This is a genomic window from Pseudomonas sp. MWU349 (assembly GCF_017947325.1).
In the GTDB taxonomy this organism is placed as follows: domain Bacteria; phylum Pseudomonadota; class Gammaproteobacteria; order Pseudomonadales; family Pseudomonadaceae; genus Aquipseudomonas; species Aquipseudomonas protegens.
Genome location: NZ_JAFEVP010000004.1, coordinates 340,096 through 452,120, shown reverse-complemented (window position 1 = coordinate 452,120; position 112,025 = coordinate 340,096). Strand labels below are relative to the sequence as shown.

The following is a 112,025-nucleotide window of genomic DNA, read 5'->3' as shown; positions in this document are numbered from 1 at the left end:
CCAGGATACCGCCGGCCTGGACGTGCACGTCATGGGCCGGTGCATACCAGGCATCCAGGGGCTGGCCGGCCTTTTCATCATGACGGTGGTCCATGAACGGCTGCACTTCATGCACGTTCTGGTGGAGGCCGCCGCCCAGGGCCACGTTCATTTCCTGGAAGCCGCGGCAGATGCCCAGCACTGGAACGCCACTCGCGACGGCGGCGCTCAGCAGCGGCAGGGTCGCGGCATCCCGTGCAGAATCATGAGCAGTGCCCGGCGCACTGGCAGGACCCTGATAATGGAAAGGTTCGATATTGGAGGGAGAGCCGGTAAAGAGAATGCCGTCCAGACCGTCCAGAATATCGGACGGGGAAAGCAGTTGCGCCATGGACGGGATAATCACCGGCACGCCCTGGGCTGCGCTGGCTACTGCGTGGACATACTCGTCGCCACTGATGTGATAAGCATGCAAACCGATCTGCCTGGAGCAGGCGGTGATGCCGATTAACGGCAGGCGAGACATGAAACACCCCGGTATTATTGCTGTTATGGGTTTGATTCGAGCTTAGCCTTGTTCATTTTTTTACACAACACCCCCGTAAAAAATACAACACGGCCCGCTCAAGCCTGCGGTACCCACGGCGGCTGAGCCCCAAAAAATGCCCTGTTTTGCCCCAAAAGAGCCTTGGCAGCCCTTTATTAGGGCGTAAAGAGCCTTACTTGACTTCGGCATGCCGTTCGGGTTGACTGAAACCAGAAAAGATCAATGATTGATATTTTTAACAACAAAGGTGTTGCATCATGTCGGTACCCCCGCGTGCCGTTCAGCTCAACGAAGCGAACGCGTTCCTTAAGGAACATCCTGAGGTTCTGTACGTTGACCTTCTGATTGCGGATATGAATGGTGTGGTGCGCGGCAAGCGCATCGAACGCACCAGCCTCCACAAGGTTTACGAGAAAGGCATCAACCTGCCGGCCTCCCTGTTTGCCCTGGATATCAATGGCTCTACGGTGGAAAGCACCGGCCTGGGCCTGGACATCGGCGACGCCGACCGGATCTGCTATCCAATCCCCGATACCCTGTGCAACGAGCCCTGGCAAAAGCGCCCTACCGCGCAACTGCTGATGACCATGCACGAACTCGAAGGCGACCCCTTCTTTGCCGATCCACGGGAAGTCCTGCGCCAGGTGGTGACCAAGTTCGACGAACTGGGCCTGACCATCTGCGCCGCTTTCGAGCTGGAGTTCTACCTGATCGACCAGGAGAACGTGAACGGCCGGCCACAGCCGCCACGCTCGCCGATCTCCGGCAAGCGCCCGCATTCCACCCAGGTCTACCTGATCGACGACCTCGACGAATACGTCGACTGCCTCCAGGACATCCTGGAAGGTGCCAAGGAACAAGGCATCCCGGCCGACGCCATCGTCAAGGAAAGTGCCCCGGCACAATTCGAAGTCAACCTGCACCACGTGGCCGCCCCGATCAAGGCCTGCGACTACGCGGTTCTGCTCAAGCGCCTGATCAAGAACATCGCCTACGACCATGAGATGGACACCACCTTCATGGCCAAGCCTTACCCGGGCCAGGCGGGCAATGGTCTGCACGTTCACATTTCGGTTCTGGACAAAGATGGCAAGAACATCTTCGCCAGCGAGGATCCCGAGCAGAACGCCGCACTGCGTCACGCGATCGGCGGTGTGCTCGAGACCCTACCGGCGCAGATGGCCTTCCTCTGCCCGAACGTCAACTCCTACCGCCGTTTCGGCGCGCAGTTCTATGTGCCGAACTCGCCGAGCTGGGGCCTGGACAACCGTACAGTGGCCATTCGCGTCCCCACCGGCTCGGCCGATGCAGTGCGCATCGAACACCGGGTCGCCGGCGCCGACGCCAACCCCTATCTGCTGATGGCTTCGGTCCTGGCGGGCGTGCACCACGGCCTGACCAACAAGATCGAGCCGGGGGCGCCTACCGAAGGCAACTCCTACGAGCAGAACGAGCAGAGCCTGCCGAACAACCTGCGTGATGCCCTGCGTGAGTTGGACGACAGCGAAGTCATGGCCAAGTACATCGACCCGAAATACATCGATATCTTCGTCGCTTGTAAGGAAAGTGAGCTGGAGGAGTTCGAACACTCCATCTCCGACCTGGAATACAACTGGTACCTGCACACCGTGTAAGCGCCAGCTGCATAAAAGAACGCCGCAGGGTTCATCCCGGCGGCGTTTTTTTATGCCCGTGATTCGGATGCGCCCAGGCTGCGGCTACAGGGACAACGACCCACTCGCGTACAATGCCCGCTGCCCTGTAGGAGAGACTGATGACGCGCACCGCCCCGCTTCGCAAACCCCGTGCACGCAGCCAGGCCCGGATCGACTCGATACTCGACGCCGCACGGACCCTGCTGGCGGCCGAGGGCGTGGCCAGCCTGTCGATCTACAGCGTGGCCGACAAGGCGCAGATCCCGCCATCCTCGGTCTATCACTTCTTCGCCAGCGTCCCGGCCCTGCTGGAAGCCCTTACCGCCGATGTCCACGCGGCGTTCCGCGCCTGCCTGCTGGAACCTATCGACCATGAGCGGCTCAGCAGCTGGCGCGACCTGTCACGCCTGGTGGAGCAACGCATGCTCGACATCTACGGCGAGGACGCGGCGGCCCGCCAACTGATCCTCGCCCAGCACGGCCTGACCGAAGTCACCCAGGCCGACCGCCAGCACGACATCGAGCTGGGGGACCTGATGCACAAGCTGTTCGATCATCATTTCGAGTTGCCGACGCTGCCCGTCGATGTGGACGTGTTCGCCCTGGCCATGGAACTGGGAGATCGGGTGTATGCCCGCTCCGTGCAGCAGCACGGGCAGATCACGCCGCGCATGGCCGAGGAAGGCATGCGCGTCTTCGATGCCTACCTGGGCCTGTACCTGCCGCCCTACCTGGCCAAGCGCCCCACCCCGCTTTGAACGCCGGCTCAGGCCTGGCGAAGCAGCAACCGGTCGATGCTGTGGTCAGCAGACTTGTGGATGATCAGGTTGGCCCGCTCCCGAGTCGGCAGGATATTTTCAACCAGGTTCTTCAGGTTGACCCGGTCCCAGGTATCGGAGGCCACTGACAGCGCCTCGGAATCGGACAGGCCCTTGTACTTGTTGAAATAGGAATCCCCCGACTGGAAGGCAGTGTTCTTCAGGTAGACGAACCGCTCCAGGTACCAGGTCTTGATAGTCGCTTCGGGGGCATCGACATAGATCGAGAAGTCGATGAAATCCAGGGCATTCAGGCCCTGGCCCTGCTCCCCCTGCAACACATTCAAGCCTTCCAGGATGATGATGTCCGGCGCCTCCACCGACTGCGCCTCATCGGCCAGGATGTCGTAGCGCACATGGGAATAGATGGGAATCCGCGCCGCTTCGCCCCGGCGGCACACCGCCTGGAGAAAATCCACGAATAGCGGCTCGTCATAGGACTCGGGAAAACCCTTGCGGTGCAAAATGTTTTTTTCCTGCAGGGTGGCCAGCGGGAACAGAAACGAATCCGTGGTCACCAGGTGCACATTGGGCTTACCCGGCCAATAGGCCAGCAGCGCCGCCAGGACCCGGGCGAAGCTGCTCTTGCCCACCGCCACACTGCCGGAAACACCGATTACGTAGGGGGCCTTGAAACCGGTCTGCGGCACCTTCAGCGATTGCACCTGCGCCGCATGCAAATGCAGCAGGCGCGACAGCGGCAGGAGGATCTGCCGCACTTCTTCGGACGCCATGGGCTGGGTCGGACTGGTCAGCGTCTCCATCTCGGATGGCGCAAGACTCATCGGCTCACCGGCCCGCAGAGCGGCCCAATGGTCGCGATCGAACTCCAGATACCCCACATTTGGACCCTGCTCTGTTGTCATGTTTACTGTTCAGGTCTTGCCGAAAGCAGGGAAAGTATCAAATCTGACCGGTATTTACAGCGCCCATGAAAAAGCCCCGAAGGGCTCGCACCGTTCGGGGCCGTGATCGGGCGCCGTTCACAACTTGGCGATCGAGACCTCGGTGGACTTCACAAAGGCGATCACTTCGCTGCCAATCGACAGCTCCAGCTCTTTCACCGAGCGGGTGGTGATCACCGAAGTGACAATGCCGGAAGCGGTCTGCACGTCGATTTCCGACAGCACGTCGCCTTCGACGATTTCCTTGATGGTGCCCTTGAACTGGTTGCGTACGTTGATGGCCTTGATGGTCATGGTGTTTCTCCTGGGGTCGAAATGAGCGGCTGTTTTTAAAGTGCCCAGCGCAGTTGCGTGGGCAAGGGTGAAACGGGTTCCGGTTCCGGCGGCGAGCCGGGCAATGACAGCACGCGGTTGAGGACTTCGGTTTCCAGCGCCGCCAGGCGATGGGAACCCCGTACCCGCGGGCGTGGCAGCTCGACGTGCAGGTCGAGACCGACCTCGCCGTCTTCGATCAGGATCACCCGATCGGCGATCGCCACCGCTTCGCTGACATCGTGGGTGACCAGCAGCACGGTGAAGCCATGCTGCTGCCACAAGCGTTCGATCAACTGCTGCATCTCGATCCGCGTCAGGGCATCCAGCGCCCCCAGCGGCTCGTCCAGCAGCAACAGCCGCGGTTGGTGGATCAGGGCACGGGCCAGGGCCACGCGCTGCTTCTGCCCACCGGACAGGGCCGCCGGCCATTCCTGGGCGCGGTCCGCCAGGCCCACGGCTTCCAGAGCTTGCAGGGCTTGGGGGCGCCAGTTGCCCTTGAGCCCGAGCCCGACGTTATCGATGACCTTTTTCCAGGGCAGCAGGCGCGCCTCCTGGAACATCAGCCGGGTGTCTTCAATGGCAGCGCTCAAGGGCGCGGAACCGGCCAGCAGTTCGCCGGCGCTGGGCTGGTCGAGACCGGCCAGCAGGCGCAGCAAGGTACTTTTGCCGCAGCCGCTGCGCCCCACCACCGCCACGAACTGGCCGGCGGGAATGTGCAGGTCGATTTCCCGCAGCACCTGCCGCGAGCCGAAGGTCTTTTGCAGTTCGCGTACCGCCAGGGGAATGCCCTGCAGCAGCCGCGGAGGTTGTTGAGCCGTCATTGGGCACCGCCTTTGGCGACCTGGTAGGCCGGATGCCAGCGCAGCCAGACCCGCTCCAGGCCACGCGCGGCCAGGTCCGCCAGCTTGCCGAGCACCGCGTACAGAACAATCGCCAGCACCACCACGTCGGTCTGCAGGAACTCCCGGGCGTTCATTGCCAGGTAACCGATGCCGGAGCTGGCGGAAATGGTTTCGGCGACGATCAGGGTCAGCCACATGAAGCCCAGGGCAAAGCGCACCCCCACCAGGATCGAAGGCAGGGCGCCGGGCAGGATCACCTGGCGGAACAGGGCGAAGCCGGACAGGCCGTAGCTGCGCGCCATCTCCACCAGTGCCGGGTCGACGTTGCGGATGCCGTGGTAGGTGTTGAGGTAGATCGGGAACAGCGTGCCCAGGGCCACCAGGAAAATCTTCGCCGACTCATCGATGCCGAACCACAGGATCACCAGGGGAATCAGCGCCAGGTGCGGCACATTGCGGATCATCTGTACCGAGCTGTCCAGCAGCCGCTCGCCCCATTTCGACAGGCCGGTAATAAAGCCCAGCGCCAGGCCGATGCCGCCACCGATGACAAAACCCAGGCCGGCGCGCCAGCCGCTGATGGCCAGGTGGGTCCAGATATCGCCACTGCGTACCAGGCCGACCCCGGCCTCGATCACCGCGCTGGGGGCCGGCAGGATGCGGGTCGACAGCCAGCCCGCCGACACCGACAGTTGCCACACCGCCAACAACAGCAGCGGCAGGCCCCAGGGCGCCAGACGCTGCACTATGCGTTGTCCGTTCATGGCCGCACCTCAGCTCTGGGACACGGCTTTGGGAATGATGTCGTTGGCGACCATCTCCCCGAACGGGCTGACGTAACCCGCCGCCTCAGGCAGCTTGGGACGTTCGATGTCCAGGTGCGGGAACAGCAGTTCGGCCACCCGGTAGGCCTCTTCCAGGTGCGGATAACCGGAGAAGATGAAGGTGTCGATACCCAGGTCCGCATACTCCTGCATGCGGGCCGCCACGGTCGGGCCGTCGCCCACCAGGGCCGTACCGGCACCACCGCGCACCAGGCCGACCCCGGCCCAGAGGTTGGGGCTGACTTCCAACTGGTCGCGGCGGCCGCCATGCAAGGCGGCCATGCGCTGCTGGCCTACGGAATCGAAGCGCGCCAGGGACGCCTGGGCCCGGGCGATGGTGTCGTCGTCCAGATGGGAAATCAGCCGCTCGGCGGCCTGCCAGGCCTCGGCGTTGGTTTCCCGCACAATCACGTGCAGGCGGATGCCGAAGCGTACGGTACGCCCGAGCTTGGCGGCCTTGTCCCGCACCTGCTGGATCTTCTCGGCCACCGCGGCCGGCGGCTCGCCCCAGGTCAGGACCATCTCCACCTGCTCGGCAGCCAGGTCCTGGGCCGCTTCCGAAGAGCCGCCAAAGTACAGCGGCGGACGGGGTTGCTGCAGCGGCGGATAGAGCAGCTTGGCGCCCTTCACGCTGATGTGCTGGCCGTCGTAGTCCACGGTTTCACCTTCCAGTACGCGACGCCAGATACGGGTGAACTCCACCGAGGCCTGGTAGCGCTCCTCGTGGTCGAGGAACAGGCCATCGCCGGCCAGCTCGTCCGGATCCCCCCCGGTCACCAGGTTGAACAGCGCCCGGCCGCCGGACAACCGGTCCAGGGTCGCTGCCTGGCGCGCCGCTACCGTCGGGGAGATGATCCCCGGGCGCAGGGCCACGAGGAACTTCAGACGTTGGGTCACCGGGATCAGCGACGCCGCCACCAGCCAGGAGTCCTCGCAGGAGCGTCCGGTGGGGATCAGCACGCCGCCGAACCCCAGGCGGTCGGCAGCCTGGGCGATCTGCTGCAGGTAAGCATGATCGACGGCGCGAGCGCCTTCGGCGGTGCCAAGGTAATGGCCGTCGCCGTGGGTAGGCAGGAACCAGAAGATATTGAGGCTCATGGAGTTGTCTCCTAAGGGGTCGAATTACGGCGCCTTGGCCACGGCGGCGGTGGGCGTCCAGATCACGTCTTTGATGCTCAGCGGCTTGGGAATCAGCTTGAGCTGGTAGAAGCTGTCGGCGATTTTCTGCTGCGCGGCGATCACTTCCGGGGTCAGGAAGCCCGCGCCATAGCCCTGGCGCTTAACCGAAGTGAGGGTGATGTCGGCCGGCAGGCCCAAAAGCGGGGCCACCTGTTGGGTGACCTCCTGCGGGTTGCCCTTGGACCACTCGCCCACCGCCCGCACTTCTTCCACCAGGGCGGTAATCACCTCGGGATGCTGTTGCGCGTAGGGTTTGGTGGCCAGGTAGAACTGGTGGTTGTCGACGATGCCCGAGCCGTCACGCAGGGTGCGAGCCTGTAGCTGCTGCTCGGCGGCTGCCTGGTAGGGGTCCCAGATGGCCCAGGCATCGACGCTGCCCCGCTCGAATGCGGCGCGGGCATCAGCCGGCGGCAGGAACACGGTCTGGATATCACTGTATTTCAGGCCGGCGTCTTCCAGAGCGCGGACCAGCAGGTAATGGACGTTGGAGCCCTTGTTCAGCACCACCTTCTTGCCCTTGAGGTCCTGCACCGACTGGATCGGCGAGCCCTTGGGCACTAGGATCGCTTCGCTGTGGGGGGCCGGCGGCTCGTAGGCCACATACAGCAGGTCGGCACCGGCGGCCTGGGCAAAGACTGGCGGGGTCTCGCCGGTCACGCCGAAGTCGATGGACCCGACATTGAGGCCCTCCAGCAACTGTGGGCCTCCGGGAAATTCAGTCCACTGCACCTCGACGCCCTGCTGCGCCAGGCGCTTCTCCAGGGAACCCTTGGCCTTGAGCAGCACCAGGGTGCCGTACTTCTGATAACCGATCCGCAAGGTCTCGGCCTGAGCTTGAACAATGGCGCCGAAGGACACAGCCGCAGCAAACAGAGCGACCAGACCGCGACGCAAAATGACAGGGCGCATGGCGCTCTCCTTTTTGCTGTGGGGTTGTGGCTGCACCTGCTTGCCCGTTGGCGGGCGAGTAAGGCGAGTATTTCAATCGGGGATGAGGCTCAAATGCTCCAACGAGCACTCAACAGGCGTTCATTGAGCAGATGCGGGTCCAGCGGTTTGGGGCGACGGGCCATGGCGCTGTGGAACTGCTCGAGCGCTTCTTTCAAGCGTTGCTCCAGGGCTTCGGCCAATTGCGGTTGGGCGCTGCCCTCGCCGTAGGCGATCTGGCTGTCCTCGGCAAAGATGCCCTGGAGCATCTCCTGGGCCTTGAGGGCCGAAAGCACCGGCTTCAATGCGTAATCCACCGCCAGCATGTGGGCAATGCTGCCGCCGGTCGCCATGGGCAATACCACCTTGTGACTCAGGGCCCGCTCGGGCAGCAGATCGAGCAGGGTTTTCAGGGCCCCGGAAAACGACGCTTTGTACACCGGCGTCGCAATCAGCAGGCCGTCGGCCTGTTCGATCTGTTGCAACAGGTCGATGACCTTGGGGCTGTCGAAGCGCGCGTGGAGCAGATCCTCGGCCGGGAAGTCCCGTACCTGGTAGCTGACCACTTCCACGCCTTGCTGCTGTAACCAGCGCTTGGCCAACTCCAGCAGCACCCCGGAACGGGAGCGTTGGCTGGGACTGCCACCGAGAGAGACCACCAGCATTCGGAGGATTCCTTGAACAAGATAAGCGATTCGCGGGATGCGATCTCGCCGGACTGCACAGACCTTAACAGCCTATTTATATATCCATAAATCTTATTTTTTCATTTGTTTATTCTTTAAATGAATATAAGAAATGATGATTTCCAGGCAAAAAAATAGGCCGTCGAAACGGCCTTAAAACCCCTGCTTTGTGGTTCTGTGACTCCTGCATTCTGCGTAGGAGCGGGCTTGCCCGCGAAAGGGTCCGCGAAACTTGCACCGGCCTCACCGCCGCCTTCGCCGGCAAGCCGGCTCCTACAGCGGTGAGTGGGTCAGCGATTGGGCTGCGGCGTCAGGCGCAGATAGGGCTTCACTGCGCGATAGCCCTTGGGAAAGCGACGCTTGATCTCTTCCTCGTCCTTGAGCGAAGGCACGATCACCACTTCGTCACCGTCCTGCCAGTTGGCCGGGGTGGCCACCTTGTAGTTGTCGGTGAGTTGCAGCGAATCGATTACCCGCAGGATTTCATGGAAGTTGCGCCCGGTACTGGCCGGGTAGGTGATGGTCAGGCGAATCTTCTTGTTCGGGTCGATGACGAACAGCGAGCGTACGGTCAGGGTGTCGTTGGCATTGGGGTGGATCAGGTCATAGAGGTCCGAGACCTTGCGATCGGCATCCGCCAGGATCGGGAAGTTGACCCGGGTGTTCTGGGTCTCGTTGATGTCTTCGATCCACTTGTGATGGGAGTCCACCGGGTCCACCGAGAGGGCAATGGCCTTCACCCCGCGTTGAGCGAATTCGTCCTTGAGCTTGGCGGTAAAGCCCAACTCGGTGGTGCATACCGGCGTGAAATCCGCCGGATGAGAAAACAGCACGCCCCAGCTATCGCCCAGCCACTCGTGGAAACGAATCTTGCCGGCACTGGAATCCTGTTCGAAGTCGGGGGCGATGTCGCCCAGTCTGAGGCTCATGGGTGCTGCTCCTGTGAGTGTGTGATGAAGCTACTCTGCCTGCACGGGAGACTATTTAAAAAGAATATATATCGATTTGTTAATAACTGAATTGAATATTAAAAATCTCTTCACTGGACTCGCACGCAGGCGAAGACCACCCTTCTCAACAAGGTTCGAGAAGGCCTTGAGTCGCTGTAAAAAGAGGGGGATTCAGGAAGGGCTCACGGGGGTGGGCCTGACTTGAAACAACACCTCGCCCGGCATTGCGCCGGGCGAGGCTTCAACCGCAATTACTTCAGCGGGATCGAGTAGCTGACGATCAGGCGGTTTTCGTCCTGGTCGCGCTGGCCCGGAATGTCGTTACGCCACATGGCGTTTTTCCAGGTCAGACCCAGGTTCTTCAGTGGGCCTTGCGGAACCACGTAGGACAGGGTCAGGTCGCGTTCCCACTCGGTGCCACCAGTGCCCAGAGTGGTTTTCTGTGCGGCGCCAACCTTACCGGCTGTGTCGATGTTGTTGCCACGCAGGTAGATGATGCCGGCCGTCAGGCCTGGCACGCCAACCTTGGCGAAGTCATAGGCGTAGCGAGCCTGCCAGGTACGCTCGCCCGCGCGGGCGAACTTCTGGATCTGCATGTCGGTGATGGTGCTGTTGGACGAGCCGTCACCCTGGTTCAACCAAGGGAAATCGCTGTCACCGTTGCTGTACTGGTAGCCGCCACCGAAGGTGTGGCCTTCAACCGAGTACAGGGCGAGGTAGCTGTACAGGTTGTTGTCAACCTTGCCTTTGGTGATCGCCGACAGGCCTTTGTCCGGGTAGTAGCCGGTGGTGTAGTAGGCCGCGGTGTCGCCGTTGGAGCCGTTGTCACGGCTACGGTAGTAGCGCAGGTCACTTTTCAGTACGCCAGGACCGATGGACCAGTTGTGCACCAGGCCCAGGAAGTTCTGCGAGTAGAAGTCTTTCAGCTCGCCGTAGTAGTACGAAGCGGTCAGATCCTTGGTGATCTTGTAGTCAGCACCACCGTAGTAGAACTTGTTGCTGAACTTGCCAGCATCATAGTTGGAGCCGGCGTTGGCGCCAGCAATGGACAGACCTTCGTTGTTGCTCGAGTTACGGCCTTTGGCGTGCTCGATTTGACCTGCAGTCAGGGTCAGGTCCTTGATCTCGTTCGAAGTGATCTGGCCACCCTGGAAGGTTTGTGGCAGCAGACGACCGTCGTTGTACTTGATCACCGGGTTGTTAGGCATCAGGGTGCCGATTTTCAGCTCGGTCTGGGAAACCTTGACCTTGCCGGTCAGGCCCAGGCTGGAATAATCGTTCACCGCTTGAGCGTTTTTACCGCTGGAGGAGTGAGTCGGGAAGATGGTGCCACCGGAAGACGTGGTGGTCGCGCCGTTGGTGCCGCCGCCGGAATCCAGGCGCACGCCCAGCAGGCCGATTGCGTCCAGGCCAAAACCTACGGTGCCTTCGGTGTAGCCAGAGGTGAAGTTGAAGATGAAGCCTTGGCCCCACTCTTCCTGCTTGCTCTGGGCCTTCGCGGCTTTGGTATCGCCGTCGCGGTTGTCGGTATTGATGTAGAAGTTACGCAGCCCCAAGGTAGCTTTGCTGTCTTCGACAAAACCGGCGGCGCCTGCCTGCTGCGCCAAAACCCCTACGGCCACAGCCAGGGCCAAGGTGGACTTGTTCATGTTTCGCTCCTCTCGTTTCTAATTCTTGTGGTTCCTGGCCCCGGATCGAACGCCCGGGTGCCACAGATGCGCGATTAGCGCCAGACCGTGACTGATAAGTCAATCGTAACGACCTGTGTCTACGACCATGGTCTAATCGCAGTGATTTGGTCCATGCAGGGTAATGAATTACTCATAAACCCAAAAAGAATTGTTTAATTCTTTTTCATACCTTTCAGGAATAAAGCTCGCTATTACCAAACGGCGAATCGCAGCGTAGACGCTCGCAAGCTTATTTCTGAAAATTTTCCCCTGACTAAGCCCCCAAGATCCCCTGCGTGCACAAGCACAAAACGTCATCCGGGATCAAAAAAGCGACGCAATCATGGCTAAGAGCCTATCCTCCCGTCAATTTGTTACAGTTTTTGTATCGAAATGAAATTTTTCTGACATGTGCAACTGTCCGCGACGATTCGATCAATTGATCGGACCGTAGCGGCCAGTTGTGCAAAGAGGCGGGTTCAGAGGGCTTTTTCGAAGATCTTCGAATTGCGCTGGTAGTTGTACAGCGAGGCCCGGGCCGATGGCAGGCGCTCGACACTGCTGGGCACGAAACCCCGCTCGCGGAACCAGTGAGCGGTACGAGTGGTGAGGACGAACAGCGTCTTCAGGCCCTGGGCCCGAGCGCGGGTCTCAATCCTTTCGAGCAGCTCGTCGCCACGCTTGCCATGGCGGTACTCGGGGTTCACCGCCAGGCACGCCAGCTCACCGGCATCGGAATCGGCAATCTGGTACAGGGCGGCGCAGGCGATGATCATGCCCTCGCGCTCCACCACACTGAACTGCTCGATCTCGCGCTCCAGCACCTCGCGGGAACGCCGCACCAGGATGCCCTGCTCTTCCAGCGGGCTGATCAGCTCCAGCAAGCCGCCCACATCCTCGATCGCCGCCTCGCGCACCCGCTCGAACTGTTCCTGGGCCACCAGGGTGCCGCCGCCGTCGCGGGTGAAGAGTTCGGTCAGCAAGGCGCCGTCCTCGGCATAGCTGACGATATGGCTGCGTCCAACCCCGCCGCGGCACGCCTCGGCGGCGGCATCCAGCAGCTCGGCCTGATAGTTGCCCCCCAGGCGTTGCAAATGCGCCGGCACCTGCTGCGGACGCAACTCGCGCACCAGCTTGCCGTTTTCATCCAGCAGGCCCGGGTCGGCGCCGAACAGCAGTAGTTTGTCGGCCCCCAGGTCGATGGCGGCGCGGGTGGCCACATCTTCGCAGGCCAGGTTGAAGGTTTCCCCGGTGGGGGAATACCCCAGGGGCGAGAGCAGGACGATGGAACGCTCGTCCAGCAGGCGATTGATGCCTTTGCGATCGACCCGGCGCACTTCGCCGGTGTGGTGATAGTCGACGCCTTCCAGCACGCCGATCGGACGGGCAGTCACCAGGTTGCCGCTGGCCACCCGCAACCGCGAGCCCTGCATCGGCGAAGAGGCCATGTCCATGGACAGGCGCGCCTCGATAGCGATGCGCAACTGGCCCACGGCATCGATCACGCACTCCAGGGTTGCCGCGTCGGTGATCCTAAGGCCGTGATGGTAATGGGGCGTCAGGCCACGGGCCGCCAGGCGGGCTTCGATCTGTGGGCGCGAGCCGTGCACCAGCACCAGGCGCACCCCCAGGCTGTGGAGCAGCACCAGGTCGTGGACGATATTGCCGAAGTTGGGGTGTTCAACGCCGTCGCCGGGCAGCATGACCACGAAGGTGCAGTCGCGGTGGGCGTTGATATAGGGAGATGCGTGGCGAAGCCAATTGACGTATTCGGGCATGAACCTGAGCCTGTAAATAAAAAGCAGCCTATGAAAGGACGAAACGGAAAACTCACAGCGGGCTGATGGTTATCGTCGGAACAGGCTTGGCAACACGCTTACTCTCCTCATGGGTACGGACAAGGCCACCGGCAATTTACTGAAATTGGGCCGGCGTCAGGCAGTAATGTTCAATCAATTCACGCAATAGATGCACGGTAGGCTGCAAGCGTGACATTTCGAGGTATTCCCCCGGCTGGTGGGCACAGGCGATATCACCCGGGCCGAGCACCAGGGTCTCGCAGCCAAGGCGCTGAAGATAAGGTGCTTCGGTGCCAAACGCTACTGCTTCGGCACGATGCCCGGTCAACCGCTCGGCCACTCGCACCAACTCGGCATCCTCGGGCTGCTCGAAAGGCGGGACCGCGGGGAACAGCGGCGCATAGTCGATCTTCACTTCATGGCGTTCGGCAATCGGCTTGAGCTTCTGCCGGATGGCCTCGCGCAGCACGTCCGGATCCATGCCCGGCAGGGGCCGCAGGTCGAACTCCAGGGAACACTGGCCACAGATGCGGTTGGGGTTGTCGCCGCCATGGATGCAGCCGAAGTTCAGAGTCGGTTGCGGGACGCTGAACTGCGCATTGCGGTACTCGCGCTGCCACAGCAACCGCAGGCCCCGCAGCTCGCCAATGGCATCGTGCATGGCCTCCAGGGCACTGCGCCCCAGGCTCGGGTCCGACGAATGGCCGCTGCGGCCGAGGATATCGATACGCTCCATCATCACCCCCTTGTGCAGGCGGATCGGCTTGAGCCCCGTGGGTTCGCCGATCACCGCCGCGCGCCCCAGGGGCCGGCCGGCTTGCGCCAGGGCCCGCGCCCCGGCCATGGAGCTTTCTTCGTCGCAGGTGGCGAGGACCAGCAGCGGTTGCTTGAAAGGCTGATCCAGCAGGGGCCGCACCGCCTCGATGATCAGGGCGAAGAAACCCTTCATGTCGCAACTGCCCAGGCCGACCCAGCGGCCGTCGACTTCGGTCAGCTTCAAGGGGTCGGTCTGCCACAGCGCGCTGTCATAGGGCACGGTGTCGCTGTGCCCGGCCAGTACCAGGCCGCCAGGGCCACTGCCGAAACTGGCCAGCAGGTTGAACTTGCCGGGGCTGACCTGCTGGATGTCGCAGGCAAACCCCAGGTCGCCGAGCCAGCCGGCCAACAGGTCGATCACCGCACGGTTGGATTGATCCAGCGCTGCTTGAGTGCAGCTCACTGACGGCGCGGCGATCAGCGCGGCAAACTGATCCTTCATGGACGGCAGGGGCATGGGCTGTCTCCGGGAATCCCAATGTGAGGCCCATCATAGAGGCATCCCGCAAGCGGAAGGAACCGCCGCGGCACCTGCGGGCGCCTTGTCCTGTACACTGCACGGCCTTGGCAGCCAACTCTTCCCCGGCTGCGCTCCCGATCCTGGATTTTCCGGCCATGCAGAAAGAAACCGAAATCAAACTCCGCGTCAGCCGCGAAACCCTCGCTGCCCTGCGCGAGCACCCGCTGCTGAAAAAACGCAACAAAAGTGGCTGGGAACGCCGTGAACTGATGAATCAGTACTTCGACACCCCAGAACGCGACCTGGCCCGGGCCAAAGTCGCCCTGCGCCTGCGACGCGACGGTGACGCGGTGATCCAGACCCTGAAGACCAGCGGCCAGAGCGTCGCCGGCCTGTCCGAACGCAACGAGTACGACTGGCAACTGGCCAAGGCCAAGCTGGACGTGAAAAAACTCGAAGGCCAATGCTGGCCCGAAGCCCTGGCCGAGCTGGACAAGAAGACCCTCAAGCCATTGTTCACCACGGATTTCGTCCGCGAGCGCGCGGAAATCGCCTGGGGCCGCGGCAAGGCCAAGGTGGTGATCGAAGCCGCCCTGGACTTGGGCCAAGTCATCGCCGGCAAGCAAAAGGAAGAAATCTGCGAGCTGGAACTGGAGCTGCGTGAAGGCGAACCGGCTGCCCTGCTGGAGTTGGCAGCGGAGCTGGCCCTGACCCTGCCGCTGATGCCCTGCGATATCAGCAAGGCCGAGCGCGGCTATCGCCTGTTCGACGCCGGCAGCTACTCCCTGAGCCTGCCCGCGCCGCAATTGAGCGCCGAGACGCCCCTGGACGAAGCTTTCGCCGCTCTGGCCTGGCACCTGCTGGGCAGCAGCCAGCGCCTGGCCGAGCAGTACCGCTTCAATGGCCACTGGCGCCTGCTGCAGGACTGGGTGGACAACCTTGCCGAGCTGCGAGCCCTGGCCAGCAGCCTGGGCCAGGCCGCACCGCGCCAGTCCACCGCTGAATTGCGCAGTGCCCTGGACGCCCTGCTGGAAGACTGGCGCCCGCTGGTACAGGCCGGTCTTGATGACGAAGACGTGCGCAAGGCCGCGCCGGAGCAGTTCATCGAAGAGTTGCAGGACGTGCGCTGGGGCCTGTTCTCGCTGAATACCTCGCGCTGGCTGCTGGCCCGGGCCTGGACCGCTGACCGCAACACCCGGGGCAACCGCCAGGGCGCCGCACAGCTGGGCAGCTGGTTGCCACGCCTGCTGGCCGAGGAAGCCACCTCCCTGCAACTGCCGCGCTATCAGCAGCAACCGGAAGACCTGGCCGAGCAGTTGCCGCGCATTGAACGCATCCAGGCCTGGTTGCACCACGCCCGCTCCGCGCTGGAGATCCCGGAGCTGGACCGTCTCTATGGCGAGTTGAACAAACTGGCCCAGCTGGCCAACGAGCCGATCACCGACGAAGCCCTCGACGCTCGCAAGCAGCAGGCCATCGCGGTGTTCCAGAACCGTGCCTGGAAAACCCTCCTGCGCCTGTAACCCCGCCCCTCAGCGCATGACCGGCAGGCTGGTGGTGGACTTGATCTCCGACAAGGCAACGATCGAGTTCACCTCCTGGATACCCGGCACCATGGACAGCTTCTCGAAGAAGAAACGTTCATAGGCTTCGATATCCGCGGTCACGATCCGCAGCAGAAAGTCCACAGCCCCCATCAGCACATAGCATTCCAGCACTTCCGGAAAACCGCGGATCGCCTCGGTGAACTCGGTGAAGTTGGAGCGCCCGTGAGCGTTGAGCTTGATCTCGGCGAAGATCTGCGTGTTGAGGCCGATCTTCTTGCGGTCCAGCAGGGTCACCTGGCCGCGGATCACCCCCTCCTCCTTCATCCGCTGGATCCGTCGCCAGCATGGCGACTGGGACAACCCCACCTGCTCGGCGATCTGCGCACTGGACAGCGAGGCGTCCTCTTGCAGCAGCGCGAGGATGCGGCGGTCATAGGCGTCCAGGTCGCTATGCATAATAAATACCCATAAACATTAGAAATCGAATTGAATAATTCATATTCAAGAAAAAAAACCCAATCTTAGATAAGAAATACCCGAAACCGAATGTAAAAATTTCTCCACTGACCTGGAGACCGCCATGCCCCCTTTCGAGCCAGCCCCCCGCGCCGATGCCTGGAACCTCAACAATGCTCACTGTCGCGTGCACTACCGGATAGTGGCCGACGCCGAGGCCGATGTGCTGTGCCGCATCCTCAACCACTTCGCCCTGCAGTTCCTGGTGCCGCAGCGGGTGTCGATGCAGCAGCAGGACGCCACGCTGTATATGGAGGTGGAACTCGACGACCTGAGCTGGCATCGGGCCCAGGTGATCGGCGCAAAGCTGCGCAACCTGATCAGTGTCTGTGACGTGGAGCTGGAGCTGGCGGAACCTTCGCGCCTGCAGGCCGCGGGTTGATCCCGGCAAAACCCTGCAACCCTTGGCAAGCATTCCCTTGAGGCCCCGGGGACTATTCTTGGCTGTTCGTGGTCAGAGACCCACATCTGGACAACAGCCCCAAGGAATCGCCCATGAGCGCCGCGCACCTTCCCCAGGACCGCTGGCTGGACCTCAGTGAACTGCTGCGTGAATTGCTGGCCCAGGGCCGCATCAGCCAGGATGCCGCCGAGCAGGCCATGAGCGTCCGGCATCAGGCAGCCGGTAACCTGCTGCATCCCCTGGAAGTGATCGCCGGCCAGCAATTGCCCGACCTGCAGCACCCCGGCGCACATCTGGACCTGGACAGCCTCACGGCCTGGCTGGCCCGGCAAGCCGGCCAGCCTTACCTGCGTATCGACCCCCTGCGCATCGACGTGGCCAGCATCACGCCGCTGATGTCCTTCGCCTTCGCCCAGCGGCACAAGATCCTTGCCGTGGCCGTGGATGGGCAGAGCGTTACCGTGGCCAGCGCCCAACCTTACGTCAGTGCCTGGGAAGCGGACCTGGCCCATGTTCTCAAGCGCACGGTGCGACGGGTGGTGGCCAGCCCGCTGGACATCCAGCGCCTGACCCTGGAGTTCTATCGCCTGGCCAAGTCGGTCAGCGGCGCCAGCAGCGAACAGAAAGCCAGTGGCCTGGGCAATTTCGAGCAACTGCTGAAACTGGGGGCCAGCGACCAGGAGCCGGATGCCGACGATGCGCACATCGTCAATATCGTCGACTGGCTGTTCCAGTACGCCTTTCAGCAAAGGGCCAGCGACATCCATATCGAACCGCGCCGCGAGCACGGCACCCTGCGTTTTCGCATCGATGGCGTATTGCACAACGTCTACCAGTTCCCGCCCCAGGTCACCCTGGCTATCGTCAGCCGCCTCAAGAGCCTGGGGCGCATGAATGTCGCGGAAAAGCGCAAGCCCCAGGATGGCCGCGTCAAGACCCGCACCCCTGAAGGCAGCGAAATCGAGCTGCGGCTCTCGACCCTGCCCACGGCGTTCGGTGAAAAGCTGGTGATGCGCATCTTCGATCCCCAGGTCCTGCTCAAGGACTTCGACCAGTTGGGCTTTGGCACCGACGACCTGAGCCGCTGGCAAGCCATGACTGCCCAGGCCCACGGCATCATCCTGGTCACCGGGCCCACCGGCTCGGGCAAGACCAGCACCCTCTACACCACCCTGAAGAAGCTTGCGACCCCCGAGGTCAACCTGTGCACCATCGAGGACCCGATCGAGATGATCGAACCGGCGTTCAACCAGATGCAGGTCCAGCACAATATCGACCTGAGTTTTTCCAGCGGCGTGCGCGCGCTGATGCGCCAGGACCCCGACATCATCATGATCGGCGAGATCCGTGACCTGGAGACCGCGGAAATGGCCATCCAGGCCGCACTTACCGGGCACCTGGTGCTGTCTACCCTGCACACCAACGACGCACCCGGCGCCATCAGCCGACTGCTGGAGCTGGGTGTGCCCCATTACCTGATCAAGGCCACTCTGGTTGGAGTCATGGCCCAGCGCCTGCTGCGCACCCTCTGCCCGTACTGCAAGGTTCCCGCCGAGCTGACGGCGGATGACTGGGAAAGCCTGACCGGAACCCGGCACCTGCCACCCGCTGCCGGCGGCCAGCGCGCGGTGGGCTGCGCCGAGTGCCGGGGTACCGGTTACCACGGGCGCACCGGGGTCTACGAAATCATGCCGCTGAGCGCCTCGCTCAAGGCCTTGATCCATAGCGAACTGGACCTCGCCGACCTGCACCGCCAGGCAGCCGCCGATGGCATGCGCAGCCTGCGACTGGCCGCCGCGCGAAAGATCACGCAGGGCCTGACCAGCCTGGAAGAGGTGCTCCGCGTGACACCACGGAGCGAGCTGCACTAACCGGTTAATGCGCAGCGCGCCCGCAGGCATGCCGTGATGCTTTTTATGTCACCTGATGATACCGGTGGCACGTTAAACCTGCGGAGCCAGCCCCGGCCCCGCTAGACTCAAGGTATCGGCCCTTGGGTCACCTCCCACTCCAAACAAAGGAAATATCATGCAGATCGGCAGCGTGCTCCTACTTTTCGTCGGCCTTGCCGTGGCCATCGTCTTCATGGGTTTCAAGGTCGTGCCCCAAGGCTACCAATGGACCGTGGAACGCTTCGGCCGCTACACCAACACGCTGAAGCCGGGGTTGAACATCATCATTCCGGTGATGGATCGCATCGGGCGCAAGATCAACGTGATGGAAAGCGTGCTGGATATCCCGCCCCAGGAAGTCATCACCGCCGACAACGCCACGGTGCAGATCGATGCCGTGTGTTTCTTCCAGGTGGTCAACACCGCCCAGGCCGCCTATGAGGTCAACAACCTCGAGCACGCCATCCGCAACCTGCTGCAAACCAATATCCGTACGGTGCTCGGTTCCATGGAACTGGATGCCATGCTCAGCCAACGTGACGGCATCAACGAGAAACTCCTGCGAACCGTCGATGAGGCCACCGCCCCCTGGGGGATCAAGATCACCCGGATCGAAATCAAGGACATCAGCCCTCCCGCCGACCTGATGGCGGCCATGTCCGGGCAGATGAAGGCCGAGCGGGTCAAGCGTGCGCAGATCCTCGAAGCCGAAGGCCTGCGGGCCGCCGCCATCCTTACCGCAGAAGGCAAGAAACAGGCACAGATTCTTGAAGCCGAGGGCGAACGCCAGGCGGCATTCCTCGAATCCGAAGCCCGGGAGCGCCAGGCCGAAGCCGAGGCCCGGGCGACCCAGGTGGTGTCCGAGGCGATTGCCACCGGCAACGTCCAGGCGATCAACTACTTCGTCGCGCAGAAATACATCGATGCCCTGGGCAAACTGGCGTCGGCCAACAACAGCAAGGTGATCCTGATGCCGCTGGAAGCCAGCCAGGTCATCGGCGCCGTGGGCGGCATCGGCGAGATCGTCAAGGCCACGTTCGACAGCAAGAAGGTCTGAGGCAGGCTTCATGTTGGCATTTCTACAAGCACTATCGTTCTGGGACTGGCTGGCCCTCGGCACCCTCCTGCTGATCTTCGAAGTATTCGGAGCCGGCGGCTACCTGCTGTGGATCGGCCTAGCGGCCGCCACAGTCGGGGTCCTGACCTTTCTCATTCCTGGCCTGTCATGGGAGGTGCAGTTCCTCCTGTTCGGCCTGCTGTCGGTACTCACCGCACTGTATTGGTGGCGCCGCCAGCGCAGCGTGGTACGCCCCAGCGATCAACCGAACCTGAACCTGCGGGGCCAGGAGCTGATCGGCAAGACCTTTGTGGTGCACCAGGCGATTGTCGATGGCCGCGGGCGGATCAAGGTGGCCGACGGCGTGTGGATCGCCAAGGGGGCCGACGCCCCCGTGGGCGCCCGGGTACGGGTGGTGGGCCAGGAGGGCGCAATCCTGTTGGTCGAAAACCTTGACTGATGAGTCACGGAACTCCGCGCGGTTATCTAGAATCAAACGATGCAGATACCCCCTTCGGAGTCACCCATCATGCGTCTGAAAATTGCTGTCGCCACCCTTGCCCTACTGTCTCTTCCCGTTGGTTCGGCAATGGCCGACACCTTCTGGCGTAACGTCATTTCCTCCGGGGCCACCACCGGCTCCACTTACCTGACCTTCAAGGACCACAAGCTGATCGTCGCCGCCCAGGACGACGCCGGCAGTTTCGTTGCCAGCGATGGCAGCATTCGCGGCCCGTACCTGGAAGCCGCCATGCAGAAGGTCCGCGCCGACAACCCCGGCCTCAAGGCCACCGACATGGAACTGGCCAACGCCATCCTGGCGAAGAACGCTGTCGCTCAGGAGTAACCGTCGCCCCAGGGATGGCCGACAGCAAACGCCGACCCCAGGGTCGGCGTTTTTGTGTGCCCGATCAGCCGGCTAGGCCCTGGGTGCGCGGGACACGGCAGCCAGGCCGGCCAGGGCATAACTCATCATGTGTTCGATCAACGCCGGCGGATCCAGCTCCAGGCCGGGCAACACATTGCGCGCCAGCGGCCGATGGGCGATCAGCAGGAACAGGCAGGGCGCAAAAACACTGACGGCGCTGCGCAGGGTAGCCGGGTCTTCAGGCGATAGGTCCATGATCTGGCCGAGGATGGTGCGCACGATCTGCGCCTTGGGAAACGCCTGTTCCTCCAGGATCGCCGGCAGCACCGAGGAGGGTGACAACAGTTCGCGGGTCAGGACTTTCAGCGCCCAGCCCTCACGCTGGTTGCCCAACCCCTCGATGAGCACGGTGATGATTGCCCGTAGCTTGTCCTCGGGGCTGCCCTGGCTTTCGCTCAGGCTGATCATGGTCTCGATCCGCACCAGGCGGTCATGAGCCTCGCGCAGCACCGCTCGATACAGACCGTCCTTGTTTTCGAAGTGATAGTTGACCGAGGCGTTGTTGGCCCTGGAGTTCTCGCAGATCTGCTTGCTGGTGGTGTTGGCATACCCCAGCTCAGCAAAAAGCTGGCCGGCCGTTTCCAGGATCTGCTGGCGGGTGGCCTGGCCATCCTGACGCGGCGCACGGGCCGCAGTTGGCGGCGGGGAAGCGGAAACGGCCATAGGCGCTCTCACTAAGTTAAATTCAAATTTGACTTTTGTTTATGGACTGCTTAGCTACAAAGCGCCAGTTTCTCGCTCAATTCCGTTACGGGTTGCAGCGAAAGGGCGGCTATCTGTCAATTCACGCCAAAGGATATCAGCATGGAAGCGCGCAACATGACTCCCTTCACCTACTTCTCACTGCCCATGCAGAAGCTGTTCCTACGCAACCAGGCGGCGGTCAGGAACAAGCCCTATGCCAAGTATTTCCGGCCGGAGATGCGCGTGCCGCTGTCCGCCGTCCGCAAGATTCAGCAAGGCCCCATGGCCCTGGAAGACACCCTGACCCCCAGCATCGAGGACATCAATCGCCTGCTCGAACCGGACTTCGTCAGCGAAGAGTCCGGTTATGCCCTGCTACCGGGCCCGATGGCCTACGTGCAAAGCCGCAAGTTCTTCCCCGGCTGCACCGCGCAGATGTTCAAGTGGTGGTTCATCTGGCACCCCGCGGAATCGGAGCGCTACACCCTGTGGTTCCCCTATGCCCATGTCAGCAACCCATGCGTGCACCACCAGCGTCTGTGCGATGAGTCCCTGAGTTTTGAGGAGCGGCTGTATGGCAACACGTTCTGCGCGTCGGAATATGTCGGCGATCGCCTGATGCACCTGCATATCGACTTCCAGGAGCCAGCCAGCCTGGGCCTGAACACTGATCTGTACCGCGAAGCGAAGATCGACGGCAGCGTCAGCGCCCTGATGAGCCTGGCGGATCATCCTGAGGTGCCGGTGTCGTTGATGGTGCATCTGTTCAAGGAAGTACCAGGCGGCATGTACCTGACCAGCCGTTACTGGGTCGGGGCGCACCCATCGATGGCCCGCTTTCCCGGGGCAGAAAAGGCAGCATCGCTACTGAAGGAAAGTGGCTTTGGCGAGGCCGAACTGGAAACCCTGGCCTACGAGTTCGCGGTGCACGACATGTGCGAGTTCAATCATCTGGCCAGCTTCCTGCCGGACCTGTACAGAGAGTTCGGCACTTCAGCGGCCTGAAACAACAGCCATTAAGCCCGAGAAACTCCAGGGCTTAATGGCTCGAAGGGATCAACGTTGCGTACCAGGACAAACACCGTTGATCAGCAAAGAAGTGAACTCCTCGATGTCCTGCTCCACCGTCAGTTGCTCAGTCAACAGCCGATACCAGCAAAAGCCGAAGATCATATCCAGCAGCAATTCACGGTTGGTGTCCTTGGGCAGCTCGCCATTGCTGATGGCATTTTCCACCAGTTTTTTCGGCATTTCCCTTCTGCGCTCCATGAACTGATCCTTGAGCTGGGTCAAGGTTGCGGGATCCAGTTGCGCTTCGGCGATCACGCAGCGAAAGGCCTCGCCGCAAATCGTCTCCCTCCAGACTTTCCAGAGATTTCGCAGCAAAAAGTCGAGATCCGCCTTGAACGAGCCGAGATCAGGAAACTTCCTGACTTGCTCGCTCTCATTTTCATAAACCTCGGCGATCAACGCCGCCTTGTTCGTCCACCAGCGATAGATAGTTGGCTTGCTGGCCCCCGCCCGACGGGCGACGGACTCGATACTGAGCCCGGAATAGCCGCATTCCTTAAGGATTTCGATGGTGGAAGTGAGAATGGCTTTATGAGTATGGGGACTTCGCAAAGAGCCGATGGAGCTGCGAGAGGGGGTACGAGCCACAATAAAAAATCTCCAGGCAGGGCGCTTGACAAACGCAACGCAGGGTATAGGATTCCCTCGAATCGAAATGAAACGGTCCGTTTCGTTTCATTCTTGAAAGAATCATGAATTTCTTACACCGATCTATCTAGTTTTTAAAATATCGCGTAAGGGTTGAGCAGCTCAGGCCTTGTAACTTGGAGTTCCTCGAATTCGAGGCTTCGGCCCTTTTCCCTTAAGAGATTAGATCGTCTGAAATTATTACTAAACGAAACGTTCCGTATCATAGCACAGTGAGGTGAATAAAAACAGCTTTCGAGTGGGTTTTCCCCTATTTGGAGTCTGCTGTTAAACCGCTCTGGCCTGCAGGTTTCATCAGGTGTGGCCAGGAGAAAGGCAGCAAAACTGTTTTCCGTATGTTTCAAGGGTGCTTCTGAGCAGGCACGACCCAGTTTTCTGAAAAGAATGGAATCAAGAGGAAAATGAACGTGAAAAAGATAGGTATTGTCAGCTATGGCGCGGGTATTCCGGTATGCCGCCTGAAAGTCCAGGAAGTGATCAACGTCTGGAAAAACACCGACCTCAAGCTGGTGGAGGAAAACCTCGGCGTCACGGAAAGAGCCGTGCTGCAACCGGATGAAGATGTCATCACCCTCGGGGTGCTGGCGGCGCAGCGGGCCCTGGACAAAGTCCCCGGCCACCAGCTCGAAGCCCTGTACCTGGGCACTTGCACCAACCCCTATGACTCACGGGCCTCGGCTTCGATCATCCTGGAAATGCTCGGCAGCGGTTACGACGCCTACTGCGCCGACGTGCAGTTCGCCGGCAAGTCCGGCACCTCTGCCCTGCAGATCTGCCAGGCCCTGGTGGCTTCCGGCATGACGGGCAGCGCCCTGGCCATCGGCGCCGACACCATCAACCGCAACACCGCGCCGGGCGACCTGACCGAATCCTATGCCGGGGCCGGCGCCGCCGCGCTGCTGATCGGCAGCCAGAATGTCATCGCCGAATTCGACGCCAGCTTCTCCTGCGCCGCCGATATCGCCGACAACATCCGCCCCCAGGGCGATCGCTACATCCGTTCCGGGATGGGCCTGGGCTCGGACAAGAACAGCATCGGTCTGGAAGACCAGACCCGCCGCGCCGCCGAAGGCCTGATGGCCAAGCTGCACACCAGCCCCGCCGACTATGACTATGTGGTGTTCCAGCAAAACCTGGTGTCCACCCCCTACTCCCTGGGCAAACACCTGGGCTTCAACCCCAAGCAGGTGGAACCGGGCATCTACGCCGGCAGCGTTGGCGATGCCGGATCGGCCAGCCCGCTGCTCGGCCTGATCAACGTGCTGGACCAGGCACGCCCGGGGCAGAAAATTCTTTTGGTGTCCTACGGTTTCGGCGCCGGCAGTGACGCCATCGCCCTGACCGTCACCGACGCCATCGAGCAGTACCAGAAGCACAACAAGCCTCTGCGCGAACTGCTGGAATCCAAGATCTACGTCGACTACGGCACGTCCATCAAGTACGAGTTCAAGTACCTGCGGGCTGACTACGCCCTGACCGCCTATCTCTGATTACGCCTGTCTACGCAAGGAGCATGCACATGTGCGCACGTCGTGTTGCAATCGTTTCGGCCGCCTATACGCCGAAACCCGGAAGTTCACGAGTTCGGCAGACGTTCAAGGAAATGATCGTCGAGTCCGCCTACAAGGCTCTCAAGGACGCCAAGATGCACCCCCGGGAAATCCAGGCCGTGGCCTATGGTTATCACGGTGAAGGCATTTCCGAATATGGCGGCCTGGGCCCGACCATTTCCGACGCCCTGGGCATCAGCCCGGCGCCGACTTTCATGAGCACCGCCAACTGCACCAGCAGCTCGGTGTCGTTCCAGATGGGCCACCAGATGGTGGCCTCCGGGGAGTACGACATCGTCCTGTGCGGCGGCTTCGAGAAGATGACCGATCACTTCAACTACGCCGAATACATCGGCTCCAGCACTGAATGTGAATACGATTACTTCCTCGGCATCTCCCACACCGATGCCTTCGCCCTGGCCACCGCCGAGTACTTCCAGAAGTTCGGCTATGCCGGTCGCGAGGCCGACGTACTGGCCACCTTCGGCCGGCAGATGCGCATCTACGCACAGAACACCCCCACCGCCACCCGTTATGGCCAGCCGATTCCATCCCTGGAAGCGTTGAAGAACAGCGAAGCCTGCGGCTCGATGCTGGCCTGGGGCGAAGCCAGTGGCTGCGCGATCCTGGTGGCCGAGCACCTGGCCCACAAATATACCGACAAACCGGTGTTCGTCCGCGGTTGCGCCTACACCGGGGTTTCGCACTACTTCGGCACGCGCTTCCACAACCCGACCCTGCACCACCCGGGCCTGCCCAAGGACGTGGGCATGGCCGTCTCGGCCAACTCCATCGCCTGCGCGGAAATTGCCTACAAGAAAGCCGGGATCACCGCCAAGGACATCGACGTGGCCCAGGTCTACGACCTGCTCGGCGCCGGGCTGATCCAGATGGAATCCATGGGCATCTGCGGCAAGGGCCAGGCTGGCGACTTCGTGCTCGAAGGCGGCATCGCCCTGGATGGCCAACTGCCGCTGAACACCGACGGCGGCAACATCGGCCGCGGCCACGCCTCCGGCTGCGACGGCATCCTGCACATCACCGAGCTGTTCCGGCAGCTGAGGGGTGAATCCGACAACCAGGTCAAGGGCGCGCGCATCGGCGTGTCGCAGAACCTTGGCGGTTACGCGGCGCACAACTCAGTGATTGTCCTCTCGAACGACTAAGGAGCCCGGACCATGTCCATGTACCCAGAACAGATCCACAGAATGACCACCGCCAGCATGCTTCGCGAATGGCGCGAGCATGGCGGCAAGTACCGCCTCGAAGGCAGCCAGTGCGAAGAATGCAACGAAATCTTCTTCCCCCGGCGCACCGTCTGCGGCGCCTGCAACTCCTTGAGCGTGAAGCCGTACCGCTGCGCGCGCAGTGGCAAGATCGAGGTCATGGCCCCGGCCGAGAACCCGATCCTGGCCGCCATGGGCTATGGCGAAACCGTGCCGCGCATCATGGCCATGGTGCGCCTGGACGACGGCCTGGTGATCGCTTCGGAAATCGTCGATGTGTGCGATCAGCAACAGCTGAAAGTCGGTGCGCCGGTGCGCATGGTGATTCGCAAGCATGTGCGCGAAAGCAACCTGGCCTGGCAATACGCTTATAAGTTCGTACTGGATATATAAGTTGTTGTTCAAGGTGCCTTTATATAAGGCACCTTGAAGTTAGCCATTAAAATAAAATCCAACTTAAAAGTTACATCAACGGCTACTTCACGCCTCGAAGTTGCCTTAAGGCCTTGATTTCCTTTAGGGCCTACAGATTCCTGTGCCTATAAACGGGGACTATCCCCACCCTTTAACTTATTGGCTTACTTAAAGCCAAGGACCCATCATGTCTACACTTTGCCTTCCACACGTCATGTTTCCGCAACACAAGATCACCCAGCAACAGATGGTCGATCACCTGGAAAGCCTGCACGCCGACCATCCTCGCATGGCCCTGGCCAAGCGCATGATCGCCAACACCGAAGTCAACGAGCGTCACCTGGTGTTGCCGATCGACGAACTGGCGGTGCACACCGGTTTCACCCACCGCAGCATCGTCTACGAGCGTGAAGCACGGCAGATGTCGTCGGCCGCGGCGCGCCAGGCCATCGAGAATGCCGGGCTGCAGATCAGCGACATTCGCATGGTGATCGTCACTTCCTGCACCGGCTTCATGATGCCGTCGCTGACCGCGCACCTGATCAACGACCTGGCCCTGCCAACCTCCACCGTGCAGTTGCCGATCGCCCAGCTGGGCTGCGTGGCCGGTGCCGCGGCCATCAACCGCGCCAACGACTTCGCCCGGCTCGATGCCCACAACCATGTACTGATCGTGTCCCTGGAGTTCTCCTCGCTGTGCTACCAGCCGGACGACACCAAGCTGCACGCCTTCATCTCCGCGGCGCTGTTCGGCGATGCGGTATCAGCCTGCGTGCTGCGCGCCGATGACCAGGCCGGCGGCTTCAAGATCAAGAAGACCGAGTCGTACTTCCTGCCCAAGAGCGAGCACTACATCAAGTACGACGTGAAGGACACCGGCTTTCACTTCACCCTCGACAAGGCGGTGATGAACTCCATCAAGGACGTGGCACCGGTGATGGAGAAGCTCAACTACGAGAGCTTCGAACAAAACTGCGCGCACAACGACTTCTTCATCTTCCACACCGGTGGTCGCAAGATCCTCGACGAGCTGGTGATGCACCTGGACCTGGCATCCAACCGGGTCTCGCAATCGCGTAGCAGCCTGTCGGAAGCCGGCAACATTGCCAGCGTGGTGGTGTTCGACGTGCTCAAGCGGCAGTTCGACTCCAACCTCAATCGCGGCGACATCGGCCTGCTGGCGGCCTTCGGCCCCGGTTTCACCGCGGAAATGGCGGTGGGCGAGTGGACCGCCTGATGTGACTGCCTGTGCCTGTTCCACCTGACGTTGCCGGGCTGCGGGGCAACGTCAGGTGGCCTCCCACGGCGCTTGCGCCGGGTTCATGGTTTCACAAGGAAGCTGAGCGATGAACACTGGAATGCCAACCACGGCTGCCAATAGCCGTTACGAAAGATCCATGGTGCTGTTGCTGTCACTGAGTTTCGGGCTGGTGGGGCTGGATCGCTTCATCATCCTGCCGCTGTTTCCGGTGATCATGCACGACCTGCAACTGGACTATCAGGACCTGGGCTACCTGTCCGCCGCGCTGGCCTTCACCTGGGGGCTCTCCGCCCTGGGCATGGGCAGCGTGATCGAGCGCCTGGGCACCCGCCGCGTGCTGGTGACCTCGATTGCCGTGCTTTCGCTGCTGTCCGGTTTTTCCGCGCTGGCCACCGGCGTGCTGGGGCTGGTGATTCTGCGCGGGCTGATGGGCATCTGCGAGGGTGCCTTCACCCCCACCAGCATCATTGTCACCAATGAAGTCTCGCGCCCCGACCGGCGCGGGCTGAACCTGGGTATCCAGCAGGCGCTGTTTCCTATTCTTGGCCTGTGCCTGGGGCCGTTGATCGCCGCTTACCTCCTGCAAATCACTGGCTCGTGGCGTGCGGTGTTCGCCATCATTTCCCTGCCGGGCCTGCTGCTGGCCGCCTACCTGTGGAAAATCTACCGACCGCTGCCGGTGCCCCAGGCCGACCGCACCGCAGGCACCTGGCTGGCGGCCTTCAAGAGCGGCAACGTGAGCCTGAACATCCTGATCATGTTCTGCATACTCACCTGCCAGTTCGTACTCTGCGCCATGCTGCCCAGCTACCTGACCGACCATATGCACCTGGAAAGCCTGTCCATGGCCTTCGTCATCTCGGCCATCGGCCTGGGCGGCTTCATCGGCCAATTGATCATCCCCGGCATGTCCGACCGTCTCGGGCGCAAGCCGGTGGTGTCGGTATGCTTCATGACCAGCAGCACACTGGTGGGCCTGCTGATCGTCAGCCCGCCTCTTCCCTGGCTGCTGTTCCTGCTGCTGTTCCTGCTGTCGTTCTTCAACTTCAGCCTGATCTGCATGACGGTCGGCCCGCTGACCAGCGAGTCGGTCGCACCGGCCCTGTTGCCGACGGCGACCGGAATCGTGGTGGGGTTCGGCGAGATCCTGGGTGGCGGGTTGTCACCGGCCGTGGCCGGGTTCGCCGCCAGCCATTTCGGCCTGCCATCGATCCTGTACGTGGCCCTGAGCGGCAGCCTGGCCGGCTTGCTGCTGTCATTCCTGCTCAAGGAACAAGCCCTCGAACCGCGCCGCTCGCGCGCGCGCGAAGCGCTGCCCATCCTCCCCGCCCCCTTGCCCCTGAAGGACTAGAGAATCATGGACGATTACCTGCTGTTGCTGGATGTCTGCCACAAGGACCAGCGCGCCATCGGGCTGTTCGACTTTCACAATGGCCGCAGCGTGCGGGCCTATTCCGAACACGGCGGGCTGTACGAGACCCTCCTGTTCTGCAGCCGTCGCCATCTGGGCTGGAGCGAACACCTGCGCAACCTTGCGCCCCATCCGCAACTGCCGGCGGACGGCCCCCAGCAAGGCCCGTTGCGCCCACCGCTCAAGCCTCGGGACAACCTGCTGGTGCAGGTCAGCGAAGTCACCCTGAACACCCCGCACACCCGCCAGGGCTGGTTCTACAAGGGCAATGGCAGCCTGCTGAAGACCGACGGCGAGCCGCTGATGATTCCGTACCACGCCCAGAGCATTTCCAGCCAGCCCGGAGTGGTGTGCGTGTACCTGGTGGACCCCTTCGGCCAGTTGCGCTTTGTCGGCTTCAGCCTCGGCCACGACATTCACGACCCGCTGCTGAGCCATCAGGACGCCAGCTCCTGCGCGCAGTCGCGGTTGCGCCAGTGCGCCATCGCCCCGGCGCTGATCCTCGGCGAACTGCAGAACGGCCTGTCACTCAATGTCCGGGTCGAACGCCAGGGCACGCCGTTGCCGCAGCGCAGCTATCGCCTCGACCTGCAGAACTGGTGGGCTATTCGCAAATACTCCCAGGCCTTCCTCGAACAGCACGAACAGTTCCTGCAACCGGGCATGGTCCACTATGTGTTCCACAGCGCCAGCCGGCGCGAGAGCGACCTGCAGTTGCAGCACGGTGACTGGCTGGACCTGGACTGCCCGGAGCTGGAACTGGGCCTGGGCAACCAGGTGATCGAGGAAGAGTTGCTGCACCTCTATCCCCTGGAAACCCAACCAGCCCGTGCCAGCGCCCATGGCAGCCAGCCGGTGCGGACGCGCCACCACTACTGAGGCCCGTTCAGCGGTAGTCCGCCAGCGGCACGCAGGCGCAGAACAGGTTGCGGTCGCCATAGACGTTGTCCACCCGGTTCACCGCCGGCCAGTACTTGTGGGCCCGGGTATGGGCGGTGGGCAGCACCGCCTGTTCGATACTGTAGGAGCGCTCCCAGACTCCGGTGATATCCGCCAGGGTATGGGGAGCGCCCTTGAGCGGGTTGTCCTCGGCCGGCCAGTTGCCCTCCTGCACCTGGGCGATCTCGGCGCGGATGCTCAGCATGGCTTCGACAAAACGGTCGAGCTCGGCCTTGGATTCGCTTTCCGTGGGTTCCACCATCAGCGTGCCCGGCACCGGGAAGGACATGGTCGGGGCGTGGAAGCCGTAGTCCATCAAGCGCTTGGCCACGTCTTCCTCGCTGATCCCGGTCTGGGCCTTGAGCGGGCGCAGATCGAGGATGCATTCGTGAGCCACCCGACCGTTGCGCCCGCTGTAGAGCACCGGGAAGGCACCGCTCAATTGCTCGGCCAGATAGTTGGCCGCAAGGATCGCCACCTCGCTGGCATCCGCCAGTTGCGGCCCCATCAGGGCGATGTACATCCAACTGATGGGCAGGATGCTCGCACTGCCCCAGGGCGCGGCGCTGACGGCGCCGTTCTCCGGCAACGGCCCGTCGATGGGCACCACCGGGTGGTTGGCGACAAACGGCGCCAGGTGCGCGCGCACGCCAATCGGCCCCATGCCCGGGCCACCGCCGCCATGGGGAATGCAGAAGGTCTTGTGCAGGTTCATGTGCGAGACATCCGCGCCAATGTCCGCCGGCCGGGCCAGGCCCACCTGGGCATTGAGGTTGGCGCCGTCCATGTACACCTGGCCGCCGTGGCTGTGGATAACTTCACAGATCTGGCTGATGCCCTCTTCGTACACGCCGTGGGTCGAGGGGTAGGTAGCCATCAGGCACGACAGGCGCTCGCCGGCCGCCTGGGCCTTGGTCTTCAGGTCCTCCAGGTCGACGTTGCCGGCCTCGTCGCACTCGACGATCACCACCTGCATCCCGGCCATCTGCGCCGAGGCCGGGTTGGTGCCGTGGGCCGACGCCGGGATCAGGCAGACATGCCTACCGCCTTGCCGGCGGCTCTCGTGGTAACGACGAATCGCCAGCAGCCCGGCGTACTCACCCTGGGCCCCGGAGTTGGGCTGCATGCAGATGGCATCGAAACCGGTGATGGCGCACAGCCAACGCTCCAGCTCCGCGATCATCAGGCCATAGCCGGCAGCCTGCTCCCGGGGTGCGAAGGGATGCAGGTTGGCGAACTCCGGCCAGGTAATGGGGATCATCTCGCTGCTGGCATTGAGCTTCATGGTGCAGGAGCCCAGGGGAATCATCGACTGGTTGAGCGCCAGGTCCTTGTTCTCCAGTTGCTTGAGGTAGCGCAACATTTCCGTTTCGCTGTGATGGGCACTGAACACCGGGTGGGTCAGGTAGCGCGTGCGTCGCAGCAGCGGGTCGGGAATCCCCGACTCCAGTGCCTCGGCGTCCAGGCTGCTGACATCCAGGCCGTGGTCGGCCCCCAGGAACACGTCGAACAAACGGGCCACGGTGCTTTCGTCACAGGTTTCATCCAGGCTCAACCCCAGCCGGCCACGGCCGAGAATCCGCAGGTTGATCTGCTGCGCCCTGGCGCTTTCGATGATCGCCGTCTGGCTGCCGCCGACCTCCAGGGTCAGGGTATCGAAGAAGTGTCGGTTGACCCTGGCAATGCCATGGCGCTCCAGGCCGACCGCGAGGATGCAAGTCAGCCGGTGTACCCGCTGGGCAATGCGCTTGAGTCCGGTCGGACCGTGATAGACGGCGTAGAAGCCCGCGATATTGGCCAGCAGCACCTGGGCGGTGCAGATGTTCGAGTTGGCCTTCTCGCGGCGGATATGCTGCTCGCGAGTCTGCAAGGCCATGCGCAGGGCCACCTGGCCGCGGGCATCCTTGGACACACCAATGATGCGCCCCGGCATCGCCCGCTTGTACTCGTCGCGGCAGGCGAAAAACGCCGCATGGGGGCCGCCGTAGCCCATGGGCACGCCGAAGCGCTGGGACGAACCGAGCACCACGTCGGCCCCCAGTTCGCCCGGCGGGGTCAGCAGCAACAGGCTGAGCAGGTCGGCCGCGACACAGGCCAGGGCCTGCTGGGCGTGCAACTGATCGATCAGCGGCCGCAGGTCGCGGATCTCGCCATGGGTGTCCGGGTACTGCAGCAACGCGCCGAACACCTGGTGCCCGGACAATTCGTCGACCCCGCCGACCACCAGTTCGAAACCGAAGCCTTCGGCCCGGGTGCGGACCACGGAAATGGTTTGCGGGTGGCAGTGTTCATCGACAAAGAACAGGTTGCTCGAAGACTTGCTCACACGCTTGGCCAGGGCCATGGCTTCGGCGGCGGCGGTGGCTTCGTCCAGCAACGAGGCGTTGGCCAGGTCCAGGCCGGTGAGGTCGATGGTCATCTGCTGGAAATTCAGCAAGGCTTCGAGCCTGCCCTGGGCGATTTCCGGCTGGTAGGGGGTATAGGCGGTGTACCAGCCAGGGTTCTCCAGCACGTTGCGCAGGATCACCGTCGGCGTCAGCGTGGCGTGGTAACCCATGCCGATCAGGCTGGTCCAGACCTGGTTCTGCCCGGCATAACCCTTGAGCCTGGCCAGGGCGGCCGCTTCGTCCAGGGCCGGCGGCAGATCCAGGGCGCGGTTGAAGCGGATTCCCGGCGGCACCGTCTGTTCGATCAGTTCGGCCCGGCTGCCCAGCCCGAGGCTGGCGAGCATCGCTTGCTGCTCCTCGGCGTCGGGCCCCAGGTGCCGGTTGAGAAAAGCGTTGGGCTCACGTAACTGGCTCAAAGATAGCAACTGGGACATGGCAGGCTCTCTCCGATAAACGGCGCTCAGCGTCGCTGCAACAGGGTGCCAAGCAGCATAGCAGTCGATTTCCCGCGTCGACGCTCTGGCGTCCCGGGGCAAACGGTACCATCATGCTCGACGTCAACGCGCCAGCCACGGCGCATCGCAACCTGTGCCCTTATCGTCCGCTTATCGGGTGTCCCATTGTCATGAGCCAACTGCCTTTCCTGCCGTTCTCCAAACCCACCATCGATGAACCCACCATCGCCGCTGTCGGCGAAGTCCTGCGTTCGGGCTGGATCACCAGCGGCCCCAAGGTCCAGGCCTTCGAAGCCCAGCTCTCGGAGTTCTTCGGCGGGCGCACGGTACGCACCTTCAACTCCGGCACCTGCACCATGGAGATCGCCTTGCGCATTGCCGGCATCGGTGCCGGAGATGAGGTCATCACCACGCCGATTTCCTGGGTGGCCACCGCCAACGTGATCCTCGAAGTCGGGGCCACGCCGGTGTTCGCCGATATCGACCCGGTCACCCGCAATATCGACCTGGCCCAGGTCGAAGCTGCCATCACCCCGCGCACCAAGGCCATCATCCCGGTGTACCTGGCCGGGCTGCCGGTGGACATGAGCCGCCTCTACGCCCTGGCCAAAAAGCACGGCCTGCGGGTAGTGGAAGATGCCGCCCAGGCCCTGGGCTCCAGCTGGAACGGCCAGCGCATTGGTGCCGGTGGCGACTTCGTGTCCTTCAGCTTCCAGGCCAACAAGAACGTCACTTCGTCCGAGGGCGGCTGCCTGGTGCTCAACACGCCAGAGGAAGTGCGCCTGGCCGAGAAGTACCGCCTGCAGGGCGTGACCCGCAACGGCTTCGACGGTCTGGATGTGGATGTGCTTGGCGGCAAGTTCAACATGACCGACGTGGCGGCCGCCATTGGCCTGGGCCAGTTTGCCCATATCGAGGCGATCACCGCCCATCGCCGTGAGCTGGCCCGGCACTATTTCGAATGCTTCGGCAGCGACTTCGAAGCCCGCTACGGCGCCCAGCTACCGCCGGCGGATTTCAGCAACAGCAACTGGCACCTGTTCCAGCTGGTGCTGCCAGAGCGCAAGGATGGCAAGCCGGCGCGGGCCACGTTCATGGAGCAGATGCAGGAACGCGGGATTGGCATCGGCTATCACTACCCGCCGATTCACTTGCTGAGCCTGTACCGCGAGCGCGGTTTCAAGGAGGGGATGTTCCCGGTGGCGGAACGGGTCGGTCGGCTGATCGTCTCGTTGCCCATGTTCACCGCCATGAGCAAGGCCGACGTGGAACGTGCGGTGGCGGCGGTGAAAGAAGTGTTGCAAGCCTGAGGGGCTTCGCCAGCCAGCTTGCTCCTGCAACGGGAGCGGGCGGGCTGGCGAGAACGGCTTACTCGCCGATGGCGGCCTTGTAGCCGGCGGCGTCCAGCAGCTTGTCCAGGTCGCCCGGGTTGCTTGGCTTGAGCTTGAAGATCCAGGCACCGTACGGATCGCTGTTGAGCAGCTCGGGGCTGGCGCTCAGCTCTTCGTTGACCGCAATCACTTCACCGGCCACCGGCGCATAGATGTCGGAAGCGGCTTTCACCGACTCCACCACACCGGCCTGGTCCCCTGCGCCAAACACGTTGCCGACTTCAGTCAGCTCGACGAAAACCACGTCGCCCAGGGCTTCCTGAGCGTGGTCGCTAATACCTACGGTCACGCTGCCGTCGGCCTCCAGACGGGCCCATTCGTGACTGTCGGCAAAACGCAGGTGGGCAGGGATATCGCTCATGTTCTGTGTCCTCAAGAAGAAGTGTCAGCGGCGCAATGCCTGCTGGAAATAGTTAAATCAGGGTTTTGCCGTGGCGCACGAAGGTCGGCTTGACCACCCGGACCGGGTACCACTTGCCGCGGATCTCCACTTCGGCACGGTCGGCGGTGGCCATCGGCACCCGCGCCAGTGCGATCGATTTGCTCAGCGTAGGAGAGAAACTACCACTGGTGATCTCCCCTTCGCCAACATCGGCGATGCGAACCACCTGATGAGCGCGCAAAACCCCGCGCTCTTCGAGCACCAGCCCCACCAGTTTCTGCTTCACCCCGGCCGCTCGCTCGGCTTCCAGGGCACTGCGACCGATGAACTGGCGTGACGCCGGCTCCCAGGCAATGCTCCAGGCCATGTTGGCCGCCAGGGGAGAAACATCCTGATGGATGTCCTGGCCATAGAGGTTCATGCCGGCCTCCAGGCGCAGGGTGTCCCGGGCGCCCAGGCCGATGGGCGAGATCCCCGCCCCCACCAGGTCGTTGAAGAAGGCCGGGGCCTGGTCGGCAGGCAGGACGATCTCCAGCCCGTCCTCGCCGGTGTAACCGGTACGGGCAATGAACCAGTCGCCGTCGAAGCCGGCTTCGAATGGCTTGAGCTGCTGGATCAGGGTGCCGCGGGACTGGGTCACCAGCTCGGCAATCTTGTGCCGCGCCTGAGGACCCTGGATCGCCAGCATTGCCAGCTCCGGGCGCTCGTGCAACTGCACCTGGAAATCCCCCAGCTGCGCCTGCATCCAGGCCAGGTCCTGATCCCGGGTGGCGGCATTGAGCGCCAGGCGATAAGCGTCTTCGAGGCGATAGACGATCATGTCGTCAACGATGCCGCCCCGTTCATTGAGCATGGTGCTGTACAGAGCCTGGCCGGGGTTGTGCAGGCGTTCGACATCATTGGCCAGCAGCCGCTGGAGCCAGGCCTTGGCCTGGGTACCGCTGACATCGATCACGGTCATGTGGGATACATCGAACACACCGCAATCACGTCGCACCTGATGGTGCTCCTCGACCTGCGAGCCGTAATGCAAGGGCATATCCCAACCGCCAAAATCGACCATTTTCGCGCCGAGGGCGAGATGCAGGTCATACAGAGGCGTACGCTGTCCCATGGGTCTCTCCTTCCGGGCGTGGCGAGGGTGCGGACTGGCGCTGTGCTGTGAAAGCCTTGAAATAGATGGCTTTCAGCCGATTTCAGCGTCCCGGCCAAACAACAGGCCGCACCGAATGCCGCGCATTGTAGCTGCAAGGTGCAAGGCTGGCACCTAACCGATTCGATGGGCCGAGCGGCGGATCAGGCCAATCACCGGCAGCAGGCCCACCAGCACCAGGGTCAGTGCCGGCAGCGAGGCCCGGGCCCACTCCCCTTCACTGGTCATCTCGAAGATCCGCACCGCCAGCGTGTCCCAGCCAAACGGGCGCATCAGCAAGGTAGCGGGCATTTCCTTGAGCACATCGACGAATACCAGCAAGGCGGCGCTCAAGGTCCCGGGCAGCAACAACGGCAGATACACTTTGAAAAACAGTCGCGGGCCAGCGACCCCCAGGCTGCGCGCCGCTTCAGGGAGCGACGGACGGATCCGCTCCAGGCTGTTTTCCAGCGGCCCGTAGGCCACGGCGATAAAACGCACCAGATAGGCCAGCAGCAAGGCGGACAGGCTGCCCAGCAGCAGCGGCTCGCCGGCCCCGCCCAACCAGCCGGACAGCGGGATCACCAGCTCGCGATCCAGGTAACTGAAGGCCAGCATGATCGATACCGCCAGTACCGAGCCGGGCAAGGCGTAGCCCAGGTTGGCCAGGCTGACCCCGGCGCGGATGCCCCGGGTCGGCGCCAGGCGTCGGGCGAAGGCCAGGAGCAAAGCCACACTGACAGTGATCAACGCCGCCATGCCGCCCAGGTACAGGGTGTGGATGATCAAGCCGGCATACCGCTCATCCAGGTCGAAGCGCCCGCGCTGCCAGAACCAAGCCAGCAACTGCAGCAGCGGAATCACGAAGGCACAGGCGAACACCAGCAGGCACCAGCCCGTGGCCGCCAACGCCTTGAGCCCGCGCAACTGGTACAGCGCCTTGCCCCGGGGCCGCTCGTTGCCGGTACGACTGGCGCCACGGGCGCGTCGTTCGCCGTACAGCACCAGCATCACCGCCAGCAGCAGCAGGCTGGCCAGCTGGGCGGCGCTGGAAAGGCTGAAGAAGCCGTACCAGGTCTTGTAGATGGCGGTGGTGAAGGTATCGAAGTTGAACACCGACACCGCACCGAAATCCGCCAGGGTTTCCATCAGCGCCAGGGCCACCCCGGCGCCGATGGCCGGCCGCGCCATGGGCAGCGCCACCCGCCAGAACGCCTGCCAGGGCGATTGGCCGAGGACCCGTGCGGCTTCCATCAGCCCCTTGCCCTGGGCCAGGAAGGCGTTGCGCGCCAGCAGGTAGACATAGGGATAGAACACCAGCACCAGCACCAGGATCACCCCACCGGTGGAACGTACCCGCGGCAGCCGCAGGCCGCTGCCAAACCATTCCCGCAGCAGGCTTTGCACCGGCCCGGAAAAATCCAGCAGGCCGACAAATACGAAAGCCAGCACATAGGCCGGGATCGCAAAGGGCAGCATCAAGGCCCAGTCCAGCCAGCGCCGTCCGGGAAACTCACAGAGACTGGTGAGCCAGGCCAGGCTCACGCCCAGCAGCGTGACACCAACGCCCACCCCGAGCACCAGGGTCAGGGTATTGCCCAGCAGCCGCGGCATTTGCGTGTCCCACAGGTGGGACCAGATCTGCTGGTCGACGGCCTGCCAGGACAACAACAGCACACTCAGCGGCAAAAGGACCAGGGCCGCTACGGCAAAGACCAGGGGATACCAGCGACGTTGAGCGGGATGGGCCACAAAAAACTCTCGGGCAGGTGGAACAGACAAAAATACTTGCGCAAAACACGTGGTGCGAGGGATCTGCTCCCGCTGGGTGCCAGGGCCGCCCCAACGGCTGCGACCCCGTTACGCCAGTTGAATCACCTAATCAGGGCTTGCCACCGCTACGCGGTTGAACAGGAGCCAGCTCCCTCACCACAAAAACCCAGCCGCTAAAGAAAACGCCCCGCAAAAGCGGGGCGCAGTATAACGGCAGGCTCAGTTCCAGCCAGCGCGGTCCATCAGGCGAATGGCTTCGGCCTGGCGCTTGCCGGCGATCTCGACCGGCAGGGTGTCGGCCACGAACTTGCCCCAACTGGCCACTTCCGCGGAAGGCGCTACCGCCGGGTTGGCCGGAAACTCCTGGTTGACGTCGGCGAAGATCTTCTGCGCCTCAGGCGTGGTCATCCACTCCACCAGGGCCTTGGCCGCTTCCGGGTGCGGTGCGTGTTGGGTCAGGCCGATGCCCGACAGGTTGACGTGCACTCCACGATCGCCCTGGTTCGGCCAGAACAGCTTCACCGCCAGGTTCGGTTTCTGCTTGTGCAGGCGGCCGTAGTAGTAGGTGTTGACGATGCCGACGTCGCATTGCCCGGCATTGATCGCGTCCAGCACCGCGATGTCGTCGGAGAACACATCGGTAGACAGGTTGTTGACCCAGCCCTTGATGATCTCTTCGGTCTTCTCGGCACCGTGGGTCTCGATCAGCGTGGCGGTCAGCGACTGGTTGTAGACCTTCTTCGCCGTGCGCAGGCACAGGCGGCCTTCCCACTGCTTGTCCGCCAGTGCTTCATAGGTGGTCAGTTCTGAAGGTTTGACCCGGTCGGTGGAGTAGGCCAGGGTCCGCGCCCGCAGGCTCAGGCCGGTCCAGGCGTGGTTGGAAGAGCGATACTGCAGGGGAATGTTGCTGTCGATGACCTTGGAAGTGAACGGCTGGAGGATGCCCATCTGCTCGGCCTGCCAGAGGTTGCCGGCATCCACGGTGAGCAGCAGGTCGGCGGTGGCGTTCTCGCCCTCGGCCTTGATCCGCTGCATCAGCGGCGCTTCCTTGTCGGTGATGAACTTGATCTTCACCCCGGTCTTCTGGGTGTAGGCATCGAACACCGGCTTGATCAGCTCATCGATACGCGAGGAGTAGACCACGACTTCATCGGCGGCCTGGGCGGCGCTGCCGATGAGTGTGAGGGCCAGGGCGGTCAGTAGACGCTTCGGTGCCAACATGGGAGCGGTCTCTCGATTTCAAAGTGAGGCGAAATGATAAGGACTCCCATTTGCCATCTCAACCGAACCCGGCGCCGAGGCGTTACCAGATGTTGCGTAAGCTCGTCCTCGCGAAGCTTCGCCGGCAAGCCGGCGCCTAGGCTCTGGCCAGTTCCGGCAAGTCGCCGCTCAGGCCCAGGGCCTGGCGCACGAACAGGGCCTTGGCCTCGGGCATCTGGTCGATCACCTTGAGACCCGTGTTGCGCAGCCAGCGCATGGGCAGCGGGTCGGCCTGGAACAGCCGCTCGAAGCCTTCCATGGCCGCCATCAGCGCCAGGTTGTGGGGCATGCGCCGGCGCTCGAAGCGGCTCAGCACCTTGACCTCGGCCAGGCGCTCGCCACGGCTGGCCGCCTGCAGCAGCACTTCGGCCAGCACCGCAGCGTCGAGGAAGCCCAGGTTGACCCCCTGCCCCGCCAACGGGTGGATGGTGTGGGCGGCGTCGCCGATCAGCGCCAGGCCTTCGGCCACATAGCGCTTGGCATGGCGTTGGCGCAACGGCACGCAGAGCCGCGGGTCGGCGCTGATCACCGAACCCAGGCGGCCTTCGAAGGCGCGCTCCAGTTCGGCGCAGAAGCTCTCGTCATCCAGCGCCATCAGGCGCTCGGCCTCACTCGGGGTGGTCGACCAGACGATCGAACACCAATCATGCTGCCCGTCCCGCACCAACGGCAGAAACGCCAGCGGGCCGGTGTCGGTGAAGCGTTGCCAGGCGGTCAATTGATGAGGCTGGCTGCTGCGCACGCTGGTGACGATGGCGTGATGCAGGTAATCCCACTCACGGGTGGCGCAGCCCGTCAGACGACGCACCGCCGAATTGGCACCGTCGGCGGCGACCACCAATGGCGCGCGCAGTTGCCGGCCATCCGCCAGGGTCAGCAGCCAGTCGTCGCCGGAGCGGCGCATCTGCTCCAGACGGGCATTGGCCAGCAGGCCGATATCGCATTCGTGCAAGCGTTCGAGCAAGGCATCCTGAACCACTCGGTTCTCGACGATATGCCCCAGCACCTCGGCATGCACGCTGGACGCCGAAAAGTGGATCTGCCCGGTGCCGCTGCCGTCCCAGACCTGCATGTCGCAGTAGGGGCTGCTACGGCGCCGAGCGATGCCGTCCCAGGCGCCCAGGCGCTCCAGGATACGCTGGCTGGCCGCCGACAAGGCACTGACCCGAGGCTCGAACGGCGCCTGGTCACCGAAGGGTTTGACACTCAGGGAACCGCCATCGAGCAGCAGCACTTCCAGGCCGCTGCCCTGCAACGCCAACGCCAAGGCACTGCCGACCATTCCGGCTCCGACAATCAGCACATCTGCGCGCATTTCCATGCTTTAGGCCTGTCTCACTGGCGGCTTGAGCCGCACATAAAGGGTTTTATCGACCCGCGCCACCAGGGTGCCGGAGCCGTCATGAATCTCGACCTGCCACTGCGGCAGGTACTTCTCGCCCGTTGCGGTCTGCTGGCGCACATCGTCGAGCAGCGCCTGGTCGATACTGAGCCGGGCAAACACCGGCCCTCTGCCCGGGGCGATGAAATCGATGGTCGCGGCCTTGTCCCAGACGATGTAGCCGGGGCCCAGGTTCTCCATCAGCATCAGCATGAAGAACGGGTCCACCATGGAATACAGGCTGCCGCCGAACTGGGTGCCGACATAGTTGCGGTTGTACCAGCCCAGGCCCATGCAGACCTGGACATCACGGAAATCCGCGCTGATGTGCCGAACCCGCACGCCAGCCCCGAGGTAGGGCGGGTACAGGTTCAACACCCAGCGCAACAGGCGGGCCTTGCCGAACCGCCGGGTCAGCCAGTCACGCATCCGGGCGAGTGCCCAGGCCCATGGCCTGGCGAGCGAACCAGCGTTTGGCCGGTGGCAGCAGGTCCAGGCCGAGCAGGCCCAGGTTGCGCCCCACGGATAGCAACGGCAGTTTGCTGCCGAACAGCCGGGTGACCTGATCGGAGAAGCCCACGGTCAGGTTCTGGTCCAGGCGCTGACGTTCGCGGTAGGCCTGCAGCACGGCAAAATCCCCCGGCAGCGCTTCGCTGGCCAACAAGGCGTCCGCCAGGGCCTGGGCATCGCGCAGCGACAGGTTGAAACCCTGGCCGGCGATCGGATGCAGGCTGTGGGCCGCATTGCCCAGCACCACCAGATGGGGGCGCACCTGTTCCTCGGCCTCCACCAGGGACAGCGGGTAGAGGTGGCGGGCGCCGACTTGCTTCAGGGTGCCCAGGCGGTAACCGAACACGCCCTGCAACTCACTGAGGAAGCTGCGCTCGTCCAGGTCGGCCAGACGCTGTGCATCCATGCCCTGGCGGGTCCAGATCAGTGCACAGCGATTGTCCGGCAGCGGCAGCAAGGCCATCGGGCCATCGTCGGTGAAGCGCTCGAAGGCCATGCCGTTGTGGGCTTCGCTGGGGGTGATGTTGGCAATCAGCGCACTCTGGTTGTAGGGGCGGTTCTTGACCCCGATGCCCAGTTGTTCGCGCAGGCCGGAGCGGCCGCCGTCGGCCAGCACGGCGAGGTCGCACTCCAGGGTGGTTTCGTCGTTCAGGGTCAGGCGATAGCCGCCTGCCAGGGGCTCCAGACGGGTGACTTCGGCCGGGCAGCGCCAGCTGATCACATCCTTGTCCAGCCCTTGCCACAGGCATTGGCCGAGCCAGGCGTTTTCCACCACATAGCCCAGGGCCGGCACCCCCTCTTCCATGGCCGACAGGCGCGCGGTGGAGAACCGCCCACGGTCGGACACGTGAATCTGCTTGATCGGCTCGGCACGCCGGGAGATTGCCTGCCACAGCCCCAGGCGCTGGTAGATCTGCCGGGCGCCAAAGGACATGGCCGAGGAGCGGGCGTCGTAGCTGGGCTGGAAGCTGTCGCCCGGCGCGAAGGGCTCGATCAGCACGATCTTCCAGCCCCGGGCCTTGGCGCCGGCCTGCAGGGCCAGGGCCAGGCTCGCGCCTACCAGGCCGCCACCGATGATGGCCAGATTGACCCGGCTCATGAGGCCTGGACCCGGGCAGCGGCCATCAACGCCTCGATTTCGGCGACGCTTTTCGGTACGCCGCCTGTCAGAATTTCACAGCCCTGCTTGGTCACTACCACGTCGTCCTCGATGCGCACGCTAATGCCGCGCCACTTCTTCGCTACCTGCTGGTTGTCCGGGGAGATGTAGATGCCCGGCTCCACGGTCAGCGCCATGCCGACCTCCAACACTCGCCACTCGCCGCCGACCCGATACTCGCCGACGTCGTGTACATCCATGCCCAGCCAGTGCCCGGCACGGTGCATGTAGAACGTCTTGTAGGCCTCGCTGGCAATCAGCTGGTCCACATCGCCTTCCAGCAGGCCCAGTCGCACCAGGCCGGCGGTGATCACCTGGACCGTCGCCTCGTGAGCCTGGTTCCAGTGCTTGTTCGGGGCGATCTGGGCAAAGGCCGCTTCCTGGGAAGCCAGCACCAGTTCGTAGATCGCCTTCTGCTCCGGCGAAAACTTGCCGTTGACCGGCCAGGTGCGGGTGATATCGCTGGCATAGCAGTCGATCTCGCAGCCGGCGTCGATCAGCACCAGGTCACCGTCCTTGAGCACGGCGTCATTCTGTTGGTAATGCAGGATGCAGCTGTTGCGGCCCGCCGCGACGATCGAGCCGTAGGCCGGCATCTTCGCCCCACCCTTGCGGAATTCGTAATCCAGCTCGGCTTCCAGGCTGAACTCATGCAACCCGGGACGGCTGGCCTGCATTGCGCGGATATGGGCCTGGGCGGAAATCCGTGCGGCCTCGCGCATCACCTTCACTTCTGCCGCCGATTTATACAGGCGCATGTCGTGCAGCAGATGATCCAGGGCAACGAATTCGTTCGGGGGCTGGGCGCCGAGGTGCGCTTTAGAGCGGATCACGTTGATCCAGTCCATCAGGTGACGATCGAATTCGGGGTTGCTGCCCATGGCCGAGTAAACCCGGTCGCGACCTTCGATCAGGCCCGGCAGGATGTCGTCGATATCGGTGATGGGAAAGGCGTCGTCGGCACCGTAGTCGCGAATCGCGCCCTCCTGGCCAGCCCGCAAGCCGTCCCAGAGTTCGCGCTCCGGGTTGCGCTCGCGACAGAACAGCACGTACTCGCCGTGCTCCCGGCCGGGGATCAGCACGATCACCGCCTGGGGCTCGGGAAACCCGCTGAGGTACTGGAAATCGCTGTCCTGGCGGTAGACGTGCTCCACATCGCGATTGCGAATGGCCACGGCCGCCGCCGGCAGGATCGCGATGCTGTTGGGCTCCATCTGCGCCATGAGCGCCTTGCGGCGACGGCTGTATTCCGCTTTCGGGATATGAATCATGGGCGGACGCAGTTCCCTGTCAGTCAGTGCAGAGAAGGCTTGGCAGCCGGCGCAACGGTCTTGTTGGTCTCGGTGAACAGCAGCAGAGGCGCAACCCGCAGGTACTCCATCACTTCCATGTAGTCGCTTTCACCGTCATCGGATTCCTCCAGCGCGTCCTGGACCTGAGCGATGGCTGCAAGGTCCTGCAACACTTCCGTGGCCTCGACGCTCAGGGCACTGCTGTCGCGGGAATTGAGGCCGAAACCGGCGAGGAACCCCTGGCACCACTGGCCCAGGGCAGCGGCACGCTCGGTCAGGGGTGCGTCGTCGCTGGGCAGCAGCAGGACCACGGTCATGTCATCGCTGGTGAGCTCGCCCTTGACCATCTCCTGCAGGCCGATCAAGGCGCTGCGCACGTTGTCTTGCGGCTCGCCTTCGAGCAGTTCGGCGGCGTCCACCAGCCAGCCGTCGACTTCGAAGCCGGCGCCGGCGCAGCTGCGGCCCAGCAACAGGCCGTGCAGCTCGGCAGGAGAAACAGGATGACCGCTGCTGCTGAGCAGGGTGGCGAAGGCGTTGTACGGGGAATTCTGAATGGGCATGGGCAGCTAGGCGCCAAGCGGCGCAATGTCTAGAATGAAGGCCTTGTATCGTAGGGCGTGTCATCATTCATTGCCAGCGCCGCGTTGTGCTTTGCGCCCCGTTACAGTGGCCCGCAGGGCCTGGGGCGACAGACAGATTGCCGACCGGCCAACGCCAGATGCGCCACGACTGCTCAGGCCATTGAGGCGCTGCCCAGCCAGTTGCCACTCATCAGACCAACTTCAGTGGGACACAATGGAAGACACCGACCTGCACGCACTGATGGCCAGACTCGAACTGCTAATTACCCGGGTCGAGCAACTAAAGAGTCAAAACGCACTCTTATTAGCTCAGGAAAAGACCTGGCGCGAGGAACGCGCGCACCTCATTGAAAAAAACGAAATCGCCCGGCGTAAGGTCGAATCGATGATTTCGCGCCTCAAGGCCCTGGAGCAAGACTCATGAGTTCAAGCAATAGCGTTACCGTGCAGATCCTCGACAAAGAGTATTCGATCATCTGCCCCCAGGAAGAGCGTAGCAATCTGGTGAGCGCCGCCCGTTACCTGGACGGCAAGATGCGCGAGATCCGCAGCAGCGGCAAAGTCATCGGCGCCGATCGCATCGCGGTCATGGCCGCCCTGAACATTACCCACGACCTGCTGCACCGCCAGGAGCGCCCGGATGTGCAGGCCAGCGCCACCACCCGGGAACAGGTAAGGGATCTGCTGGAGCGTGTTGACCTGGTTCTGGCCACCGATTCGGACACAAGCAAAGCTGATTCCTGACAGCGGTTGCGGTATACTCCCGCCACTCCCTGGGGTGCTTGCCAGTTGGCGATGTCCCTGAGCCGATTCGCACTACCCTGGAAGTTGCACGTTGGGCTGGTGTGCATGTCCGCTAGACGGAAAGCCTTAAAGCCTGCTGCATCTTCCGCCTTGAACTTTCGGGTTCAAGGGCTAAGTCGACAGCGGTTCGCCTGGGGAGCCTGAATTGCCAACCAATGCCAGTTATCCATGCTGGCATTGGTTTTTCCGGGTAGGCTGTTCTGCCACATCCGCTCTTCTCGTAGCCTCTTTCATGACCGAACCTGCGCCGCTTTCCCGCCCGCAACTTCGCCGCATGCTGCGCAAGGCCCGTCGCGCCCTGAGCCCCGCCGAGCAACGCCAGGCAGCCCTTGGCCTGTACCGCCAACTGGCACAGGACCCGGTGTTTCGTCGGGCACGGCACCTGTCCCTGTATCTGCCCACCGACGGTGAAATCGACCCGCGCCTGCTGCTGCGTGCCGCCCAGCGCCGGGGCAAGGCCACCTACCTGCCGGTGCTCAGCGCCTGGCCCCGGACCAAGATGGTTTTCCAGCGCGTCCTCCCGGGAGAAACGCTGCGGCCCAATCGTTTTCGCATTCTCGAGCCCCGGGTCAATTGCGCGCGGCAACGCAAGGTCTGGGCCCTGGACCTGGTGCTGCTGCCCCTGGTTGGCTTTGATGAAGAAGGCGGACGCCTGGGGATGGGTGGCGGCTTTTATGACCGCAGCCTGGCCTACCTTGCGCGGCGCCAGAACTGGCGCAAGCCGAAGCTGCTGGGGCTGGCCCATGAATGTCAGAAAGTCGGAAAGCTGGACCAGGCCAGTTGGGATGTACCCCTGCACGGCACGGTGACGGATCGGGGGTGGTACTTCGCTCGATAGGTGCCGCGTTCGATCAGCGGCACCCGAGCGGGTTCAGCGCTTGAAAGGCTGGGGCTGCTGTTGTGCGATTTCGATGGGCGCATCGGTCTTGCTGGCCCATAAGCTCTGCGCATAACCGGTGGTCACAACGCCCAAACCGAACAAAATAACCAAAATCCATAGTAAATCCGGTTGGCGTTTCATCGATTGCCCCCCCTCAGGCAAATCACACACGCTGCAGGCATGGTTTCCATAACAGGCCATGCAGCAGCGTCAAGCTTAAAATCCCGGCATTTTGCGATAACGTGAACCGACACGCAAACGCTGACGTCAACCGACCGTCGGTTTGTCATAAAATTGCCCGACAACCTGCCCAATCACCCTTTGGAGGGTAAGAAAGATGGCCTATTGGCTGATGAAATCCGAGCCCGACGAGCTCTCGATCCAGGGTTTACAGCAACTCGGCCAAGCCCGTTGGGACGGAGTGCGCAATTACCAGGCGCGCAACTTCCTGCGCGCCATGGCGGTAGGCGACGAATTCTTCTTCTACCACTCCAGCTGCCCGGAACCGGGCATCGCCGGCATCGGCCGGATCATCAAGGCCGCCTACCCGGACCCCACCGCCCTGGAGCCGGACAGCGTCTACTTCGCCCCCAAATCCAGCGCCGAGAAGAACGCCTGGAGCGCCATCGACGTGGCCCATGTGGAAACCTTCACCAAGGTGCTGCGCCTGGACTACCTCAAGCAGCAGGCAGCGCTCGCCGAAATGCCTCTGGTGCACAAAGGCAGCCGCCTGTCGGTCATGCCGGTCACCGCCGAACAATGGGCTGCCGTACTCGCCCTGCGCTGACCACCTCGCCCCCTGGCGCCGGGACTCGGATCTGTCCACGGCGCCAGCCCGCACGTTTTTTTGCCTCGATCATCATGCAGCCTGCAAACAATAGGTTTAGGCTTGGCCCTTTCATTTGACGGGCATCAAGCCGTAGAAAGCCTTGAGCCGTCAGACTTGGACGCTATTGCCGCAGGACGCAGAACACATGTCGACGAACCACCGTTCCTCCCGCCTTTTTGCTGTTTCCCTGTTGATTCTGTTACTCGCCGCCGGTGCTTTCGGCTACTGGAAATCCCTCCAGGATCGCCTGCCCGAAGGCCTGAGCATGGGCAACGGCCGGCTCGAAGCCACTGAAGTGCAGATCGCCAGCAAGATCCCCGGGCGCCTGGCGGAAGTGCGGGTCAACGAAGGCGACAAGGTGCTTCAAGGCCAGTTGCTGGCACGCATGGACACCCGCACCCTGGAAGCCCAGCGCAATCAGGCCGAGGCCGAAGTGCTGCGCGCCCGAGAGAACCTGTCCGCGGCCGAAGCCAATGTGCAGTTGCGCCAGAGCGAACTGCTGCTGGCCAATCAGGAACTCAAGCGCTCTCAGGAGCTGTTCAAGCGCGGCTTCGCCAGCCAGCAGATCATCGACCAGCAGCAAGCCCGCCTGAACACCGGCAACGCCGCAGTCCTGGCGGCCCAGGCTCAGGTCGCAGCGGTGAAGGCCGCCATCGGCGCCGCCCAGGCCCAGGTTGCCCAGCTCACCAGCGAAATCGACGACAGCAGCCTGAGGGCGCCCATCGACGGCATCATCCAACTGCGCCTGGCCGAGCCCGGCGAAGTCCTGGGCGCCGGCGGCCGTGTGCTGCTGCTGATCGACCCCAACGACCAGTACATGAACCTCTACCTGCCGGCTTCGGTCACCGGCCGCCTGACCGTTGGCGACGAGTCGCGGATCCTCCTCGACGCCCTGCCCAACCAACCCCTGCCGGCGAAGATCAGCTTCGTCGCGGCCAAGTCCCAGTTCACCCCCAAAGAGGTGGAAACCCGGGACGAACGCCAGAAGCTGGTGTTCCGGGTCAAGGTGCGCCTGACTCAACCCGCCGCCGTGCCCCAGGCCAAACCGGGCATGCCCGGCGCCGGCTATGTGCGCACCGCCCCCGTGGACTGGCCGGCCAACCTGCAATGAGCGCCCTGGCGCTGCAAGCGAACGGCATCAGCCATCGCTACGGTTCACAGCAGGCCCTGAGCGACATCAGCTTCAACCTGCCAGCGGGCACCCGCTGCGGCTTGATCGGCCCGGACGGTGCCGGCAAGTCGAGCCTTCTGGGGCTGATCGCCGGGGTCAAGAAACTCCAGCAGGGCGAGCTCGACGTGCTCGGCGGGCCGATCTCGCAACGGCGCCACCGCAGCAGTCTCTATCCGCGCATCGCCTTCATGCCCCAGGGCCTGGGGGGCAACCTGTATCCCGAGCTGTCCATCAGCGAGAACATCCGCTTCTTCGCCACCCTGTTCGGCCTGCCCAAGGATGAATGCGAACAGCGCATGCACAGCCTGTTGCTGGCCACCGACCTGCTGCGCTTCGCCGAACGCCCGGCGGGCAAGCTGTCCGGCGGGATGAAACAGAAGCTGGGCCTGTGCTGTGCGCTGATCCACGAACCGGACCTGCTGATCCTCGACGAGCCCACCACCGGGGTCGATCCCCTGTCGCGCCGGCGTTTCTGGGAATTGGTCGAAGACGTACGCCGGCAACGCCCGCAACTGACCCTGCTGGTGGCAACCGCCTACATGGAGGAAGCCGAACAGTTCGAACACTGCCTGATGCTCGACCAGGGCAAGTTGATCGCCCAAGGCCTGAGCCAGGAGCTGGCGCAGATCACCGCCAGCGGCAAGCTGGACGACGCCTTCACCCATTTCCAGGGCGACAGCGCTCATGACAACCAGCCCCTGGTGATTCCGCCGCGCTCCGGCGACAACCAGGACATCGCCATCGAGGCCCACGAGCTGACCCTGCGCTTCGGCGACTTCACCGCGGTCAACAAGGTCAGCTTCGCCATCGGCCGCGGGGAGATCTTCGGTTTCCTCGGCTCCAACGGCTGCGGCAAGACCACCACCATGAAGGTCCTCACCGGGCTGATGCCCGCCAGCGAAGGCAGCGCCAAGCTACTGGGCAACGCAGTGGACGCCAAGGACCTGGCCACCCGCAAGCGGGTCGGTTTCATGTCCCAGAGCTTTTCCCTGTATGGCGAACTCAGCGTGCGCCAGAACCTGGAACTGCACGCCCGCCTGTTCGACCTGCCGAAAGCCGAAAGCGGCCCGCGCATCGAGGAACTGATCCAGCGCTTCGACCTCGGGGCGATTGCCGAGCAGCAGTCCGGCGCCTTGCCTCTGGGCCTGCGCCAGCGCCTGTCGCTGGCAGTGGCAGTGCTGCACCGACCGGAAGTGCTGATCCTCGACGAGCCCACTTCCGGGGTCGACCCGGCGGCCCGAGACGACTTCTGGCGCCTGCTGATCGAGCTGTCCCGGGAACAGGGAGTGACCATCTTCCTGTCCACCCACTTCATGAACGAGGCCCAGCGCTGCGACCGCATTTCGCTGATGCACGCCGGCAAGGTGCTGGCCTGCGACACCCCGGCGGCGCTGCAACAACAGTTTGCCGGCGACACCCTGGAGGCCGCCTTCGTCCGCTGCCTGGAAGAGGCCCAGGGCACCCCGGACACACCTGCGCCATCACCGGAGGCGGCTACACCCACCGCTGCCGGTACCCTCGCCGCCCCGCGTTCGGGCCTGAGCCTGGCGCGCCTGCTGGCGGTGGCCAGCCGCGAGGGCAAGGAGCTACTGCGAGACAAAGTACGCCTGGGCTTCGCCCTGCTGGGGGCGATCTTCATGATGGTGATCTTCGGCTATGGCATTTCCCTGGACGTGGAGAAACTGGCCTTCGCCGTCTACGACCAGGATCAGACGCCACAGAGCCGCGCCTACCTGGAAGCCTTCCGCAGCTCACGCTACTTCGAGGAGAAACCGACCATCCGCAGCTCCGCCGAACTGCACCGGCGCCTGCAACGCTCGGAGATCAAGCTGGCCCTGGAGATTCCTCCCGGCTTTGGCCGTGACCTCTATGCCGGACGCCAGCCCGCGGTGGCGGCCTGGCTGGATGGCGGCATGCCGTTTCGTGCGGAAACCAGCCGCAACTATGTCGAGGCCGTGCATCAGGCCAACCTCGAGCTGCTGGCGGAACAAAGCAGCCCGGCCCTCAGCACCAGGCCGGCGGCCAAGCTGGAAACGCGCTTTCGCTACAACCAGGACGTGGTCAGCGTAAATGCCATCGGCCCCGGGGTCATGGCACTGATCCTGGCGTTCATTCCGGCGATGCTCACGGCCCTGGGCATCGTCCGCGAAAAGGAGCTGGGCTCGATCACCAACTTCTACGCCACGCCCCTGACCCGCCTGGAGTTCCTCCTTGGCAAGCAGGCGCCCTACCTGGCCGTCAGCCTGATCAACCTGGCTCTGCTGGTGGCCATGAACCGCTGGCTGTTCGGCGTACCCTTCAAGGGCAGCGGCCTGACCCTGGCCCTGGGCGGCGTGCTCTATGTGCTGGCCACCACCAGCATGGGGCTGCTGATCTCGGCGTTCACCCGCACTCAGATCGCGGCGATTCTGGGCACCATGATCATCACCAGCCTGCCCACCATCCAGTTTTCCGGGCTGATCGTGCCGCGCTCGTCCCTGGAAGGCTCGGCGGCGGTCATGGGCCAGCTGTTTCCCGCCGGTTACTTCCTCGACATCGCCGTCGGCACCTTCACCAAGGCCCTGGACCTGCGCGAACTCTGGCCCCAGTGCCTGGCCCTGGTGGGCTTTTTCCTTGGTTTCACCGGGCTCAGCCTGGTCATGCTGAAAAAGCAGGAGGTCTGATGAATCGTCTCGCCCATATCCTGCGCCTGGGCTTGAAGGAGCTCACCAGCCTGCGCCACGACAGCGTGCTGCTGCTGTTCTTGATGTATGCCTTCACCGTGGCCATCTACCTGCCCGCCGCCGGCTCGGTGATCGGCGTGCACAACGCCAGCGTGGCTCTGGTGGACGAAGATCACAGCGCCCTGTCCCGGCAACTGGCCGAAGCACTGCAACCCCCCGAGTTCCAGGCCCCGGTGCCGCTGCCTTATGACCAGCTGGACTCGGTGATGGACAGCGGCCAGTACACCTTTGTGATCAATGTCCCGGCCAACTTCCAGAGCGACTTGCTGGCCGGGCGCCAGCCTGCGGTGCAGGTCAACGTTGACGCCACCGCCATGAGCCAGGCCTTCATGGGCGCCGGCTACATCGGCCGGATCTTCCAGCGCGAGCTGCTCACCTACGCCAACCAAGCGGACGCCGCCAGCAAGGCCCCGGCACTGCTGACCACCCGCGCCCTGTTCAACACCAACCTGGAGGGGGGCTGGTTCCTGGCGGTGATCCAGATCGTCAACAACATCACCATCCTGGCCATCGTGCTCACCGGCACCGCGCTGCTGCGCGAACGCGAGCACGGCACTCTGGACCACCTGCTGGTACTGCCGCTGACAGCGCTGGAGATCATGCTGGCCAAGGTCTGGAGCAACATGCTGGTGGTGGTGCTGTGCACCTGGGTATCGCTGGAGGTGATAGTCAAGGGAGTGCTGGGGGTGCCGCTGGCGGGGTCCATGGCGCTGTTCCTGATGGTTACCGCGCTCTATCTGTTCGCCAGTACCGCCCTGGGGATCTTCCTCGCCACCCTGGCCCGCTCGACCCCCCAGTTCGGCCTGCTGGCGATTCCGGTGATCATCCCGATGCTGCTGCTGTCCGGCGGCAGTACGCCGCTGGACAGCATGCCGCAGTGGCTGCAGTGGGTGATGCAGGGTTCGCCGTCGACGCACTTCGTCAGCCTCAGCGCGGCGATCCTGTTCCGCGATGCGGGAGTCAGTGTGGTCTGGCCCGACCTGCTGGCCCTGGCGACCATCGGCCTGGTGTTCTTCGCCATCGCCCTGGCGCGCTTTCGCAAGAGCCTGGCTTCATGACCCACACCGCATAGGAACCAGTTTGCCGGCGAAGGGCCGCAGGAACACCTTCGCTGGCAAGCCAGCCCTTACGCCTGTAGCGGGGGGGCAGGCTTACTGAATGATCAGGTTGTTGAACAGCAGGTCTTCCACCACCGGCTTGCCGGTTTCGTCGTTCATGACTTGCTGCACCTGCTTGAGGGCTTCCTGGCGCAGCTTTTCCTTGGCTTCGACGTTATTCATGGTGTCGCTGGTCTGCTGGGCGAACAGCGCCACCAACTGGTTGCGGATCAGCGGTTCGTTGGCCTTGACCGCCTGGGCCGAGGCGTCGCCGGTTACCCGCAGGGCCACGTCGGCCTTGTAGACCTTGAGTTTAGGGCCGCCGTCCAGGCCGTAGTTGCCCACGAAGGGTGGGTTCAGGCTGATGTAGCTGACTTTCGGTGCTTCACCTTCTTTGGCCTCTTCGGCCATCGCTGCCATGGGCAGGGAGAGGGCCAGCAGCAACATGATCCACGCTTTCACAATTCGCTCCTTAATCCGGTTTGCGGCCTAGCATAAAGGCCCGCCCGCCTGAGCCCAAGCACAAGCTTATGGCTGGTCATCAGGACCGGGCATGCTCGTTGACCGCCTGATTCACACTCCTACACTTATCGGCCACCACTCCCAAAGGAATAGCCCTGATGAAAGCCGTGCTGTGCAAAGCCTTCGGCCCTGCCGAAACGCTGGTGCTGGAAGAGGTCGCAAGCCCTGTGCCGAAGAAGAACGAGATCCTGCTGGAGGTGCATGCCGCGGGCGTCAACTTCCCGGACACCCTGATCATCGAGGGCAAGTACCAGTTCAAGCCGCCGTTCCCCTTCTCCCCAGGAGGCGAAGCGGCCGGCGTGGTCAGCGCAGTGGGCGAGAAGGTCGGCCACCTCAAGGCCGGTGACCGGGTCATGGCCCTGACCGGCTGGGGCAGCTTCGCCGAGCAGGTGGCCGTCCCGGGTTACAACGTGCTGCCGATTCCCGCCGCCATGGACTTCAATACAGCCGCCGCCTTCAGCATGACCTACGGCACCTCGATGCACGCCATGAAGCAGCGCGGCAACCTGCAGCCCGGTGAAACCTTGCTGGTGCTGGGTGCCTCGGGCGGAGTCGGGCTGGCCGCCGTGGAAATCGGCAAGGCCATGGGTGCCCGGGTGATTGCCGCTGCCAGCAGCGCGGAAAAGCTCGCCGTGGCCAAGGCCGCCGGTGCCGATGAGCTGATCAACTACAGCGAAAGCAGCCTGAAGGACGAGGTCAAGCGCCTGACCGGCGGCAATGGAGCGGATGTGATCTACGACCCGGTGGGCGGCGACCTGTTCGACCAGGCCATCCGCTCCATCGCCTGGAACGGCCGCCTGCTGGTGGTGGGATTCGCCAGCGGGCGCATCCCCGAGCTACCGGTGAACCTGGCCCTGCTCAAGGGTGCAGCGGTGGTGGGTGTGTTCTGGGGCTCCTTCGCCCAGCGCCAGCCCCAGGACAACGCGGCGAACTTCCAGCAACTGTTCGGCTGGTTCGCCGAGGGCAAGCTCAAGCCGCTGGTCTCCCAGGTCTATCCGCTGACGGAGGCTGCGCGAGCCATCGATGATCTCGGCCAGCGCAGGGCGGTGGGCAAGGTCGTGGTGCAGGTGCGCTAAGACCGGCTACAGGGCCTCAATGGGCGACCGCCCCCCTTGCAGCGCTTGAGCCGCGCCTCCAGGTTGCGATCCGGCATGGCGTGGCTGCGCAGGGCCTGGACCGTCTGTTCGACATAATCGCGGGTGGTGCCATACCGCCCGCAAGCGCTTTCGAACACCTGGTTCAGCACATCGTCCGGCAGATTGCCGGCATAGCTGGGCAGGTGCCGCTCCAGCACAAAGCCCAGGGCCTGAACCTGGCTGCCATCCTCAAGGCGGCAATTGAGCCAGTGTGGGCGATAGGAGGGATAAGGCATTTCACGCTGCCACAGGGCGTACAACGAGGCGTCCAGTTGCTCTTCCGGCAGCCGGTAGGCAAAGCCGCTGCAGGAGCCGCCACGATCCAGGCCGAACACCAGCCCCGGCAGCTCCGGCGTGCCGCGATGCTCGTGGGACCACAGGTACAGGCCACGATGATAACCATGCACCCTGCCCCGCTTGCGTTCGACCGCCGAGCATTCCGGGCGCCAGATCAGTGAACCGTAGGCGAACAGCCACACCGGCCCACCCTTGTGCCGGGCCATGGTCGATTGCATGGAACTGCGAAGTTGGTCGTGCGTCAGCTGCGGGCCCAGATCGAGCCGCGGAGGGTAAGCCAGATTCAGATAACTGGATTCAAGGGCTGTCATGGCGAATAGCGTTCGGCTCCCCGCGTAAAAGAAGTTACTTAATAGAACGCTTGGCAGTAACTGCAAGACACATAAGTTTCAAGGCAAGTTAAGTGCCACTAAGCAGCGGCACTTAAGTTGGAGGCTTATATATAACCTACCGGCATTTATTTAATTAGATAAATACCGATAGGCTATATACAGAGTTATAACGCGCCGCGCAGGCCCGATGCAGTCAGGGCCGCGGGGCGTAGGCAAACACGTCGGCGCGCATTTGATGGGCATCCATCCCGGCACTCACCAGCGCATCCAGGGTGGCGTAGATCATCGCCGGCGAGCCACTGGCGTAAACGTGTACCGCCGACAGGTCGGTAATGTCCTCGCACACCGCTTCATGCAGCATGCCGCAGCGCCCCTCCCAGCCACACAGGTCGCTGACCACCTTGTGCAGGTAGAGGTTGGGCAGTTGCTGCCACTCGTCCCAGTGTTCCAACTGGTAGAAATCTTCCGGCCGGCGCACGCCCCAATACAGGTGCACCGGATGCTTGAAGCCGGCGGCCCGACAGTGCTCGATCAGGCTGTGCATCTGCGCCATGCCGGTACCGGCGGCGATCAGCACCAGCGGCCCATTCGGCAACTCGGCCAGGTGGGTGTCGCCGAAAGGCAGTTGCACCCGAGCCATGCGGTTGCGCTGCAGTTGCTCCATCAGGCTTTGCGCACTGTTTTCGCGCACCAGCACATGCAGCTCCAGATCTCGCCCGCAGTGGGGCGCCGATGCCAGGGAAAAGGCCGACTTCTCACCGTTGTCCCGCTCCAGCATCAGGTACTGCCCGGCGTGATAGCGCGGCGGCTTGCCCGCCGGTGCCCGCAGCCTGACCCGCCAGACATCGCCGCCGACCTCCAGGCATTCAGTGAGCTGACACGACAGGCTGCGCACCGGCAATTCTCCCAGCGCAAGGACGCCATCCCACAGCACGATGCAGTCTTCCAGCGGCTCTGCAATGCAAGTGTAGAACTCGCCGTGATCACGCACGTCGCCAGCTTGCTGCACGCTGCCCTCCACCAGCAGCGCCGCACAGACATGACAATTGCCATTGCGGCAGCTCTGCGGGCATTCATAGCCCAGGCGCCGCGCCGCATCGAGAATCCGCTCGCCGGGCAGCGTCTCAAGCACCGCTCCGGAGGGCTGCAAGGTTACACGCATCAATCTATTCCTAACTGATTCCAGATGGCATCGATCCGGCGGGTGACCGCCTCATCCTTGACGATGACCCGGCCCCACTCTCGGGTGGTTTCTCCAGGCCATTTGTGAGTCGCATCGAGCCCCATCTTCGAACCCAGGCCAGATACCGGCGAGGCGAAGTCGAGGTAGTCGATCGGGGTGTTGTCGATCATCACCGTGTCGCGCTTGGGGTCCATGCGCGTGGTGATGGCCCAGATCACATCGTTCCAGTCCCGGGCATTGATATCGTCGTCGGTGACGATAACGAACTTGGTGTACATGAACTGTCGCAAAAACGACCAGACCCCCAGCATGACCCGCTTGGCGTGGCCCGGGTACTGCTTCTTCATGGTCACCACCGCCATGCGGTAGGAACAGCCTTCGGGCGGCAGGTAGAAGTCGGTGATCTCCGGGAACTGCTTCTGCAGGATCGGCACGAAGACTTCGTTCAGTGCCACGCCGAGGATCGCCGGCTCATCGGGCGGGCGGCCGGTGTAGGTGCTGTGGTAGATCGGCTTGATGCGGTGGGTGATGCGCTCCACGGTGAACACCGGGAAGCTGTCGACCTCGTTGTAGTAGCCGGTGTGATCGCCGTACGGGCCTTCATCGGCCATCTCGCCGGGATGGATCACCCCTTCAAGGATGATTTCAGCCGTGGCCGGAACCTGCAGGTCGTTGCCGCGGCACTTCACCAGCTCAGTGCGGTTGCCCCGCAGCAGGCCGGCAAAGGCGTATTCGGAAAGGCTGTCCGGCACCGGCGTCACGGCGCCGAGAATGGTTGCCGGGTCCGCGCCCAGCGCCACGGACACCGGGAACGGCTGGCCCGGGTGCTTCTCGCACCACTCGCGGTAATCCAGCGCGCCGCCGCGGTGGCTCAGCCAGCGCATGATCACCTTGTTGCGGCCGATCACCTGCTGACGATAGATACCCAGGTTCTGCCGGTCCTTGTTCGGGCCCTTGGTCACGGTCAGGCCCCAAGTGATCAGCGGGCCGACATCGCCCGGCCAGCAGGTCTGCACCGGCAGCATGCCTAGATCGACGTCGTCGCCTTCGATCACCACTTCCTGGCACACCGCATCCTTGACCACCTTGGGCGCCATGGAAATGATCTTGCGAAAGATCGGCAGCTTGGACCAGGCGTCCTTGAGCCCCTTTGGCGGCTCCGGCTCCTTGAGGAACGCCAGCAGCTTGCCGATCTCGCGCAGTTCGCTGACCGCTTCGGCGCCCATACCCAGGGCCACGCGCTCGGGGGTGCCGAACAGGTTGCCGAGCACGGGGATGTCATAACCGGTGGGGTTTTCAAACAGCAGGGCCGGGCCTTTGGCACGCAAGGTGCGATCGCAGACCTCGGTCATTTCCAGCACTGGGGACACCGGAACCTGGATGCGCTTAAGTTCCGAGCGCTGTTCCAGGCCGCTGATAAAGTCGCGCAAGTCGCGATACTGCATGCGTGAGCCTCGTTTTCGCCGTGGCATTCGGGGCAGGCAGTTTAGCGCCGAACCCACAGGTTCAGAATAGAGAATGTCAGATAGCAAAAAGCCGGGTTTCCCCGGCTCTTGCTGGCCTGATCGATTTACTTGCGTTTCATCGACAGGAAGAACTCATCGTTGGTCTTGGTCTGTTTCAACTTGTCGACCAGGAATTCGATGGCAGCGACTTCATCCATGGGATGCAGCAGCTTGCGCAGGATCCACATGCGCTGCAGCTCGTCGTCGGCGGTCAGCAACTCTTCGCGGCGGGTGCCGGAACGGTTGATGTTGATGGCCGGGAAGACACGCTTTTCAGCGATCTTGCGGTCCAGGGGCAGCTCCATGTTGCCGGTACCCTTGAACTCTTCGTAGATCACTTCATCCATCTTCGAGCCGGTTTCAACCAGCGCGGTGGCGATGATGGTCAGCGAGCCGCCTTCCTCGATGTTCCGCGCGGCGCCGAAGAAACGCTTGGGTTTCTCCAGGGCGTGGGCATCGACACCACCGGTCAGGACCTTGCCGGAGCTCGGGATCACGGTGTTGTAGGCACGGGCCAGACGGGTGATGGAGTCCAGCAGGATCACCACGTCCTTCTTGTGTTCGACCAGGCGCTTGGCCTTCTCGATCACCATCTCGGCCACTTGTACGTGACGGGTTGGCGGCTCGTCGAAGGTGGAGGCGACCACTTCGCCGCGCACGGTGCGCTGCATTTCGGTCACTTCTTCCGGACGCTCGTCGATCAGCAGCACGATCAGATGAACTTCAGGGTTGTTGCGCGTGATGTTCGACGCGATGTTCTGCAGCATGATGGTCTTGCCCGCCTTTGGCGGAGCAACGATCAGACCACGCTGGCCTTTGCCGATCGGGGCGCACAGATCGATCACACGACCGGTCAGGTCTTCGGTGGAACCGTTGCCGGCTTCCATCTTCATGCGCACGGTCGGGAACAGCGGCGTCAGGTTTTCGAACAGAATCTTGTTCTTGGCGTTCTCTGGGCGGTCGTAGTTGATGGTATCGACCTTGAGCAGCGCGAAGTAACGCTCGCCTTCCTTGGGAGGGCGGATCTTGCCAACGATGGTGTCACCGGTGCGCAAGTTGAAGCGACGGATCTGGCTTGGCGAGACGTAGATATCGTCCGGGCCAGCGAGATAGGAGGCGTCAGCAGAGCGAAGGAAGCCGAAGCCGTCCTGGAGGATCTCCAGCACGCCATCACCGGAGATTTCCTCACCGCTTTTCGCGTGCTTTTTCAGCAGGGAGAAAATCACGTCCTGCTTGCGCGAACGGGCCATATTTTCTATGCCCATCTGTTCGGCCAATTCGAGCAGTTCGGTAATCGGCTTTTGCTTGAGTTCAGTCAGATTCATATAGGAATGACGTAATCATTTATAGAGGGGGGAAATTAAGCTTTTGGCTTAATGAGGCCGCGCCGCAGAGAAGGCGACAGGATCGCGTACTAATTCGAAAAGGAGAGCGTCGGCGACGGCTTGCAGGGGGCAATGGAGAAACCAGTGCGGGGCCGAATGTAACACCTGAGTTTCGGAGCGTCTAGCCCTCAATTACGAAAAAGCCCCGCATTTTGCGGGGCTTTTTCAAGGGTACCGAATCGACACTTAGATGTTGGCGTCGAGGAAGGCAGCCAGTTGCGACTTCGACAGTGCGCCAACCTTGGTGGCTTCGACATTGCCGTTCTTGAACAGCATCAAGGTCGGGATACCACGCACGCCATGCTTGGCCGGGGTTTCCGAGTTCTCGTCGATGTTCAGCTTGGCAACGGTCAGCTTGCCCTTGTAGGTTTCAGCAATTTCGTCCAGAACCGGAGCGATCATTTTGCATGGGCCACACCACTCGGCCCAGTAATCGACCAGTACAGCGCCTTCGGCTTTGAGTACGTCGGCCTCGAAGCTGGCGTCGCTGACGTGTTTGATAAGATCGCTGCTCATGGAATTCTCCAGGTTGTAAGCAAAAAAACGTGGCCCATCATATCTGCCCTTCCCGCGTTCAGGAAGCCGCAGATGATTGACTCTAACTATGGTGCCCCACGAGTTTGGGTATAGCTCAGCCGGGGACGTTGCGGGGGTTGCGCAGGCCATTTGGTGAACCCGCCGAGCACCGCGCACCTGTCGCAGCAGGGTCTTCGCCTGGCTGCCAAGGAGCGGCTCGCCCGATTGAACGGGATCTTTCCTGGCCACGGAACAGCCGGCCCGCCGCCCCGGCGCAGGCTTTTATGCGTTGAATCAACGCATTGGACACTGCGCGTTGGCGCGAGCCGTTGATCGTGGCACGATGGCGAGGTTATCGACCGAGACCCCCAAACATGCCCCAATCCCAAGCCAAGAATCTGTCCCTGATCGCCGCGATCGATCTGGGCTCCAACAGCTTTCACATGGTCGTGGCCAAGGCCCGGAATGGTGAAATCCGCATTCTCGAGCGGCTCGGAGAAAAGGTTCAACTGGCCGCCGGCATCGACGAAGAACGCCAGCTCAACGAAGAATCCATGCAGCGCGGTCTCGACTGCCTCAAGCGCTTCGCCCAACTGATCAACGGCATGCCCCAGGGCACGGTGCGCATCGTCGGCACCAACGCCCTGCGCGAAGCCCGCAACCGCGGCGAATTCATTCGCCGCGCCGAGGAAATCCTCGGCCACCCGGTGGAAGTCATCTCCGGCCGTGAAGAAGCCCGCCTGATCTACCTCGGGGTGTCCCACACCCTCGCCGACACTCCGGGCAAGCGCCTGGTGGCCGACATCGGCGGCGGCAGTACCGAATTCATCATCGGCCAGCGCTTCGAACCCCTGCTGCGCGAGAGCCTGCAGATGGGCTGCGTAAGCTTCACCCAGCGCTATTTCCGCGACGGCAAGATCACCCCTGCCCGCTATGCCCAGGCCTACACCGCCGCACGCCTGGAGATCATGAGCATCGAGCATGCCCTGCATCGCCTGACCTGGGACGAAGCCATCGGCTCCTCCGGGACCATTCGCGCCATTGGCCTGGCCCTCAAGGCTGGTGGCCAGGGCAGCGGCGAGGTCAACGCCGAAGGGCTGGCGTGGCTCAAGCGCAAGCTGTTCAAGCTCGGCGACGCCGAGAAGATCGATTTCGAAGGTATCAAGCCCGACCGCCGGGCGATCTTTCCCGCCGGCCTGGCAATTCTCGAAGCGATCTTCGACGCCCTGGAACTGCAACGCATGGATCACTGCGAAGGCGCCCTGCGTGAAGGCGTGCTCTACGATCTGCTGGGCCGCCATCATCACGAAGACGTCCGCGAACGCACCCTCAGCTCGCTCATGGAGCGCTACCACGTCGACCTGGAACAAGCCTCGCGCGTTGAAGGCAAGGCCCTGCGCGCCTTCGACCAGGTTGCCGCGGACTGGGACCTGGAGGACGGCATCTGGCGCGAACTGCTGGGCTGGGCGGCCAAGGTCCATGAAGTGGGGCTGGACATCGCCCACTATCACTACCACAAGCACGGCGCCTACCTGATCGAGCACTCGGACCTGGCGGGTTTCTCCCGGGAAGACCAGCAGATGCTGGCTCTCCTGGTGCGCGGCCACCGCCGCAACATTCCCAGGGAGAAATTCGCCGAGTTCGGCGACGACGGCATCAAGCTGATCCGGCTGTGCGTGCTGCTGCGCTTTGCCATCCTGTTCCACCACATCCGCGGCACCCAACAGATGCCCCAGGTGAGCCTGCGCGCCAGCGGCGATCAGCTGGACGTGGAATTCCCGGAGCACTGGCTGGATGAAAACCAGCTGACCCAGGCCGACTTCGCCCTGGAGGCCGAATGGCTGACGCGGGTGGGCATCGTGCTCAACGTCAACTGACCCTGCCACCGGCTTGCCGGCGGCAAGGCCGCAAACCCTTGCCTCGCCCTCAGGGGCGCCTTCGCTGGCAAGCCCGCTCCTACGGCTCTTGCAAGCCGCACAAAAAAGGCCAGCCCGGTGATCGGGCTGGCCTTTTTATTATCGGCGACGCCTGACGCGCTTAGCGCACCGGCAGCACCGGGCTGCCAAGGCGCTCCAACAGGGTTGCCTGGGCACTGCGCGGGTTCTGGTTGCCGGTCGGCGTGTTGCGGATATAGCGGCCGTCGGACTGCAGGCTCCAACTGTGGGTGTTGTCGGTGAGATAGCTCTCCAACTCTTTCTTGACCCGCAGAATCAGCTTCTTGCCCTCCACCGGGAAGCAGGTCTCGACCCGCTTGTCGAGGTTGCGCTCCATCCAGTCGGCGCTGGAAAGGAACATCTGCTCCTCGCCGCCATTGAGGAAGTAGAACACCCGGGTGTGCTCCAGGAAGCGGCCGATGATCGAGCGTACGTGGATGTTGTGCGAAACCCCGGCAATGCCCGGACGCAGGCAGCACATGCCACGCACCACCAGGTCGATGCGCACGCCCGACTGGCTGGCCTTGTACAACGCGCGGATGATCTTCGGATCGGTCAACGAGTTGAACTTGGCGATGATGTGCGCCGGTTTGCCGTCCAGGGCGAACTGAGTCTCCCGGGCGATCATGTCGAGCATGCCCTTTTTCAGGGTGAACGGCGCATGCAGCAACTTCTTCATGCGCAAGGTCTTGCCCATGCCGATCAGCTGGCTGAACAGCTTGCCCACGTCCTCGCACAAGGCATCGTCGGAGGTCAGAAGACTGTAGTCGGTGTACAGACGAGCGTTGGCCGCGTGGTAGTTACCGGTGCCCAGGTGCGCATAACGCACGATCTCGCCGGCCTCGCGACGCAGGATCAGCATCATCTTGGCGTGGGTCTTGAACCCCACCACGCCGTAGATCACCACCGCGCCGGCCGCTTGCAGGCGGCTGGCCATCTGCAGGTTGGACTCTTCGTCAAACCGCGCACGCAGTTCGATCACCGCGGTGACTTCCTTGCCGTTGCGCGCCGCATCTACCAGGGCATCGACGATCTCCGAGTTGGCACCGCTGCGATACAGGGTCTGGCGCACCGCCAGCACGTGCGGGTCCTTGGCGGCCTGGCGCAGCAGGTCGACCACCGGGGTGAAGGATTCGAACGGGTGCAGCAACAGGATGTCCTGCTTGCTGATGACGCTGAAGATGTTCTCGCTGTTCTGCAGCAGCTTGGGGATCTGCGGGGTGAACGGGGTGTATTGCAGCTCCGGGTGGCTGTCCAGGCCGGTGATGCTGAACAGCCGCGTCAGGTTCACCGGGCCGTTGACCTGGTACAGCTCGGTCTCGTGCAGGTTGAACTGCTTGAGCAGGTAGTCCGACAGGTGTTTGGGGCAGGTGTCGGCCACTTCCAGGCGCACCGCGTCACCGTAGCGACGGGAGAACAGTTCGCCGCGCAAGGCGCGGGCCAGGTCTTCGACGTCCTCGGTGTCCACCGCCAGGTCGGCGTTACGGGTCAGGCGGAACTGATAGCAGCCTTTTACCTTCATGCCCTGGAACAGGTCATCGGCGTGGGCGTGGATCATCGACGAGAGGAATACATAGTTGTCGCCAGGGCCGCCGACTTCTTCCGGCACCTTGATGATCCGTGGCAGCAGGCGCGGCGCCGGGATGATCGCCAGGCCGGAATCGCGCCCGAAGGCATCGATGCCTTCCAGCTCGACGATGAAGTTCAGGCTCTTGTTCACCAGCAACGGGAACGGGTGCGTCGGGTCCAGGCCGATGGGGGTGATGATCGGCGCGATCTCGTCGCGGAAGTACCGGCGAACCCAGGTCTTGAGCTTGGTGGTCCAGTAGCGGCGACGGATGAAGCGGATCTGGTGCTTCTCCAGTTCCGGCAACAGGATGTCATTGAGGATCGCGTACTGGCGGTCGACATGCCCGTGTACCAGTTCGCTGATGCGCGCCAGCGCCTGGTGCGGCTGCAGGCCGTCGGCACCGGCCTGTTCGCGAGCGAAGGTGATCTGCTTCTTCAGGCCCGCCACGCGGATCTCGAAGAACTCGTCCAGGTTGCTGGAGAAGATCAGCAGGAACTTCAGGCGCTCCAGCAACGGATAGGACTCATCCAGTGCCTGCTCCAGCACGCGGATGTTGAACTGCAGCTGCGACAGCTCGCGGTGGATATACAGGCTGCTGTCATCCAGGTTGGGAATGACGATGGCCGGTGCCGGTTGCGTCTCGGCCACCGTGGCCGAGGCCACTGGCTCCAGTTCCGGCGGGGTCTCCACCACTTGCTCGACCACCGGCTGAGCTTCTTTTACGGCAACTTCTGAGAGTCCTTCAGTATTCATCGCGTGTTCCTGGGAGGGCTATTTTTGCTCTCGTAACAATTGAGCAGCACGAACGGCAAAGTAAGTCAGGATGCCATCGGCACCTGCACGTTTGAAAGCGGTCAGGGATTCAAGAATAACCCCCTCACCCAACCAACCATTCTGGATTGCTGCCATGTGCATGGCGTATTCGCCGCTGACCTGATAGACAAAGGTCGGCACCTTGAATTCATCTTTGACCCGCCAGAGGATGTCCAGGTAGGGCATGCCTGGCTTGACCATGACCATGTCCGCGCCTTCGGCGAGGTCCGCCGCCACTTCATGCAGGGCTTCCTGGCCGTTGGCCGGGTCCATCTGGTACGAGGCCTTGTCGGCCTTGCCCAGGTTCAGCGCCGAGCCCACCGCATCGCGGAAGGGGCCGTAGTAGGCGCTGGCGTACTTGGCCGAGTAAGCCATGATGCGCACATTGACATGCCCGGCCAGCTCCAGGGCTTCGCGGATCGCCTGGACCCGCCCATCCATCATGTCCGAAGGCGCCACCACCTGGGCGCCGGCCTCGGCATGGGACAGGGCCTGACGCACCAGGGCATCGACGGTGATGTCGTTCTGCACGTAGCCGTGTTCGTCGAGAATGCCGTCCTGGCCATGGGTAGTGAACGGGTCAAGAGCAACGTCGGTGATCACCCCCAGGGCTGGAAAGCGTTCGCGCAGGGCGCGGGTGGCACGCTGGGCGATGCCATCCGGGTTCCAGGCCTCGGCCGCATCCAGGGACTTGAGCCCGGCCGGGGTCACCGGAAACAGCGCCAGGGCCGGAATCCCCAACTCGACCCAGTTCGCCGCCTCTTCCAGCAGCAGGTCGATGGTCAGGCGCTCGACCCCGGGCATCGAAGCCACCGCCTCGCGGCGATTCTCACCCTCGAGCACGAACACCGGCAGAATCAGGTCATCCACACTCAGACGGTTTTCTCGCACCAGGCGGCGGGAAAAGTCATCGCGACGGTTGCGCCGCAGACGAGTGGCTGGAAACAGACGATTGGCGGGGGTAAAGCTCACGGCGGACTCCAGGGCTCGCGCTGGCGGACGAGCGGGACAGTTATAAGCGGGCATTATGACGAACAGATGACAGTTGTGCTCAAGCTGTTGACCGGCAGCAACACTCATTGTCATTGGCCGGATTGTTCACGTCGAGACACATTTCGATACTTTCCCGAACGTCGTCGAAGGGGTAGGCTGCGCGTTCATTTCGCCAGCATCCAGACAATGCTCCAACAATTTCTTCAGGATTTCGGCTACTTCGCCCTCTTTCTCGGCACGTTTTTCGAAGGCGAAACCATTCTGGTTCTTGCCGGATTTCTCGCGTTCCGCGGATACATGGATATCAACCTGGTGATGGTGGTTGCCTTCTTCGGCAGCTACGCCGGTGACCAGCTGTGGTACTTCCTGGGGCGCAAGCATGGCCGCAAGCTGCTGGCACGCAAACCGCGCTGGCAAATGATGGGTGACCGGGCGCTGGAGCATATCCGCAAACACCCGGATATCTGGGTACTGAGCTTCCGCTTCGTCTACGGGCTGCGCACCGTGATGCCGGTGGCCATCGGCTTGTCCGGCTATCCGCCGGGCCGCTACCTGCTGCTTAACGGTATCGGTGCAGCGATCTGGGCCATAGCCCTGGCCCAGGCGGCCTACCATTTCGGCGCAGTCATGGAAGGCATGCTCGGCAGTATCAAGAAGTACGAGCTGTGGGTGCTGGGCGCCCTGCTGGTCCTGGGCTTCGGCCTGTGGCTGCGCCGGCGCTTCAAGAACGCGCGCCTGGCCAAGCAGATCTACGAGGCCGAACAAGCCGCCGCGCAAGACAAGACCAAGGCTTCGACCACACCGGTGGAGTGACACGCCCGTCATTTGGCATGCTGTCGGCACCCTAAAGCTGGAGAAACAACCATGAGCAAAAAAGTTGCAGTGATCCTTTCCGGTTGCGGCGTGTTCGACGGTGCCGAGATCCACGAGAGCGTGATCACCCTCCTGCGCCTCGACCAGCGCGGCGCCCAGGTGCAGTGCTTCGCCCCGAACATCCCACAGATGCATGTGCTCAACCACCTGACCGGCGAAGCCATGGCCGAGACCCGCAACGTGCTGGTGGAATCGGCGCGCATCGCCCGAGGCGAGGTCAAGGACCTGCGTGAAGCCAGCGTCGACGATTTCGACGCGCTGATCATTCCCGGCGGCTTCGGCGCCGCCAAGAATCTGTCCAGCTTCGCCACCGAAGGCGCTGCCTGCACGGTCCAGGCCGACGTCCTGGCCCTGGCCGAAGCCTTTGCCGAAGCCGGCAAGCCGGTGGGCCTGATGTGCATCGCCCCGGCCATGGCCGCGAAGATCTACGGCCCCGGCGTGACCTGCACCATCGGCAACGATGCCGACACCGCCGCTGCCCTGGGCAAGATGGGCGCCACCCACGCCGAATGCGCGGTGGGCGAGATCATCGAAGACAAGGCGCGCAAACTGGTGAGCACCCCCGCCTACATGCTGGCGAAATCCATCAGCGAAGCGGCCTCGGGCATCAACAAACTGGTGGACCGGGTGCTGGAACTGACCCACGAAGGCGATAAGTGAGCCTCTAGCAAGCGCCCCTCAGGCCTGGCGCGCCAAGCGCGTCAGGATGCGGTCCAGGGCGTTGGCAAAGGCCTGTTTTTCCCGGTCGCCATAGGGCGCTTGCCCACCACTGACCTGCCCCTGTTCACGCAGGTCGGTAAACAGGTTGCGCACCGCCAGGCGCTCGCCCATGTTCTGTGCGTCGAACTCCTTGCCCCGCGGGTCCAGGGCCGCCACACCTTTTTTCACCAGGCGATCGGCCAGCGGCACATCACTGCAGATCACCAGTTCACCGGGCACTGCGTGCTCCACCAGGTAATCGTCGGCGGCATCTGGGCCGCTGGGCACCACGATCAGTCTGACGCAGGCGAAGGCCGGCTTGATCTGCGCCTGTCCGGCCACCAGCACCACTTCGAACTGGCGCTTCAGGGCAAAGCGCACTACTTGATCCTTGGCCGCCTTGGGGCAGGCATCGGCATCGATCCAGACACGCATTGAATGTTCTCCCTCCAGAATGCACAACGGGCAAGCCGCCCCTTCAGGAGCAGGCTTGCCCGCGATCAACTACGCCGGCTCAGGAAACCTGCACCCGGCGCTTCTCACTCATGCGGCTGCGGCTGTAAAGCACCACGATCGCCAGGATCGCCACCGCCTGGGCACCCAGCGAGTAAGCGTCGGCATGAATACCCAGCCAGTCGAAATCGAAGAACGGCACTGGCCGCGTACCGAAGATACCCGCTTCCTGCAACGCCTTGACCCCGTGCCCGGCGAACACCACCGACAAGGCGCAGAGCAGCGCCGCGTTGATGCCGAAGAACAGGGCCAGCGGCAGCTTGGCCGAACCCCGCAGGATCACCCAGGCCAGCCCTACCAGTAGCACCAGGGCGGTGGCGCCACCGGCCAGTACCGCGTTGTGCCCGGCAGGGCCGGCCTGCAGCCACAGGGTTTCGTAGAACAGGATCACTTCGAACAGCTCGCGATAGACCGAGAAGAACGCCAGCACCGCAAAGCCGAAACGCCCGCCGCCGCCCACCAGGCTGCTCTTGATGTAGTCCTGCCAGGCCGCCGCATGCCGGCGGTCATGCATCCACACCCCGAGCCACAGCACCATGACACTGGCGAACAGCGCGGTGGCGCCTTCGAGCAGTTCACGCTGGGAACCGCTGACATCGATCACGTAGGCCGCCAAGGCCCAGGTGCCCAGGCCGGCCAGCAAGGCCAGGCCCCAGCCGACGTTGACACTGCGCACCGCCGATTGCTGGCCGGTGTTGCGCAAGAAGGCAAGGATGGCCGCCAGCACCAGGATCGCTTCCAGGCCTTCGCGCAGCAGGATCAGCAGGCCGGAAACAAAGCTCAGAGACCAGCTCAGGCTGTCGCCGCCCAGAAGCTCGGCGGACTCCTTGAGCTTGGCCTTGGCCGCGTCCAGGCGCTGTTCGGCCTGGGCCACCGGCAAACCGTCCTGCAACGACTGCCGGTAAGCCATCAGGGCCTTTTCGGTGTCTTTGCGGACGTTGGCATCGACGTTGTCCAGGGAGCTTTCCACCAGCTCGAAACCTTCCAGGTACGCCGCTACCGACAGATCGTAGGCCTGTTCGTGATCACCGCTGCGGTAGGCCGCCAGGCTCTTGTCCAGGGTCGATGCAGTGTAGTCCAGCAACTGCGCCGGGCCCCGCTTGACCTGAGGCGGCTGGGCCCGCTGGGCACGGAAAGTCGCGGCTGCCTGCGGGCCCTGGGCGGCCAGTACTTCACCCGGTGTCTGCCGGGCCAGGTCGGCCAGGTTGAAGCTCTGCTCGCCCTTGGCGGCCGCAGGGTCGGCGCTGAAACTGGCGATGTAGGTGGCCAGGTCCCAACGCTGGCGATCATCCAGTTGATCGGCGAAGGACGGCATGTCTGTGCCTTCCACGCCCAACCCCAGGGTGTTGTAGATGGCATACAGGCTCAGGCGATCGAGACGCTCGGCATCCCGCAGGTTGGCCGGTGGTGGGGTCATGCCCACGCCCGCCGGACCATCGCCGGCGCCCTGCTGCCCATGGCACACCGAGCAGTGCTGGGCGTACAACGGCGCGCCACGGGTCGGATCCGGGGTGATGATCGGCGCCTGGCTGACCTCATAGGCCACCGCCAGCCGGGCCCCCATCTGCCGCGCCTGGCGAGCTACCTGATTGCCATCGACGCGGTCATCCACCGCTTTGCGCAGGCTGACAACGCCTTGCTCCAGTTCAGCCTTTTCCGGTTTGGCCGGCAGATCGGCGATCAACCCCTGCAGGACGCCGAGAAACTCCACCTGCTCACGGTACTCGGACTCGTCAATGACCTTGCCCCCCTCAACCGTGGCGGGATAGTCCGCGCCAATGTAATCCAGCAGATGCAGGGCCTTGGGTGCGCCGTCGACGGTATCGGCCAGCAGGTTGAAGCTGAAAAGCGCCAGCACCGGCAACACTAGCAACGCCAGTAAACGGGAAGGGGCAATCATGAATAAATCTCAAAGGGAAATAAGAAGTAACATATTGTTCCCTCCCAACGGGTTTCACTCAAGGCTTATCAGCCCCCCTGAAACAACTTCGCTCCCAGGCCACCAGCCTTACACCCAGGTAGCACCCCGCTCTCCTTGCGTGCGCAAAGTGTCCAAGCCCCTGGGCGAAGACCTCACCCGGCAGCCAGGGCTCAGCAGCTACGAGCAACCGGGGTCGGCGCCGATGCCCAACAACTTGCCGCCGGACACGGCGCCAGTGATCCTGCGCTAAACCGCACGCAAACGAAAAAGGCGACCCGCTGGGTCGCCTTTTCTTGTTCCTGCAAACCTAGGCCGCCGCTTTGCGGATAGTTGCCAGAAAACCCGCGGCGCCGAGGAACAGGCCGGCGAAGGTGCGGTTCATCCGCCGCTGCTGGACCGGGGTGCGCAACAGGCGCAGGACCTTGGACGCCAGCCCCGTATAGCCGGCCATGACGATCAGGTCGACCACGATCATGGTGGCGCCGAGAATCAGGTACTGCTTGAGCAGGGGCGCATGGGGGTCGATGAACTGCGGCAACACCGCCAGCATGAACACCAGGGCCTTGGGGTTGCTGATGTTTACCAGGAAACCGCGAAACACCAGGGCCAGGGGCTTGCCGATGGGGCGAATGGCGGCGTCATCACTGAGGTCGCTAGGCAGCGCGCGCCATTGCTTGACCGCCAGGTACACCAGGTAGGCCACACCGAACCACTTGATGGCGTAGAAGGCCGTGGCAGAGGCCGCGAGAATGGCCCCGACACCGGCCGCGACAATGGCAATCTGCATGGCCAGGCCCAGTTGCAGCCCCAGGGCGTTCCAGTAGCCGCGCCAGAAACCGTATTGCAGGCCGCAGGACATAGACGCAATGGCGCCGGCGCCCGGGGAAAGACTGATTACCCAACTGGCGGCAAAGAACGCCAGCCATGTCTCAAGCACCATCGCACACCTCGGATCGAATTGGTCGTGACTGCCTAAGCTAATCCTCCGCTTGGCGGCTGACCATGTTTTTTTCGCCCAAAGGTGATGCACGGCCCTGTAGCCGCTGGCGCAGGCTGCGATGAGTTCCGCAGGAACTTAGGGGCAATATGAGCGGCGCCTGCTGCGCAGCCGTTCGCAGCCTGCAGCAGCGGCTACAGAGGAAGGAATTACTTCTCGCCGCCGCCCACCGGCAGCGCATCGGTGCCACGCCAGCGGCGCACCGAGCGCTGGAAGAACAGGCTGTTGGGCACCTGGACCATAGCGCTACCGGTACCGGCCTCTTCGGCTTCGATGAGGGTGGTGTACAGCAGGTTGATCGCCACGACCCGGCCCTTGACCCCAGGCTTGTCGACGGTGTCCACCAGCTCCACCACGTCACCCAGGCGGAACGGGCCAACCGTGAAGATCAGGATCGCGCAGAGCAGGTTGGAGAGCACGCTCCACATGGCGAAGAAGGCCACCGCCGCCACGGCGACGAAGCCTGAAAGGGCGGTCCACAGCACCGTGGCGGAAACCCCCAGGCGCTCCAGCACGAAGATTACCGCGCTGCCCATGATCAGCCAGCGCAGGCCGCCCCGCAGGGGCATCAGCAACTGCGGCGGGAACGGGTAGCGCTCGCCCAGGCGGGTCAGGCCACGGGCCACGAAGCGCTGGGCCAGGTAGCCCGCCAGGAGGATCAGCAGGATCTGCACGCCAATCCACAACGGGCCGATCCACTGAGCCGGCAACGGTAGTTGCAGCGCCTCCATCAGGACAGCGCCTCCAGTTCGGCCTGCATGCTTTCCAGCAGTTCCAGGGCCTCCATCCAGGCTTCTTCCAGCTCGGACTCACGGGTCTTGAGCTTGGCCTGTTCGGCCAGCAGATCCCGCAACTCATCCTTGCGCGCAGCCTCGTACAAACCGCTGTCGCCCAGGCTGGCCTCGATCTTGGCCAGGCGTTCATGCACCTTGCCCAACTCGGCCTCCAGCTTGTCGGCCTCGCGCTTGTGCGGTGCCAGTTGCTGACGCAACGCCGCGGCGGCCTGGCGCTGGGCCTTCTTGTCGGTCTTGTCCGGGTTCACCGGCGTGTTGCTGACCGGGGCATTGCGCTGGCGGTAATCCACCAGCCAACGGGTGTAGTCGTCCAGGTCGCCGTCGAACTCTTCGACCTTGCCGTCGGCCACCAGGAAGAAGTTGTCGGTGGTGCTCTTGAGCAGATGGCGATCGTGGGAGACCACCAGCACCGCACCACTGAACTCTTGCAGGGCCATGGTCAGGGCCAGGCGCATCTCCAGGTCCAGGTGGTTGGTGGGTTCGTCGAGCAGCAGCAGGTTGGGCCGCTCCCAGGCGATCAGCGCCAGGGCCAAACGGGCTTTTTCACCGCCGGAGAAGTTCAGCACCGGCTCGTCGATCCGTGCGCCGCGGAAGTCGAAGCCGCCGAGGAAGTCGCGCAGGGTCTGCTCGCGCTCGGTGGGCGCCAGGCGCTGCAGGTGCAGCAAGGGGCTGGCCTTGGAGTCCAGGGAATCGAGCTGATGCTGGGCGAAGTAACCGACAACGGTGTTCTCGCCCCGGGTCAGGCGCCCGGACAGCGGCTGGAGTTCGCCGGAGAGGTTCTTGATCAGGGTCGACTTGCCGGCGCCGTTGGGGCCTAGCAGGCCGATCCGCGCGCCCGGGGTCAGTTGCAGCTTGACCTTCTCCAGGACCGCACGTTCGCCATAACCCAGGCGGGCATCGGAGAGGTCGATCAGCGGGCTGGAGATCTTCGTCGACTCACGGAAGGTGAAATCGAAGGGCGAATCGACGTGGGCCGCCGACAGCTCCTCCATGCGCTCCAGGGCCTTGATCCGGCTCTGTGCCTGCCGGGCCTTTGTAGCCTGGGCCTTGAAGCGGGCGATGTAGCTTTCCATGTGCGCGCGCTGCGCCTGCTGCTTCTCGTAGGCTTGCTGCTGCTGGGCCAGACGCTCGGCACGAGCGCGCTCAAAGGCGCTGTAGCCACCGCGATAGAGGGTGATCTTGCGCTGATCGACGTGGGCCACGTGATCGACCACGGCATCGAGGAAGTCCCGGTCGTGGGAGATCAGGAGCAAGGTGCCGGGGTAGCCCTTGAGCCACTCTTCGAGCCAGATGATGGCGTCGAGATCCAAGTGGTTGGTAGGTTCGTCGAGCAGCAGCAGGTCCGAGGGACACATCAGCGCCTGCGCCAGGTTCAGGCGCATCCGCCAACCCCCGGAGAAGTCGCCGACCTGACGGTCCATCTGCTCGTTGGTGAACCCCAGGCCAGCTAGCAGCTTGCGCGCCCGCGCGTCGGCGGTGTAACCGTCGGCGCTGTCCAGCTCGGCGTGCAAGCGCGCTTGCGCGGCGCCGTCCTGGGCCGCTTCCGCAGCGGCCAGGTCACGCTGCACCTGGCGCAGGCGCAAGTCGCCATCGAGCACATAGTCCACCGCCAGGCGCTCGAGGGTATCGACCTCCTGGCGCATGTGGGCGATGCGCCAGTCGGCCGGCAGGAAGCAGTCACCCGAGTCCGGGTGCAGCTCACCGCGCAGCAAGGCAAAGAGGCTGGATTTGCCGGCGCCGTTGGCACCGATCAGGCCGGCTTTCTGGCCGGCGTGCAGGGTTAGCTCGGCGTCTTCTAGCAGACGTTGCGGGCCACGCTGTAAAGTCAGGTTCTGAAGTCGAATCATAATGGCGGCGGAGTCTACCAGCTTCGTTAGCAACTGGCGCGAGTAGCAATATGTCCCCTGACCTGTGGAGCTTTGCCCTGAAGACCTACGCCCTGCCCGGTGTGCAGGAGGCCTGCCTGCAACTGCAGGATGGCGGGGCCAATGTCTGTCTGTTGCTCTGTGGCGCCTGGCTTGGCCAAAGGGGGGTCGACTGCGATAAGCAGCGCCTGCAAGCGCTCGAAGAGTTGGCTGCGCCCTGGTACCAGGAGGTGGTCGAACCCCTGCGCAAACTGCGGATTGAGTGGCGAGCCGCCGCGGCCAGCGACGTGCAACTGAGCACCTTGCGCGAACAACTCAAGGCCCTGGAGCTGGATGCCGAACGACAGTTGCTGCTGCGTCTGCAGGAAGGGGCACGAAAGTGGCCCGAAGCTCAGGCCCGGAGCCTGAATGACTGGCTGGAAGGACTGGCGGCCGAAGCCGCCGTCCGGAACCGCAATGCGCTGCAGGTACTGCGCATCGCGGTGGCCGGCGCTTAGGAAGCGCTGGAAGGGTTGCTGGCTGGAGCCGACGCAGGAACAGCGGGTGCACTTGCAGCGGGTGCCGGCGAGGCAGCCGGAGCGGGAGTGGCAGGCTTGGCGGCTGCGGGCGCGGGAGCTGCTGGTTTGGCAACTGGAGCAGTTGGCTTGGCTACAGCAGGCTTGGCGGCTGCGGGCTTGGCAGCAGGCTTTTTCGCGGCCGGCTTGGCAGCAGGTTTTGCTGCGGTTTTTGCCGCAGCTGGCTTGGCGGCAGGCTTGGCCGCCGATGCCGCAGCTGGCTTGGCCGCTGCAGGTTTGCTAGCAGGTTTGGCCGGGGCTTTTGCAGCGGCGGGTTTCGCTGCTGGTTTAGCGGCCGGTTTGGCGGCAGCAGGTTTAGCCGCAGCGGTCTTGGTAGCGGCAGGTTTCGCGGCTGGCTTGGCGGCTGCGGGCTTGGCGGCAGGTTTAGCAGCTGGCTTGGCCGCAGCGGCTTTGGTCGCAGGCTTGGCGGCTGGCTTGGCAGCAACCGGTTTGGCAGCCGCTGCTTTCCCGGCAACAGGCTTGGCCGCTGGTTTGGCAACAGGCTTGGCGGCTGCGGTTTTGGCCGCGGCGGGCTTGGCAGCACTGGCAGCAACAGGTTTTTTCGCCGCAGGCTTGGCTACAGGTTTGGCCGGAGCCTTGGCAGCAGGCTTGGCCGCTGGTTTTTTCGCTGCTACCGCTGCCGGCTTGGCATCACGAGAGCTCAATGCCTTGCCTACCGCTTCCTTCACACGACCCACGCCTTGAGCCAGTTTCAGGCTCTCCTGGGCATCGCGCTTGAGTTGCAGAATGTAGCTGCGGGTTTGTGCCTGACGCTCTTTCAGGGCGTCCAGCAAGTCTTCGAGTTCCTTGACCGCGGTCTTCGCCTTGGCTTGTGCCTTGGCCTTGCCGGCCGCCGCAGCGTCCTGCAGTTTGGTGCGCGATTTGTGCAGTTTTTCCTGCGCCTTGCCCCGTTGTTTTTCCAGCTTGGCGAGCAGTTTTTCAGCATCAGCCAAGGCTTGGGAACAAGCGTTTTCCAAATGTTCGAGCAGGCTGCCCGACAGCTGTTGGAGCAAATGCAACGGAGTATTTACAGGCTTCTTATTGGCCGACATGGTTTACCTCCTGGCTGACGTGAGTTGCGGCTCATACTAGACCTCTGCTGCTACCGCCGCTAGGGCATGTTGACAGTATCGAAAGCCTGGCGTTGCAGCCGAACGAAAATGTTCTTCGCCCCCATCGAAGTTGCTCACCAACGAGTGCTTTGTCGCTGGCATAATCCACCGCAACTCAGGCCGGAGAGTGCCCATGTCGCGTTACCTGTTTTTATCCTTGAGCCTGTTCTTGCCACTGGCTCAGGCGGCTGCCGAAGCACCATCCAACAACGCTCACGATCTTGCCTACAGCCTGGGGGCGAGCCTCGGCGAACGCCTGCGCGATGAGGTGCCTGACCTGCAGATCCAGGCCCTGGTCGAAGGCTTGAGAGCCGCTTATCAAGGCAAGCCACTGGCGCTCAAAAGCGAACGCATCGAACAGATCCTTGCCGAACACGACGCACAGATCAGCGAACAATCGGCCAAGTCCCAGATAGAAATCGCGCTGAAAAACGAGCAGCGCTTTCTCGATGAAGAAAAGGCCAAGCCCGGAGTCCGCCAACTGGCAGACGGCATCTTGCTGACCGAGTTGAGCCCTGGCAGCGGCAACAAGGCCAGCCCCAACGGCTCGGTCCAGGTGCGCTACACCGGGAGCCTGCCAGACGGCACTGTGTTCGATCAGACCCAGCAGCCGCAATGGTTCCGCCTCGACAGCGTGATCGCCGGTTGGCGCAGCGCACTGTCACAGATGCCCACCGGAGCCCGGTGGCGCCTGGTAATCCCGTCGAACCAGGCCTATGGCACCGAAGGCGCCGGGGACCTGATCGCGCCCTACACCCCACTGGTGTTCGACATCGAATTGCTCGGTGTCGCTGGCTAAAGCGCCACAACGCAAAACGGCACGCCGAGGCGTGCCGTTTTTCTTGGTAGGTTCCTGTTCTCAGGCCTGAGCTACAGCTTCCTGCTTGTGCGCGTTGTGCAGCACTTCGATCAGGCAGTCTTCCAGCTCGAAGCGTTCGTGCAGCAGGCCACCGAGTTCCTTGAACTTCTGCGCCACGCACTGGCCGGCGTCGCACAGGTCATTGAACGCCAGGAGCTTTTCGGTAATCACGTCGATGCGTGGATAGAGGGTGTCGGCCAGCTCCAGCCCGCGCTTGTCGCCAAACGCCTTGGCTTCGCTGGTCAGCTGTTCGTAGATTTCAAAATGGCCGGCGGAGACGTAGTCCACCAGGATCCCGCAGAATTCCTGCAGCGGCTTCTTGCTCTCACTCAGTGCCTCGGGCTCGGCGCCCAGCGCATCATAGGCTCGAACCAATTCGTGACGCTCCTGCAACCAGCGGTCGATCAGCAGATGCACTCCACCCCAGCGTTCCTGAGCATTCTGACAACTTTCGAGCATGGTGATCTCTCTTCCCTTATGGGTCATGCCGCTTGCCCGCCGCTCTTTTCTGGAGACTCTGGATCCGGTCAGGCACAACAGCATCGAGCAACATAATTCCAGTGACAGGTGCGGGCCAGATTATGCCCGCTCGACTACAGCATCAAGGTACGCAGGAGATAAAGTTCATACAAGCGTTTAATCCCCGCCCTCCTGCCAAACACTGACTCAGGGCAACGCCACGGCCTTGCGCGCGCCCCGCAGCTGACGCCAAAGGCGGTAGCCGCTAAAGATCAGCATGATCACGAAAAACAGCAGGCTCCACTCCGGCAGGCTCATGTCCAGCAGGGTCCAGGTGACCTCGGCGCAATCGGAGGTGCCCATGAACGTCAGCTTCAACGCCTGCCACCAGGACAGCTGGCGGAGCATGAAGGACATGTCCGGCAGGCAGGCCAGCAGCTGTTCGGAGGGAATGTTCTGCAACAGCACATGGCGTCCGGCGGTCACCACCCCCAGCAGGCCCAACAGCAGGTTGAGCCCCCAGTAGACCGCCCGCCCCACACGCCCTGGTCCCTGGACCACGGCCAACAGGTTGACCCCACCCAATGCCAGCAACAGCAGGCGCTGCACGCCCCACAGCGAACAGGACTCGAGGCCGCCACCCGTTTGCAGGTTGAACGCCGCCCACGAGGCCAAGGCCCCCACCAGGAACACCAGGGAGAACAGCACGCGGGAGCCGGCCAGCGACATGAGATATCCGTAACGGGAGAAACAGGCAGCCACGGTAGAGAAAGCGCTCGCTGCTTTCAAGAAGCGCTATGTCGCAACCGATCGACAACAGCGCCGCAGGTACAGCAGTAAAAGGGCCGGTTGCCTGAAACAGGCAACCGGCCCCGGGACACCTCAGGCCCGCACCGGGACCGGCAGCGGAGAGGCCAGCAGGCGCTCGTCGAGCATACCCAGGCCTTCCTGGAACAGTTGGTTACTGCGCTCGGTATCCCCCAGCTGTGCCAGCAGGCGCGCCAGCTCCGCGCAGGCTTCGGGATTGCGTTGCAAGCGCAGGCTGCTTTCCAGATAGTCCCGGGCCTTGCCCCACAGACTGTTCTGCAGGCACAGGCGGCCCAGGGTCAGCAGCAGGCTCGGATCGTCCGCATGCTCTTTGAGCCAGTGCTCGGCGGTCTGCAACTGACGCGACGGATCGCTGCCACGCACCAGGCCATAGAGCCGTGCCAGGTGGCTTTCGTACTTGCGCTTGATTGCCGTGCGCAGGGCCTCTTCCGCCTCGGCTCCGGCCCCCAGTTGACGCAGTTGTTCGGCATAGGCCAGCACCAACTGCGGCTCTTGGCGCTGCGCCGAGGTCAACTGTTGCCAGGCACGATTGAGAGATTGCAGGCCGGCAACCTCATCTTCTTCACGACGCGCGGCCAGGGACAGGTTTTCACCCCAGGCCCGACGCTCCAGTTCCTGCAGTTCGCTGGCCGGCAGCGCCTTGTCCTTGCGCAACTCGGGCAACAGACGGATCAGGGCCGACCAGTCGCCACGCTGCTGATGCAGGCGCTGCAACTGGCGCAGCACCTGGACGCTGTGGGGATGGCGCTCATGCATGGCCTGCAGGGTGCTCAGGGCCCCCTCGGTATCGCCGCGATCCGTCTGCAGTTGGGCGTGGCTCAGGGCCACGGCCAGCTCTGCCTGGGGCTGGCGGGTCAGCGCCCGCTCCAGCAACCGGTCGCATTCTTCATAGTGGCCCTGCTCGTTGGCCGCCCGGGCAGCGCCGAGGTAGTAGAGCAGCGGCTGGCGCTCGGCCTCGGCGGCACGCTGCAGGTGCTTCTGCGCGCTGGCCCAGCGACCTTCGGCAAGGTCCATCTGCCCCTGCTCGATGGCGATCTGCACACGACGGCTGCGATTGCGCCGTGACCAGGGATTGACCACACCACCGGACACCATCACCAGCTCGATCAGCAGCTTGATGCCCCAGACCACCAGCCAGACCAGCGCCAACAGGGCCAGGGTTGCCCACAGGCTCGATTCGTAACGGAAGTTGCTGTAGGCGATAAGTACGTACCCGGGATGCTCGGCAATGGCCAGACCCAGCAGGCCGATGGCCGCAATGACCAGCAGGACGATCACATAGGTACGTTTCATGGGCTCGTCTCCTGGGCGTTGTTCGCCGCAGGTTTGGCCAGAGGCTTGACCGACTCTTCGACATTCAGGTTACGCCGCTCCAGGTAGGCCTGGACCGTACTCAGGGTCTTGGCCAGGTCCGGGGTGACGACCGTCACCGGCTGCTTGCTCAGCTCGGCCAGGCGCTCGAGCATGATCTTGCTTTGCGGGTTGTCCTGATTGAAGTTGCCGGTGAGCACGTCGCGGGCTTCGGTCAACGCCTGGGTATAGACCGCGGCCTGGCCGTTCAGGGCAGCCCACTGCGCCTGCTCCAGCGCCAGGCTCAGGGCCAGGCGCACCTGGGTCAGGCCCTGACCGGCCAGCAAGGGACGGATGTTCTTGTCGGCGTTGAAATCGATGCGGAAATAGCGCGAGATCTGATCCCACCACTGAGCCCAGCGGCTGGCGCCGTCTCCATCGGCTGTCAGGCCGAGCAGCGACTCACCGCGGTCCTTGAACTCCGGAGCCACGGCGCTCAGCTCCAGCACCTGGTCACGCAAGGCCCCCAGTTGCAGGAACAGCCCGGTGCGGTCCGGCTGCTCGGTGCTGCGCAGGGCCGCCAGGCTCTTGGCCAACTGCTCGCGGGCGGCGAAGGCTCCCGGATCGTTTTGTTCGCGCAGGATATCGTCGGCGCCCTGGACCAGGGCCCTAGCGCTGCTGATGTCCTGCAGCGCCGAAAGACGCAGGCTGGCCAGGCGCAACAAGTGCTCGGCTTCCGCCAGACGCCAGTCCTTGCGGCTGGCGCCCAGTACGGTTTCCAGGCGCTGGTTCAGGCGCTGCTGGTCACCCTGCAACTGGGCCACCAGACGCCGCCGGTCTTCCAGCTCATCGGCAGCGGGCAGTTGCTCCAGGCGTTCGCTCAAGCGCTGTTCGCTGAGCTTGAGACTCTGGGCCTGATCCCCCAGGGCCTGCAACTGACTGAACTGCTGCTGGTTGTTGGCTTGCAGGTGGCGCACCTGCCAGATCCCCCAGCCACCAACGGCGACGCCCGCCGCCCCCAGCAGCAGGGCCAGAATTGCCAACCCGTTGCCACGACGCTCAACGGTTGGTTTCGTGGGTTCAGCGGGTGTCTCGGGCACCGGCTGGGCTTCATCTTTAGGCAAGGCTGTTTCGCTCACGTATCCATCCTTTGCGTTTAGAGAACGGGCACGGGTTGCTCCCGTAACGCCGTTAGCAAAGCCGCGGCACTGGCGCCGCGACAATCCACAACTTTTTCCGCCCCGGCGGCGCGCGCCATGTCGGCGACCCGGGGGCTTGGAACAAACAACGGCATCTTCGCCAGTTGCGGCCAGGCGGGCCCCGCCAGCTGCCACAAGTGGCTGAAACCTTGTCCACTGCTGACCACCAGCCCGTTCAAGCGTTCCACTTCAATCCGCTGGAGCAACGCGCCTTCGGCGTAGTGCGGCAGGCAACGACGGTAGAGTTCCAGATAATCGACACTAGCACCTAGGGCGCGCAGGCGCTCAGAGAGCAGTTCGCGCCCCCCCTCCCCACGCACGATCAACACCCGTGGATCAGGCTGGCCGATAGCCTCGCGCAATTGGGGAAGTTCAAGCAAGGCTTCACTGTCATCGCCCTGCTGGGGATAAGACACTGGCAGGCCGGCATCCGCAAGGATCTGCCCGGTAGCGGCGCCTACGGTGAACCAGGCCTGGTCTGGTGGCTGCGGCCAATACTGGCGCAACAGCGCCAGGCCAAGATGCGCCGCCGGCTTGCTGACCACGATCACCGCACAATACTGGTCGAATGCCTGCAGGGTCGCCCGCTGCGAGTCATTGGCCGGCAACGCCTGGATTTCCAGTAATGGCAGGCTGCTGCTCAAGATCTCGGACTGCGCCAGGATCGCCGCCAGCGCGGCGCAGTCCTCGGCCGGCCGGGTCAGCAGCAGGCGCCAGCCAGTCACTCCTCGCCCGCCTCGCCGTAGACCGCGCGCAGAATGTCATCGGCGCCCTGAGCCAGCAGGGCATCCGCCACCTGCACACCCAACTCGGCGGCCGATGCGCGAGGGCCACGAGCTTCAGCGCTGAGCAGCAGGCCGCCGCTAGGCTCGCCCACCAAGCCGCGCAGCCAGATCTGCTCGCCTTCCAGCACCGCATAGCAGGCAATCGGCACCTGGCAACCACCGTTGAGGTGCTTGTTCAGTGCGCGCTCGGCGGTTACCCGGCTGGCCGTGTCAGCGTGATGCAGGGGGGCCAGCAAGGCGTGGATTTCAGTATCGGCACTGCGGCACTCAATGCCGACGGCGCCCTGGCCACCGGCGGGCAGGCTGTCGTCGACACTGATGGAGGAGCTGATGCGATCCTCGAATCCGAGGCGGATCAGGCCGGCGGCCGCGAGGATGATGGCGTCGTATTCGCCGGCGTCCAGCTTGGCCAGACGGGTATTGACGTTGCCCCGCAGAAAACGGATCTGCAGGTCGGGGCGACGGGTCAGTAACTGAGCCTGACGGCGCAGGCTGGAAGTGCCCACCACGCTGCCTTCAGGCAACTCGTCGAGGCTGGCGTAGGTGTTGGAAACAAAGGCATCACGCGGGTCTTCGCGCTCGCAGATGCAGAACAGACCCAGGCCTTCCGGGAAGTCCATGGGCACGTCTTTCATCGAGTGCACGGCGATATCGGCCTGGTTTTCCAGCAGCGCGGTTTCCAGCTCCTTGACGAACAGGCCCTTGCCACCGATTTTCGACAAGGGCGAGTCCAATAGTTTGTCGCCGCGGCTGACCATGGGCACCAGGGTCACGACAAGACCCGGATGGGCCTCTTGCAGACGGGCTTTGACGTATTCGGCCTGCCACAAGGCCAGAGCACTTTTGCGGGTAGCGATGCGGATTTCGCGAGAGGACATGGATCAATCCGTACTGAATAGATACGGCAGATGATAACAGCTCAACCAAATCAGCTTTGACTTGTATCAGAAACCTAGCCTTCTCCCGACGCCAGGCTTCACCCACTACAGGGGGCAAACCCTGGTCTAGAGCTGTTGCATCATCTTGCGCACGCCCGCCACATGCCGCCGGCTGACAATCAGCGCATCGCCATTGAGGCCCTTGAGGTACAACTGGAAATGCCCCAACGGTGTGCGCTGCAAACGCTCGATACGCTCGCGGGCCACCAGCGCATTGCGGTGGATACGCACAAAGCGGTCGCCGAATTCATCTTCCAGAGCCTTCAGGGGCTCATCCAGAAGCACCTCGCCGCCCTCGTGGCGCAAGGTCACGTATTTGTGGTCGGCTATGAAATACACCACCTGGGCCAGGGGGATCAGCTCGATGCCTTTGCGCGTGCGCGCGCTGATATGGCTGCGCGGGCCGTTACCACTCTCGGCCGCGGGCCGGGTCAGCGCCGCCAATTGCACACGGTTGGGTTTTTCGGCCTTCTTCAGCGCTTCCAGCAACAGCTCGGAACGCACTGGCTTGACCAGGTGGACGACGCCGCTGGCGTCGAAGGCCTCTAGGGCGAATTCGTCCGGCGCAGCGCAGAACACCAGCGCCGGAGGCGTCTCGCGCTCACACAGCTTGCCGGCGACCTGCAGACCGTCCAGCCCCGGCATGCGGACGTCGAGCAAGACGATATCCGGCTTCAGGCTGTCGATCAGGCTCAATGCCTCTTCGCCATTGGTGGCGCTGGGCTCCAGGACACTGTATCCCTCGAGCTCACTGACCATCCGGCTCAGGCGCTCGCGGGCTAGGGGTTCGTCATCAACGATCAGGACATTCATATTGCGCTGGATTCCTGCGTGAGTCTCGCACAAGGATAGCGTAGACAGGTGGAGTGACGTCCGTCACCGCGATCCACGCTAAGACTAGTGCGAAGGCCAAAAAGTGCCGCAAGTCGGGCACCAATATTTGCCCGTGCCTGCCCGATACCGCTCAAGGTTGGCTGATGCGCGACGACGTCGCAGGGAATGCTGGTATTCAACACAAAGCCCCCCTCGTGATTGTGGTCGCCGCCCACCCTGCCCGCACCCGTCTCGTTTGGTGGACGGATTGCCTGGCCCTGCGCGGTGTGAACTTGCTGGACGGGCCCACTGCGAACACGCGAGGGGTGTTACGCAATTGTGCCGATCCTCCTGTCCAACTGTAGACGGTTGCCAAGACGATATTGCTCAATCGATAAATATCGTTTGACCGATATCAGCTTCCGCACTCAAGGCGCTCACCTCGCAGGAAGCGCCTTCGACCGCACCGACCTCAGTCTCTGCGCCCCCAACGCTGGCGACAAGCCACCCAGGCGTGCGACGGAGAAAAAAGCTGCCGACCAGCGCCAGCGACAGCCCGGGCAACCCTGTTATTATCGGCGCCTGTTTTTCACGCCATCTTCCTTCAGCAGATCACGAGCGAATTCATGAGCACTGACAAGACCAATCAGTCCTGGGGCGGCCGCTTCAGTGAACCCGTCGACGCCTTCGTCGCCCGCTTCACCGCCTCTGTCACTTTCGACCAGCGCCTGTATCGCCATGACATCATGGGCTCCATCGCCCACGCCACCATGCTGGCCAAGGTCGGCGTGCTCACCGATGCCGAGCGCGACAGCATCATCGACGGCCTGAAGACCATCCAGGGCGAGATCGAGGCCGGCCGTTTCGACTGGCGCGTGGACCTCGAAGACGTGCACATGAACATCGAAGCGCGCCTGACAGACCGCATCGGCATCACCGGCAAGAAACTGCACACCGGCCGCAGCCGCAACGACCAGGTGGCCACCGACATCCGCCTGTGGCTGCGTGACGAGATCGACCTGATCCTCGGTGAAATCACCCGCCTGCAAAAAGGCCTGCTGGAGCTGGCCGAGCGCGAAGCCGAGAGCATCATGCCGGGCTTCACCCACTTGCAGACCGCCCAACCGGTGACCTTCGGCCACCACATGCTGGCCTGGTTCGAAATGCTCAGCCGTGACTACGAGCGCCTGGTGGACTGCCGCAAGCGCACCAACCGCATGCCCCTGGGCAGCGCCGCGCTGGCCGGCACCACCTACCCGATCGACCGCGAGCTGACCTGCCAGTTGCTGGGCTTCGAAGCCGTGGGCGGCAACTCCCTGGACAGCGTTTCGGACCGCGATTTCGCCATTGAATTCTGCGCCGCCGCCAGCGTGGCGATGATGCACCTGTCGCGGTTTTCCGAAGAGCTGGTGCTGTGGACCAGCGCGCAATTCCAGTTCATCGACCTGCCGGACCGCTTCTGCACCGGCAGCTCGATCATGCCGCAAAAGAAAAACCCCGACGTGCCGGAACTGGTACGGGGCAAGAGCGGCCGGGTATTCGGCGCGCTGATGGGCCTGTTGACCCTGATGAAAGGCCAGCCCCTGGCCTACAACAAGGACAACCAGGAAGACAAGGAACCACTGTTCGATGCCGCCGATACCCTGCGCGATTCGTTGCGGGCCTTCGCCGACATGATCCCGGCCATCAAGCCCAAGCACGCCATCATGCGCGAGGCGGCCCTGCGCGGTTTTTCCACCGCCACCGACCTGGCGGACTACCTGGTACGCCGAGGCCTGCCGTTCCGCGACTGCCACGAAATCGTCGGCCATGCAGTGAAGTACGGCGTGGAAACCGGTAAGGATCTGGCGGAAATGAGCCTGGAAGAGCTGCGCAAGTTCAGCGATCAGATCGAACAGGACGTGTTCGCCGTGCTGACCCTGGAAGGCTCGGTGAATGCCCGTAACCACATCGGCGGCACCGCACCGGCCCAGGTCCGGGCGGCAGTGGCCCGCGGCCAGGCCCTGCTGGCCAGCCGCTAAGCACTTGCGAACCTGCCCGCGCCGGCATCCTCTGCCGGTGCGGTCAGGTACCTAGCGCCCTGACCTTCTGGCGGCCATCAGTGCCGCCTTGTCAGCGGCGATGCGTCGGGCGTTGGGGGTCTGCTCCAGGCGTTCGAGCAAGGCCCGGGCCTCGGGCATCTCGGCCAAAAAATCGATTCCGAACAACTTGTCCCCGACTATCAGGGCAAGGTTCACGCTGTACTGAAAATACAGGTCCGCCACACTCAGGCTGGCACCCGCTACATAGGGGGCGAACCGGGCATGCCGGCGCAATGCGGCAAAGCCTTGTAGCAATTCGATCCCGGCCTTCTCCTTGATCGCCTCGGGCAGGGTCGCACCGAAGAACGCTTCGGGGAAACAGGCCCGGGCCGGCAGCTCGATGTACAGTTCTATCTCCTTGGCCAGTGCCAGCACCTGGGCACGTTCGAAAGCGTCCTCAGGCAGCAGCGCCGGCACCGGCCGCACCTGCTCCAGGTAATCGAGAATCGCGCTGGTTTCGCTGATGAAGCCCTGCTCCACCTCCAGCACCGGAACCTTGCCCCGAGGGCTGATAGCCAGCGCCTCAGGGCTCTGGCCGGCGTAGAACAGCACCTCTTCGAAAGGCAGCCCCTTCTCCAGCAAGGCCAGCTTGACCATGTTGTAGTAGTTGCTGATGGCGAACCCATAGAGCTTTAACATCCCGTAGCCTCCAGGCCGTGCAGGGGTTGGCAGGGCTTTTTTATAGAAGGTCAATCCCACTCTGGCCAGCAGCATCGAGCCGCTGAATACGAGTAAACTGGCGACCTTTCCTTGAGGAGCCTGCCATGAGCGAGCCAACCGATATCGACACCGACGAAGAAGAGTTCGCCGAAAATACCCTGATCGAAGCGATCGAGAACCAGATCGAAAGCGACAACCCACCAGCGGCCAAGGCCACGTTCAACAAACTGACCCTGGTGGGCTACGAGCGCGAGGAAATCCTCAATCTGATGGCCCATGTACTGGCAATCGAGATCGACGCCATCCTCGAACAGGACCGCGCCTTCGACACCCAATGGTACGAAGCCGCCCTTCGCGCCCTGCCGGAACTGCCTCCCGAAAAGCAGTGACCCCGCGCTGCCGGAGTCCAGGCTCCGGCACTCTTTCCCGCCCGCGCCTCGCGCCCCGACTACACTGCCACCACCCTGCGGCCAAATACCGCTGCACCCGGGGATAAAACTCCTCAGCGAACGCTGGACACGCCGCCTTTCTGCGTTCACCTTAAGAACGCTGACCTCTAATTCCTAGAAAGTCTGGAGTCCTTATGTCGTATACCCCTGAGTTGGTTGCCGAACTGGAAATCCTTGCACTCTTCAACCTGGACAACTCCCAGGAAGGCCTGAAAATCCATCAGACCGCCGCCCCTTCTGCCATCGCCGCCGCCCAACGCCTGTTTGACAAGGAACTGATCACCCAACCCGATGGAGGCTATCTGACCAGCCTCGGGCGGGACGCCGCTGAACATGCCCAGGGCCTGCTGACCATCCTGAACGTCAAAGAAGTCGCCTGAACAACCTGCATCGGCCTGCGGGGTTCCCGTCTGTCGGATTCCGTAGGCGCCTCCCTCCGAATGCGCTAGAAATCTGGCGTCAAAAAATAAAATCAGTTTAAGGCTGGGCCCTGTCTGACGGTAAACTGCTCGCCATCTTCAATACCGCCACGTTCGAGCTCCGCTTGAAATGCCCCATACCCATGAAATCCGTCCCGATCTGGATGAAGGAATCGATCGCAAGGTTCTCAGCCAACTGCGCGCGCGTTTCCTGAAGCTCAATGAAGGGCGCATGGCCCGGGCAATGGAAGGGCTGTCGACACGCCAGCAGTTGGTCCTCAACCTGTTGCCGCTGTTCTTTCACGTCAATCACCCGTTGTTGCCCGGCTATGTATCCGGAGCCACCCCGGCGGGGCTTTCCTGCTACGAACCCGACCCCCAGGCCCTGGCCGAAGCCCAGCGCCTGACCCGATCGTTTTCCTACAAGCCGCGCCACGGCAACCCGCCACGGCCGATTCATGGCCTGTTTCTCATGGGCAGCCTGGGGACCCTGGCCCAGGCGGACCAGAGCGACATGGACGTGTGGGTATGCCATGCGCCGGATCTGGGCGAAAACGAGCTGGCCGAATTGCAGAAGAAGTGCCAATTGCTGGAGACCTGGGCGGCCGGCCAGGGTGCTGAAGCTCATTTCTTCCTGATCGACCCCAACCGCTTTGTCCGCGGGGAACGGGACACTCAGCTGAGTTCGGACGACTGCGGCACCACCCAGCACTACTTGCTGCTGGACGAGTTCTACCGCACCGCGATCTGGCTGGCCGGGCGCACACCGTTGTGGTGGCTGGTACCGGTGTACGAAGAACGCCGTTACGAACAGTACATCGACACCCTGTTGTCCAAGCGCTTCGTCCCCGCCGAGGAAAACCTCGACCTGGGCCACATGGCACGCATTCCGCCCGGCGAGTTCATCGGCGCCGGGCTGTGGCAACTGTTCAAGGGCATCGAGTCGCCCTACAAGTCCGTACTCAAGCTGCTGCTGATCGAGGTCTATGCCAGCGAGCATCCCAGGGTCCAGTGCCTGAGCCTGCGCTTCAAGCAGGCGGTGTTTGCCAACCGCCTGGACCTGGATGAGCTGGACCCCTACATCGTGGTCTACCGACGCATCGAGGAATACCTCAAGGCTCGCGGCGAGCCGGAGCGCCTGGAGCTGGTACGGCGCAGCCTGTACCTCAAGGTCAACCGCAAGCTTACCGTCGGCAACGCCGCCCGCAGCCCGAACTGGCAGCGCGCTCTGCTGGAGCGCCTGGCCAGTGAGTGGGGCTGGGACCAACGCCAACTGGCCCTGCTGGACAGCCGCACCCAGTGGAAGGTGCGCCAGGTCAGCAGCGAGCGCCGGGCCCTGGTCAACGAGCTCAACTACAGCTATCGCTTTCTGACCCAGTTCGCCCGCACCGAACAGGCCGCCAGCCTGATCAACAAGCGTGACCTGAATGTCCTGGGCCGGCGCCTGTATGCGGCCTTCGAGCGCAAGGCCGGGAAGATCGAGTTCATCAACCCCGGCATTGCCCCGGACCTGGCCGAAGACACCCTCACCCTGGTGCAGTCGCCGAACAAGAAGGAACCCGGGCAGAACCATTGGGGGCTGTACAACGGCAGCCTGACCGCCCTGGAGTGGGAGCATTTCGCCCCGATCAAGCGCAGTCGCGAGCTGCTGGAGCTGCTTACCTGGTGCCATCGCAACGGCGTGATCGACAGCAGCACCCGCCTGGCCCTGCACCCGGGCAGCAGCGACCTGAGCGAATTCGAACTGTTCAACCTGCTGGGCAGCCTGCAGCAGACCGTGCCACTGCCCTTGACGACAGTCAGCGAGGAACAGTTGCTGCACGCCGCCGTGCCCGGCGAAGTGCTGATCCTGGTGAATGTCGGGGTCGACCCCCTCAAGCACCACCGCGACCTGAATATTCTGATGACCACCGAACGCACCGACTCCCTGAGCTATGCCGGGGTACGCGAGAATCTGGTGCTGACCCTGGATCAGGTCACCCTCAATAGCTGGAACGAGGTCATGGTCGGCCGCTACGACGCCGAGCATGCGCTGCTCGACTGCCTGCGGGACTACCTGAACAATCTGCCGGCCGGCCCGCAACCGCGGCTGCGGGTTCGCTGCTTCTGTCACAACCGCGCGCAATTCATTGCCCGCCGGGTGGAAGAGCTGTTCGAAACCGCGCACAACCTGTTGCTCAGCCAGCTCAACTACCGTTACCTGATCCAGGTGCAGCAGCACTACCACGTGCTTGAACTGGTGCCAGGGCAGGTTCGGCACCGGGCCATGGCAACCCCTGCCGCACTGCTGGAGTACCTGGGCCAGGAGCAGAACCGCTACAGCCCACTGCACCTTGACCCGATGGCGCTGGAAGACCATGACCTGGCGCTGATCCTGCCCATGGGCCAGCCGGACTGCATCCAGGTGTTCTATCGGATCATCGACGAGCACGCGGAGCTTTACGTGCTCGATGAGTACAACGCGCTGTGGCAACAGACCCTGCCCTATCACGACGAGCACAGCCTGCTGGTGCCCCTGCAGCGCTTCCTGCAGTCGATTCTCTACCGCCGCGAGGCGCTGCTGCCGATGGACAGCAACCAGCCCGAGAAACCTTTGGACACACTCTACTTGCAGATTCTGCCCTCGGGCACGGGCCGCGCACGTCGGGTAGAGCCGCGGCCAGCCCCACCGACGCCGGTGGACAAAGCTTTCTATGACGTGCAGGCGATCATCGGCAAGGCAGCACCAGGCCAGGTGCAGGTCTCGCTGTACTGCAATCAACGGGAGTTTTCCGATCTGGAATATGGCGATCAACTGTTCGCCGCGGTGGCCCAGGAAATCGTCGGGCAGCGCCATGAAACAGAGCGCTATCGCTGCTACATCACGGACCTGGATCTTTCAGGGCTGCTCGGTGACATACAAAGCCCGAGCATCCTGTATCTGCGCTACAAGGCCAGCCTGGAGCGCGCACTGAACGACGCGCTCGAGCAGGTCTAGCCGAGGATCAGAGGTGGTAGTCGCCTGCGGCTTCCGGCTGGTATTCAACTTCCAGCAGGGTCAGCTTCAAGGTCTTGCCACCCGGAGCCGGCCAGTCGATGTACTGGCCTACCTGCAGGCCCAGCAGAGCGCTGCCCACCGGTGCCAGGATGGAAATCTTGCCTTCGTCGGCGTTGGCGTCCTGTGGATACACCAGGGTCAGGTGGTAGTCCTTGCCGCTGCTTTCTTCACGGCAGTGCACACGCGAATTCATGGTTACGACACCGGCCGGTACTTCATCGTGACCCACCAGCGTTTCGGCACGATCCAACTCGGTTTGCAGTGCAATGACACCTGGCAGCGAGTCGTCCAGACTGTCGATCAGGCGCTCCAGACGTTGCACGTCAAGGCGGGTAAGGATGATGGATGGTGCAGTACTCATGATCCTGGCTGACTCCTATTTTTTCTGCACAAAAAAGCAAAACCCCGCCAAATAAGACGGGGTTCTCACCGGCCTCGATGTAGCGAGGCGAAGCTGGACACTATCACAGCACACTGAATAAACAAACCGTACGAGTACGAAGCTAAATCCCGCCTGCCGCCGCACTCTGTTTGCGCTGCAGCGCCTGGGCGCAGATCACTCGCCGGCGCTGATCATCGGCCGAACGCCATTCACGGATGTCCTCCACATGGCGGAAACAGCCGCGACAGACCTTCTCCTCATCGAGGCGACAAAGGCTGATGCACGGCGAGCTCACCGCCGGGCTGACGTTGCTGTAGAGCGGCTTGGGCGCACGGGCCGGGGCGGGCTGGGTCACGGTATCAGAGCCCTTCGAACTCGAGCTTGATGTCGGCCTGCTCCAGGACAATGCGTTCCAGCATTTCCCCCAACTGCTCTTCGCTCTTGTCGCACATCCAGCGCTCGCTTTCCTCGTCGTAGTCGAAGTGGAACCCCCCAGAACGCGCAGCCAGCCAGAGTTGGCGCAAAGGCTCCTGGCGACTGAAGATCACCTGGCTGCCGTTGTCGAACTTGACGGTGAGCACCCCGGCCGAGCTTTCCAAGTCGATGTCCAGGTCGCTCTCATCGAAAATATCCTCCAGCGTCTGCTGGGTGGCATCCACCAGGTCGTGAAAACGGGCTTCGGTCAAACTCATTGCGGGAACCTCGAAAAGTGTCTACTCACGCTCAAGCGCCGCAAGATACGGGCGCTCCCCGGCGAATGCAAAGGATACCGAACGAGGAAATAAATGCGACGCCCATTGCACGAGCGCCCGACCAAAGCCACCGGCCGGGCCTTGGCAAAGGCCCTCTGGACGGGAGTTACGCTGCATAGGCAAGCTGCCGGGTGGCCGGTATACTCGGGCGCAATTTACGCATTCTCAAGGATTTCGCCATGAAGCGCCTGATCTCTTCCCTTGCTGCGCTCGTCGCGGTTGCTTGCCTCGTTACCGCCTGCGGCCAGAAAGGCCCGCTGTACCTGCCTGATGACAGCAAATCCCCTGAAGAGCAGGCGAAGTCGCAGTCGCACAAGCACGACACCTACTAAGGGCAAACCATGGACGCTTTTAACTACCGCGACGGGGAGCTGTTCGCGGAAGGCGTAGCCCTGTCCGCCATTGCCGAACGTTTCGGTACGCCCACCTACGTCTATTCCCGTGCGCACATCGAAGCCCAGTACCAGGCCTATGCCCAGGCTCTGGCCGGCATGCCGCACCTGGTCTGCTTCGCGGTAAAAGCCAACTCCAACCTTGGCGTACTGAATGTCCTGGCGCGCCTGGGCGCTGGTTTCGACATCGTCTCCCGGGGCGAGCTGGAGCGGGTCCTGGCCGCGGGCGGGCAGGCCGACAAGATTGTCTTCTCCGGTGTCGGCAAGACCCGTGACGACATGCGTCGTGCCCTGGAAGTCGGCGTCCACTGCTTCAACGTCGAGTCCGCCGAAGAGCTGGAGCGCCTGCAGCTGGTAGCGGCCGAGCTGGGCGTTCGTGCACCGGTCTCGCTGCGGGTCAATCCGGACGTGGATGCCGGCACTCACCCCTATATCTCCACCGGGCTCAAGGAAAACAAGTTCGGCATCGACATTGCCACCGCCGAGGATGTGTACATCCGCGCCGCGCAGCTGCCGAACCTGGAAATCGTCGGTGTCGACTGCCATATCGGCTCGCAACTGACCACCCTGGAACCCTTCATCGACGCCCTCGACCGCCTGCTGGACCTGGTGGACCGCCTCGGTGAATGCGGCATCTACCTGCGCCACATCGATCTGGGTGGCGGCCTGGGCGTGCGCTATCGCGACGAAGAGCCACCGCTGGCCGCCGACTACGTCAAGGCCGTGCGCCAGCGCCTGGACGGTCGCGACCTGGCCCTGGTGTTCGAACCGGGCCGCTTCATCGTGGCCAACGCCGGCGTCCTGCTGACCCGGGTCGAATACCTCAAGCACACCGAACACAAGGATTTCGCCATCGTCGACGGCGCCATGAACGACCTGATCCGCCCGGCCCTGTACCAGGCCTGGATGGATGTCAGCGCCGTGCGCCCGCGAGAGGCCGAACCCCGTACCTACGACATCGTCGGCCCGATCTGTGAAACCGGCGACTTCCTCGCCAAGGAACGCACCCTGGCCCTGGCCGAGGGTGACCTGCTGGCGGTGCATTCCGCTGGTGCCTATGGTTTCGTCATGAGCTCGAACTACAACACCCGCGGTCGTGCCGCAGAAGTACTGGTCGATGGTGACCAGGCTGTTGAAGTACGTCGCCGCGAGACGGTAGCCGAGTTATTCGCTGGCGAAAGCCTGCTGCCGGAGTAAGACCATGCTGCTGCGTTTTACCAAGATGCACGGCCTGGGCAATGACTTCATGGTTCTCGACCTGGTCAGCCAGCACGCGCATATTCTGCCCAAGCACGCCAAACAATGGGGTGATCGCAATACCGGGATCGGCTTCGATCAGTTGCTGATCGTCGAGGCCCCGAGCAACCCGGACGTGGATTTCCGCTACCGGATCTTCAACTCCGACGGCTCCGAAGTGGAGCAGTGCGGCAATGGTGCGCGCTGCTTTGCCCGCTTCGTGCTGGACAAGCGCCTGACCACCAAGCGCCAGATCCGCGTCGAGACCAAGAGCGGCGTGATCGAGCTGGACATCCGCAACGACGGCCAGATCAGCGTGAACATGGGCGCGCCGCGCCTGGTACCGGCGGACATTCCGTTCCAGGCGCCGGCCCAGGCCGACAGCTACACGCTGGATGTCGATGGCCGCCAGGTGCAGTTGGCCGCGGTGTCCATGGGCAACCCCCACGCCGTGTTGCGGGTGGATGACATCAACAGCGCGCCGGTGCACGAGCTGGGGCCGAAGATCGAACACCACCCGCGCTTCCCGGCGCGGGTCAACGTCGGTTTTCTCCAGGTCCTGGACCGCCAGCGCGCGCAACTGCGGGTCTGGGAACGCGGCGCCGGGGAAACCCAGGCCTGCGGCACCGGCGCCTGCGCTGCTGCTGTGGCCGCGATTAGCCAGGGGTGGATGGATTCGCCCCTATTGATCGACCTGCCGGGCGGGCGCCTGTCCATTGAGTGGGCAGGCCCTGGCCAACCGGTGATGATGACCGGCCCGGCAGTGCGCGTATACGAAGGACAGGTGCGTCTTTAAGTGAGCGAAATCCATGACTGATCAGCCGCAGGTTCCTGCCGAAACGCCCGACCAATCACCGTCCGAAAACCTGGAGGCGGCAGCCGTCGCCGCCTACCTGGAGGCCCACCCGGACTTCTTCGTCGACCACGATGAACTGCTCCCGGCCTTGCGCATTCCCCATCAGCGCGGCGACACCGTATCGCTGGTGGAGCGGCAGATGAAGATCCTGCGCGAGCGCAACATCGAGATGCGCCATCGCCTGTCGCAGCTGATGGACGTGGCCCGGGACAACGACCGGATGTTCGACAAGACCCGCCGCCTGATCCTCGCGCTGATGGACGCCACCAGCCTGGAAGAAGTGGTGATGAGCGTCGAAGACAGCCTGCGCCAGGATTTCCAGGTGCCCTTCGTCAGCCTGATCCTGTTCAGCGACAGCGCCATGCCGGTGGGTCGCTGGGTCTCCGCCGCCGAAGCCCAGGGCGCCATCGGCGGCCTGTTGTCCGAAGGCAAGAGCGTCAGCGGCAGCCTGCGCGAACACGAGCTGGATTTCCTTTTCGGCGAAGAGCAGCGCAAGCAGATCGGCTCTACCGCGGTGGTGGCCCTGGCGCATCAGGGCATGCATGGCGTGCTGGCGATCGCCAGCCGTGATCCGCAGCACTACAAGAGCTCGGTGGGCACCCTGTTCCTCAACTACATCGCCGAAGTCACCGGCCGCGTTCTGCCGCGCTTCACCCACTCGCTGCGCTCGGTACGCTGACCATGCAACAACAGCTGGACGCCTACTGCGCGCACCTGCGCAGTGAGCGCCAGGTGTCGCCCCACACCCTGCAAGCCTACCGGCGCGACCTCGAAAAGGTGCTGGGCTTCTGCGAGAAAATGCAGGTGCGCAGCTGGACCGACCTGGACATCCAGGGCCTGCGCAGCCTGATTGCCCGCCTGCACCAGCAGGGCCAGTCGTCCCGCAGCCTGGCGCGCCTGCTGTCAGCGGTACGCGGGCTCTACCACTACCTGAACCGCGAAGGCTTGTGCACTCACGACCCGGCCAACGGCCTGGCGCCGCCCAAGGGCGAACGACGCCTGCCCAAGACCCTGGACACCGACCGCACCCTGCAGTTGCTCGATGGCGCCGTGGAAGACGACTTCCTGGCCCACCGCGACCAGGCGATTCTCGAACTTTTCTACTCCTGCGGCCTGCGCCTTTCCGAACTGACCAGCCTCAACCTCGATCAGCTGGACCTGGCGGACGGCCTGGTGCAGGTCCATGGCAAGGGCAGCAAGACCCGGGTCCTGCCGGTGGGCAAGAAGGCTCGGGCAGCCCTGGAGCAATGGCTCCTCCTGCGCGCCCTGAGCAACCCGCCCGATGGTGCCCTGTTCGTCAGCCAGAAGGGCCGGCGCCTGGGGCCGCGGGCCATCCAGCTGAGGGTCAAGGCCGCCGGCGAGCGCGAACTGGGGCAGAACCTGCACCCGCACATGCTGCGCCATTCCTTTGCCAGCCATTTGCTGGAATCCTCCCAGGACCTGCGCGCCGTGCAGGAGCTGCTGGGGCATTCGGACATCAAGACCACGCAGATCTACACCCACCTGGACTTCCAGCACCTGGCAGCGGTCTACGACAGCGCCCACCCACGGGCCAAACGCAACAAAGGCGGTGAGTAATGACCATCAAGCTGATCACCTTCGACCTCGACGACACCCTGTGGGATACCGCCCCGGTCATCGTCAGTGCCGAAGCCACCCTGCGCCAGTGGCTGACCGAACACGCACCCCATCTCGGAGGCGTGCCGGTGGAGCATCTGTGGGCCATTCGCGAACGGGTGCTGCTCGCCCAGCCGAGCCTCAAGCACAGGATCAGCGCCCTGCGCCGCCAGGTGCTGTTTCATGCCCTGGAAGAAGCCGGGTATGACCCTGCCCAGGCCAACCAGTTGGCCGACCAGAGTTTTGAGGTTTTCCTGCATGCCCGGCATCAGCTGGAGATCTTTCCAGAAGTCCAGCCGACCCTGGAAGCCCTGGCCAATCACTTCGCCCTTGGCGTGGTCACCAACGGCAACGCCGACGTGCGCCGCCTGGGCCTGGCGGACTACTTCAAGTTCGCGCTGTGCGCCGAAGACATCGGCATCGCCAAGCCCGACGCCCGGCTGTTCCACGAAGCCTTGCAGCGTGGCGAAGCGACTGCCGACACCGCCGTGCATATCGGCGACCACCCGGGGGATGACATTGCCGGCGCACAGCAGGCGGGCCTGCGTGCGATCTGGTTCAATCCCAACGGCAAGGCCTGGGAAGCCGAACGCGCGCCAGACGCCGAGATCCGCAGCCTGATTGAACTACCCGGGCTGCTTGCCCGCTGGCATCGCGGCGCCTGAACCGGCGCTTTCGCGAGCAAGCTCGCTCCTACAGCAAGCGCCGGCGCTCGGGGGCCGCTTCCGAAAAGGGTGCCCATGAAAAAGCCCGCAGCGACGGCGGGCTTTTTCAGCAAGCAAGGTGCAAGGCTCAGATAGGCCGGCTGCCGTACTTGTTATCAGGCTTTTTGGGCGGATCGGCGACCACGTTGGCCTCGACTTCCTGCACTTTGCCGCCACGGGCCAGGAACTCTTCCATGGCACGCGCCAGTGCATCACGCTCCTTGTTCTTGGCTTCGACACTCGGCAGCTCGTCTACCGAGACGGCAGCCTTGGCCTTGCCTTTGGCGGTTGGAGCAGGAACATCACTGCCATCGTCTTCCGCCACATCGTCGGCGGCCGCTTCAAGACCTTCTTCGGTTTCGTCTTCGTCACCTACTTCGAGGTCGTCGTTTTCCAGATCATCGTCGCTCATGTTCTACCTCATGACTTGCGAAAAGCAGATTAGTTATAGCCCAGCTGTGCCGACTGTCGAAGGCCGCCGGAAAAAAATCAACGTCCACTGATACTCAGCGGCTTATGCCTTATCACCGTGCAAGGTGGCAAGGACTTTGCGAGCACCGCCATGATCGCGATGCTCGCCCAGATAAACGCCTTGCCAGATGCCCAACGCCAGACGCCCCGCCGCTACCGGCAAAGTCAGCTGACAGCCTAGCAAACTGGCCTTGAAGTGCGCCGGCAGGTCATCCGCGCCTTCGTCGTTATGTTCGTACCCGGCCATGCCTTGAGGCACCAGGGTGTTGAAGTAACGCTCGAAGTCACGCCGTACCGCCGGATCGGCGTTCTCGTTGATGGTCAACGAGGCCGAGGTATGTTGCAGCCACAGATGCAACAGGCCAACCCGACATGCCTTCAACTCAGGCAGGCCGGCGAGCAACTCGTCCGTCACCAGATGAAAGCCCCGGGGCCTGGCCCGCAGGGTAATCAGGGTCTGTTGCCACATACCGATCTCCACGCTTCGGCGCGCATTCTAGCGCGCTCAGGGAAAAAACAAAGCGCCGAATAATCCTGCTTTAGTGTAAGCATTTGCCCTGCCGGAAATCGTCACGACAAACACGCCAATGCTTGTCAGAAAATCCTTTCAGCCTTTCTCAATGACAAACTTCAGGCAAAAAAATGCCCGGCCGGAGCCGGGCTTTTTTTCTTGCGCGATTACAGGTTGTAACCACGCTCGTTGTGTTGTGCCAGATCGAGGCCGACCGCCTCTTCTTCCTCGCTCACCCGCAGCCCCATGACCGCGTCCAGAACCTTGAGGATGATGAAGGTGACGATCGCGGTGTAGATCACCGTGAAACCCACGCCCTTGGCCTGGATCCAGACCTGAGTCGCAACATCGGTGACGGTGCCGAAACCACCCAGGGACGGAGCGGCGAACACACCAGTGAGGATCGCACCGAGAATACCCCCGATGCCGTGCACGCCAAAGGCATCCAGGGAGTCGTCATATCCCAGCTTGCGCTTGAGGCTGGTGGCGCAGAAGAAGCACACCACACCGGCCGCCAGACCGATGATCAGGGCGCCCATCGGGCCAACGGTACCGGCAGCCGGAGTGATTGCCACCAGGCCTGCGACCACACCCGAAGCGATGCCCAGCGCGCTAGGCTTGCCGTGGGTGATCCACTCGGCAAACATCCAGCCCAGGGCGGCGGCGGCCGTCGCGATCTGAGTGACCAGCATGGCCATGCCGGCGGTGCCGTTGGCGGCAGCGGCGGAACCGGCGTTGAAGCCGAACCAGCCGATCCACAGCATGGCTGCGCCCATCAGGGTGTAACCCAGGTTGTGTGGCGCCATCGGCGTGGTCGGGAAACCCTTGCGCTTGCCCAGCACCAGGCAAGCCACCAGGCCCGCGATACCGGCGTTGATGTGCACCACGGTGCCGCCGGCAAAGTCCAGCACGCCCCAGTCGCCCAGCAGCGAGCCCGGACCGCTCCAGACCATATGGGCGATCGGCGCATACACCAGGGTGAACCACACGCCCATGAAGATCAGCATGGCGGAGAACTTCATCCGCTCGGCGAAGGCACCGACGATCAGTGCTGGAGTGATGATGGCGAAGGTCATCTGGAAGGTGACGAATACCGCTTCAGGGAACAGCGCAGCCGGGCCGGTCAGGCTGGCCGGGGTGATGCCCGCCAGGAAGGCCTTGGAGAAGCCGCCCACGAAGGAATTGAGGTTGACCACGCCGGCTTCCATCCCGGTGGTGTCGAACGCCATGCTGTAGCCGTAGATGAACCACAGGACAGTGATCAGGCCGGTAATGGCGAAGCACTGCATCATTACCGAAAGAATGTTTTTCGACCGCACCATGCCGCCGTAGAACAGCGCCAGGCCAGGAATGGTCATGAACAGCACCAGGGCTGTGGAGGTCAGCATCCAGGCGGTATCGCCGGAGTTGAGGACTGGAGCCGCCGCTTCGTCTGCCGCCATGGCCAGGCCTGGCATTACGAGGGACAAAAGGGCTCCTAGCCCTGCGAATTTACGCAGAGTCATATTGTTTTCTCCTGGGGCGTTGGGTTTGGCGGCTTAGATTGCGTCGGTATCGGTTTCGCCGGTACGGATGCGAATAGCCTGTTCCAGATTGACCACGAAGATCTTGCCGTCACCGATCTTGCCGGTGTTGGCGGCCTTGGTTATCGCCTCGATAACCCGGTCAAGATCCTTGTCGTCAATGGCGACATCGATCTTCACCTTGGGCAGGAAATCCACCACGTACTCCGCACCGCGATACAGCTCGGTGTGACCCTTCTGCCGACCGAAGCCTTTGACTTCAGTGACGGTAATGCCCTGCACGCCGATCTCGGACAGCGACTCGCGCACGTCGTCCAACTTGAACGGCTTGATGATGGCAGTGACTAGCTTCATGAAACTCTCTCCCGAATTGGTGGACTTGCCCCAGGAAAACAAACCCGACTCAAGTCTAAGCGCAGTGCCTGGCTTTGTAACGCACCGTCGGCCTTCCTCAGCCCGACCGACGCCAGCTAACCGCTGTCTGACGAAACACTCCCCGCTCCGCCTGCCGCACTGCATTCGTCATAGCGACTGCATCAGTGCATGGGTCACCAGGGTCTAAGCAGAAAGCTTGCCAGCTCGGGAAAAAGCAGTGATTTCAGTCCTTTGCCCGGAGCCGGCAGGCAATGCGGGAAAACGGCGCCCGGGATACGCACAAAAACGGTGCGTTGGCGCCCGGCCAGATGCGCGAAAAACGTGCAACCCGTGGCCACCTGGAGCGTCGTTGCTGCGTGATACACTGCGGGCCGACTGCAATTCAGGACTCTCCCATGCTCGCGCCCAAAGACCTTCTCGACGCCCTGAGCGGCCACGCCTCGCGGTTGCTCAGCGGTGAAACACCCCTGCCCCGCAATGAAATCGAAAGCCAGCTCAAGGCCCTGCTACAAAGCGGCTTCAGCAAGCTGGACCTGGTCAGCCGGGAGGAATTCGACAGCCAGATGGTGGTCCTGGCCCGCACGCGCGCGCGCCTGGAAAGCCTCGAAGCCAAGGTGGCGGAGCTGGAAGCCCGGCTGAACCCGGCAGCGCAATGATCTGAATCCGGGTTCGTCGGCAGGCCGGCTCCTACAGACCTGTCCTGTAGGAACTGGCTTGCCGGCGAAGGCTCGCGCACCGACGACATATCCTGTGCCCATTCGGGCGCGCCTCTGACCAGCCCCTTCATCTATCCTTGCAGCACCGCAGGACGCGGTTCCCGCTGTCGCAAGGAAGCTTTCCCCATGTCCCTGGCAATCATTCACAGCCGTGCCCAGGTCGGCGTCCAGGCTCCGGCTGTCAGTGTTGAAGTGCACCTGGCCAACGGCTTGCCAAGCCTGACCCTGGTGGGCCTGCCGGAAGCCGCGGTCAAGGAAAGCAAGGACCGGGTGCGCAGTGCAATCCTCAATGCCGGGTTCAACTTTCCGGCCCGGCGCATCACCCTCAACCTGGCGCCGGCGGACCTGCCCAAGGACGGCGGGCGCTTCGATCTGGCCATCGCCCTGGGCATCCTTGCCGCCAGCGTGCAGGTGCCGGCCCTGGCCCTGGACAACATCGAATGCCTGGGGGAGCTGGCACTGTCCGGCGCGGTGCGCCCGGTACGCGGCGTACTGCCCGCCGCACTGGCGGCACGCGACGCCGGGCATAGCCTGCTGGTGCCCCGGGCCAATGCCGAAGAAGCCTGCCTGGCCAGCGGTCTAAAGGTGATCGCGGTGGACCATCTGCTGGAGGCCGTTGCCCATTTCAACGGCCACGCGCCGATTGCGCCCTATCTCAGCGACGGCCTGGTGCAGAGCCACTTCCCCTACCCCGACCTCAGCGAAGTGCAAGGCCAGCTCGCCGCCAAGCGTGCCCTGCTGATCGCCGCGGCGGGCGCCCACAACCTGTTGTTCAGCGGCCCGCCAGGCACCGGCAAGACCCTGTTGGCCAGCCGCCTGCCCGGCCTGCTGCCACCGCTGCAGGAAGGTGAAGCCCTGGAAGTCGCGGCGATCCAGTCGGTGGCCAGCCACAAGCCCCTGCGCTACTGGCCACAGCGGCCGTTTCGCCAGCCCCACCATTCGGCTTCGGGTGCGGCACTGGTCGGAGGCGGCTCGAAACCCCAGCCCGGGGAAATCACCCTGGCCCATCACGGCGTGCTGTTTCTCGATGAACTGCCGGAGTTCGACCGCAAGGTCCTGGAAGTGCTGCGCGAGCCCATGGAGTCCGGGCAGATCGTCATTGCCCGAGCCCGGGACCGGGTGCAGTTCCCGGCACGCTTCCAACTGGTGGCAGCGATGAACCCCTGCCCCTGTGGATATCTTGGCGAGCCCAGCGGACGCTGCCGTTGCACACCGGAGCAGATCCAGCGCTATCGCAACAAGTTATCCGGGCCGCTGCTGGATCGCATCGATCTGCACCTGACCGTGGCCCGCGAAGCCACTGCCCTCAACCCCGAGCCGCAACCGGGCAATGACAGCGCCGCAGCCGCCACCAGGGTCGCCGGGGCCCGCGAGCTGCAACGCGAGCGCCAGGGCTGCGCCAACGCCTTTCTCGACCTGCCCGGCCTGCGTCGCCACTGCAAATTATCCACAGCCGACGAGGGCTGGCTGGAAGCGGCCTGCGAACGCCTGGGCCTGTCGTTGCGGGCCGCTCATCGTTTGCTCAAGGTGGCGCGTACCCTGGCGGACCTGGAACAGGCTGCGCGCATCAGCCGCGAGCACCTGGCCGAAGCCCTGCACTATCGGCCCAGCGCCGATTGAAGGTTCATTCCCGGGACAGGTCCACCAAGGGTGTTGGCCGCACTTCGGTCTGACGCCCATCCTGGATCTGGCTGACGCGGCTCAGGGCTTTATCCACCGCGGCTTTATCGGCCAACAGGCTGTAGCGAATCTGGAATTGCCGCTGCTCCTTGGCGCCAATACTCGGCACCAGATTCAACGGCCGCTGGTAACGGCGGTTGTAGGAAAAGCTGGTGCCCGGTTCCAGACCCGTCACATAACCCTGGCCCTGGGTGTCGGTGTTTTTCCACAGGGAAAACACCGGCAGTTGCCCAGTGTTGAAGCCCAGGGAAACACCCAGGCTCCCGGCCTTGTTATGCAACACCGCCAGGGTCTCGCCCCGGGCGTCGGCGTAGGGCACGAGGTTGTACACGGTTTCGTCGTAATCGCGGGTCGGGCCGCGATAGGTCTGCCAATCCCCTAGATCGGCCTTGGCCTTGTCGTTGAACGGCGACACCTGCTTCACTGGCGCGGCAAATTTTGCCCCCTGCTCAAGGAATGGCGTGCTGAAGTTGCTGTGGTACAGCGCCTGGTATTCCTTCGCATAGTCGCCGTTGTTGGTCAGGCGATCGTTGAGGGTAAAGCTGGTGCTGCCCGGCTCGGTGACCAGCTCGGTGGCGACGCTGAAATCCACCTTCTTGAACGCCTGCTCCTTGAGCTCGCCCCGCAGGTGAATGGCATAGGGCGGTTGCTCATCGATATGCAGCGTGACCTTGCTCGCCGGGATGTTGGCCGCACGACCGTGCAGGGTCAGCAGTTCGCCATTGTCCAGGCCCGGGTGCCCGACCCACTCATAGCCACAGCGGGCCACCAGTTCGTTGAAGCCCTCCAGCCAGCCCAGGCCGCCGCGGCCGTTAAGCTCGATGAAAGCCGGGTTGACCACCTCCTTGACCGGCGAATCCCAGCCCAGGCGCACCTCGCCCACCGAAGCCTGCAGCACGTTCATGCCCCGGGTCGGCACCACCGAGAGCTGCATCACGCCGTTGTCGATGTCGACAATGCTCACCCCCTCCTGGCGTCCGCCATGCAGGGTGCGCAGGGTCACGGAAAACGGCCGCTCGGTCTTGACCCCCAACTGTTCGCTGGTCAGGTGCAGGTTGCGGGGAGCCTTGTCGGTATCGAGCAATACATAGTCCCAGGCCATGGCGTGGGAGGTGGCGGCCAGCGCGCCAAGGGTGACCAGCAGTTTCAGCGGAGTCATGCAGGAGTGCCTTTTTTGGAGTTGTACGGTTTTTATAGCCTTGAAGAATCGTTTCAGCAAGACAAAAAACCCCAATTAACCGGACAAACTCCACTCCACTGGCCGTTTCCTGTCAGCCCTCGAACCCCAGCAGCAAGCCAGCCACTTCCATCACTTCCTGCAACGCCGCCTGGGCAGCTTCGGGGGAAGCCCGCAGCAACAGGTCATCGGCGTAACCCATGGTCTGGGCGAACAGTTGCCTTGCCGCACGTTCGGGGCTGGCGCAGCGGAATACCCCCGTGCGAACCCCATCGGCAATGATCGCCGCCAGCATGTCCCGCCACTGACCGTTGATCCTCAGGTAGGCCTGCGCCAGCTCGGCGTCATGCATGGCTTCGTCCCAGGCATCGAGCCACAGCGCCCAGCCGGCTTCGGCGGAATCGGGCAGGCAGTCACGGAGAAACCCCACCAAGGCGTCCATGGGCGCGGCACCGCGCAGGGGCTGGCCCACCGCCTCCAGCTGGTCATCGGCAAACCGCACGAAGGCTTCGCGGCGCAGCCCGTTCCAGTCACTGAAGTAGTGATAGACGTGGCTGCGAGACAGCCCCGCATGCTCGGCCAGGTCACGGGTGGAAACCTCGGCGAAACCCTTGCTGCGGAATAATTCCAGGGCCGCCTGGATGATCTGGTCTTTACGGTCATTACGCGACATGTGCAATCGGGCCTCTTGGCGCCAGGATGGACGGCGCTTGCATTTTGAGCGTTCGCTCAAAGACAATTGAGCAGTCGCTCAATATTAACCGTTATCACTCTTGTGGTGCACTCATGTCCGTCGTCACCCCACTCATCGCCGTGGATCCAACCCAGAAAATCGGCCAGCAGACCGCCAGCCAGACCCTCAAGGCCATTGCCCGGGCCTATCCGGGCAAGCTGTTGGTCACCTTGTCCCTGGTGGCGCTGGAAAACGCCCTGCTGCTGGCCTACCCGCTGTTCGCCGGCTTCGCCGTGGATTCGATCCTGCGGGGCGACGCTGCCCATGCGCTGATCTATGCCCTGGTGGTGCTGGGCTTCTGGGTGGTGGGCGCGGCGCGGCGTGCGGTGGACACCCGTACCTTCACCCGTATCTACGCAGACCTGGCGGTGCCGGTGATTCTCAACCAGCGCCTGCAACAGCAGGACACCTCCACCGCCGCGGCGCGGGTGGTGCTGGCCCGGGAGTTCGTCGACTTTTTCGAAAAGCACGTACCGACCATCGCCACGGCCCTGGTGTCGATCGTCGGGGCGGCAGTGATGCTGCTGGTGATCGAACCCTGGATCGGCCTCGCCTGCCTCACGGCGCTGTTGCTGTGCATGACCCTGCTGCCACGTTTTGCCCGGCGCAACCAGCAACTGCACGAACGCCTGAATAACCGGCTGGAAAAGGAAATCGGCCTGGTGGCCAGGGTCGGCGCGGTCTCGCTGCAGCGTCACTATCGCCTGCTGTCGCGGCTGCGCATCGGGCTCTCGGATCGGGAAGCCGCGGCCTATCTGTTCCTTGGCGCTGTGGCAGCGGTGCTGTTCGTCATTGCCATCAGCCAGTTGGCGCTGGCGCCCGAGATCAAGGCCGGCCATGTGTATGCGGTGATGACCTACCTGTGGACCTTTGTCAGCAGCGTCGATGAAGCACCGACCATGGTCGATCAGTTGGCGCGCCTGCGGGACATCGGCAAGCGCGTGGACCCGGGGCTCGGTGAACCGACCGAACCCCGGTGAAGCTCAGAACGGCCGGATGCGAAAGCCGCCGGCGTTCTGCTCGGTGAACTTGTAGTAGGCCGAGAGGTTGACCTTCTCGCTGATGTGCTGGGCGAACGACACCCCGTCATCGCCCCAGACCCGGCCGATATGGCTGTAGGCAAAGGCCTGGGCCGCCCACTTCTTGTCGCCCTTGGACATGTTGTTCATGGCCACGTAGCCGGACGACTGGCCGGACATGCCACTGACCTTGCCGCTAACATCGTTCTGGCCATTGGTCACCGGCGAGATGAACACCTTGGCGCTGGAAGCCCGGGCCTCGGCGTACTGCGAGAGCTTCTGGTTTTCCGAGTGGTTGAGCACCAGCAAGACCTTGCCCTGAAGCTGGCTGGCGGTGGGCCAGGACTTGCCCTTGAGGTTGCCCTGCAACGCGCCCGCGCTGCTGCCGATGTGCGTGGCCAGGTTCTGGGGGGTATAGAGCTTGCCCTGGAAGACCCGGCTCACCAGCTCGTCGAAATCCTTGGGCGTGCGCCCCGAGCTTTCCTTCGACCAGCCCTGCTTCTTGTCGAGGATCACCGTGATGGGAAAGTGCCCGGGGTGGTTGTCGCTCCAGTTCTTGACGTCGTTGAGGCAGGCTTCGAGATCGTTCTTGCCGGTGCCATCGCCCGTGCAGTTGTTGTCGTTGCCGGATTGGAACAGGGTGCCGGGGTTGTGCCGCACGAACCAGTGCCGGGGCGAGCCGCCGGTCACCGCGTCGCGCTGGTCCCAGAAGTCCAGTTCCAGGGTGCGCACACTGTCGAGCACGCTGCTGAAGGTGCTTGCGTATTGCTTCTCGTAGCAGTTGTGACAGGCCACCTGGGCGATACCGTTGAACGGGGTATTCCAGGTAGCCGGGGCGATGAACGCGGGGCTTTCCTGACTGAACGCCGCCGGGCTGAGCAAGAGTGCCGACAACGCCAGGGCGCGGGGGACGAAACGGGAAAGATGAGTCATGCCAGCTCCTGCTGAAAGGGAGGTCCTTGGGGCAAACCACTGCTCATCTGTTTTAGTCGAATCAAGCCTCATTGCAACTTTCGCCCCCCAACCCGGATTGAGGGGCGAGGCGACAGCCGTCAGCGGAAGCGATCGACTTCCTGGCGCAGGTCCGCGGCCAGGGTTTCCAGCTCACGGGCAGTGACCGCCAGGTTGGACACCACTTCACGCTGCTCGCTGTTGGCCTGGGCAATGCTCTGCAGATTGCTGCTGAGTACCGTGGCGGTGCTGCTCTGCTCCTGGGTCGCGGTGGTGATGGCGGCAAACTGCTCGCCGGCGCTGCGGCTCTGCTCGTCGATCAGGGCCAGGGCCGAGGCCACGTCGGCGTTGCGCGACAGGCCTTCCTGCATCAGGCGGTTGCCCTGCTCCATGGTCTGGATGGCGTGGCCGGTTTCCTGCTGGATGCTGTTGATCATCTGGGAGATTTCATCCGTGGCTTCACGGGTACGCGAGGCCAGGTTGCGTACCTCATCCGCCACCACGGCAAAACCGCGGCCCTGCTCACCGGCGCGGGCGGCCTCGATAGCGGCATTCAGGGCCAGCAGGTTGGTCTGGTCGGCAATCGCGGTGATCACTCCGACAATTCCACCGATCTCCTGGGAGCGCTGGCCCAGGGTGTTGATCACCGTGGCCGTACTGTTGAGGGCTCCGGCGATCTGTTCCAGGGAAGACGAGGCCTCTTGCATGGAGGCGCGGCCAATATGGGTCTGCTGGGCGTTTTCCTGGGCCAGGCGCTGGGTACTGCCCATGTTGTCGGCGATGTTCAACGAGGTGGCGCTGAACTCCTCCACCGCCCCGGCCATGCTGGTGATCTCGCCGGACTGCTGCTCCATGCCTTCATATGCACCGCTGGACAAGCCGGACAGCACCTGGGCCCGACCGTTGACCTCGGCGGCAGAGCGACGGATGTGCTCGACCATGGTCGACAGGGCTTCGCCCATCTGGTTGAAGCTGCGGGCCAACTGGCCGATTTCGTCATGGCTGGCAACGTTCAGCCGTACGCTGAGGTCTCCGCCGCCCAGGGCCTGGGCCTGGCGCACCAGGTCGCTCAGCGGCGCCAGCTTGCTGCGCAACAGCCAGACCGTAGCGCCCACCGCCAGCAGCATGGCCAGCAGGCTGCCGATCACCAGCCGAATCCCCACGCTCCAGGTCACCGCACGGATCTCTGCCTTGGGCATGCTGGCCACCACCGACCAGGGGCCGCCCTCGAACGGCACTGCCAGGCTGTAGAAGTCTTCGCCCTGATCACTCCAGAAACGCCCCTTGCCCGGCTCCTTGGCCGCTTGCGCCATGACCTGCGCCGCCTGCTCCGGCGCCTGCACGCCAGCCGGTGGCACCAGCCACTTGTTCTGCTCGTCGAGCAGGGCCAGGGAGCCGCTCTGGCCGATGCGGAAGCGCTTGAGGTTGGCGAACTGGGCATTTTGCGCATCGGTGTAATCGAAGCCGACAAACAGCACCGCGATGACCTTGCCGCTGCGGTCCAGCACCGGGGTGTACTGGGTCATGTAGAAGCGTTCGAAGAGCAAGGCCCGGCCCACATAACCCTGGCCTGCCATGAGTCTCTGATAGGCCGGGTGAGCATGGTCGAGCAAGGTGCCGATGGCCCGGCTGCCATCCTGCTTGCTCAGGGAGGTACTGACCCGCACGAAGTCATCACCACTGCGCACGAACAAGGTCGCCACACCGGCAGTCATCTGCTTGAACTGGTCGACTTCGGCGAAGTTGTTGTTCAGCACCACATCCCCCAGGTGCAATCCTGGGGTCTGCACCCCGGCCACACTCACTGGTTGTTCCGGGTGCAGGCTCAGGCCGCTGCTGAAGCGGTTTTCGAACAGGCCGCTGAGGCGCTGGGTACTCTCGCGCAGGCTGCCGTGGAACGTGTTGAGCTGATCGGCCAGCAGCCGGGCTTCACTGGCCAGGTGTTCTTCTCGGGTATCGAGGTTCGCCGAATCCAGCGAACGCAAGGCGAACAGCGTGCTGCCGCTGATCACCAGGGCGAGTATCAAGGCAAGGGCGAGCCCTAGCTGAGAGGCTATGCGGGCACGGGGTTGGGACATGATGGCTCCTTGCCGAGAAGGCGGATCATCCTGATCGGTCAGCACACTCGGCAGTCATAATTCTAAGATTTTTAATCAGTTAGGACCTTCCTGAACGCTGGTTCCATAACCCATGGATTCGGCGGCACGGACCAATACTTGAGCGCTTTGCAGGGATATTTGCACGCCCCGCCAGCCGGGCACTGCAACGTTTCAGCCCAGGCGCTCTACGGCGGGCAGTTGCATGGCCTGGACCTCGCTCTGAAGGAAGTCGCTGAGGCGTCGCAAACGCTCGCCTCCGGGCCGGGTCCTGGGCCACACCAGATAGTAGTTCAGGCCACTGGCCACCGCTGTCGGCCAGGGCAGGCTCAAGCGACCCTGGGCCACATCCTCGGACACCATCAGCAAGTCACCCATGGACACGCCGTAGCCCCGCGCGGCGGCAATCATTCCCAGCTCCAGGGTGTCGAACACCTGCCCGCCCTTGAGGGACACCTGGTCGGTCAGGCCCATGTGCTCCAGCCAACTGCGCCAGTCGCGACGGTCCGGGGTCGGGTGCAACAGCTCGGTGGCGGCCAGGCGCGCCACGTCCCAGGGCTGATCATTGAGCAGGTTCGGCGCCCCCACCGGAATCAGCAGCTCGGGAAACAGGTAGCTGGCCTCCCAGTCCGGGGGGAAGTGGCCGTTGCTCAGCAGCACCGCGCAGTCGAAGGGCTCCTGGTTGAAGTCCACCGAGTCCACGTCCATCCAGGCACTGGTGAGCTGCACCTCGTTGCCCGGCTGCAAATGGCGGAAGCGGCTGAGCCGCGCCAATAGCCAGCGCATGGTCAGGGTCGAGGGGGCCTTCATGCGCAGGATGTCATCTTCGGCGCGCAGGGTATTGCAGGCCCGTTCCAGGGCACCGAAGCCCTCGCGTATCCCCGGCAGCAGCAAGCGCGCCGCCTCGGTCAGTTGCAAGTTGCGCCCGCTGCGCTGGAACAGCCGGCAAGCGAAGTGATCCTCTAGGGTGCGGATATGCCGGCTGACCGCGCTCTGGGTGATCGACAGCTCTTCGGCCGCCCGGGTGAACGAGCTGTGCCGGGCCGCCGCCTCGAAGGCGCGCAGGGCATACAGCGGAGGAAGACGACGGGACATGCAGGCACTCCAGGACGGGACAGGGCCACGCTACCAGAAAGTGCTTCGCATGAGTTTTAATCATGCCAGCAATCGTTTTTATCCCTTTGTGCTATGGGCCAGGAGCGCCGAGAATCAGCGCTCTCCCGGACTTTTCCCTGATCGAGCCTGATGACCATGCAGCATCCAGCACGCACCGAACTCTGGGCCATCCTGCGGCTGGCGGGGCCGCTGATCGCCTCGCAGCTGGCGCACATGCTGATGGTCCTCACCGACACCCTGATGATGGCCCGCCTGAGCCCCGAGGCCCTGGCCGGCGGCGGCCTGGGTGCGGCCAGCTACTCCTTCGTATCAATCTTCTGCATCGGCGTGATTGCCGCGGTGGGCACGCTGGTAGCGATCCGCCAGGGCGCTGGCGACATCGAGGGTGCCGCGCGCCTGACCCAGGCCGGGCTCTGGCTGGCCTGGCTGATGGCCCTGGTGGCCGGCCTGCTGCTGTGGAACCTCAAGCCGCTGCTGTTGCTGTTCGGCCAGACCGAAAGCAACGTCCACGCCGCGGGCCAGTTCCTGCTGATCCTGCCGTTCGCCCTGCCCGGCTACCTGAGTTTCATGGCCCTGCGCGGCTTCACCAGTGCCATCGGCCGGGCCACGCCGGTTATGGTCATCAGCCTGGGCGGCACCGTGGCCAACTTCCTCCTCAACTACGCGCTGATCACCGGCATGTTCGGCCTGCCCAAGCTCGGCCTGGTGGGCATTGGCCTGGTGACCGCCATCGTCGCCAACTGCATGGCCGTGGCCCTGGCCTGGCACATCAAGCGCCACCCGGCCTACGCCGCCTACCCGCTGCGCCAGGGCCTGGCCCGGCTGAACACCCATTACCTGCGGGAACTGTGGCGCCTGGGCCTGCCCATCGGCGGCACCTACGCGGTGGAAGTCGGGCTGTTTGCCTTCGCCGCCCTGTGCATGGGCACCATGGGCAGCACGCAACTGGCAGCGCACCAGATCGCCCTGCAGATCGTCTCGGTGGCGTTCATGGTGCCGGCGGGGATTTCCTACGCCATCACCATGCGCATCGGCCAGCATTACGGCGCCGGGCAATTGCTCGATGCACGATTGGCCGGGCGCGTGGGCATCGCCTTTGGCGCGGTGGCGATGCTGGGGTTCGCCATGATCTTCTGGCTGCTGCCGAACCAACTGATCGGGCTGTTCCTCGACCACAACGACCCGGCCTTCGCCGAAGTGATCCGGCTGGCCGTGAGCCTGCTGGCGGTGGCCGCCTGGTTCGAGCTGTTCGACGGCACCCAGACCATTGCCATGGGCGCGATCCGTGGCCTCAAGGATGCCAAGACCACCTTCCTGGTGGGCCTGGGCTGCTACTGGCTGATTGGCGCACCTTCGGCCTGGCTGATGGCTTTCACCCTGGGCTGGGGGCCGACCGGTGTCTGGTGGGGCCTGGCCTTGGGGCTGGCATGTGCGGCCATCAGCCTGACCCTGGCATTCGAGTGGCGGATGCGCCGCATGATCCGGCATGAGCCGCCCGTGCCGGCCATGATTCTCCAGGCCGGCCAGGCGGATTGAGCCCGAACCGGCGCCGGCTTAAACCGCCCCTTCCTGCAGCGCCTGCTGGCTGCTGCCGAAGGTCAGATAGTCCATCAGTTCCGCCAGGGGCAGCGGCTTGCTGATCAGGTAGCCCTGGGCCTGGTCGCAACCAAAGCCCCGCAGCAAGGCCAGCTGTTCCGCCGTCTCCACGCCTTCGGCCACCACATTCAGGTTCAGGTTATGGGCCAGGTTGATCATGGCGTGGACCAGCTTGCGGTTCTCCTCGCGTTGCTCCATGCCGCCGACAAAGCTCTTGTCTACCTTGAGCAGAGTGATGGGCAGGCTGTTGAGGTGGACGAAGGAGGAGAAGCCGGTACCGAAATCGTCCAGGGAGAAACGCACTCCCAGGCGCCCCAGGGCATCCATGGTCTGCTTCACCAGGTCACTGCGGCGCATCACGGCGGTCTCGGTCAATTCGAATTCCAGCCACTGGGCCTCGACTCCGCGCTCGGCAATCAGGCGGCTCAGGGTCGAGAGCAGTTGGCTGTCCTGGAACTGGCGGAACGATAGGTTCACCGCCATGTGCAACGGCGGCAGGCCGCGTTCGCGCAGGGCCTGCATGTCCCGCAGGGCTCGGGAAATCACCCAGTAGCCCAGGGGCACGATCAGCCCACTCTGCTCGGCCAGGGGCACGAACTCGCTGGGCGGCAGCAGGCCGCGCTCGCCATGGCGCCAGCGCACCAGGGCTTCGAGGCCCACGATCTTGCCGTCATGCAGGTTCAGCCGGGGCTGGTAGTGCAGCTCCAGCTCGTCGCGGCGCAGGGCACGGCGCAATTCGCTTTCCAGGTCGGCCAGGCTGCGAGCGTTGCGATTGATCCGCTCGTTGAAGATATGAAAGGTACAGCCCTGGGTGCTCTTGGCCTGTTGCATGGCGATGTGTGCATGCCACATCAACGGGTCGGCGCCGGCATTGGCCCGGGCATGGGCAATCCCCAGGCTGCAGCCGATCAGCAGGCTTTCGCCATCGACCCAATAGGGCTCGGCCATGGCTTCGGTGATGCGCTCGGCCATCCACTCGGCCCGCTGTGGGGCGCGGCGGGTGTCGATAAGCAAGGCAAATTCGTCGCTGCCCAGGCGGGCCAGTTGATCGCCGGCCTCAAGCTGGCTTTTGAGGCGCGAGACCACCTGCAGGATCAGCCGGTCGCCGGCCTGGTGGCCCAGGGCGTCGTTGGCGTGACGGAAATTGTCCAGGTCGAGATGGCCCAGGGCCAGGCCACGCCCTTCGTTTTCCGCCAGGCGCGCGGCCAGCAAGGTCTGGAACCCCTGGCGGTTGGCGATGCCAGTCAGGGGGTCCTGTTCGGCCAGGCGCTGCAGGGTGTTTTCCAGCAGGCCGCGCTCACGTACATGGCGCAGGCAACGGCGCAGGGCATCGGTACTCAGGCAGGAACTCACCAGCCAGTCGCTGACGCCTACAGGAGGTACGGGCGGTTCCTGGTCCAGCAGCAACACGGTGGGCAGGCTGCAACGCCCGGGGCCGGGCTGCAAATGAGGAAGGGTCAACAGGACCGCGTTGCGGTCGTCTTCAAACAAACGGCTGACAGACTCCCAGCTGGGAGCACTGATCAATACCACCGAGTCTCCCAACGGAGCGACACACTCGCGCAACAACGCTGTCCACACCGGCTCTTCAGCCAGTAGCAGCAAACGCAAGGGTTCGACAGGCTTAGACAAGCTAGCTCCCTAGACTCTGCAAATTAAGTTGGCGGTGGGCATTATGGCGCGCAAATAAACAATAACAATTGATATTGATTATCATACGCAATTTCTTGTACCGCTCTAACTCGAACATTAGACGCATATTCAGCGCGCATCCTGAGGGAAAGTATCAAAACCGGCAAATTTAGATCGCGTTGTGCGTCACAAGTCGGACAGAGGCAGCAGAATCCGTCCAGCCTGTTAAAATGCCCGCCCTTTTCGTAACCGATCCCTTTTTACCGTCATGTCCCGACTCAATCCCCGGCAGCAAGAAGCCGTGAACTACGTCGGCGGCCCTCTTTTGGTGCTCGCCGGCGCAGGCTCCGGCAAGACCAGCGTGATCACCCGCAAGATCGCGCACCTGATCCAGAATTGCGGCATCCGCGCCCAGTACATTGTCGCCATGACCTTTACCAACAAGGCCGCGCGGGAAATGAAAGAGCGGGTCGGCACCCTGCTGCGCAGTGGTGAAGGCCGTGGCCTGACGGTCTCGACCTTCCACAACCTGGGCCTGAACATCATCCGCAAGGAGCATGCGCGGCTGGGCTACAAGCCGGGCTTCTCGATCTTTGACGAGACCGACGTCAAGGCCCTGATGACCGACATCATGCAGAAGGAGTATTCCGGGGACGACGGCGTCGACGAGATCAAGAACATGATCGGCTCGTGGAAGAACGACCTGATCCTGCCCGCCGAGGCCCTGGAAAACGCCCGCAACCCCAAGGAACAGACCGCCGCCATCGTCTACACCCACTACCAGCGCACGCTCAAGGCGTTCAACGCAGTGGACTTCGACGACCTGATCCTGCTGCCGGTGAAGCTGTTCGAAGAGCACGCCGATATCCTGGAGAAATGGCAGAACAAGGTGCGCTACCTGCTGGTGGACGAATACCAGGACACCAACGCCAGCCAGTATCTGCTGGTGAAGATGCTGATCGGCAAGCGCAACCAGTTCACCGTGGTGGGCGACGATGACCAGTCGATCTACGCCTGGCGCGGCGCGCGCCCGGAAAACCTGATGCTGCTCAAGGACGACTACCCGTCCCTGAAAGTGGTGATGCTGGAGCAGAACTACCGCTCCACCAGCCGTATCCTGCGCTGCGCCAACGTGCTGATCTCCAACAACCCCCACGAATTCGAAAAGCAGCTGTGGAGCGAGATGGGCCACGGCGACGAGATCCGCGTGATCCGCTGCCGCAACGAAGATGCCGAGGCCGAGCGGGTGGCCATGGAAATCCTCAGCCTGCACCTGCGCACCAACCGCCCCTACAGCGACTTCGCCATTCTTTACCGGGGTAACTACCAGGCCAAGCTGATCGAACTGAAGCTGCAGCACCACCAGGTGCCCTATCGCCTGTCCGGCGGTAACAGCTTCTTCGGACGCCAGGAAGTAAAGGACCTGATGGCTTACTTCCGCCTGATCGTGAACCCGGATGACGACAACGCCTTCCTCCGGGTGATCAACGTGCCGCGCCGGGAAATCGGCTCCACGACCCTGGAAAAACTCGGCAACTACGCCACCGAACGCAAGATCTCGATGTACGCCGCCACCGACGAAATCGGCCTGGGCGAACATCTGGACAGCCGCTTCACCGACCGCCTGGCGCGCTTCAAGCGCTTCATGGACCGGGTCCGTGAACAGTGCGCCGGCGAAGACCCGATCTCCGCCCTGCGCAGCATGGTCATGGACATCGACTACGAGAACTGGCTGCGCACCAACAGCTCCAGCGACAAGGCGGCGGACTACCGGATGGGCAACGTCTGGTTCCTGATCGAGGCCTTGAAGAACACCCTGGAAAAAGACGAAGACGGCGAGATGACCGTCGAGGACGCCATCGGCAAGCTGGTCCTGCGCGACATGCTGGAACGTCAGCAGGAAGAGGAAGACGGCGCCGAGGGCGTGCAGATGATGACCTTGCATGCCTCCAAGGGTCTGGAATTTCCCTACGTGTTCATCATGGGCATGGAAGAGGAAATCCTCCCGCACCGCTCCAGTATCGAAGCCGATACCATCGAGGAAGAACGGCGCCTGGCCTATGTGGGCATTACCCGCGCGCGTCAGACCCTGGCCTTTACCTTTGCGGCCAAGCGCAAGCAGTACGGTGAAATCATCGACTGCGCGCCGAGCCGCTTCCTCGATGAGCTGCCCCCGGACGATCTGGCCTGGGAAGGCAACGACGACACCCCGACCGAAGTGAAGGCCGTTCGCGGCAATAGCGCCTTGGCGGATATACGCGCGATGTTAAAGCGTTAAAATCGACTATTTTTTAACAGACCTTTGGCCCAGACGTGGCCAGTAGAGGAAGCTCCGTGGAAGCACTGCACAAGAAAATTCGCGAAGAAGGCATCGTGCTTTCCGATCAAGTACTGAAGGTCGACGCCTTTCTGAACCATCAGATCGACCCGCAGTTGATGAAGTTGATCGGCGACGAATTCGCCACGCTGTTCAAGGATTCGGGCATCACCAAGATCGTCACCATCGAAGCCTCAGGGATAGCCCCGGCGATCATGACCGGTCTGAACCTGGGCGTGCCGGTGATCTTCGCCCGCAAGCACCAGTCCCTGACCCTGACCGAGAACCTGCTGTCGGCCACCGTGTACTCCTTCACCAAGCAGGTGGAAAGCACCGTCGCCATTTCCCCGCGGCACCTGACCAGCAGCGACCGCGTGCTGATCATCGACGACTTCCTGGCCAACGGTAAGGCGTCCCAGGCACTGATCTCGATCATCAAGCAGGCCGGCGCCACCGTGGCCGGCCTGGGCATCGTCATCGAGAAGTCGTTCCAGGGCGGCCGCGCCGAACTGGACTCCCAGGGCTACCGCGTGGAATCCCTGGCCCGGGTCAAATCCCTGGCCGGCGGCGTGGTCACCTTCATCGAGTAACCCCGCCCGCCAGCCCTGCGTAGAAGCTGGCTTGTATAGGAGCTGGCTTGCCAGCGAAGGCGCCCTTCAGAGCAATGCAAGACTTGATGGCCCATTCGCCGGCAAGCCGGCTCCTACGACAGCGTTGGCGAAGTGGCCTGCAGCCCGGCCAGCAGGAATCGCTGGTACAGCTCCTCGCGCAGGCCATCGGGCTTCTCCAGCCCCATGCGTTCAAGGTGCGCCGCAAATGCCTCAGGCTCCGGTGCGTCGAGTGCCGCCTTGCCCAGCTCGAGAATCTCGCTGAGCTTGAACTTGCTCTTGAGCCAGTTCAGCGCTCGCAGCAGGTCGCGCTCCTGGGCGCTGAAATCACTGCCCAGCGGATACTCCGGGAACAGATGGCGATGACGCGCCTGAATGTTCTGCAAACGCTGCGGGCTGTTGTCGGCAAAACGCGGCTCCAGACGAAAATCCTTCGCCAGCTTGCCGGCTTTCTGTGCCTGCTCGATCAATCCGGCTTGGAAGCGTGAATCGCTGATATTGAGCAACGCCTCGATCACCTTGGCGTCCGTCTTGCCCCGCAGATCGGCGATGCCGTACTCGGTGATCACGATGTCCCGCAGGTGGCGGGGGATGGTGCAGTGGCCGTATTCCCAGACAATGTTGGAGCTCACCTCCCCCGCCGACTCGCGCCAACTGCGCAGGATCAGCACCGAGCGGGCATCCGCCAGGGCATGGCCCTGGGCGACGAAGTTGTATTGCCCGCCCACCCCGCTCAGCACGCGCCCGCCCTGCAACTGGTCGGACACCGCCGCCCCCATCAGGGTCATGGTGAAGGCGCTGTTGATAAAGCGTGCATCCCGGCGTTGCAGACGCTTGAGTTCCTCATGGCCATACAGCTCGTTGATGTAGCTGATGGCGGTCATGTTGAACTGCGCCAGCTTGCTCCTGGGCAGCTCCCGCAGACGCTGATAGAAGCTGCGCGGGCCAAGGAAGAAACCACCATGGATCGAAACCCCGCCCACAGCCGAATCCGGGTCCAGGGTGCCGGCATTGGCTTGCTCTTGCAGCGCCATGGTCGGGTACACCTTGCGCCGCACGATGCCCGCGTCGGCCAGGGCCAGCAGGCCGTTGACGAACATTTCGCTGC

The 112,025-nt window shown here is 63.2% G+C and carries 107 protein-coding genes, 1 other RNA gene and 1 pseudogene (2 of these 109 only partly in view); 47 read left to right on the top strand and 62 right to left on the bottom strand.

Annotated elements, in window-relative coordinates:
- Positions 1-505, bottom strand: partial view of a gamma-glutamyl-gamma-aminobutyrate hydrolase family protein gene (locus KCG88_RS18425; RefSeq protein ID WP_047289834.1) — the 5' portion only. It extends 278 nt beyond the left edge of the window; only the first 505 of its 783 coding nucleotides appear in the window; the start codon lies at positions 503-505; the stop codon falls past the left edge of the window.
- A gap of 278 nt (positions 506-783) precedes the next feature.
- Between KCG88_RS18425 and KCG88_RS18420 the strand changes: the two genes are divergently transcribed.
- Together KCG88_RS18420 and KCG88_RS18415 are read left to right on the top strand one after the other, a co-directional pair.
- Positions 784-2,160, top strand: a complete 1,377-nt coding sequence (locus tag KCG88_RS18420; RefSeq protein WP_210712853.1) for a glutamine synthetase family protein — start codon at positions 784-786, stop codon at positions 2,158-2,160.
- A 140-nt stretch (positions 2,161-2,300) separates the two neighbouring features.
- Entirely contained in the window at positions 2,301-2,939 is a 639-nt protein-coding gene (locus KCG88_RS18415; protein ID WP_047338084.1) for a TetR/AcrR family transcriptional regulator, read from the top strand.
- 8 nt (positions 2,940-2,947) lie between these two features.
- On the opposite strand, the gene coaA is transcribed toward KCG88_RS18415, so the two are convergent.
- The 11 genes from coaA to argE form a co-directional block, all read right to left on the bottom strand.
- Positions 2,948-3,865: a type I pantothenate kinase gene (gene coaA, locus KCG88_RS18410; protein ID WP_047289837.1), complete on the bottom strand. Its 918-nt coding sequence runs from the start codon at positions 3,863-3,865 to the stop codon at positions 2,948-2,950.
- Between the two features lie 117 nt (positions 3,866-3,982).
- Positions 3,983-4,198, bottom strand: coding sequence for a TOBE domain-containing protein (locus tag KCG88_RS18405; RefSeq protein WP_011064106.1), 216 nt, complete (start codon positions 4,196-4,198; stop codon positions 3,983-3,985).
- A gap of 35 nt (positions 4,199-4,233) precedes the next feature.
- Positions 4,234-5,040, bottom strand: coding sequence for an aliphatic sulfonates ABC transporter ATP-binding protein (ssuB, locus tag KCG88_RS18400; RefSeq protein ID WP_210712852.1), 807 nt, complete (start codon positions 5,038-5,040; stop codon positions 4,234-4,236).
- Positions 5,037-5,825 carry an aliphatic sulfonate ABC transporter permease SsuC gene (ssuC, locus tag KCG88_RS18395; protein ID WP_210712851.1) on the bottom strand — a complete coding sequence of 263 codons (789 nt, stop codon included), beginning with the start codon at positions 5,823-5,825 and terminating at the stop codon, positions 5,037-5,039. The genes ssuB and ssuC overlap by 4 nt, the downstream gene beginning before the upstream one ends.
- 9 nt (positions 5,826-5,834) lie before the next feature.
- Entirely contained in the window at positions 5,835-6,983 is a 1,149-nt protein-coding gene (gene ssuD / locus KCG88_RS18390) for an FMNH2-dependent alkanesulfonate monooxygenase (protein WP_015637415.1), read from the bottom strand.
- Between the two features lie 24 nt (positions 6,984-7,007).
- A complete protein-coding gene (locus tag KCG88_RS18385; protein WP_011064110.1) occupies positions 7,008-7,973 on the bottom strand; it encodes a sulfonate ABC transporter substrate-binding protein in 966 nt (321 codons plus the stop codon).
- 89 nt (positions 7,974-8,062) lie between these two features.
- Positions 8,063-8,656, bottom strand: a complete 594-nt coding sequence (ssuE, locus tag KCG88_RS18380) for an NADPH-dependent FMN reductase (protein ID WP_011064111.1) — start codon at positions 8,654-8,656, stop codon at positions 8,063-8,065.
- A gap of 311 nt (positions 8,657-8,967) precedes the next feature.
- Complete coding sequence (locus KCG88_RS18375) at positions 8,968-9,606, bottom strand: peroxiredoxin (RefSeq protein ID WP_011064112.1); 639 nt, start codon at positions 9,604-9,606, stop codon at positions 8,968-8,970.
- A gap of 272 nt (positions 9,607-9,878) precedes the next feature.
- Positions 9,879-11,276, bottom strand: coding sequence for an OprD family porin (locus tag KCG88_RS18370; protein WP_210712850.1), 1,398 nt, complete (start codon positions 11,274-11,276; stop codon positions 9,879-9,881).
- Positions 11,277-11,776: 500 nt separating this feature from the next.
- Positions 11,777-13,075, bottom strand: coding sequence for an amino-acid N-acetyltransferase (gene argA / locus KCG88_RS18365; protein WP_011064114.1), 1,299 nt, complete (start codon positions 13,073-13,075; stop codon positions 11,777-11,779).
- Between the two features lie 136 nt (positions 13,076-13,211).
- Positions 13,212-14,369, bottom strand: coding sequence for an acetylornithine deacetylase (gene argE / locus KCG88_RS18360; RefSeq protein WP_019093577.1), 1,158 nt, complete (start codon positions 14,367-14,369; stop codon positions 13,212-13,214).
- A 158-nt stretch (positions 14,370-14,527) separates the two neighbouring features.
- On the opposite strand from argE, the gene KCG88_RS18355 reads away from it, so the two are divergent.
- The gene (locus KCG88_RS18355; RefSeq protein WP_047289842.1) at positions 14,528-15,895 is read left to right on the top strand and encodes a CYTH domain-containing protein; all 1,368 of its coding nucleotides are present in this window, start codon (positions 14,528-14,530) and stop codon (positions 15,893-15,895) included.
- A 9-nt stretch (positions 15,896-15,904) separates the two neighbouring features.
- Here KCG88_RS18355 and KCG88_RS18350 read toward each other — a convergent pair whose 3' ends face one another.
- Complete coding sequence (locus KCG88_RS18350) at positions 15,905-16,375, bottom strand: Lrp/AsnC family transcriptional regulator (RefSeq protein WP_011064117.1); 471 nt, start codon at positions 16,373-16,375, stop codon at positions 15,905-15,907.
- A gap of 124 nt (positions 16,376-16,499) precedes the next feature.
- Between KCG88_RS18350 and KCG88_RS18345 the strand changes: the two genes are divergently transcribed.
- From KCG88_RS18345 to KCG88_RS18325, 5 genes are all read left to right on the top strand, one after another.
- Positions 16,500-16,817 (top strand): hypothetical protein, encoded by a 318-nt coding sequence (locus KCG88_RS18345; protein ID WP_011064118.1) that lies wholly within the window; start codon positions 16,500-16,502, stop codon positions 16,815-16,817.
- A 113-nt stretch (positions 16,818-16,930) separates the two neighbouring features.
- Positions 16,931-18,709 carry a GspE/PulE family protein gene (locus KCG88_RS18340; RefSeq protein WP_210712849.1) on the top strand — a complete coding sequence of 593 codons (1,779 nt, stop codon included), beginning with the start codon at positions 16,931-16,933 and terminating at the stop codon, positions 18,707-18,709.
- A gap of 157 nt (positions 18,710-18,866) precedes the next feature.
- Entirely contained in the window at positions 18,867-19,787 is a 921-nt protein-coding gene (locus KCG88_RS18335) for an SPFH domain-containing protein (RefSeq protein WP_011064121.1), read from the top strand.
- Positions 19,788-19,797: 10 nt separating this feature from the next.
- On the top strand, positions 19,798-20,247 hold the full coding sequence (locus KCG88_RS18330) for an NfeD family protein (RefSeq protein WP_047289846.1): 450 nt from the start codon (positions 19,798-19,800) through the stop codon (positions 20,245-20,247).
- Between the two features lie 69 nt (positions 20,248-20,316).
- Positions 20,317-20,634, top strand: coding sequence for a DUF2388 domain-containing protein (locus tag KCG88_RS18325; protein WP_011064123.1), 318 nt, complete (start codon positions 20,317-20,319; stop codon positions 20,632-20,634).
- A 72-nt stretch (positions 20,635-20,706) separates the two neighbouring features.
- On the opposite strand, the gene KCG88_RS18320 is transcribed toward KCG88_RS18325, so the two are convergent.
- Positions 20,707-21,378, bottom strand: coding sequence for a TetR/AcrR family transcriptional regulator (locus tag KCG88_RS18320; protein ID WP_047338087.1), 672 nt, complete (start codon positions 21,376-21,378; stop codon positions 20,707-20,709).
- Positions 21,379-21,519: 141 nt separating this feature from the next.
- Here KCG88_RS18320 and KCG88_RS18315 point away from each other — a divergent pair, with 141 nt between their 5' ends.
- Complete coding sequence (locus tag KCG88_RS18315; protein WP_210712848.1) at positions 21,520-22,404, top strand: 2,4-diacetylphloroglucinol hydrolase; 885 nt, start codon at positions 21,520-21,522, stop codon at positions 22,402-22,404.
- Positions 22,405-22,455: 51 nt separating this feature from the next.
- On the opposite strand, the gene KCG88_RS18310 is transcribed toward KCG88_RS18315, so the two are convergent.
- A complete protein-coding gene (locus KCG88_RS18310) occupies positions 22,456-23,058 on the bottom strand; it encodes a TetR/AcrR family transcriptional regulator (RefSeq protein WP_011064126.1) in 603 nt (200 codons plus the stop codon).
- A gap of 461 nt (positions 23,059-23,519) precedes the next feature.
- On the opposite strand from KCG88_RS18310, the gene KCG88_RS18305 reads away from it, so the two are divergent.
- The 6 genes from KCG88_RS18305 (at position 23,520) to KCG88_RS18280 (ending at position 29,859) form a co-directional block, all read left to right on the top strand.
- The gene (locus KCG88_RS18305; RefSeq protein ID WP_047338089.1) at positions 23,520-24,608 is read left to right on the top strand and encodes a hydroxymethylglutaryl-CoA synthase; all 1,089 of its coding nucleotides are present in this window, start codon (positions 23,520-23,522) and stop codon (positions 24,606-24,608) included.
- A 29-nt stretch (positions 24,609-24,637) separates the two neighbouring features.
- Positions 24,638-25,834 (top strand): thiolase family protein, encoded by a 1,197-nt coding sequence (locus KCG88_RS18300; RefSeq protein ID WP_047338090.1) that lies wholly within the window; start codon positions 24,638-24,640, stop codon positions 25,832-25,834.
- Between the two features lie 12 nt (positions 25,835-25,846).
- A complete protein-coding gene (locus KCG88_RS18295) occupies positions 25,847-26,287 on the top strand; it encodes an OB-fold domain-containing protein (RefSeq protein ID WP_011064129.1) in 441 nt (146 codons plus the stop codon).
- A gap of 208 nt (positions 26,288-26,495) precedes the next feature.
- Complete coding sequence (locus KCG88_RS18290) at positions 26,496-27,545, top strand: type III polyketide synthase (protein WP_210712847.1); 1,050 nt, start codon at positions 26,496-26,498, stop codon at positions 27,543-27,545.
- A 109-nt stretch (positions 27,546-27,654) separates the two neighbouring features.
- Positions 27,655-28,920 (top strand): MFS transporter, encoded by a 1,266-nt coding sequence (locus KCG88_RS18285; protein WP_210712846.1) that lies wholly within the window; start codon positions 27,655-27,657, stop codon positions 28,918-28,920.
- Positions 28,921-28,926: 6 nt separating this feature from the next.
- Positions 28,927-29,859, top strand: coding sequence for a fumarylacetoacetate hydrolase (locus tag KCG88_RS18280; RefSeq protein ID WP_210712845.1), 933 nt, complete (start codon positions 28,927-28,929; stop codon positions 29,857-29,859).
- 7 nt (positions 29,860-29,866) lie between these two features.
- On the opposite strand, the gene gcvP is transcribed toward KCG88_RS18280, so the two are convergent.
- Positions 29,867-32,740 (bottom strand): aminomethyl-transferring glycine dehydrogenase, encoded by a 2,874-nt coding sequence (gene gcvP, locus KCG88_RS18275; protein WP_210712844.1) that lies wholly within the window; start codon positions 32,738-32,740, stop codon positions 29,867-29,869.
- Between the two features lie 191 nt (positions 32,741-32,931).
- Between gcvP and KCG88_RS18270 the strand changes: the two genes are divergently transcribed.
- On the top strand, positions 32,932-34,071 hold the full coding sequence (locus tag KCG88_RS18270; RefSeq protein WP_047289861.1) for a DegT/DnrJ/EryC1/StrS aminotransferase family protein: 1,140 nt from the start codon (positions 32,932-32,934) through the stop codon (positions 34,069-34,071).
- Between the two features lie 58 nt (positions 34,072-34,129).
- Here KCG88_RS18270 and gcvH read toward each other — a convergent pair whose 3' ends face one another.
- From gcvH to KCG88_RS18225, 9 genes are all read right to left on the bottom strand, one after another.
- Positions 34,130-34,513, bottom strand: a complete 384-nt coding sequence (gcvH, locus tag KCG88_RS18265) for a glycine cleavage system protein GcvH (RefSeq protein ID WP_011064135.1) — start codon at positions 34,511-34,513, stop codon at positions 34,130-34,132.
- 52 nt (positions 34,514-34,565) lie between these two features.
- Positions 34,566-35,648, bottom strand: a complete 1,083-nt coding sequence (gene gcvT / locus KCG88_RS18260) for a glycine cleavage system aminomethyltransferase GcvT (protein ID WP_011064136.1) — start codon at positions 35,646-35,648, stop codon at positions 34,566-34,568.
- Between the two features lie 153 nt (positions 35,649-35,801).
- A complete protein-coding gene (locus KCG88_RS18255) occupies positions 35,802-37,418 on the bottom strand; it encodes an iron ABC transporter permease (protein WP_210712843.1) in 1,617 nt (538 codons plus the stop codon).
- Positions 37,419-37,658: 240 nt separating this feature from the next.
- Positions 37,659-38,660 carry an extracellular solute-binding protein gene (locus KCG88_RS18250; protein WP_210712842.1) on the bottom strand — a complete coding sequence of 334 codons (1,002 nt, stop codon included), beginning with the start codon at positions 38,658-38,660 and terminating at the stop codon, positions 37,659-37,661.
- A gap of 136 nt (positions 38,661-38,796) precedes the next feature.
- A complete protein-coding gene (locus tag KCG88_RS18245; RefSeq protein ID WP_210712971.1) occupies positions 38,797-40,014 on the bottom strand; it encodes a 2-octaprenyl-3-methyl-6-methoxy-1,4-benzoquinol hydroxylase in 1,218 nt (405 codons plus the stop codon).
- Between the two features lie 9 nt (positions 40,015-40,023).
- Positions 40,024-40,509 (bottom strand): DUF4442 domain-containing protein, encoded by a 486-nt coding sequence (locus KCG88_RS18240; protein WP_047289868.1) that lies wholly within the window; start codon positions 40,507-40,509, stop codon positions 40,024-40,026.
- Complete coding sequence (gene ubiH, locus KCG88_RS18235; RefSeq protein WP_210712841.1) at positions 40,502-41,689, bottom strand: 2-octaprenyl-6-methoxyphenyl hydroxylase; 1,188 nt, start codon at positions 41,687-41,689, stop codon at positions 40,502-40,504. Before ubiH ends, KCG88_RS18240 begins: the two co-directional genes overlap by 8 nt.
- The gene (gene pepP, locus KCG88_RS18230; RefSeq protein ID WP_210712840.1) at positions 41,686-43,020 is read right to left on the bottom strand and encodes a Xaa-Pro aminopeptidase; all 1,335 of its coding nucleotides are present in this window, start codon (positions 43,018-43,020) and stop codon (positions 41,686-41,688) included. Before pepP ends, ubiH begins: the two co-directional genes overlap by 4 nt.
- 23 nt (positions 43,021-43,043) lie before the next feature.
- The gene (locus KCG88_RS18225; protein WP_047289872.1) at positions 43,044-43,601 is read right to left on the bottom strand and encodes a YecA family protein; all 558 of its coding nucleotides are present in this window, start codon (positions 43,599-43,601) and stop codon (positions 43,044-43,046) included.
- 235 nt (positions 43,602-43,836) lie between these two features.
- Between KCG88_RS18225 and KCG88_RS18220 the strand changes: the two genes are divergently transcribed.
- The 4 genes from KCG88_RS18220 to KCG88_RS18205 all read left to right on the top strand — a co-directional run bounded on the left by KCG88_RS18220 (position 43,837) and on the right by KCG88_RS18205 (position 45,264).
- Positions 43,837-44,046: a TIGR02449 family protein gene (locus tag KCG88_RS18220; RefSeq protein WP_011064144.1), complete on the top strand. Its 210-nt coding sequence runs from the start codon at positions 43,837-43,839 to the stop codon at positions 44,044-44,046.
- On the top strand, positions 44,043-44,366 hold the full coding sequence (locus tag KCG88_RS18215; protein ID WP_011064145.1) for a cell division protein ZapA: 324 nt from the start codon (positions 44,043-44,045) through the stop codon (positions 44,364-44,366). Before KCG88_RS18220 ends, KCG88_RS18215 begins: the two co-directional genes overlap by 4 nt.
- Before the next feature lie 23 nt (positions 44,367-44,389).
- Positions 44,390-44,568, top strand: a non-coding RNA gene (gene ssrS / locus KCG88_RS18210) — 6S RNA.
- A gap of 90 nt (positions 44,569-44,658) precedes the next feature.
- Entirely contained in the window at positions 44,659-45,264 is a 606-nt protein-coding gene (locus KCG88_RS18205; protein ID WP_011064146.1) for a 5-formyltetrahydrofolate cyclo-ligase, read from the top strand.
- A gap of 33 nt (positions 45,265-45,297) precedes the next feature.
- On the opposite strand, the gene KCG88_RS18200 is transcribed toward KCG88_RS18205, so the two are convergent.
- Positions 45,298-45,447: a hypothetical protein gene (locus KCG88_RS18200; RefSeq protein WP_015637431.1), complete on the bottom strand. Its 150-nt coding sequence runs from the start codon at positions 45,445-45,447 to the stop codon at positions 45,298-45,300.
- A gap of 196 nt (positions 45,448-45,643) precedes the next feature.
- On the opposite strand from KCG88_RS18200, the gene KCG88_RS18195 reads away from it, so the two are divergent.
- From KCG88_RS18195 to KCG88_RS18180, 4 genes are all read left to right on the top strand, one after another.
- A complete protein-coding gene (locus KCG88_RS18195; protein WP_210712839.1) occupies positions 45,644-46,093 on the top strand; it encodes an EVE domain-containing protein in 450 nt (149 codons plus the stop codon).
- A 187-nt stretch (positions 46,094-46,280) separates the two neighbouring features.
- Positions 46,281-47,246: an HlyD family efflux transporter periplasmic adaptor subunit gene (locus tag KCG88_RS18190; protein WP_047289875.1), complete on the top strand. Its 966-nt coding sequence runs from the start codon at positions 46,281-46,283 to the stop codon at positions 47,244-47,246.
- Complete coding sequence (gene rbbA, locus KCG88_RS18185; protein WP_210712838.1) at positions 47,243-49,969, top strand: ribosome-associated ATPase/putative transporter RbbA; 2,727 nt, start codon at positions 47,243-47,245, stop codon at positions 49,967-49,969. The genes KCG88_RS18190 and rbbA overlap by 4 nt, the downstream gene beginning before the upstream one ends.
- Complete coding sequence (locus KCG88_RS18180) at positions 49,969-51,087, top strand: ABC transporter permease (RefSeq protein WP_072451837.1); 1,119 nt, start codon at positions 49,969-49,971, stop codon at positions 51,085-51,087. The genes rbbA and KCG88_RS18180 overlap by 1 nt, the downstream gene beginning before the upstream one ends.
- Before the next feature lie 93 nt (positions 51,088-51,180).
- Here the strand turns inward: KCG88_RS18180 and KCG88_RS18175 are convergent, their stop codons facing one another.
- Positions 51,181-51,588 carry a flagellar basal body-associated protein FliL gene (locus KCG88_RS18175; RefSeq protein WP_011064151.1) on the bottom strand — a complete coding sequence of 136 codons (408 nt, stop codon included), beginning with the start codon at positions 51,586-51,588 and terminating at the stop codon, positions 51,181-51,183.
- Between the two features lie 158 nt (positions 51,589-51,746).
- Here KCG88_RS18175 and KCG88_RS18170 point away from each other — a divergent pair, with 158 nt between their 5' ends.
- A complete protein-coding gene (locus KCG88_RS18170) occupies positions 51,747-52,724 on the top strand; it encodes an NADPH:quinone oxidoreductase family protein (RefSeq protein WP_210712837.1) in 978 nt (325 codons plus the stop codon).
- On the opposite strand, the gene KCG88_RS18165 is transcribed toward KCG88_RS18170, so the two are convergent.
- The 5 genes from KCG88_RS18165 to trxA all read right to left on the bottom strand — a co-directional run bounded on the left by KCG88_RS18165 (position 52,721) and on the right by trxA (position 58,002).
- Positions 52,721-53,392, bottom strand: coding sequence for a gamma-glutamylcyclotransferase (locus KCG88_RS18165; protein WP_210712836.1), 672 nt, complete (start codon positions 53,390-53,392; stop codon positions 52,721-52,723). The genes KCG88_RS18170 and KCG88_RS18165 overlap by 4 nt on opposite strands.
- 214 nt (positions 53,393-53,606) lie before the next feature.
- A complete protein-coding gene (locus KCG88_RS18160; protein ID WP_210712835.1) occupies positions 53,607-54,575 on the bottom strand; it encodes a CDP-6-deoxy-delta-3,4-glucoseen reductase in 969 nt (322 codons plus the stop codon).
- Complete coding sequence (gene ubiD / locus KCG88_RS18155; protein ID WP_011064155.1) at positions 54,575-56,041, bottom strand: 4-hydroxy-3-polyprenylbenzoate decarboxylase; 1,467 nt, start codon at positions 56,039-56,041, stop codon at positions 54,575-54,577. Before ubiD ends, KCG88_RS18160 begins: the two co-directional genes overlap by 1 nt.
- Positions 56,042-56,166: 125 nt before the next feature.
- Positions 56,167-57,426, bottom strand: coding sequence for a transcription termination factor Rho (rho, locus tag KCG88_RS18150; RefSeq protein ID WP_011064156.1), 1,260 nt, complete (start codon positions 57,424-57,426; stop codon positions 56,167-56,169).
- 246 nt (positions 57,427-57,672) lie between these two features.
- Entirely contained in the window at positions 57,673-58,002 is a 330-nt protein-coding gene (gene trxA, locus KCG88_RS18145; RefSeq protein ID WP_016967174.1) for a thioredoxin TrxA, read from the bottom strand.
- Positions 58,003-58,376: 374 nt separating this feature from the next.
- Between trxA and ppx the strand changes: the two genes are divergently transcribed.
- Positions 58,377-59,879, top strand: coding sequence for an exopolyphosphatase (gene ppx, locus KCG88_RS18140; RefSeq protein WP_047289885.1), 1,503 nt, complete (start codon positions 58,377-58,379; stop codon positions 59,877-59,879).
- 160 nt (positions 59,880-60,039) lie between these two features.
- Here ppx and ppk1 read toward each other — a convergent pair whose 3' ends face one another.
- The gene (gene ppk1 / locus KCG88_RS18135; RefSeq protein WP_047289887.1) at positions 60,040-62,259 is read right to left on the bottom strand and encodes a polyphosphate kinase 1; all 2,220 of its coding nucleotides are present in this window, start codon (positions 62,257-62,259) and stop codon (positions 60,040-60,042) included.
- A gap of 18 nt (positions 62,260-62,277) precedes the next feature.
- Positions 62,278-63,291 (bottom strand): porphobilinogen synthase, encoded by a 1,014-nt coding sequence (gene hemB, locus KCG88_RS18130; protein ID WP_047289889.1) that lies wholly within the window; start codon positions 63,289-63,291, stop codon positions 62,278-62,280.
- Positions 63,292-63,498: 207 nt separating this feature from the next.
- On the opposite strand from hemB, the gene KCG88_RS18125 reads away from it, so the two are divergent.
- Together KCG88_RS18125 and elbB are read left to right on the top strand one after the other, a co-directional pair.
- Positions 63,499-64,125 (top strand): DedA family protein, encoded by a 627-nt coding sequence (locus tag KCG88_RS18125; protein WP_047289891.1) that lies wholly within the window; start codon positions 63,499-63,501, stop codon positions 64,123-64,125.
- 51 nt (positions 64,126-64,176) lie between these two features.
- Positions 64,177-64,845 carry an isoprenoid biosynthesis glyoxalase ElbB gene (gene elbB, locus KCG88_RS18120; RefSeq protein WP_210712834.1) on the top strand — a complete coding sequence of 223 codons (669 nt, stop codon included), beginning with the start codon at positions 64,177-64,179 and terminating at the stop codon, positions 64,843-64,845.
- Between the two features lie 18 nt (positions 64,846-64,863).
- Here elbB and KCG88_RS18115 read toward each other — a convergent pair whose 3' ends face one another.
- Positions 64,864-65,319, bottom strand: a complete 456-nt coding sequence (locus tag KCG88_RS18115) for a YaiI/YqxD family protein (protein ID WP_015637443.1) — start codon at positions 65,317-65,319, stop codon at positions 64,864-64,866.
- Positions 65,320-65,398: 79 nt separating this feature from the next.
- Positions 65,399-67,297: a cytochrome c/FTR1 family iron permease gene (locus KCG88_RS18110; RefSeq protein ID WP_210712833.1), complete on the bottom strand. Its 1,899-nt coding sequence runs from the start codon at positions 67,295-67,297 to the stop codon at positions 65,399-65,401.
- A 139-nt stretch (positions 67,298-67,436) separates the two neighbouring features.
- On the opposite strand from KCG88_RS18110, the pseudogene KCG88_RS18105 reads away from it, so the two are divergent.
- Positions 67,437-67,568 (top strand): annotated as a pseudogene (locus tag KCG88_RS18105) (penicillin-binding protein activator LpoB); the annotation flags it as partial.
- 57 nt (positions 67,569-67,625) lie between these two features.
- On the opposite strand, the gene KCG88_RS18100 reads toward KCG88_RS18105, so the two are convergent.
- The 3 genes from KCG88_RS18100 to KCG88_RS18090 form a co-directional block, all read right to left on the bottom strand.
- A complete protein-coding gene (locus KCG88_RS18100; RefSeq protein ID WP_047289895.1) occupies positions 67,626-68,258 on the bottom strand; it encodes a LysE family transporter in 633 nt (210 codons plus the stop codon).
- Between the two features lie 206 nt (positions 68,259-68,464).
- A complete protein-coding gene (locus tag KCG88_RS18095) occupies positions 68,465-69,046 on the bottom strand; it encodes a mechanosensitive ion channel family protein (protein WP_016966929.1) in 582 nt (193 codons plus the stop codon).
- Positions 69,046-70,956, bottom strand: a complete 1,911-nt coding sequence (locus KCG88_RS18090; protein ID WP_011064166.1) for an ATP-binding cassette domain-containing protein — start codon at positions 70,954-70,956, stop codon at positions 69,046-69,048. The genes KCG88_RS18095 and KCG88_RS18090 overlap by 1 nt, the downstream gene beginning before the upstream one ends.
- 50 nt (positions 70,957-71,006) lie before the next feature.
- Here KCG88_RS18090 and KCG88_RS18085 point away from each other — a divergent pair, with 50 nt between their 5' ends.
- Entirely contained in the window at positions 71,007-71,471 is a 465-nt protein-coding gene (locus KCG88_RS18085) for a TIGR02444 family protein (RefSeq protein ID WP_011064167.1), read from the top strand.
- Here KCG88_RS18085 and KCG88_RS18080 read toward each other — a convergent pair.
- Positions 71,468-72,580, bottom strand: coding sequence for an AlgP family protein (locus KCG88_RS18080; RefSeq protein WP_210712832.1), 1,113 nt, complete (start codon positions 72,578-72,580; stop codon positions 71,468-71,470). The genes KCG88_RS18085 and KCG88_RS18080 overlap by 4 nt on opposite strands.
- Before the next feature lie 193 nt (positions 72,581-72,773).
- Here KCG88_RS18080 and KCG88_RS18075 point away from each other — a divergent pair, with 193 nt between their 5' ends.
- Positions 72,774-73,439, top strand: a complete 666-nt coding sequence (locus KCG88_RS18075) for an FKBP-type peptidyl-prolyl cis-trans isomerase (RefSeq protein WP_047289898.1) — start codon at positions 72,774-72,776, stop codon at positions 73,437-73,439.
- Positions 73,440-73,499: 60 nt separating this feature from the next.
- On the opposite strand, the gene KCG88_RS18070 is transcribed toward KCG88_RS18075, so the two are convergent.
- From KCG88_RS18070 to KCG88_RS18040, 7 genes are all read right to left on the bottom strand, one after another.
- Positions 73,500-73,958, bottom strand: coding sequence for an Rsd/AlgQ family anti-sigma factor (locus KCG88_RS18070; protein WP_011064170.1), 459 nt, complete (start codon positions 73,956-73,958; stop codon positions 73,500-73,502).
- Between the two features lie 207 nt (positions 73,959-74,165).
- Positions 74,166-74,687 (bottom strand): disulfide bond formation protein B, encoded by a 522-nt coding sequence (locus KCG88_RS18065; RefSeq protein ID WP_047338104.1) that lies wholly within the window; start codon positions 74,685-74,687, stop codon positions 74,166-74,168.
- Positions 74,688-74,840: 153 nt separating this feature from the next.
- Positions 74,841-76,079: a heme biosynthesis protein HemY gene (locus tag KCG88_RS18060; RefSeq protein WP_210712831.1), complete on the bottom strand. Its 1,239-nt coding sequence runs from the start codon at positions 76,077-76,079 to the stop codon at positions 74,841-74,843.
- Positions 76,076-77,215: a uroporphyrinogen-III C-methyltransferase gene (locus KCG88_RS18055; protein WP_047289902.1), complete on the bottom strand. Its 1,140-nt coding sequence runs from the start codon at positions 77,213-77,215 to the stop codon at positions 76,076-76,078. The genes KCG88_RS18060 and KCG88_RS18055 overlap by 4 nt, the downstream gene beginning before the upstream one ends.
- Before the next feature lie 17 nt (positions 77,216-77,232).
- Positions 77,233-78,000, bottom strand: a complete 768-nt coding sequence (locus KCG88_RS18050; RefSeq protein WP_210712830.1) for a uroporphyrinogen-III synthase — start codon at positions 77,998-78,000, stop codon at positions 77,233-77,235.
- The gene (hemC, locus tag KCG88_RS18045; RefSeq protein ID WP_041120366.1) at positions 77,997-78,938 is read right to left on the bottom strand and encodes a hydroxymethylbilane synthase; all 942 of its coding nucleotides are present in this window, start codon (positions 78,936-78,938) and stop codon (positions 77,997-77,999) included. Before hemC ends, KCG88_RS18050 begins: the two co-directional genes overlap by 4 nt.
- A gap of 126 nt (positions 78,939-79,064) precedes the next feature.
- Positions 79,065-79,811 (bottom strand): LytTR family DNA-binding domain-containing protein, encoded by a 747-nt coding sequence (locus tag KCG88_RS18040; protein ID WP_011064176.1) that lies wholly within the window; start codon positions 79,809-79,811, stop codon positions 79,065-79,067.
- Between the two features lie 626 nt (positions 79,812-80,437).
- Between KCG88_RS18040 and argH the strand changes: the two genes are divergently transcribed.
- Entirely contained in the window at positions 80,438-81,832 is a 1,395-nt protein-coding gene (gene argH / locus KCG88_RS18035; protein ID WP_047289908.1) for an argininosuccinate lyase, read from the top strand.
- A gap of 51 nt (positions 81,833-81,883) precedes the next feature.
- Here argH and KCG88_RS18030 read toward each other — a convergent pair whose 3' ends face one another.
- Positions 81,884-82,531: a glutathione S-transferase gene (locus KCG88_RS18030; RefSeq protein ID WP_047289910.1), complete on the bottom strand. Its 648-nt coding sequence runs from the start codon at positions 82,529-82,531 to the stop codon at positions 81,884-81,886.
- Positions 82,532-82,656: 125 nt separating this feature from the next.
- Between KCG88_RS18030 and KCG88_RS18025 the strand changes: the two genes are divergently transcribed.
- The 3 genes from KCG88_RS18025 to KCG88_RS18015 all read left to right on the top strand — a co-directional run bounded on the left by KCG88_RS18025 (position 82,657) and on the right by KCG88_RS18015 (position 86,397).
- Positions 82,657-82,941 (top strand): hypothetical protein, encoded by a 285-nt coding sequence (locus tag KCG88_RS18025; RefSeq protein WP_011064179.1) that lies wholly within the window; start codon positions 82,657-82,659, stop codon positions 82,939-82,941.
- A gap of 194 nt (positions 82,942-83,135) precedes the next feature.
- Positions 83,136-83,381 (top strand): TIGR02647 family protein, encoded by a 246-nt coding sequence (locus tag KCG88_RS18020; RefSeq protein WP_011064180.1) that lies wholly within the window; start codon positions 83,136-83,138, stop codon positions 83,379-83,381.
- Between the two features lie 169 nt (positions 83,382-83,550).
- Positions 83,551-86,397 carry a class I adenylate cyclase gene (locus KCG88_RS18015; protein ID WP_210712829.1) on the top strand — a complete coding sequence of 949 codons (2,847 nt, stop codon included), beginning with the start codon at positions 83,551-83,553 and terminating at the stop codon, positions 86,395-86,397.
- A 7-nt stretch (positions 86,398-86,404) separates the two neighbouring features.
- On the opposite strand, the gene rnk is transcribed toward KCG88_RS18015, so the two are convergent.
- From rnk to cyaY, 3 genes are all read right to left on the bottom strand, one after another.
- A complete protein-coding gene (gene rnk / locus KCG88_RS18010) occupies positions 86,405-86,818 on the bottom strand; it encodes a nucleoside diphosphate kinase regulator (RefSeq protein WP_011064182.1) in 414 nt (137 codons plus the stop codon).
- A gap of 142 nt (positions 86,819-86,960) precedes the next feature.
- A complete protein-coding gene (locus KCG88_RS18005; RefSeq protein ID WP_047289914.1) occupies positions 86,961-87,194 on the bottom strand; it encodes a DUF1289 domain-containing protein in 234 nt (77 codons plus the stop codon).
- Positions 87,195-87,198: 4 nt separating this feature from the next.
- Positions 87,199-87,531 (bottom strand): iron donor protein CyaY, encoded by a 333-nt coding sequence (gene cyaY, locus KCG88_RS18000; protein ID WP_011064183.1) that lies wholly within the window; start codon positions 87,529-87,531, stop codon positions 87,199-87,201.
- Positions 87,532-87,770: 239 nt separating this feature from the next.
- On the opposite strand from cyaY, the gene KCG88_RS17995 reads away from it, so the two are divergent.
- The 6 genes from KCG88_RS17995 to KCG88_RS17970 are packed head-to-tail and all read left to right on the top strand — an operon-like array spanning position 87,771 to position 92,357.
- Entirely contained in the window at positions 87,771-87,923 is a 153-nt protein-coding gene (locus KCG88_RS17995; RefSeq protein WP_016966948.1) for a lipoprotein, read from the top strand.
- A gap of 9 nt (positions 87,924-87,932) precedes the next feature.
- Positions 87,933-89,180: a diaminopimelate decarboxylase gene (gene lysA, locus KCG88_RS17990; protein WP_047338107.1), complete on the top strand. Its 1,248-nt coding sequence runs from the start codon at positions 87,933-87,935 to the stop codon at positions 89,178-89,180.
- Between the two features lie 4 nt (positions 89,181-89,184).
- Positions 89,185-90,015, top strand: coding sequence for a diaminopimelate epimerase (dapF, locus tag KCG88_RS17985; protein ID WP_011064186.1), 831 nt, complete (start codon positions 89,185-89,187; stop codon positions 90,013-90,015).
- Positions 90,016-90,028: 13 nt separating this feature from the next.
- Entirely contained in the window at positions 90,029-90,754 is a 726-nt protein-coding gene (locus tag KCG88_RS17980) for a DUF484 family protein (RefSeq protein WP_210712828.1), read from the top strand.
- Between the two features lie 2 nt (positions 90,755-90,756).
- Entirely contained in the window at positions 90,757-91,653 is an 897-nt protein-coding gene (gene xerC, locus KCG88_RS17975; protein WP_210712827.1) for a tyrosine recombinase XerC, read from the top strand.
- Positions 91,653-92,357 (top strand): HAD family hydrolase, encoded by a 705-nt coding sequence (locus tag KCG88_RS17970; protein ID WP_210712826.1) that lies wholly within the window; start codon positions 91,653-91,655, stop codon positions 92,355-92,357. The genes xerC and KCG88_RS17970 overlap by 1 nt, the downstream gene beginning before the upstream one ends.
- A gap of 127 nt (positions 92,358-92,484) precedes the next feature.
- Here the strand turns inward: KCG88_RS17970 and sutA are convergent, their stop codons facing one another.
- The 4 genes from sutA to glnK form a co-directional block, all read right to left on the bottom strand.
- Entirely contained in the window at positions 92,485-92,808 is a 324-nt protein-coding gene (gene sutA, locus KCG88_RS17965) for a transcriptional regulator SutA (RefSeq protein WP_007926654.1), read from the bottom strand.
- A 102-nt stretch (positions 92,809-92,910) separates the two neighbouring features.
- Positions 92,911-93,336 (bottom strand): secondary thiamine-phosphate synthase enzyme YjbQ, encoded by a 426-nt coding sequence (locus tag KCG88_RS17960; RefSeq protein WP_011064190.1) that lies wholly within the window; start codon positions 93,334-93,336, stop codon positions 92,911-92,913.
- A 209-nt stretch (positions 93,337-93,545) separates the two neighbouring features.
- The gene (locus KCG88_RS17955) at positions 93,546-94,883 is read right to left on the bottom strand and encodes an ammonium transporter (RefSeq protein ID WP_047338110.1); all 1,338 of its coding nucleotides are present in this window, start codon (positions 94,881-94,883) and stop codon (positions 93,546-93,548) included.
- A 33-nt stretch (positions 94,884-94,916) separates the two neighbouring features.
- A complete protein-coding gene (gene glnK, locus KCG88_RS17950) occupies positions 94,917-95,255 on the bottom strand; it encodes a P-II family nitrogen regulator (RefSeq protein WP_002555808.1) in 339 nt (112 codons plus the stop codon).
- A 416-nt stretch (positions 95,256-95,671) separates the two neighbouring features.
- Here glnK and KCG88_RS17945 point away from each other — a divergent pair, with 416 nt between their 5' ends.
- Positions 95,672-95,932, top strand: a complete 261-nt coding sequence (locus KCG88_RS17945) for an accessory factor UbiK family protein (RefSeq protein WP_011064192.1) — start codon at positions 95,672-95,674, stop codon at positions 95,930-95,932.
- A gap of 186 nt (positions 95,933-96,118) precedes the next feature.
- Entirely contained in the window at positions 96,119-97,612 is a 1,494-nt protein-coding gene (locus KCG88_RS17940) for a YifB family Mg chelatase-like AAA ATPase (RefSeq protein ID WP_210712825.1), read from the top strand.
- Between the two features lie 4 nt (positions 97,613-97,616).
- On the opposite strand, the gene KCG88_RS17935 is transcribed toward KCG88_RS17940, so the two are convergent.
- Together KCG88_RS17935 and KCG88_RS17930 are read right to left on the bottom strand one after the other, a co-directional pair.
- A complete protein-coding gene (locus tag KCG88_RS17935; protein WP_047338111.1) occupies positions 97,617-98,831 on the bottom strand; it encodes an aldose 1-epimerase family protein in 1,215 nt (404 codons plus the stop codon).
- Positions 98,832-98,943: 112 nt separating this feature from the next.
- Complete coding sequence (locus KCG88_RS17930) at positions 98,944-99,522, bottom strand: TetR family transcriptional regulator C-terminal domain-containing protein (RefSeq protein ID WP_047289928.1); 579 nt, start codon at positions 99,520-99,522, stop codon at positions 98,944-98,946.
- Positions 99,523-99,635: 113 nt separating this feature from the next.
- Between KCG88_RS17930 and KCG88_RS17925 the strand changes: the two genes are divergently transcribed.
- Positions 99,636-100,562, top strand: coding sequence for an ABC transporter six-transmembrane domain-containing protein (locus KCG88_RS17925; protein ID WP_210712824.1), 927 nt, complete (start codon positions 99,636-99,638; stop codon positions 100,560-100,562).
- Positions 100,563-100,565: 3 nt separating this feature from the next.
- Here KCG88_RS17925 and KCG88_RS17920 read toward each other — a convergent pair whose 3' ends face one another.
- The 3 genes from KCG88_RS17920 to KCG88_RS17910 form a co-directional block, all read right to left on the bottom strand.
- The gene (locus tag KCG88_RS17920; RefSeq protein ID WP_210712823.1) at positions 100,566-101,534 is read right to left on the bottom strand and encodes a Ca2+-dependent phosphoinositide-specific phospholipase C; all 969 of its coding nucleotides are present in this window, start codon (positions 101,532-101,534) and stop codon (positions 100,566-100,568) included.
- 119 nt (positions 101,535-101,653) lie between these two features.
- Positions 101,654-103,630, bottom strand: coding sequence for a methyl-accepting chemotaxis protein (locus KCG88_RS17915; protein ID WP_210712822.1), 1,977 nt, complete (start codon positions 103,628-103,630; stop codon positions 101,654-101,656).
- Positions 103,631-103,822: 192 nt separating this feature from the next.
- A complete protein-coding gene (locus KCG88_RS17910; RefSeq protein WP_210712821.1) occupies positions 103,823-104,743 on the bottom strand; it encodes a LysR substrate-binding domain-containing protein in 921 nt (306 codons plus the stop codon).
- A gap of 150 nt (positions 104,744-104,893) precedes the next feature.
- Here KCG88_RS17910 and KCG88_RS17905 point away from each other — a divergent pair, with 150 nt between their 5' ends.
- Complete coding sequence (locus KCG88_RS17905) at positions 104,894-106,300, top strand: NorM family multidrug efflux MATE transporter (RefSeq protein WP_047338115.1); 1,407 nt, start codon at positions 104,894-104,896, stop codon at positions 106,298-106,300.
- A gap of 18 nt (positions 106,301-106,318) precedes the next feature.
- On the opposite strand, the gene KCG88_RS17900 is transcribed toward KCG88_RS17905, so the two are convergent.
- Positions 106,319-107,992 (bottom strand): bifunctional diguanylate cyclase/phosphodiesterase, encoded by a 1,674-nt coding sequence (locus KCG88_RS17900; RefSeq protein WP_210712820.1) that lies wholly within the window; start codon positions 107,990-107,992, stop codon positions 106,319-106,321.
- A 268-nt stretch (positions 107,993-108,260) separates the two neighbouring features.
- Here KCG88_RS17900 and rep point away from each other — a divergent pair, with 268 nt between their 5' ends.
- On the top strand, positions 108,261-110,270 hold the full coding sequence (gene rep, locus KCG88_RS17895; RefSeq protein ID WP_210712819.1) for a DNA helicase Rep: 2,010 nt from the start codon (positions 108,261-108,263) through the stop codon (positions 110,268-110,270).
- A 56-nt stretch (positions 110,271-110,326) separates the two neighbouring features.
- On the top strand, positions 110,327-110,899 hold the full coding sequence (locus KCG88_RS17890; protein WP_011064203.1) for a xanthine phosphoribosyltransferase: 573 nt from the start codon (positions 110,327-110,329) through the stop codon (positions 110,897-110,899).
- Between the two features lie 113 nt (positions 110,900-111,012).
- On the opposite strand, the gene KCG88_RS17885 is transcribed toward KCG88_RS17890, so the two are convergent.
- Positions 111,013-112,025: the 3' portion of an acetyl-CoA hydrolase/transferase family protein gene (locus KCG88_RS17885; protein WP_210712818.1), read on the bottom strand. It continues 919 nt past the right edge of the window; the window shows 1,013 of its 1,932 coding nt (coding positions 920-1,932); its start codon lies off the right edge, out of view; the stop codon is at positions 111,013-111,015.

Coding starts and splice junctions, on each gene's coding strand:
- KCG88_RS18420 (WP_210712853.1), top strand. CDS start 784: ATGTCGGTACCCCCGCGTGCCGTTCAGCTCAACGAAGCGAACGCGTTC.
- KCG88_RS18415 (WP_047338084.1), top strand. CDS start 2,301: ATGACGCGCACCGCCCCGCTTCGCAAACCCCGTGCACGCAGCCAGGCC.
- coaA (WP_047289837.1), bottom strand. CDS start 3,865: ATGACAACAGAGCAGGGTCCAAATGTGGGGTATCTGGAGTTCGATCGC.
- KCG88_RS18405 (WP_011064106.1), bottom strand. CDS start 4,198: ATGACCATCAAGGCCATCAACGTACGCAACCAGTTCAAGGGCACCATC.
- ssuB (WP_210712852.1), bottom strand. CDS start 5,040: ATGACGGCTCAACAACCTCCGCGGCTGCTGCAGGGCATTCCCCTGGCG.
- ssuC (WP_210712851.1), bottom strand. CDS start 5,825: ATGAACGGACAACGCATAGTGCAGCGTCTGGCGCCCTGGGGCCTGCCG.
- ssuD (WP_015637415.1), bottom strand. CDS start 6,983: ATGAGCCTCAATATCTTCTGGTTCCTGCCTACCCACGGCGACGGCCAT.
- KCG88_RS18385 (WP_011064110.1), bottom strand. CDS start 7,973: ATGCGCCCTGTCATTTTGCGTCGCGGTCTGGTCGCTCTGTTTGCTGCG.
- ssuE (WP_011064111.1), bottom strand. CDS start 8,656: ATGCTGGTGGTCTCTCTCGGTGGCAGTCCCAGCCAACGCTCCCGTTCC.
- KCG88_RS18375 (WP_011064112.1), bottom strand. CDS start 9,606: ATGAGCCTCAGACTGGGCGACATCGCCCCCGACTTCGAACAGGATTCC.
- KCG88_RS18370 (WP_210712850.1), bottom strand. CDS start 11,276: ATGAACAAGTCCACCTTGGCCCTGGCTGTGGCCGTAGGGGTTTTGGCG.
- argA (WP_011064114.1), bottom strand. CDS start 13,075: ATGCCCGAATACGTCAATTGGCTTCGCCACGCATCTCCCTATATCAAC.
- argE (WP_019093577.1), bottom strand. CDS start 14,369: ATGCCCCTGCCGTCCATGAAGGATCAGTTTGCCGCGCTGATCGCCGCG.
- KCG88_RS18355 (WP_047289842.1), top strand. CDS start 14,528: ATGCAGAAAGAAACCGAAATCAAACTCCGCGTCAGCCGCGAAACCCTC.
- KCG88_RS18350 (WP_011064117.1), bottom strand. CDS start 16,375: ATGCATAGCGACCTGGACGCCTATGACCGCCGCATCCTCGCGCTGCTG.
- KCG88_RS18345 (WP_011064118.1), top strand. CDS start 16,500: ATGCCCCCTTTCGAGCCAGCCCCCCGCGCCGATGCCTGGAACCTCAAC.
- KCG88_RS18340 (WP_210712849.1), top strand. CDS start 16,931: ATGAGCGCCGCGCACCTTCCCCAGGACCGCTGGCTGGACCTCAGTGAA.
- KCG88_RS18335 (WP_011064121.1), top strand. CDS start 18,867: ATGCAGATCGGCAGCGTGCTCCTACTTTTCGTCGGCCTTGCCGTGGCC.
- KCG88_RS18330 (WP_047289846.1), top strand. CDS start 19,798: ATGTTGGCATTTCTACAAGCACTATCGTTCTGGGACTGGCTGGCCCTC.
- KCG88_RS18325 (WP_011064123.1), top strand. CDS start 20,317: ATGCGTCTGAAAATTGCTGTCGCCACCCTTGCCCTACTGTCTCTTCCC.
- KCG88_RS18320 (WP_047338087.1), bottom strand. CDS start 21,378: ATGGCCGTTTCCGCTTCCCCGCCGCCAACTGCGGCCCGTGCGCCGCGT.
- KCG88_RS18315 (WP_210712848.1), top strand. CDS start 21,520: ATGGAAGCGCGCAACATGACTCCCTTCACCTACTTCTCACTGCCCATG.
- KCG88_RS18305 (WP_047338089.1), top strand. CDS start 23,520: ATGAACGTGAAAAAGATAGGTATTGTCAGCTATGGCGCGGGTATTCCG.
- KCG88_RS18300 (WP_047338090.1), top strand. CDS start 24,638: ATGTGCGCACGTCGTGTTGCAATCGTTTCGGCCGCCTATACGCCGAAA.
- KCG88_RS18295 (WP_011064129.1), top strand. CDS start 25,847: ATGTCCATGTACCCAGAACAGATCCACAGAATGACCACCGCCAGCATG.
- KCG88_RS18290 (WP_210712847.1), top strand. CDS start 26,496: ATGTCTACACTTTGCCTTCCACACGTCATGTTTCCGCAACACAAGATC.
- KCG88_RS18285 (WP_210712846.1), top strand. CDS start 27,655: ATGAACACTGGAATGCCAACCACGGCTGCCAATAGCCGTTACGAAAGA.
- KCG88_RS18280 (WP_210712845.1), top strand. CDS start 28,927: ATGGACGATTACCTGCTGTTGCTGGATGTCTGCCACAAGGACCAGCGC.
- gcvP (WP_210712844.1), bottom strand. CDS start 32,740: ATGTCCCAGTTGCTATCTTTGAGCCAGTTACGTGAGCCCAACGCTTTT.
- KCG88_RS18270 (WP_047289861.1), top strand. CDS start 32,932: ATGAGCCAACTGCCTTTCCTGCCGTTCTCCAAACCCACCATCGATGAA.
- gcvH (WP_011064135.1), bottom strand. CDS start 34,513: ATGAGCGATATCCCTGCCCACCTGCGTTTTGCCGACAGTCACGAATGG.
- gcvT (WP_011064136.1), bottom strand. CDS start 35,648: ATGGGACAGCGTACGCCTCTGTATGACCTGCATCTCGCCCTCGGCGCG.
- KCG88_RS18250 (WP_210712842.1), bottom strand. CDS start 38,660: ATGTTGGCACCGAAGCGTCTACTGACCGCCCTGGCCCTCACACTCATC.
- KCG88_RS18245 (WP_210712971.1), bottom strand. CDS start 40,014: ATGCGCGCAGATGTGCTGATTGTCGGAGCCGGAATGGTCGGCAGTGCC.
- KCG88_RS18240 (WP_047289868.1), bottom strand. CDS start 40,509: ATGCGTGACTGGCTGACCCGGCGGTTCGGCAAGGCCCGCCTGTTGCGC.
- ubiH (WP_210712841.1), bottom strand. CDS start 41,689: ATGAGCCGGGTCAATCTGGCCATCATCGGTGGCGGCCTGGTAGGCGCG.
- pepP (WP_210712840.1), bottom strand. CDS start 43,020: ATGATTCATATCCCGAAAGCGGAATACAGCCGTCGCCGCAAGGCGCTC.
- KCG88_RS18225 (WP_047289872.1), bottom strand. CDS start 43,601: ATGCCCATTCAGAATTCCCCGTACAACGCCTTCGCCACCCTGCTCAGC.
- KCG88_RS18220 (WP_011064144.1), top strand. CDS start 43,837: ATGGAAGACACCGACCTGCACGCACTGATGGCCAGACTCGAACTGCTA.
- KCG88_RS18215 (WP_011064145.1), top strand. CDS start 44,043: ATGAGTTCAAGCAATAGCGTTACCGTGCAGATCCTCGACAAAGAGTAT.
- KCG88_RS18205 (WP_011064146.1), top strand. CDS start 44,659: ATGACCGAACCTGCGCCGCTTTCCCGCCCGCAACTTCGCCGCATGCTG.
- KCG88_RS18200 (WP_015637431.1), bottom strand. CDS start 45,447: ATGAAACGCCAACCGGATTTACTATGGATTTTGGTTATTTTGTTCGGT.
- KCG88_RS18195 (WP_210712839.1), top strand. CDS start 45,644: ATGGCCTATTGGCTGATGAAATCCGAGCCCGACGAGCTCTCGATCCAG.
- KCG88_RS18190 (WP_047289875.1), top strand. CDS start 46,281: ATGTCGACGAACCACCGTTCCTCCCGCCTTTTTGCTGTTTCCCTGTTG.
- rbbA (WP_210712838.1), top strand. CDS start 47,243: ATGAGCGCCCTGGCGCTGCAAGCGAACGGCATCAGCCATCGCTACGGT.
- KCG88_RS18180 (WP_072451837.1), top strand. CDS start 49,969: ATGAATCGTCTCGCCCATATCCTGCGCCTGGGCTTGAAGGAGCTCACC.
- KCG88_RS18170 (WP_210712837.1), top strand. CDS start 51,747: ATGAAAGCCGTGCTGTGCAAAGCCTTCGGCCCTGCCGAAACGCTGGTG.
- KCG88_RS18165 (WP_210712836.1), bottom strand. CDS start 53,392: ATGACAGCCCTTGAATCCAGTTATCTGAATCTGGCTTACCCTCCGCGG.
- KCG88_RS18160 (WP_210712835.1), bottom strand. CDS start 54,575: ATGCGTGTAACCTTGCAGCCCTCCGGAGCGGTGCTTGAGACGCTGCCC.
- ubiD (WP_011064155.1), bottom strand. CDS start 56,041: ATGCAGTATCGCGACTTGCGCGACTTTATCAGCGGCCTGGAACAGCGC.
- rho (WP_011064156.1), bottom strand. CDS start 57,426: ATGAATCTGACTGAACTCAAGCAAAAGCCGATTACCGAACTGCTCGAA.
- trxA (WP_016967174.1), bottom strand. CDS start 58,002: ATGAGCAGCGATCTTATCAAACACGTCAGCGACGCCAGCTTCGAGGCC.
- ppx (WP_047289885.1), top strand. CDS start 58,377: ATGCCCCAATCCCAAGCCAAGAATCTGTCCCTGATCGCCGCGATCGAT.
- ppk1 (WP_047289887.1), bottom strand. CDS start 62,259: ATGAATACTGAAGGACTCTCAGAAGTTGCCGTAAAAGAAGCTCAGCCG.
- KCG88_RS18125 (WP_047289891.1), top strand. CDS start 63,499: ATGCTCCAACAATTTCTTCAGGATTTCGGCTACTTCGCCCTCTTTCTC.
- elbB (WP_210712834.1), top strand. CDS start 64,177: ATGAGCAAAAAAGTTGCAGTGATCCTTTCCGGTTGCGGCGTGTTCGAC.
- KCG88_RS18115 (WP_015637443.1), bottom strand. CDS start 65,319: ATGCGTGTCTGGATCGATGCCGATGCCTGCCCCAAGGCGGCCAAGGAT.
- KCG88_RS18110 (WP_210712833.1), bottom strand. CDS start 67,297: ATGATTGCCCCTTCCCGTTTACTGGCGTTGCTAGTGTTGCCGGTGCTG.
- KCG88_RS18100 (WP_047289895.1), bottom strand. CDS start 68,258: ATGGTGCTTGAGACATGGCTGGCGTTCTTTGCCGCCAGTTGGGTAATC.
- KCG88_RS18095 (WP_016966929.1), bottom strand. CDS start 69,046: ATGGAGGCGCTGCAACTACCGTTGCCGGCTCAGTGGATCGGCCCGTTG.
- KCG88_RS18090 (WP_011064166.1), bottom strand. CDS start 70,956: ATGATTCGACTTCAGAACCTGACTTTACAGCGTGGCCCGCAACGTCTG.
- KCG88_RS18085 (WP_011064167.1), top strand. CDS start 71,007: ATGTCCCCTGACCTGTGGAGCTTTGCCCTGAAGACCTACGCCCTGCCC.
- KCG88_RS18080 (WP_210712832.1), bottom strand. CDS start 72,580: ATGTCGGCCAATAAGAAGCCTGTAAATACTCCGTTGCATTTGCTCCAA.
- KCG88_RS18075 (WP_047289898.1), top strand. CDS start 72,774: ATGTCGCGTTACCTGTTTTTATCCTTGAGCCTGTTCTTGCCACTGGCT.
- KCG88_RS18070 (WP_011064170.1), bottom strand. CDS start 73,958: ATGCTCGAAAGTTGTCAGAATGCTCAGGAACGCTGGGGTGGAGTGCAT.
- KCG88_RS18065 (WP_047338104.1), bottom strand. CDS start 74,687: ATGTCGCTGGCCGGCTCCCGCGTGCTGTTCTCCCTGGTGTTCCTGGTG.
- KCG88_RS18060 (WP_210712831.1), bottom strand. CDS start 76,079: ATGAAACGTACCTATGTGATCGTCCTGCTGGTCATTGCGGCCATCGGC.
- hemC (WP_041120366.1), bottom strand. CDS start 78,938: ATGTCCTCTCGCGAAATCCGCATCGCTACCCGCAAAAGTGCTCTGGCC.
- KCG88_RS18040 (WP_011064176.1), bottom strand. CDS start 79,811: ATGAATGTCCTGATCGTTGATGACGAACCCCTAGCCCGCGAGCGCCTG.
- argH (WP_047289908.1), top strand. CDS start 80,438: ATGAGCACTGACAAGACCAATCAGTCCTGGGGCGGCCGCTTCAGTGAA.
- KCG88_RS18030 (WP_047289910.1), bottom strand. CDS start 82,531: ATGTTAAAGCTCTATGGGTTCGCCATCAGCAACTACTACAACATGGTC.
- KCG88_RS18025 (WP_011064179.1), top strand. CDS start 82,657: ATGAGCGAGCCAACCGATATCGACACCGACGAAGAAGAGTTCGCCGAA.
- KCG88_RS18020 (WP_011064180.1), top strand. CDS start 83,136: ATGTCGTATACCCCTGAGTTGGTTGCCGAACTGGAAATCCTTGCACTC.
- KCG88_RS18015 (WP_210712829.1), top strand. CDS start 83,551: ATGCCCCATACCCATGAAATCCGTCCCGATCTGGATGAAGGAATCGAT.
- rnk (WP_011064182.1), bottom strand. CDS start 86,818: ATGAGTACTGCACCATCCATCATCCTTACCCGCCTTGACGTGCAACGT.
- cyaY (WP_011064183.1), bottom strand. CDS start 87,531: ATGAGTTTGACCGAAGCCCGTTTTCACGACCTGGTGGATGCCACCCAG.
- KCG88_RS17995 (WP_016966948.1), top strand. CDS start 87,771: ATGAAGCGCCTGATCTCTTCCCTTGCTGCGCTCGTCGCGGTTGCTTGC.
- lysA (WP_047338107.1), top strand. CDS start 87,933: ATGGACGCTTTTAACTACCGCGACGGGGAGCTGTTCGCGGAAGGCGTA.
- dapF (WP_011064186.1), top strand. CDS start 89,185: ATGCTGCTGCGTTTTACCAAGATGCACGGCCTGGGCAATGACTTCATG.
- KCG88_RS17980 (WP_210712828.1), top strand. CDS start 90,029: ATGACTGATCAGCCGCAGGTTCCTGCCGAAACGCCCGACCAATCACCG.
- xerC (WP_210712827.1), top strand. CDS start 90,757: ATGCAACAACAGCTGGACGCCTACTGCGCGCACCTGCGCAGTGAGCGC.
- KCG88_RS17970 (WP_210712826.1), top strand. CDS start 91,653: ATGACCATCAAGCTGATCACCTTCGACCTCGACGACACCCTGTGGGAT.
- sutA (WP_007926654.1), bottom strand. CDS start 92,808: ATGAGCGACGATGATCTGGAAAACGACGACCTCGAAGTAGGTGACGAA.
- KCG88_RS17960 (WP_011064190.1), bottom strand. CDS start 93,336: ATGTGGCAACAGACCCTGATTACCCTGCGGGCCAGGCCCCGGGGCTTT.
- KCG88_RS17955 (WP_047338110.1), bottom strand. CDS start 94,883: ATGACTCTGCGTAAATTCGCAGGGCTAGGAGCCCTTTTGTCCCTCGTA.
- glnK (WP_002555808.1), bottom strand. CDS start 95,255: ATGAAGCTAGTCACTGCCATCATCAAGCCGTTCAAGTTGGACGACGTG.
- KCG88_RS17945 (WP_011064192.1), top strand. CDS start 95,672: ATGCTCGCGCCCAAAGACCTTCTCGACGCCCTGAGCGGCCACGCCTCG.
- KCG88_RS17940 (WP_210712825.1), top strand. CDS start 96,119: ATGTCCCTGGCAATCATTCACAGCCGTGCCCAGGTCGGCGTCCAGGCT.
- KCG88_RS17935 (WP_047338111.1), bottom strand. CDS start 98,831: ATGACTCCGCTGAAACTGCTGGTCACCCTTGGCGCGCTGGCCGCCACC.
- KCG88_RS17930 (WP_047289928.1), bottom strand. CDS start 99,522: ATGTCGCGTAATGACCGTAAAGACCAGATCATCCAGGCGGCCCTGGAA.
- KCG88_RS17925 (WP_210712824.1), top strand. CDS start 99,636: ATGTCCGTCGTCACCCCACTCATCGCCGTGGATCCAACCCAGAAAATC.
- KCG88_RS17920 (WP_210712823.1), bottom strand. CDS start 101,534: ATGACTCATCTTTCCCGTTTCGTCCCCCGCGCCCTGGCGTTGTCGGCA.
- KCG88_RS17915 (WP_210712822.1), bottom strand. CDS start 103,630: ATGTCCCAACCCCGTGCCCGCATAGCCTCTCAGCTAGGGCTCGCCCTT.
- KCG88_RS17910 (WP_210712821.1), bottom strand. CDS start 104,743: ATGTCCCGTCGTCTTCCTCCGCTGTATGCCCTGCGCGCCTTCGAGGCG.
- KCG88_RS17905 (WP_047338115.1), top strand. CDS start 104,894: ATGACCATGCAGCATCCAGCACGCACCGAACTCTGGGCCATCCTGCGG.
- rep (WP_210712819.1), top strand. CDS start 108,261: ATGTCCCGACTCAATCCCCGGCAGCAAGAAGCCGTGAACTACGTCGGC.